Annotated in this window: 101 protein-coding genes and 2 pseudogenes (2 of these 103 cut by a window edge); 54 read left to right on the top strand and 49 right to left on the bottom strand. The window is 71.7% G+C overall.

All coding sequences use genetic code 11. The annotated features are described in order from the left end of the window. From A3CE_RS0137035 to A3CE_RS55565, 3 genes are all read left to right on the top strand, one after another. Positions 1-270, top strand: the end of a protein-coding gene (locus A3CE_RS0137035) for a helix-turn-helix domain-containing protein (RefSeq protein WP_020645153.1). The gene continues 552 nt to the left of window position 1, outside the view; only the last 270 of its 822 coding nucleotides appear in the window; its start codon lies beyond the left edge, outside the window; its stop codon occupies positions 268-270. 120 nt (positions 271-390) lie between these two features. Beyond that, positions 391-540, top strand: a complete 150-nt coding sequence (locus A3CE_RS56875; RefSeq protein WP_020645152.1) for a hypothetical protein — start codon at positions 391-393, stop codon at positions 538-540. Then, positions 540-869, top strand: a complete 330-nt coding sequence (locus A3CE_RS55565) for a hypothetical protein (RefSeq protein ID WP_020645151.1) — start codon at positions 540-542, stop codon at positions 867-869. Before A3CE_RS56875 ends, A3CE_RS55565 begins: the two co-directional genes overlap by 1 nt. Positions 870-873: 4 nt before the next feature. Here the strand turns inward: A3CE_RS55565 and zapE are convergent, their stop codons facing one another. Continuing rightward, positions 874-1887 (bottom strand): cell division protein ZapE, encoded by a 1014-nt coding sequence (gene zapE / locus A3CE_RS0137020; protein WP_020645150.1) that lies wholly within the window; start codon positions 1885-1887, stop codon positions 874-876. An 89-nt stretch (positions 1888-1976) separates the two neighbouring features. Between zapE and A3CE_RS0137015 the strand changes: the two genes are divergently transcribed. From A3CE_RS0137015 to A3CE_RS0137000, 4 genes are all read left to right on the top strand, one after another. Then, positions 1977-2714: a pyrimidine reductase family protein gene (locus A3CE_RS0137015; RefSeq protein WP_026469219.1), complete on the top strand. Its 738-nt coding sequence runs from the start codon at positions 1977-1979 to the stop codon at positions 2712-2714. Next, positions 2711-3265 (top strand): RNA polymerase sigma factor, encoded by a 555-nt coding sequence (locus A3CE_RS0137010; protein WP_020645148.1) that lies wholly within the window; start codon positions 2711-2713, stop codon positions 3263-3265. Before A3CE_RS0137015 ends, A3CE_RS0137010 begins: the two co-directional genes overlap by 4 nt. A 62-nt stretch (positions 3266-3327) precedes the next feature. Then, positions 3328-4407 (top strand): ATP-dependent DNA ligase, encoded by a 1080-nt coding sequence (locus A3CE_RS0137005; RefSeq protein ID WP_020645147.1) that lies wholly within the window; start codon positions 3328-3330, stop codon positions 4405-4407. A gap of 69 nt (positions 4408-4476) precedes the next feature. Beyond that, the gene (locus A3CE_RS0137000) at positions 4477-6024 is read left to right on the top strand and encodes an alpha/beta hydrolase (RefSeq protein ID WP_020645146.1); all 1548 of its coding nucleotides are present in this window, start codon (positions 4477-4479) and stop codon (positions 6022-6024) included. 143 nt (positions 6025-6167) lie between these two features. Here the strand turns inward: A3CE_RS0137000 and A3CE_RS0136995 are convergent, their stop codons facing one another. The 3 genes from A3CE_RS0136995 to A3CE_RS0136985 form a co-directional block, all read right to left on the bottom strand. After that, positions 6168-7310, bottom strand: a complete 1143-nt coding sequence (locus A3CE_RS0136995) for an RNA polymerase sigma factor (RefSeq protein WP_020645145.1) — start codon at positions 7308-7310, stop codon at positions 6168-6170. A 32-nt stretch (positions 7311-7342) separates the two neighbouring features. Continuing rightward, positions 7343-7753 carry a YciI family protein gene (locus A3CE_RS0136990; RefSeq protein ID WP_020645144.1) on the bottom strand — a complete coding sequence of 137 codons (411 nt, stop codon included), beginning with the start codon at positions 7751-7753 and terminating at the stop codon, positions 7343-7345. 144 nt (positions 7754-7897) lie between these two features. Continuing rightward, positions 7898-8140: a DUF2630 family protein gene (locus A3CE_RS0136985; RefSeq protein WP_020645143.1), complete on the bottom strand. Its 243-nt coding sequence runs from the start codon at positions 8138-8140 to the stop codon at positions 7898-7900. Between the two features lie 84 nt (positions 8141-8224). Between A3CE_RS0136985 and trxA the strand changes: the two genes are divergently transcribed. Continuing rightward, the gene (gene trxA, locus A3CE_RS0136980; protein WP_020645142.1) at positions 8225-8596 is read left to right on the top strand and encodes a thioredoxin; all 372 of its coding nucleotides are present in this window, start codon (positions 8225-8227) and stop codon (positions 8594-8596) included. A gap of 64 nt (positions 8597-8660) precedes the next feature. Here trxA and A3CE_RS0136975 read toward each other — a convergent pair whose 3' ends face one another. Together A3CE_RS0136975 and pruA are read right to left on the bottom strand one after the other, a co-directional pair. After that, the gene (locus tag A3CE_RS0136975) at positions 8661-9590 is read right to left on the bottom strand and encodes a proline dehydrogenase family protein (RefSeq protein WP_020645141.1); all 930 of its coding nucleotides are present in this window, start codon (positions 9588-9590) and stop codon (positions 8661-8663) included. Positions 9591-9601: 11 nt separating this feature from the next. Next, positions 9602-11230 carry an L-glutamate gamma-semialdehyde dehydrogenase gene (gene pruA, locus A3CE_RS0136970; RefSeq protein WP_020645140.1) on the bottom strand — a complete coding sequence of 543 codons (1629 nt, stop codon included), beginning with the start codon at positions 11228-11230 and terminating at the stop codon, positions 9602-9604. Positions 11231-11356: 126 nt separating this feature from the next. Between pruA and A3CE_RS0136965 the strand changes: the two genes are divergently transcribed. Further along, positions 11357-12979 carry a PucR family transcriptional regulator gene (locus tag A3CE_RS0136965; RefSeq protein WP_020645139.1) on the top strand — a complete coding sequence of 541 codons (1623 nt, stop codon included), beginning with the start codon at positions 11357-11359 and terminating at the stop codon, positions 12977-12979. A gap of 19 nt (positions 12980-12998) precedes the next feature. Further along, a complete protein-coding gene (locus tag A3CE_RS0136960; RefSeq protein ID WP_020645138.1) occupies positions 12999-13655 on the top strand; it encodes a maleylpyruvate isomerase N-terminal domain-containing protein in 657 nt (218 codons plus the stop codon). 35 nt (positions 13656-13690) lie between these two features. On the opposite strand, the gene A3CE_RS0136955 is transcribed toward A3CE_RS0136960, so the two are convergent. The 6 genes from A3CE_RS0136955 to A3CE_RS0136930 form a co-directional block, all read right to left on the bottom strand. Further along, positions 13691-13924: a S1 RNA-binding domain-containing protein gene (locus A3CE_RS0136955; protein WP_020645137.1), complete on the bottom strand. Its 234-nt coding sequence runs from the start codon at positions 13922-13924 to the stop codon at positions 13691-13693. A gap of 175 nt (positions 13925-14099) precedes the next feature. After that, positions 14100-15095 carry an LLM class flavin-dependent oxidoreductase gene (locus A3CE_RS0136950; protein WP_020645136.1) on the bottom strand — a complete coding sequence of 332 codons (996 nt, stop codon included), beginning with the start codon at positions 15093-15095 and terminating at the stop codon, positions 14100-14102. Between the two features lie 36 nt (positions 15096-15131). After that, positions 15132-15524 carry a DUF6221 family protein gene (locus A3CE_RS0136945; protein ID WP_020645135.1) on the bottom strand — a complete coding sequence of 131 codons (393 nt, stop codon included), beginning with the start codon at positions 15522-15524 and terminating at the stop codon, positions 15132-15134. A 284-nt stretch (positions 15525-15808) separates the two neighbouring features. Next, the gene (locus A3CE_RS0136940; RefSeq protein ID WP_020645134.1) at positions 15809-16825 is read right to left on the bottom strand and encodes a DNA polymerase domain-containing protein; all 1017 of its coding nucleotides are present in this window, start codon (positions 16823-16825) and stop codon (positions 15809-15811) included. 135 nt (positions 16826-16960) lie between these two features. Continuing rightward, a complete protein-coding gene (locus A3CE_RS0136935; protein WP_020638208.1) occupies positions 16961-17854 on the bottom strand; it encodes an IS3 family transposase in 894 nt (297 codons plus the stop codon). Continuing rightward, positions 17851-18165: a transposase gene (locus A3CE_RS0136930; protein ID WP_169523903.1), complete on the bottom strand. Its 315-nt coding sequence runs from the start codon at positions 18163-18165 to the stop codon at positions 17851-17853. Before A3CE_RS0136930 ends, A3CE_RS0136935 begins: the two co-directional genes overlap by 4 nt. Positions 18166-18491: 326 nt before the next feature. Between A3CE_RS0136930 and A3CE_RS0136925 the strand changes: the two genes are divergently transcribed. From A3CE_RS0136925 to A3CE_RS0136885, 9 genes are all read left to right on the top strand, one after another. Then, a complete protein-coding gene (locus tag A3CE_RS0136925; RefSeq protein WP_043792889.1) occupies positions 18492-19757 on the top strand; it encodes an IS110 family RNA-guided transposase in 1266 nt (421 codons plus the stop codon). A gap of 180 nt (positions 19758-19937) precedes the next feature. Next, positions 19938-20600 (top strand): TVP38/TMEM64 family protein, encoded by a 663-nt coding sequence (locus tag A3CE_RS0136920; protein ID WP_020645132.1) that lies wholly within the window; start codon positions 19938-19940, stop codon positions 20598-20600. Between the two features lie 118 nt (positions 20601-20718). Beyond that, a complete protein-coding gene (locus tag A3CE_RS0136915) occupies positions 20719-22419 on the top strand; it encodes a serine/threonine-protein kinase (protein WP_084641904.1) in 1701 nt (566 codons plus the stop codon). Positions 22420-22472: 53 nt separating this feature from the next. Then, positions 22473-22778 carry a hypothetical protein gene (locus A3CE_RS0136910; RefSeq protein WP_026469218.1) on the top strand — a complete coding sequence of 102 codons (306 nt, stop codon included), beginning with the start codon at positions 22473-22475 and terminating at the stop codon, positions 22776-22778. A 19-nt stretch (positions 22779-22797) separates the two neighbouring features. Next, the gene (gene msrB / locus A3CE_RS0136905; protein WP_020645129.1) at positions 22798-23220 is read left to right on the top strand and encodes a peptide-methionine (R)-S-oxide reductase MsrB; all 423 of its coding nucleotides are present in this window, start codon (positions 22798-22800) and stop codon (positions 23218-23220) included. Between the two features lie 89 nt (positions 23221-23309). After that, entirely contained in the window at positions 23310-24209 is a 900-nt protein-coding gene (locus A3CE_RS0136900; RefSeq protein WP_020645128.1) for a TIGR04222 domain-containing membrane protein, read from the top strand. Between the two features lie 66 nt (positions 24210-24275). Further along, positions 24276-25178 carry a TIGR04222 domain-containing membrane protein gene (locus A3CE_RS0136895; RefSeq protein ID WP_020645127.1) on the top strand — a complete coding sequence of 301 codons (903 nt, stop codon included), beginning with the start codon at positions 24276-24278 and terminating at the stop codon, positions 25176-25178. Then, positions 25171-25971, top strand: a complete 801-nt coding sequence (locus tag A3CE_RS0136890) for an MbnB/TglH/ChrH family RiPP precursor modification enzyme (RefSeq protein WP_020645126.1) — start codon at positions 25171-25173, stop codon at positions 25969-25971. The genes A3CE_RS0136895 and A3CE_RS0136890 overlap by 8 nt, the downstream gene beginning before the upstream one ends. After that, positions 25968-26306, top strand: a complete 339-nt coding sequence (locus tag A3CE_RS0136885) for an SCO6045 C-terminal-like domain-containing protein (RefSeq protein ID WP_020645125.1) — start codon at positions 25968-25970, stop codon at positions 26304-26306. The genes A3CE_RS0136890 and A3CE_RS0136885 overlap by 4 nt, the downstream gene beginning before the upstream one ends. 17 nt (positions 26307-26323) lie before the next feature. Here the strand turns inward: A3CE_RS0136885 and A3CE_RS0136880 are convergent, their stop codons facing one another. The 4 genes from A3CE_RS0136880 to hemE form a co-directional block, all read right to left on the bottom strand. Further along, positions 26324-27664, bottom strand: a complete 1341-nt coding sequence (locus A3CE_RS0136880) for a CoA transferase (protein ID WP_020645124.1) — start codon at positions 27662-27664, stop codon at positions 26324-26326. A gap of 14 nt (positions 27665-27678) precedes the next feature. Beyond that, on the bottom strand, positions 27679-28371 hold the full coding sequence (hemQ, locus tag A3CE_RS0136875; RefSeq protein ID WP_020645123.1) for a hydrogen peroxide-dependent heme synthase: 693 nt from the start codon (positions 28369-28371) through the stop codon (positions 27679-27681). A 120-nt stretch (positions 28372-28491) separates the two neighbouring features. After that, positions 28492-29895, bottom strand: a complete 1404-nt coding sequence (gene hemG, locus A3CE_RS0136870) for a protoporphyrinogen oxidase (protein WP_020645122.1) — start codon at positions 29893-29895, stop codon at positions 28492-28494. Then, positions 29892-30971: a uroporphyrinogen decarboxylase gene (gene hemE / locus A3CE_RS0136865; protein ID WP_026469217.1), complete on the bottom strand. Its 1080-nt coding sequence runs from the start codon at positions 30969-30971 to the stop codon at positions 29892-29894. Before hemE ends, hemG begins: the two co-directional genes overlap by 4 nt. Before the next feature lie 87 nt (positions 30972-31058). On the opposite strand from hemE, the gene A3CE_RS0136860 reads away from it, so the two are divergent. From A3CE_RS0136860 to A3CE_RS0136850, 3 genes and pseudogenes are all read left to right on the top strand, one after another. Next, positions 31059-31622 carry a DUF3000 domain-containing protein gene (locus A3CE_RS0136860; RefSeq protein ID WP_026469216.1) on the top strand — a complete coding sequence of 188 codons (564 nt, stop codon included), beginning with the start codon at positions 31059-31061 and terminating at the stop codon, positions 31620-31622. A gap of 739 nt (positions 31623-32361) precedes the next feature. Further along, a pseudogene (locus tag A3CE_RS0136855) lies at positions 32362-33079 on the top strand (response regulator). 98 nt (positions 33080-33177) lie between these two features. Then, positions 33178-34398 carry a ribonuclease D gene (locus A3CE_RS0136850; RefSeq protein WP_020645119.1) on the top strand — a complete coding sequence of 407 codons (1221 nt, stop codon included), beginning with the start codon at positions 33178-33180 and terminating at the stop codon, positions 34396-34398. 234 nt (positions 34399-34632) lie between these two features. Here the strand turns inward: A3CE_RS0136850 and A3CE_RS0136845 are convergent, their stop codons facing one another. Beyond that, the gene (locus tag A3CE_RS0136845) at positions 34633-35298 is read right to left on the bottom strand and encodes a TetR/AcrR family transcriptional regulator (protein ID WP_026469215.1); all 666 of its coding nucleotides are present in this window, start codon (positions 35296-35298) and stop codon (positions 34633-34635) included. Between the two features lie 180 nt (positions 35299-35478). On the opposite strand from A3CE_RS0136845, the gene A3CE_RS0136840 reads away from it, so the two are divergent. The 9 genes from A3CE_RS0136840 (at position 35479) to A3CE_RS0136800 (ending at position 47915) form a co-directional block, all read left to right on the top strand. Next, positions 35479-36963 (top strand): amino acid permease, encoded by a 1485-nt coding sequence (locus tag A3CE_RS0136840; RefSeq protein ID WP_020645117.1) that lies wholly within the window; start codon positions 35479-35481, stop codon positions 36961-36963. After that, on the top strand, positions 36960-37793 hold the full coding sequence (locus A3CE_RS0136835; RefSeq protein ID WP_020645116.1) for an urea amidolyase associated protein UAAP1: 834 nt from the start codon (positions 36960-36962) through the stop codon (positions 37791-37793). The genes A3CE_RS0136840 and A3CE_RS0136835 overlap by 4 nt, the downstream gene beginning before the upstream one ends. Next, on the top strand, positions 37790-38425 hold the full coding sequence (locus A3CE_RS0136830; protein ID WP_020645115.1) for an urea amidolyase associated protein UAAP2: 636 nt from the start codon (positions 37790-37792) through the stop codon (positions 38423-38425). Before A3CE_RS0136835 ends, A3CE_RS0136830 begins: the two co-directional genes overlap by 4 nt. Next, a complete protein-coding gene (gene uca / locus A3CE_RS0136825) occupies positions 38422-41967 on the top strand; it encodes an urea carboxylase (RefSeq protein ID WP_020645114.1) in 3546 nt (1181 codons plus the stop codon). Before A3CE_RS0136830 ends, uca begins: the two co-directional genes overlap by 4 nt. Further along, positions 41964-43568: an allophanate hydrolase gene (locus A3CE_RS0136820; protein WP_020645113.1), complete on the top strand. Its 1605-nt coding sequence runs from the start codon at positions 41964-41966 to the stop codon at positions 43566-43568. The genes uca and A3CE_RS0136820 overlap by 4 nt, the downstream gene beginning before the upstream one ends. Positions 43569-43619: 51 nt before the next feature. Then, positions 43620-43796 carry a hypothetical protein gene (locus tag A3CE_RS55560; protein ID WP_020645112.1) on the top strand — a complete coding sequence of 59 codons (177 nt, stop codon included), beginning with the start codon at positions 43620-43622 and terminating at the stop codon, positions 43794-43796. Positions 43797-43856: 60 nt separating this feature from the next. After that, on the top strand, positions 43857-44486 hold the full coding sequence (locus tag A3CE_RS0136810; RefSeq protein WP_020645111.1) for a DUF998 domain-containing protein: 630 nt from the start codon (positions 43857-43859) through the stop codon (positions 44484-44486). 127 nt (positions 44487-44613) lie between these two features. Then, positions 44614-45804: a thiolase family protein gene (locus A3CE_RS0136805; protein ID WP_020645110.1), complete on the top strand. Its 1191-nt coding sequence runs from the start codon at positions 44614-44616 to the stop codon at positions 45802-45804. Beyond that, positions 45804-47915, top strand: coding sequence for a 3-hydroxyacyl-CoA dehydrogenase NAD-binding domain-containing protein (locus A3CE_RS0136800; RefSeq protein ID WP_020645109.1), 2112 nt, complete (start codon positions 45804-45806; stop codon positions 47913-47915). Before A3CE_RS0136805 ends, A3CE_RS0136800 begins: the two co-directional genes overlap by 1 nt. A gap of 60 nt (positions 47916-47975) precedes the next feature. On the opposite strand, the gene A3CE_RS0136795 is transcribed toward A3CE_RS0136800, so the two are convergent. Beyond that, positions 47976-48404: a hypothetical protein gene (locus A3CE_RS0136795; RefSeq protein WP_245589643.1), complete on the bottom strand. Its 429-nt coding sequence runs from the start codon at positions 48402-48404 to the stop codon at positions 47976-47978. Positions 48405-48473: 69 nt separating this feature from the next. Between A3CE_RS0136795 and A3CE_RS0136790 the strand changes: the two genes are divergently transcribed. Continuing rightward, positions 48474-50021, top strand: a complete 1548-nt coding sequence (locus A3CE_RS0136790; protein WP_020645107.1) for a twin-arginine translocation signal domain-containing protein — start codon at positions 48474-48476, stop codon at positions 50019-50021. 41 nt (positions 50022-50062) lie between these two features. Next, positions 50063-51124, top strand: coding sequence for an alpha/beta hydrolase (locus A3CE_RS0136785; RefSeq protein ID WP_020645106.1), 1062 nt, complete (start codon positions 50063-50065; stop codon positions 51122-51124). A gap of 163 nt (positions 51125-51287) precedes the next feature. On the opposite strand, the gene A3CE_RS0136780 is transcribed toward A3CE_RS0136785, so the two are convergent. The 3 genes from A3CE_RS0136780 to A3CE_RS0136770 form a co-directional block, all read right to left on the bottom strand. Beyond that, entirely contained in the window at positions 51288-52412 is a 1125-nt protein-coding gene (locus A3CE_RS0136780; RefSeq protein WP_020645105.1) for a sensor histidine kinase, read from the bottom strand. After that, a complete protein-coding gene (locus tag A3CE_RS0136775; protein WP_026469214.1) occupies positions 52409-53086 on the bottom strand; it encodes a response regulator transcription factor in 678 nt (225 codons plus the stop codon). Before A3CE_RS0136775 ends, A3CE_RS0136780 begins: the two co-directional genes overlap by 4 nt. A gap of 131 nt (positions 53087-53217) precedes the next feature. Then, positions 53218-54726 carry a PucR family transcriptional regulator gene (locus A3CE_RS0136770; protein WP_020645103.1) on the bottom strand — a complete coding sequence of 503 codons (1509 nt, stop codon included), beginning with the start codon at positions 54724-54726 and terminating at the stop codon, positions 53218-53220. Between the two features lie 105 nt (positions 54727-54831). Here A3CE_RS0136770 and A3CE_RS0136765 point away from each other — a divergent pair, with 105 nt between their 5' ends. From A3CE_RS0136765 to A3CE_RS52190, 4 genes and pseudogenes are all read left to right on the top strand, one after another. Further along, on the top strand, positions 54832-56277 hold the full coding sequence (locus tag A3CE_RS0136765; protein ID WP_020645102.1) for a sodium:solute symporter family protein: 1446 nt from the start codon (positions 54832-54834) through the stop codon (positions 56275-56277). Continuing rightward, positions 56270-57214, top strand: coding sequence for an agmatinase (speB, locus tag A3CE_RS0136760; RefSeq protein ID WP_020645101.1), 945 nt, complete (start codon positions 56270-56272; stop codon positions 57212-57214). The genes A3CE_RS0136765 and speB overlap by 8 nt, the downstream gene beginning before the upstream one ends. Beyond that, complete coding sequence (locus A3CE_RS0136755; RefSeq protein WP_020645100.1) at positions 57211-58854, top strand: thiamine pyrophosphate-binding protein; 1644 nt, start codon at positions 57211-57213, stop codon at positions 58852-58854. Before speB ends, A3CE_RS0136755 begins: the two co-directional genes overlap by 4 nt. A 118-nt stretch (positions 58855-58972) precedes the next feature. Beyond that, positions 58973-59833: pseudogene (locus A3CE_RS52190) on the top strand (aldehyde dehydrogenase family protein); the annotation flags it as partial. Between the two features lie 158 nt (positions 59834-59991). Here A3CE_RS52190 and dxs read toward each other — a convergent pair. After that, entirely contained in the window at positions 59992-61917 is a 1926-nt protein-coding gene (gene dxs, locus A3CE_RS0136745) for a 1-deoxy-D-xylulose-5-phosphate synthase (protein WP_020645098.1), read from the bottom strand. A 243-nt stretch (positions 61918-62160) separates the two neighbouring features. On the opposite strand from dxs, the gene A3CE_RS0136740 reads away from it, so the two are divergent. The 4 genes from A3CE_RS0136740 (at position 62161) to A3CE_RS0136725 (ending at position 65191) form a co-directional block, all read left to right on the top strand. Further along, a complete protein-coding gene (locus tag A3CE_RS0136740; protein ID WP_026469213.1) occupies positions 62161-63630 on the top strand; it encodes an aldehyde dehydrogenase family protein in 1470 nt (489 codons plus the stop codon). 107 nt (positions 63631-63737) lie between these two features. Beyond that, complete coding sequence (locus A3CE_RS0136735) at positions 63738-64175, top strand: hypothetical protein (RefSeq protein WP_051183809.1); 438 nt, start codon at positions 63738-63740, stop codon at positions 64173-64175. A gap of 78 nt (positions 64176-64253) precedes the next feature. Beyond that, positions 64254-64745, top strand: coding sequence for a MarR family winged helix-turn-helix transcriptional regulator (locus A3CE_RS53710; protein ID WP_020645095.1), 492 nt, complete (start codon positions 64254-64256; stop codon positions 64743-64745). Beyond that, positions 64742-65191 carry a hypothetical protein gene (locus A3CE_RS0136725; protein ID WP_020645094.1) on the top strand — a complete coding sequence of 150 codons (450 nt, stop codon included), beginning with the start codon at positions 64742-64744 and terminating at the stop codon, positions 65189-65191. The genes A3CE_RS53710 and A3CE_RS0136725 overlap by 4 nt, the downstream gene beginning before the upstream one ends. Here the strand turns inward: A3CE_RS0136725 and A3CE_RS0136720 are convergent. The 3 genes from A3CE_RS0136720 to A3CE_RS0136710 form a co-directional block, all read right to left on the bottom strand. Continuing rightward, on the bottom strand, positions 65175-65744 hold the full coding sequence (locus A3CE_RS0136720) for a TIGR03086 family metal-binding protein (protein ID WP_020645093.1): 570 nt from the start codon (positions 65742-65744) through the stop codon (positions 65175-65177). The genes A3CE_RS0136725 and A3CE_RS0136720 overlap by 17 nt on opposite strands. A 66-nt stretch (positions 65745-65810) precedes the next feature. After that, a complete protein-coding gene (locus tag A3CE_RS0136715; RefSeq protein ID WP_020645092.1) occupies positions 65811-66998 on the bottom strand; it encodes a class I SAM-dependent RNA methyltransferase in 1188 nt (395 codons plus the stop codon). Further along, the gene (locus tag A3CE_RS0136710; protein ID WP_026469212.1) at positions 66995-69034 is read right to left on the bottom strand and encodes an APC family permease; all 2040 of its coding nucleotides are present in this window, start codon (positions 69032-69034) and stop codon (positions 66995-66997) included. The genes A3CE_RS0136715 and A3CE_RS0136710 overlap by 4 nt, the downstream gene beginning before the upstream one ends. Positions 69035-69126: 92 nt before the next feature. On the opposite strand from A3CE_RS0136710, the gene A3CE_RS0136705 reads away from it, so the two are divergent. Next, positions 69127-69792: a potassium channel family protein gene (locus tag A3CE_RS0136705; protein ID WP_020645090.1), complete on the top strand. Its 666-nt coding sequence runs from the start codon at positions 69127-69129 to the stop codon at positions 69790-69792. After that, on the top strand, positions 69789-70445 hold the full coding sequence (locus tag A3CE_RS0136700; protein ID WP_020645089.1) for a potassium channel family protein: 657 nt from the start codon (positions 69789-69791) through the stop codon (positions 70443-70445). Before A3CE_RS0136705 ends, A3CE_RS0136700 begins: the two co-directional genes overlap by 4 nt. Before the next feature lie 134 nt (positions 70446-70579). Here the strand turns inward: A3CE_RS0136700 and A3CE_RS0136695 are convergent, their stop codons facing one another. Both A3CE_RS0136695 and A3CE_RS0136690 read right to left on the bottom strand, forming a co-directional pair. Next, positions 70580-71299, bottom strand: coding sequence for a DUF3159 domain-containing protein (locus A3CE_RS0136695; RefSeq protein WP_020645088.1), 720 nt, complete (start codon positions 71297-71299; stop codon positions 70580-70582). 9 nt (positions 71300-71308) lie between these two features. Continuing rightward, positions 71309-71689, bottom strand: a complete 381-nt coding sequence (locus A3CE_RS0136690; RefSeq protein WP_013224481.1) for an OB-fold nucleic acid binding domain-containing protein — start codon at positions 71687-71689, stop codon at positions 71309-71311. A 137-nt stretch (positions 71690-71826) separates the two neighbouring features. On the opposite strand from A3CE_RS0136690, the gene A3CE_RS0136685 reads away from it, so the two are divergent. Then, positions 71827-72510 (top strand): alpha/beta fold hydrolase, encoded by a 684-nt coding sequence (locus A3CE_RS0136685; protein WP_020645087.1) that lies wholly within the window; start codon positions 71827-71829, stop codon positions 72508-72510. Positions 72511-72560: 50 nt separating this feature from the next. Here A3CE_RS0136685 and A3CE_RS0136680 read toward each other — a convergent pair whose 3' ends face one another. Both A3CE_RS0136680 and dut read right to left on the bottom strand, forming a co-directional pair. Further along, entirely contained in the window at positions 72561-73229 is a 669-nt protein-coding gene (locus A3CE_RS0136680) for a DUF3710 domain-containing protein (protein WP_020645086.1), read from the bottom strand. Then, positions 73229-73732 (bottom strand): dUTP diphosphatase, encoded by a 504-nt coding sequence (dut, locus tag A3CE_RS0136675; protein WP_020645085.1) that lies wholly within the window; start codon positions 73730-73732, stop codon positions 73229-73231. Before dut ends, A3CE_RS0136680 begins: the two co-directional genes overlap by 1 nt. A 24-nt stretch (positions 73733-73756) precedes the next feature. Here dut and A3CE_RS0136670 point away from each other — a divergent pair, with 24 nt between their 5' ends. Then, complete coding sequence (locus tag A3CE_RS0136670; RefSeq protein WP_020645084.1) at positions 73757-74239, top strand: DUF3093 domain-containing protein; 483 nt, start codon at positions 73757-73759, stop codon at positions 74237-74239. Positions 74240-74373: 134 nt separating this feature from the next. On the opposite strand, the gene A3CE_RS0136665 is transcribed toward A3CE_RS0136670, so the two are convergent. Beyond that, positions 74374-74682 (bottom strand): DUF4193 domain-containing protein, encoded by a 309-nt coding sequence (locus A3CE_RS0136665; protein WP_013224476.1) that lies wholly within the window; start codon positions 74680-74682, stop codon positions 74374-74376. A gap of 527 nt (positions 74683-75209) precedes the next feature. Between A3CE_RS0136665 and cei the strand changes: the two genes are divergently transcribed. After that, positions 75210-75893 (top strand): envelope integrity protein Cei, encoded by a 684-nt coding sequence (gene cei, locus A3CE_RS0136660; protein WP_020645083.1) that lies wholly within the window; start codon positions 75210-75212, stop codon positions 75891-75893. A gap of 228 nt (positions 75894-76121) precedes the next feature. Here the strand turns inward: cei and A3CE_RS0136655 are convergent, their stop codons facing one another. Further along, positions 76122-76940, bottom strand: a complete 819-nt coding sequence (locus A3CE_RS0136655) for an inositol monophosphatase family protein (protein WP_020645082.1) — start codon at positions 76938-76940, stop codon at positions 76122-76124. Positions 76941-77004: 64 nt separating this feature from the next. On the opposite strand from A3CE_RS0136655, the gene ppgK reads away from it, so the two are divergent. The 3 genes from ppgK to A3CE_RS0136640 all read left to right on the top strand — a co-directional run bounded on the left by ppgK (position 77005) and on the right by A3CE_RS0136640 (position 80306). Further along, a complete protein-coding gene (gene ppgK / locus A3CE_RS0136650; RefSeq protein ID WP_020645081.1) occupies positions 77005-77772 on the top strand; it encodes a polyphosphate--glucose phosphotransferase in 768 nt (255 codons plus the stop codon). 173 nt (positions 77773-77945) lie between these two features. After that, positions 77946-79346, top strand: a complete 1401-nt coding sequence (locus A3CE_RS0136645; RefSeq protein ID WP_020645080.1) for an RNA polymerase sigma factor — start codon at positions 77946-77948, stop codon at positions 79344-79346. 99 nt (positions 79347-79445) lie between these two features. Further along, entirely contained in the window at positions 79446-80306 is an 861-nt protein-coding gene (locus tag A3CE_RS0136640) for an LLM class flavin-dependent oxidoreductase (protein WP_020645079.1), read from the top strand. A 45-nt stretch (positions 80307-80351) separates the two neighbouring features. On the opposite strand, the gene A3CE_RS0136635 is transcribed toward A3CE_RS0136640, so the two are convergent. The 10 genes from A3CE_RS0136635 to malQ all read right to left on the bottom strand — a co-directional run bounded on the left by A3CE_RS0136635 (position 80352) and on the right by malQ (position 99190). Next, positions 80352-80744: a hypothetical protein gene (locus A3CE_RS0136635; protein ID WP_020645078.1), complete on the bottom strand. Its 393-nt coding sequence runs from the start codon at positions 80742-80744 to the stop codon at positions 80352-80354. Between the two features lie 178 nt (positions 80745-80922). Next, positions 80923-83130, bottom strand: coding sequence for a 1,4-alpha-glucan branching protein GlgB (glgB, locus tag A3CE_RS0136630; protein WP_020645077.1), 2208 nt, complete (start codon positions 83128-83130; stop codon positions 80923-80925). 4 nt (positions 83131-83134) lie between these two features. Further along, positions 83135-84508: a maltokinase N-terminal cap-like domain-containing protein gene (locus A3CE_RS0136625; protein ID WP_020645076.1), complete on the bottom strand. Its 1374-nt coding sequence runs from the start codon at positions 84506-84508 to the stop codon at positions 83135-83137. 5 nt (positions 84509-84513) lie between these two features. Beyond that, positions 84514-86322: a maltose alpha-D-glucosyltransferase gene (gene treS, locus A3CE_RS0136620; RefSeq protein ID WP_026469210.1), complete on the bottom strand. Its 1809-nt coding sequence runs from the start codon at positions 86320-86322 to the stop codon at positions 84514-84516. 41 nt (positions 86323-86363) lie between these two features. After that, positions 86364-88346 carry a maltotransferase domain-containing protein gene (locus A3CE_RS0136615; protein ID WP_020645074.1) on the bottom strand — a complete coding sequence of 661 codons (1983 nt, stop codon included), beginning with the start codon at positions 88344-88346 and terminating at the stop codon, positions 86364-86366. A gap of 386 nt (positions 88347-88732) precedes the next feature. Further along, positions 88733-90880, bottom strand: coding sequence for a glycogen debranching protein GlgX (gene glgX, locus A3CE_RS0136610; protein WP_020645073.1), 2148 nt, complete (start codon positions 90878-90880; stop codon positions 88733-88735). Positions 90881-91018: 138 nt separating this feature from the next. Beyond that, the gene (gene treZ / locus A3CE_RS0136605) at positions 91019-92731 is read right to left on the bottom strand and encodes a malto-oligosyltrehalose trehalohydrolase (RefSeq protein ID WP_020645072.1); all 1713 of its coding nucleotides are present in this window, start codon (positions 92729-92731) and stop codon (positions 91019-91021) included. Further along, positions 92728-95013 carry a malto-oligosyltrehalose synthase gene (treY, locus tag A3CE_RS0136600; protein ID WP_020645071.1) on the bottom strand — a complete coding sequence of 762 codons (2286 nt, stop codon included), beginning with the start codon at positions 95011-95013 and terminating at the stop codon, positions 92728-92730. Before treY ends, treZ begins: the two co-directional genes overlap by 4 nt. Next, positions 95010-97136 (bottom strand): glycogen debranching protein GlgX, encoded by a 2127-nt coding sequence (glgX, locus tag A3CE_RS0136595; RefSeq protein ID WP_020645070.1) that lies wholly within the window; start codon positions 97134-97136, stop codon positions 95010-95012. The genes treY and glgX (A3CE_RS0136595) overlap by 4 nt, the downstream gene beginning before the upstream one ends. Positions 97137-97216: 80 nt before the next feature. Continuing rightward, positions 97217-99190: a 4-alpha-glucanotransferase gene (gene malQ, locus A3CE_RS0136590; protein ID WP_020645069.1), complete on the bottom strand. Its 1974-nt coding sequence runs from the start codon at positions 99188-99190 to the stop codon at positions 97217-97219. Positions 99191-99235: 45 nt separating this feature from the next. On the opposite strand from malQ, the gene A3CE_RS59410 reads away from it, so the two are divergent. Together A3CE_RS59410 and A3CE_RS0136580 are read left to right on the top strand one after the other, a co-directional pair. Continuing rightward, positions 99236-99361, top strand: coding sequence for a helix-turn-helix domain-containing protein (locus tag A3CE_RS59410; RefSeq protein ID WP_020645068.1), 126 nt, complete (start codon positions 99236-99238; stop codon positions 99359-99361). 41 nt (positions 99362-99402) lie between these two features. Then, positions 99403-100851 carry an amino acid permease gene (locus A3CE_RS0136580; protein ID WP_020645067.1) on the top strand — a complete coding sequence of 483 codons (1449 nt, stop codon included), beginning with the start codon at positions 99403-99405 and terminating at the stop codon, positions 100849-100851. On the opposite strand, the gene A3CE_RS0136575 is transcribed toward A3CE_RS0136580, so the two are convergent. The 3 genes from A3CE_RS0136575 to A3CE_RS52180 form a co-directional block, all read right to left on the bottom strand. Further along, entirely contained in the window at positions 100829-101611 is a 783-nt protein-coding gene (locus A3CE_RS0136575) for a DUF6885 family protein (RefSeq protein ID WP_020645066.1), read from the bottom strand. The genes A3CE_RS0136580 and A3CE_RS0136575 overlap by 23 nt on opposite strands. Positions 101612-101710: 99 nt before the next feature. Continuing rightward, positions 101711-103066, bottom strand: coding sequence for a type I glutamate--ammonia ligase (locus A3CE_RS0136570; RefSeq protein WP_020645065.1), 1356 nt, complete (start codon positions 103064-103066; stop codon positions 101711-101713). Positions 103067-103519: 453 nt separating this feature from the next. Continuing rightward, the gene (locus tag A3CE_RS52180; RefSeq protein ID WP_020645064.1) at positions 103520-104323 is read right to left on the bottom strand and encodes an EamA family transporter; all 804 of its coding nucleotides are present in this window, start codon (positions 104321-104323) and stop codon (positions 103520-103522) included. Between the two features lie 342 nt (positions 104324-104665). Between A3CE_RS52180 and A3CE_RS0136560 the strand changes: the two genes are divergently transcribed. After that, positions 104666-104845, top strand: a complete 180-nt coding sequence (locus tag A3CE_RS0136560; protein WP_020645063.1) for a DUF7455 domain-containing protein — start codon at positions 104666-104668, stop codon at positions 104843-104845. A 160-nt stretch (positions 104846-105005) separates the two neighbouring features. On the opposite strand, the gene A3CE_RS0136555 is transcribed toward A3CE_RS0136560, so the two are convergent. The 5 genes from A3CE_RS0136555 to A3CE_RS0136535 form a co-directional block, all read right to left on the bottom strand. Next, a complete protein-coding gene (locus A3CE_RS0136555) occupies positions 105006-106187 on the bottom strand; it encodes an ROK family transcriptional regulator (protein WP_020645062.1) in 1182 nt (393 codons plus the stop codon). A gap of 11 nt (positions 106188-106198) precedes the next feature. Beyond that, on the bottom strand, positions 106199-107665 hold the full coding sequence (locus A3CE_RS0136550) for a sugar ABC transporter permease (protein ID WP_026469207.1): 1467 nt from the start codon (positions 107663-107665) through the stop codon (positions 106199-106201). 20 nt (positions 107666-107685) lie between these two features. Continuing rightward, positions 107686-108459, bottom strand: a complete 774-nt coding sequence (locus A3CE_RS0136545; protein WP_020645060.1) for an ATP-binding cassette domain-containing protein — start codon at positions 108457-108459, stop codon at positions 107686-107688. Between the two features lie 90 nt (positions 108460-108549). Next, on the bottom strand, positions 108550-109686 hold the full coding sequence (locus tag A3CE_RS0136540) for a sugar ABC transporter substrate-binding protein (RefSeq protein ID WP_020645059.1): 1137 nt from the start codon (positions 109684-109686) through the stop codon (positions 108550-108552). A gap of 545 nt (positions 109687-110231) precedes the next feature. Then, the gene (locus tag A3CE_RS0136535; protein WP_020645058.1) at positions 110232-111968 is read right to left on the bottom strand and encodes a DEAD/DEAH box helicase; all 1737 of its coding nucleotides are present in this window, start codon (positions 111966-111968) and stop codon (positions 110232-110234) included. A gap of 237 nt (positions 111969-112205) precedes the next feature. Here A3CE_RS0136535 and A3CE_RS0136530 point away from each other — a divergent pair, with 237 nt between their 5' ends. Together A3CE_RS0136530 and A3CE_RS0136525 are read left to right on the top strand one after the other, a co-directional pair. Continuing rightward, positions 112206-113360 (top strand): YihY/virulence factor BrkB family protein, encoded by a 1155-nt coding sequence (locus tag A3CE_RS0136530; RefSeq protein WP_020645057.1) that lies wholly within the window; start codon positions 112206-112208, stop codon positions 113358-113360. Between the two features lie 87 nt (positions 113361-113447). Next, positions 113448-115343: the 5' portion of an efflux RND transporter permease subunit gene (locus A3CE_RS0136525; RefSeq protein WP_020645056.1), read on the top strand. Its footprint extends 1242 nt past the window's final position; the window shows 1896 of its 3138 coding nt (coding positions 1-1896); its start codon is at positions 113448-113450; its stop codon lies beyond the right edge, outside the window.

Here is a 115343-nt window from a genome sequence, read left to right as displayed (position 1 = left end):
CTGACCACGCTTCTCCACCGGGACAACGTCCGTCTCGGCGTCATCCCGTGGACGACCGAGACCGGCATGCCCGGCGCGCACGCCTTTCACCTCTACGATTCCCGAGCCGCGATCGTCGGCACCATCAACGCCACCGCGATCATGACCGACAGCCGGGATGTCGCCGAGTACGTGTCTTGGTTCGAACGCCTTGAGGCGACAGCTTCCTTCGGCGATCAAGCTGCGGCCGTCATCGAGCGGATTGCCGCGGACTACCGCAGTCTCACCTGATCGAAGTAAGCATCGAACCGGCCGTCAGCGCCGTCTTGATTATTTCAGTCTCACACTGAAATAATTGCCGAGGACGGGGCCGAAGCAGAAAACCGACCCATGGCAATGGAGGCCTCTGCGATGCTCACCCTACAACCAGCGTCCACCATCGACCACCGCGGCACCATCCCGATTTCCGGCTGGAACGACATCACGCTCGTCTGCGGAGAATGCGGCGGAAACGGCTGCGGGAAATGCAACAACTCCGGCACGGTCACGATCGTCGAGTGATGGCCGGGCTTTCCCCTCTCCCACCAGGCATCCACGCGGAGACGTTCACCTACACCAACGGACAGCAGGTCACGATCTACCGTGCGCCCTACCGAAGCGACGGCCCACTGCTGACCGACGAAAGCGGAGTACACGTCCTTTATTACATGTTCGCCGAATACGTGTTCCGCTGGCCCGAAAGAACAACGCGGGTCGACATCGGACACGGGTCCATCGGCAGACACATGGGCTTGCGCACCGGAGTCACCATCACCGGCCGCTGGTCACCCGGCAGGCTCAGCGAATTCGCCCAGCGCTGGGCGACCGATCATCTGGAGAAATACCGGTGAACGCTCATGCGGCCGCGTCGCGAGCCAGTGCCGTCAAGCGGCTGACCGCGCGCAGGTACTTCTTGCGGTAGCCGCCCTCGACCATCTCCTCGGTGAACAGCGACGGCAGCGGCTCGCCCGAGACCACCACCGGGATGGCCCGGTCGTAGAGCCGGTCGGCGAAGGCGACCAGCCGCAGGGCCACGTTCTGGTCCGGGGCCGGGTGGATGCCACGCAGGTGCACCCGGGTGACGCCGTCCAGGAGCCGGCCGTAGCGCGACGGGTGCAACTGGCCGAGGTGCGCGCACAACGCGTCGAAGTCGTCCACTGTGGACCCGTCGTGCGCGGAGGCGGACGACTCCAGCTCCGCGGGGGAAACCGGCGGCGGCGCGTCCGGCAGGCCGCGGTGGCGGTAGTCCGGCCCGTCGACGCGGACGACGCCGAACCGGGCCGACAGCGACTGGATCTCGCGCAGGAAGTCCTCGGCGGCGAACCGGCCCTCGCCCAGCTTCTCCGGCAGGGTGTTCGACGTCGCCGCGATGTACACCCCGGCGTCCATCAGCTCCTGCAGCAGCCGCGTGACCAGCGTGGTGTCGCCCGGGTCGTCCAGCTCGAACTCGTCGATGGCCAGGATCCGGTGGTCCGACAGCCGCCGCACGGCTTCGGCGAAGCCCAGCGCGCCGACCAGGTGGGTCAGCTCGACGAACGTGCCGTACGCCTTGGGCGACGGCGCCGCGTGCCACGCCGAGGCGAGCAGGTGGGTCTTGCCGACGCCGAACCCGCCGTCGAGGTAGAGCCCCATCGGCCCGGACGGCTCGGGCGAACCGCCGAAGAGCTTGAAGCGCTTCTTCTCCCGGCGCGCACCGACCTTCGCCGCGAACGCCGAGCCGGCCCCGACCGCGGCGGCCTGGCTCGGCTCGTCCGGGTTCGGGAGGTACGTCTCGAACCGCACGGCGTCGAAGCGCGGCGGCGGCACCAGCGCACCGATCAGCTCGTCGGCGGACAGCTCGGGACGGCGGTCGGTCAGGTGCGCGGGCATGGTCGCAGAGCCTATCCGCGCCCCAGGTGCCGCTGAGCGGGCATATCCCCCGGTAGAGACGTGATTCACGCTCGTGCTGGGATGATCACGTGCGGAGTGTGTGGCCCCTGGCGACGGGCGAACTGACGGGTGCGGACCTCGAGGAGATCTACGCCTATCCGGCGCACCTGGACCGGCCCTGGGTGCAGGTGAACTTCGTCGCGTCCGCCGACGGCGCCGTCGAGGTCGCCGCGACGTCGGCGGCGCTGTCGCACGCCGCCGACCGGGCGGTCTTCCTCCTCGGCCGCGACCTCGCCGACGTCGTCTTGGTCGGCGCCGGGACCGCCCGCGCCGAGAACTACCGCGGGGTCGTCGCGGGCGCGAAGCGGCTGGAGCGCCGACGCCGTCTCGGGTTCGCAGGAGTCCCGCCGATCGCCGTCGTGACGCGCACCGCGGATCTGGACCCCGGCTCCCGGCTGTTCACCGAAACCGCCGTGCCCCCGATCGTGGTGACCACGGACATCGCGGACACGCGCACCCTCGAAGCCGCCGGGGCGGAGATCCTGCGGGCGGGCCACGACGACGTCGACCTGCCCCGCACGCTGGACCTGCTCGCCGCCCGCGGCCTGCGCCGCATCGACTGCGAAGGCGGCCCCGGGCTCTTCGCGCAGCTCATCGCCGCCGACCTCGTCGACCAGCTGTGCCTCACCGTCGCGCCGCTGCTGGTGGCCGGGCAGGCAGGCCGGATCGCCGCCGGGTTCGGCGCTGTGCCGCGCCGGCTCGCCCTGGCGTCGATCCTCGTCGAGGACGGCTTCACGCTCCTGCGCTACCGCCGGGGCGCCGGGTGAGCGACGACGCCGACCTGCTCGAACGGGCCGCGGGCGGCGACGACACGGCGTTCGGCGCGCTGGTCCGGCGGCACACGCCCCGGATGTACCGGGTCGCGCTGCGGATCACCGGCTGCGCGGCCGAGGCCGAGGACGTCGTGCAGGACTCGTGGCTCGCGGCGTGGCGTGCCCTCGCCGGCTTCCGGCAGGAGGCCGCCGTGTCGACCTGGCTCCACCGCGTCGTCACCAACAGCGCGCTGGCCCTGCTGCGCCGGCGGCGGCCGACGATCTCGCTGGACTCACCGGATCCCGAGTCCGTTTCGGACAGGCTGTCGCTCGCCGTGCCGGGGCCCGAGGGCCGCGTGGTGCGGGCCGAAGAGGTCGACGCGGTGCTGCGGGCGATCGGCAAACTCGAGGTGTCCCAGCGCGTGCCGCTCGTGCTGCGCGAGCTGGAAGGCCTGAGCTACGAAGAGGTCGCCGTCCTGCTCGACGTGAACGTCGGCGCCTTGCGGTCCCGGCTGCACCGGGCCAGGGTGGCGCTGGTCGCCGAGCTGGCCAGGTCGCGTACGTGACGGCTCGCCGCGAACCCGGCGATACACGTGCGCCGGGCGGCGATGTTCCGCAGAATGCGGGCATGCCCCTACCGCTGCAGCCACCGCTGAAGCCGATGCTCGCCAAGCCCGCGAAGGCCATCCCGGACTCCGGCGGCCTGCTGTTCGAACCGAAGTGGGACGGCTTCCGCTGCATCGTCTTCCGCGACGGCGACGAGCTGTACCTGCAGTCGCGCGCCGAAAAACCGCTCAACCGGTACTTCCCCGAAGCCGTCGCCCGGCTGCTGGAGGTCCTGCCGCCGCGAGTCGTGCTGGACGGCGAACTCGTCGTCGCCCGCGGCGGGCGGCTGGACTTCGACGCGCTCACCGAGCGGATCCACCCCGCCGAAAGCCGGATCACGCTGCTCTCCACCGAACAGCCCGCCGAGTTCGTCGCCTTCGACGTCCTCGCCCTCGGCGACGAGTCCCTGCTCGACGAACCGACGTCCGTGCGCCGCGAACGGCTCGTCGAACTGGCCGGCGACCGGTTCCCGCTCACCCCGGCCACCACCGACCCGGACACCGCGCGGCACTGGTTCGAGCTGTTCGAAGGGGCCGGTCTCGACGGCGTCATCGGCAAGCCGCTGGACGAGCCCTACACGCCCGGCAAACGCGTGATGGTCAAGTACAAGCACCTCCGCACCGCCGACTGCGTGCTCGCCGGGCTGCGCTGGCACGTCGACGGCGGCCCGGGCGACCTCGTCGGGTCCTTCCTGCTCGGCCTGCACGACGAGAACGGCGTGCTGCACCACGTCGGCACCGTCGGGTCGTTCCCCAAGGAGCGCCGCCGCGAGCTGGCCGAAGAGCTCGCGCCGCTGATCACCGACGGCGAGGACCACCCGTGGGGCGGCCGGGCCACCGGCGAGGCCCAGCGGATCCCGGGTGGCATCACCCGCTGGCGCGCCACCGAGCACGAGTGGGTGCCGCTGCGCCCCGAGCGCGTCGTCGAGGTCGCCTACGAGAACACCGAAGGCGGCATGCCGTCGCGGTTCCGGCACAACGCGCGGTTCGTGCGGTGGCGGCCGGACCGCGAGCCCGCGTCGTGCGACTACAGCCAGCTGGACGAGCCCGCCCGCTACGACCTCGACGCCGTTTTCCGCGGCCAGGTGGTCCGGACCCGCTAACCCTCGTCCCACACCGGCCGTGCGAAGCTCGGCCGTACCCTGCCCTTGACCGACGTGAGGACCCCGCCCGTGCGCCGCCGCCGTACCCGTCTCCTGGCCGCGCTGCTCGCCCTGGCCTCCGCCGCGGGCTGCGCCGCGGGGCCGTCGGTCCGCCCGGCGCTGGTCGAGAACGACGGGAAGACGACCGGCAGCACGCCTTCCGCGGCGCCAGGGGTGCCCTTGCCGCCGCTGGCCGAACCGCAGTCGCCGACGCTGAAGTGGGCCGACTGCGACGACGACACCCGCCAGCGGATCGGCACCCCCGGCGTCCCGGACAGCCTGCACTTCACGTGCGCCCGCGTCACCACGCCGCTCGATGCCCCCGGCGAGCCGCGGCGCTCGGTGATGCGGCTGCTGGCGCTGAAGGTCGGCAGCGGCCCGGTGCCGCTGGTCGTGGTGAACGACGTCGACGGCGACCCGGGCACGGTGTACGCCGCGCGGCTGGCCGCCACGCTGCCGCCGGCGTTCCTGGAGAAGTTCTCGCTGATCGGCCTGGACCGGCGCGGCACCGGGCTCTCCGGCGCCGCCCAGTGCGTCCCCGCCGACACCCGGCCCCGCCTCATCGACGCCGACCCGGCGGAAGGCGGCCTGCAGGACGTCCTGGACGCCGCCCGCAAGGCCGGCCAGCAATGCGCCATCGAACTCGACGACGCCCAGACCGCGCTGGACAGCTGGCGCGGCGCCGGCGACCTCGACGAGCTGCGCAAGCAGCTGGGCATGGACCGGCTCGACGCGATCGGCCACGGCGACGGCTCCAAGGTCCTGTCGGAGTACGCGGTGCGCTTCCCCGCCCAGGTCGGGCGCATGGTGTTCGACGGCGTCCCCGACCCGGGCGCGGACACGGCCGCGGTCCTCGACGCCGTCGCCGCCGGCGCCCAGTCCACCTGGGACGCTTTCGCCGCGGACTGCGCGGCCCGCCACTGCACGCTCGGCGACCCGAAAGCCGCACTGGCCGCCCTCCCCGCCCAGCTCCGGCACACGCTGACCACGACAGGAGACGGCGTCCGCTTCGGCCCGGGGATCGCGATGTTCGCCGTCTACTCGGGACTCTCGCAGCGGTCGCGGTGGCCGGAGCTGGCCGACGCGATCGCCGCGGCCGGCACGGGCAACGTCAGCCCGCTCGCCGCGTTCGCCGCGCCGGTGCTGCACGACACGCGCGCCCAGCCGTCGCGGCTCGACGCGGCCATCGCGACCCGCTGCAACGACAGCCAGACGCGGCTCTCGGCCGACCAGCTCGACCAGGTCGCGGCCGGGATGCGCGCCAAGTACCCGCAGTTCGGCACGGTCATCGCCCAGCAGCTGGCCTGGTGCGGCCCGTGGCCGGTGCGCACCGAACCGCTGCCGCCGTCGGGCGCGCCGGGCACCCCGCCGATCCTGGTCACGGCGACCGCGGCCGACCCGGTCACGCCCCAGGTGGGCAGCACCCGCGCCGCCGACCAGATGCCCTCGGCGGTCACGATCACCTGGCAGGGCGCGGGCCACGGCGCGCTCGGCATCTCCCCCTGCGTCACCGAAGCGGCCCGCGCCTTCCTGCTGGACGGCAAGATCCCAGCCGACGGCACCCTCTGCCCCGCCTGACCCCGTGATCGAAGGGTCAGCACGCGTGATTGAAGGGTCATCTCTCGTGATTGGAGGGTCGACACGGAGTCAGTGCCGTGTCGACCCTCCAATCACGCGTGTCGACTCCTGAATCACGCGTGTCGGCCCTTCAATCACGGCCGTCAGGGGCGGCGGGTGTTGAGGCGGGCGGCTTGGCGGGTCAGGTGGTCGACCTCGGCGAGGCTGGACGCCTTCTTCGCCGCTTCGGCGTACAGCTTCGCCGCTGTCGCCAGGTCGCCGTCGCGCTCGTGGAGGTACGCCGCCACCGCCGCGTAGCGGGGCAGGGTGTCGTCCAGTTCGGCGAGTGCCGCCAGGCCGGCCCGCGGGCCGTCGGCCTCGCCGACCGCCACCGCGCGGTTGAGCCGCACCACCGGGCTGCCGGTGAGCCGCGCGAGCTCGTCGTACCACTCGACGATCTGCACCCAGTCGGTCTCCGCGGCGTCGGGCGCGTCGGCGTGCAGGGCCGCGATGGCTGCCTGGGCCTGGAACTCGCCCAGCCGGTCGCGGGCCAGCGCCGCCTGCAAGATCTCGACGCCCTCGGCGATCAGCGTGGTGTCCCACCGGGAGCGGTCCTGGCCGGCCAGCGGGACGAGCCGGCCGCCGGGCTCGGTCCGTGTGGCGCGCCGCGCGTGGTGCAGCAGCATCAGGGCCAGCAGCCCGGCCACCTCGGGGTGGTCGATCGCCGCCGCGAGCTGCCGGGTGAGCCGGATCGCCTCGGCCGCGAGGTCGACGTCCCCGGAGTACCCCTCGTTGAAGACCAGGTAGAGGACGCGCAGCACGGTCGCGACGTCGCCGGGCTGGTCGAACCGCACCCCCGACACGGTCCGCTTGGCCCGGCTGATCCGCTGCGCCATGGTGGCCTCGGGCACCAGGTACGCCTGGGCGATCTGGCGGGTGGTCAGCCCGCCGACGGCGCGCAGCGTGAGCGCGACCGCCGACGACGGCGTCAGCGACGGGTGAGCGCACAGGAAGTAGAGCTGGAGCGTGTCGTCCACCGTGGCCGCGGGCCCGGACGGCACTTCGGCCTCGACGACGTCTTCACGCCGACGGCGCGCGGTCTCCGCCCGGGCCGCGTCCAGGAACTTGCGCCAGGCCACCGTGACCAGCCAGCCCTTGGGGTCGCGCGGCGGGTCGGCTTGCCACGCGCGCAACGCCTCGACCAGCGCGTCCTGGACGGCGTCCTCGGCCGCCGCGAAGTCGGCTCCGCGGCGGACGAGGATCGCCAGGACACCCGGAGTGAGGCTCCGGAGCAGGGTTTCGTCCACGGCTCAGCCGATCCCTCCGGCGGGCAACGCCGTCATTCCGTGACGGTCGACGGCATGGCCAGGAACGGACGCAGCTCGAGCCACTCGTGGATCGGCTCCCCGCCCGGCCCCGGCGCCGCCGACAGCTCGCCGGCCAGTTCGACCGCCCGCTCGTAGGTGTCGACGTCGATCACCATCCAGCCGGCGATGAGGTCCTTGGTCTCGGCGAACGGGCCGTCGGTGACCGGCGGGCGGCCCTCGCCGTCGTAGCGGACGAACGTCCCCTCGGGCGCCAGGGCCTGGGCGTCGACGAACTCGCCGGTCGTCTCCAGCTTGGCCGCGAAGTCCTGCATGTACTGGACGTGGGCGGAGATCTCCTCCGGCGTCCACTGGTCCATGGGCGCGTCACAGTTCGCCGGGGCCGGCGCGCCGCGGTAGTGCTTGAGCAGCAGGTACTTGGCCATGGTGGTTCTCCCTCGGTGTCTGGCGACCATTCTGGCCGCTCGCATACCGGGGACGGAGCCGGTTCCGGGTTCTCGACATCGTTCTCGACATCGCCGCGGAGATTTTTCGCGGCCGCCCGCCGGCGGGCGGCCGCGAAGCCGGGCTCACTGGCGGTAGGACTCCACCTCGGAGACCGGGCGGGCCGCGGCCTCGTCCGGGTTCTCGTGGAACTCCGTTTTCGCGCGCCGCTGCCGGAGCAGGTCCCAGCACTGGTCGAGCTGCTGCTCGACCGCGGTGAGCCGGTCGCGGTCGCCGCCGCTCAGCCCCACGCCGACCGAGCGCGACCGGAGCTCGTGCTCCTCCGCGATCAGCTCGTCGATCCGGCCCAGGATCTCGCCGTCGGCCATCTGTTCCTCCTCTGCACGGGTGGTCGCCGCAGACGCTACCCCCGCCCCGGGAATTCCCGCCGCGCCCACGTCGTTGACCAGGCCATGAGCACCGTTGAGCTGACTGCCGAGAACTTCGACCAGACGGTAAACGACAACGAGTTCGTCCTGATCGACTTCTGGGCGAGCTGGTGCGGACCGTGCCGCCAGTTCGCGCCGGTCTACGAAAAGGCGTCCGAGAAGCACGAAGACCTGGTCTTCGCGAGCGTCGACACCGAAGCGCAGCAGCAGCTGGCCGCCGCCTTCGACGTCCGCTCCATCCCGACGCTGGCCATCATCCGGGACAAGACGCTGATCTACGCCCAGCCCGGCGCGCTGCCCGAGCCCGCCCTCGAAGAGCTGATCAAGCAGGCTCGCGAGGTCGACATGGCCGAGGTCAAGCGCAAGGCGGCCGAGGCCGAGGCCGAACAGGCCTGACGACTGCTGCCGTGAATGGCACATTGAGGGACGTAGAGTCCCTCAATGTGCCATTCACGGCTTTTCAGGAGCGTGTCGCCAGCCCGCGCAGGAAGAACGCCAGGTTCGCCGGGCGCTCGGCCAGCCGGCGCATGAAGTAGCCGTACCACTCGTCGCCGTAGGGCACGTAGACGCGCATGCGGGCGCCCGACGCCGCGATCCGCCGCTGCTCCTCCGGCCGGATGCCGTAGAGCATCTGGAACTCGTGGTCGTCGTCCGTGCGCCCGTTCTCCTCGGCGAGCGCGGCGGCGATCCCGATCATCCGCGGGTCGTGCGACGCGACCATCGGGTAGCCCTGGCCGGCCATCAGGACGCGCAGGCAGCGAACGTAGGACTTGTCCACTTCGGACTTCTCCGCGAACGCCACCGACTCCGGCTCGGCGTAGGCACCCTTGCATAGCCGCACCCGCGAGCCCGGACCCGACAGCGAAACGCAGTCCTGCTCGGTACGCCGCAGGTAGGCCTGCAGCACCGCACCCACCCAGGGGTACTCGCCGCGCAGCTCACGCAGGATGCCGAGCGTCAAGTCCGTGGTGGTGTGGTCCTCCATGTCGAGCGTCACGGTGGCGCCGACCGCCTCGGCCGCCGCGCAGATCTTCCGCGCGTTCTCCAAGGCGACGTCCTCGCCGTTCGACGGCAGGAACTGCCCGACCGCCGACAGCTTCACCGACACGTCGGCCCCGGTGGCCAGCCCTTCCGCGGCCAGCGCGGTCAGCACCGCCTCGTAAGCCCGGACGGTCGCCGCCGCCTGGCCGGCGTCGGTGGTGTCCTCGCCGAGGTGGTCGAGCGTGATCCGCCGCCCGTCCGCGGCCAGTTCCCTGGCAACGCGGACGGCGTCGGCGCTCTCGGACCCGGCGACGAACCGGCGCACCACGGATCGCGTGGCGGGCACGGCTTCGACGAGCCCGCGGATCCGCCGAGAGCGGGCGGCGGCGAGCAACGGGGCACGCAGCATGACGGTCCTCCTCAGCCCTGGTGCGGATAACGCACAGTCGTCGGCGGCACGAAGGTCTCCTTGACCGAGCGCGGGCTGGTCCAGCGCTGCAGGTTGAAGATCGACCCCGCCTTGTCGTTGGTGCCCGAGGCCCGCGCGCCGCCGAACGGCTGCTGGCCGACGACGGCACCGGTCGGCTTGTCGTTGACGTAGAAGTTGCCCGCGGCGAACCGCAGCGCCTCGGACGCCTTCGCCACGGCCGTGCGGTCGTTGGCGATGATCGCGCCGGTCAGCGCGTACGCGGCCGTCTCGTCGACGAGCTTCAGGACGGCGTCGAAGTCGCCGTCTTCGTAGACGTGCACCGACAGGATCGGGCCGAAGTACTCGGTCGAGAAGATTTCGTGCTTCGGGTTGTCCGACACGAGGATCGTCGGCTTCACGAAGTAGCCGACGCTGTCGTCGGCCGTGCCCCCGGTGAGGACCTCGACCGAAGCGTCGTCGCGCACGCTGTCGAACAGGTCGGAGTGCTTGGTGAAGGCGCGCCGGTCGATCACCGCGCCGCCGAAGTGCGACAGGTCGGTGACGTCGCCGTAGGACAGCGCCTCGGTCTCGGACACGAGACCGTCCTTCAGCTTCGCCCACAGGCTGCGCGGGACGTAGGCGCGCGAAGCGGCGGAGCACTTCTGGCCCTGGTACTCGAAGGCGCCGCGGACCAGGGCGGTGCGCAGGACATCGACGTCGGCGGACGGGTGGGCGAGCACGAAGTCCTTGCCGCCGGTCTCGCCGACCAGGCGCGGGTAGCCGCGGTAGCCCGCGATGTTCGCGCCGACCGTGCCCCACAGGTGCTGGAACGTCGCGGTCGAGCCGGTGAAGTGGATGCCGGCCAGGTCGCGGTGGGTCAGGGCGACCTCCGAGACGGCCTTGCCGTCGCCCGGCAGCAGGTTGATCACGCCCGGCGGCAGGCCCGCTTCTTCGAGCAGCCGCATGGTCAGGTGCGCGGCGAACGACTGCGTCGGCGACGGCTTCCACAGCACGGTGTTGCCCATCAGCGCGGGCGCGGTCGGCAGGTTGCCGGCGATCGCGGTGAAGTTGAACGGCGTGATCGCGTAGACGAAGCCTTCCAGCGGCCGGTGCTCCATCCGGTTCCACACGCCGGGCGAGCTGATCGGCTGCTCGGCGAGAATGCGGCGGCCGAACTCGACGTTGAAGCGCCAGAAGTCGGCGAGCTCGCAAGCGGAGTCGATCTCGGCCTGGGTCGCGGTCTTGGACTGGCCGAGCATGGTGGCGGCGTTCAGCGTGGCGCGCCACTTGCCGGTGAGCAGGTCGGCGGCGCGCAGCAGGATCGCGGCACGGTCGTCGTAGGACAGCGCGCGCCACTCCGGCGCGGCCTTCGCGGCGGCCGCGATCGCGTCGGTGGCGTCCTGCCGGGTGGCGCTGTGGATGGTGCCCAGGACGTGCGCGTGGTTGTGCGGCTGGACGACGTCGATCTGCTCGCCGCCACCGGGGCGCTGCTCGCCACCGATGGTGACGGTCAGGTCGACCGGTTCCGCCTGGCCCAGCCGCTTGAGCGCACCCTCGAGTTCGGCGCGCTCCGCGCTGCCCGGCGCGTAGGTGAGCACCGGCTCGTTCGTCGGGGCGGGGGTCTGGGTCACGGCGTCCACGGCGGCTCCTCTGCTACGCGCTCACTACCTCTTGATGCCCCGAACGGTAACTCCGGACACACTCCGGCGGCTTGTCCGAACGGCTAAAATCGCCCGTATGATCTTGGCTGATCGGACAACCCTACGATGACGTCGCTGCGGCACGTGCTGGCAACGCTCGGCGAGCCGCTCGTCGAGGTCGTCGTGGCGCCGTACGGCCTCGGCGTCGAAGTCACCGACGTCGTGATCCTCGATCCCGAGGACCCCTTGGAGGCGTCCCCCGGCGACTTGGTGCTGGTGATCGGCGCGCGTGGCCGGGCGGCGGCACCCGCCATCCGCGCGGCCGGGCGCGGCGGCGCGGCCGCGGTGGCGGTCAAGGGCGCGACGGGCTCCGACGTCGCCGCCGACGCGGGCGTCGCCCTGCTCACGGTCGGCGCCGAAGCACGCTGGGAGCAGGTGGAATCCCTGGCGCGCGGTGTCGTCGAGGCGGCCCGCGCGGGCGGCGAGGCGGCCGGCGGCGAGGTGCTCGGCGACCTGTTCGCCCTGGCCCAGACGATCGCGACACTCACCGGCGGCCTGGTCAGCATCGAGGACACGGCCAACCGCGTGCTCGCGTATTCGCGGGCGGGCGACGAGGTCGACGAGCTGCGGCGGCTGTCGATCCTCGGCCGCGAAGGCCCGGAACGCTACCTCGCGATGCTCCGTGAATGGGGCGTCTACCAGCGGCTTCGCGCCGGCGAGGGGATCGTCCGGATCGACGAGCGGCCCGAACTGGGCATCCGCCGCCGCATCGCGGCGGGCATCCACGCGGGCAAGCAGCCGCTCGGCACGATCTGGGTCCAGGAGGGCGCCCAGCCGCTCACCGAACGGGCCGAGACGGCGCTGCTCGGCGCGAGCCGCGCCCTGGCACCGCAGCTGATCCGCGCCCGGACGCTGCCGAGTCCCGAGCTGCGGCTGCGGGAGGACCTCCTGGCGAGCCTGCTGGAAGGACGGCTCGACGCGGAGTCCGTCGCGGACGACATCGGCGCGGACCCGGCGCGCCCGGCGCAGGTGCTGGCGTTTTCGCTGAGCCATCTGGGGCCGAGCCCCAGACCCCAGCCGGGGGACAAGCCCCCCTGGACCCCCCAAAAGCCGGTGGTGCGCTCGGACAACCGGCAGCTGCGGCGCGCCGAGCTGGTCCACCTGATCGCCGTCCACACCGCGGCCTACCGGCGCAGCGCACTGGTGAGCGTGATCGGTGGCCGCGTCTACGCGCTGCTGCCGGACCTGCCCGAGCACTCCGACGCGGCGGTGCTGGCGCTGGCTCGCGAAATCGCCGGCACGGCCCGCCGTCACCTGGACGTCCCGGTGCGGGCGGCCCTCGGCGGCGTCGTGCCCCGGCTGTCGGAGGTGGCCGCGTCCCGCGGCGACGCCGACCGCGTCCTGGCGGCGATGGCGCGCGGGCACTGGCCCGCCGACGTCGCCTCGCTGGCCGACGTGCGCGCCGAGGTGCTGCTGTCGGAGGTGCTGGCGTTCCTGGGCGGGCAGCCGCGCATCCGCGACCCGCGGCTCACGTCGCTCGTGGAGCACGACGCCGAGCACGGCGGGATCCTGGTGCCGGCGGTCCTGGCCTGGCTGGACGCCTTCGGCGACGTCCGGGCGGCGGCGCGGGCGCTGAACATCCACCCGAACACGGTGCGCTACCGCGTCCGGCGCGCCGCCGAAGTGTCCGATGTGGACTTCGCCGACCCCGCGCAGCGCCTGTTAACTCAGCTGCAGCTGAGGCTCTGATCCTGCTAGCGTCGCGCCCGTGGATCTCTTCTCGCGCACGTGGGCGGCGTTGCGCGCCGCGGTCGCCTCGCTTCCCGACCAGGACTTCGCGAAGCCGTCGGGCTGCCGGGGCTGGCTGGTCCGCGACCTGGCCTGCCACCTCGTCATCGACGCCCAGGACGTCCTGATCACGCTGGTCACGCCGTCCTCGGCCGCGCTCACGCACGATGCGATCACGTACTGGGCGGTCAGCGGCGAACTGCCGTCGGGCGACGACCCGCTGGACGCGCTGATCGTCCGCCTGGCCTCGGCGTACGAGGACCCGGCCCTGCTGAAGTTCCACCTCGACGACGTCGGTGCCGCGGCCGGCCGGGCGGCCGACCTGGCCGACCCGGGAATGCGGGTGAGCACGCAGGACATGGTTCTCACGGCGGGTGACTACCTTTCGGCGTACGTGCTGGAGTGGACGCTGCACCACCTGGACCTGGTGGCGCACCTGCCGTCTGCCGCTCCGCCGCCCGCCGAGGGACTGACACGCACCCGGCAGATGCTGGAGAAGATCGCGGGAGCCGCGTTCCCGTCGTCGTTCTCCGACGAAGACGTCCTGCTGGTCGGGACCGGGCGGCGCTCCCCCACCGAGGCCGAAGCCGCCGGACTCGGCGCCCTCGCCGCCCGGCTGCCCTTCGTGCTCGGCTGAGGGTCGAGGCAGGGCGCCCTGCCTCGACCCCCGGCTCACGCCTTCACCAGGCTGAACCGGCGACGCTCGACATCGATCCGCTCGATGCGGACCGGCAGCCGCGTCCCGGCTTCCGGCACCTCGGCGGCGCCGGTCACCAGCAGGCCGTGGATCCCCGGGGCCACTTCGACGAAAGCGCCGAACGGCAGTACCCGGGCCACGACGCCGTCGAGCACCCCGCCCTCGGCGTGGGCCGCGACGAACTGCGGCCAGGAACTGTTCTCGGACATGCGATTCACCTCCTTCCCGCGCACGTTCCGATCACTTCGGACACGTGCGAGGAGGCGGCGGCCCACGCGGCCGCCCGGAGGTCACGGCTCAGCCGGGTACCCCGTCTGCTCACGGCTCGAGGCCGACCCGGCAGTCACCGGAAAAGCGTACCGCCGACGTTCGGAAACGCGCTACTCACGCCGGAGCGCGAAGACCGGCCAGTTCGGCGAGGGCCGCGAAGGAATCGAAACGCGCGGATTGGTCGTAGGCCGCCGTCGTCGCGAGGACTTCGTCGGCACCCGCGGCTTCGACGAGCGCGCCCACCCGGTCCGCCACTTCGGCCGGGGTGCCCGAGATCTGGCCGTCCAGGGTTTCCTCGAGCCGCGCGCGCTCGCGACCGGTCATCGGCAGGGCCAGGATCTCGGCGGGCGGCGCCAGCGGCGGGAAGACGCCGTGGGAGCGCGAATACACCGTCGCCCAGGCCTCCGACACGAGCAGCTTCCGCGCGTCGGCCGCCGAGTCCGCCACGGCGATCGCCGTCGACACCACGACGTACGGCTCCCGCGCCCACCCGGACGGCCGGAACCCTTCGCGGTAGCGCGTCACGGCCTCGGCCAAGGCCCGTTCACCCCGTACCGGCGCGATCACCAGCGGCAGGCCGAGTTCCGCGGCGAGGTCCGCGCCGGACCCGGTGGCCAGCAGGAACGGCGGCACGCGCAGCCCCTCGGCTGGGTAGGCGTGGACGCCGGGGAAAGCGTGTTCTCCGGTGAAGAACCCGAGCAGTTCCCGGATCTGCGCGCCGAAGTCGCCGGCGGCGTCCTTGCCGTGCCCCAGCGCCTCCCGGACCCCGGCGGTGAAGCCGACCGACCGGCCCAGCCCCATGTCGATCCGGCCGGGGTGAAGCGCTTCCAGGACGCCGAACTGCTCGGCGACGACGAGGGGCCGGTGGTTCGGCAGCATCACCCCGCCGGTGCCGACGCGGATGCGGCCGGTCGCCCCGGCGACCGCGGCGGCCAGCACGGTCGGCGCGGACCCGGCGACACCGGGCACGCCGTGGTGCTCGGACACCCAGAACCGGTGGTAGCCCAGCCGTTCGATGTCACGGGCGAAGGCGACCGTGTCGCGCAGGGCCCGCGCGGGCCCGCCGTCCCGCCGCACGGGCGAACGGTCGAGCACGGAAAACAGCGTCACGAAGAGTGAAACGCGCGGCCGGCGGCGGGATTCCCGTTACGGGCGCCAGCGCTCGCTGTAGTCCGGATGGTCGGTGTAGGGCAGGGCCAGCAGGCGCAGCGTGAGGCACCAGTTGGAGCCGGCCTCGTCGGCGGGCACGTGGCAGGTCTCACACCAGTATTCGCTGCCGTAGAGCGGAAAACCCGGGACCTTCTCCGACACCGTCGTGCGGTGGGCGAGCAGGATCCGCCGGGTGGCCTCGATCTCGTTGATCATCTGGTTGACCGCTTCGAGGTCGAGGTCGGTCAGCCCGCGGATCTTCTGCTCCACGGCGACTTTCGTCTCGCCGCGGTTCATCGTGTCGCCGGCCTTCGCCTTGTTGACGGCCTGCATGATCAACGCCTGCCGCGCACCCACACGCGCGGCGAGGAATGCGATCAGGTCGTCCACGCAGGACCTCCCTCCTCGAACCCGCCCCCGGGCATGCCCCGGAGAGTCGCCGATTCGGAACGGCACGTTACGCCGTCGCCGACCATGATCGTGACAACGAACGCGGCCGTGCAACATTTGTGACCCGAAAGGCGACAGCGGGCGCTTGCGCGATCACTCCGCGTTCGGATTGGTTCCTTTGGCCCAAGCCATTTCCCGGTCTTCGGCGGGATTCGGTGACGACCGCCACCGGTGTGGCCGTGGCGACAGCTCGACCACGGCCGGCTGCCGCCGGCCGGGACGGGTCACTCCGGGCGGGCCTTGCTGGGCTGAACCCGCTTCGGCTCCCCCGGCATCTTCGGGTAGTCCGGCGGGTACGGCAGGTCGCCCAGACCGTGGTCCCGCGCGTCGCGCTCGTACCACTCCAACGCCGTCTCCAGGCCGAACGGCTCTTCGTCCATCCGGGCGTGAAGATCGCCGTGCTCGGCGAGGAAGGCCGGGATCGTCAGGACGTCGAAGTCGTCCGCGTCCACCTCGTCCAGCAGGGCCCACGTCAGGGGCGTCGACACCGTCGCGCGCGGGGTGCCGCGGACCGACCAGGCCGAGGCCACCGTCCGGTCGCGGGCCGCCTGGTTGTAGTCGAGGAACACCCGGCCGGCGCGTTCCTCCTTCCACCACGAGATCGTCGCCTTGGCCGGGATGCGGCGCTCGACCTCGCGGCCGAGCGCGATCACCGCGTGCCGGACCGCGACGAAGTCCCACTCCGGCCGGATCCGCACCAGCACGTGCACCCCGCGCCCACCCGACGTCTTCGGGTAGCCGGTCAGCCCGGCGTCGGCCAGGACCTCGCGGACCACCCGCGCGACCTCGACCGCGTCGGCGAACCCGGCGCGGTCCGGCGGGTCGACGTCGACGCGCAGCTCGTCCGGGTGGTCGGCGTCCGCGCGGCGCACCGGCCACGGGTGGAAGTCGAACGTGCCCAGGTTGGCCGCCCAGGCGAACACGGCGGGCTCGGTCGGGCACACCTCGTCGGCCTTGCGGCCCGACGGGAAGGTGATCTCGGCCGTCTCGACCCACGAAGGTGCGCCCTTCGGCACGCGCTTGGCGTAGAACCACTCCCCCTCGACGCCGTCGACGTATCGCTTCAGCGTGGTCGGCCGCTCGCCGATCGCGCGCAGCAGCGGGCCGCCGACGGCGATGTAGTGCTCCACGACCTGCCGCTTCGTGATGCCGCGCTGGGGGAAGTACACCTTGTCCGGGCTCGAGACGCGGACCGTGCGGCCGCCCACCTCGTACTCGACCGGGTCACCGTGCTTGGGCATGCGGCCACGCTAGCGGTGATCGCGCCCCTCGGCGCTCACGAAAGTGCCCGCTCACCGGAGGTCCTGAATGACTCATTCAGGTCACCGGAGGTCCTGGGCTTGCCCCGTTTGGGCAGACAGGGTCGATGAGTGAGATCAGGCTACCTGAGGTTCGGTAGCCGGGTGAGTGGTTGTTTCGTAGGCGCTGGGGCTGAGGTAGCCGAGGCTGGAGTGCCGGCGGCGGGTGTTGTACCAGCCTTCGATGTAGCTGAAGATCGCCTGGTGAGCGCGGGTTCTGGTCGGCCAAGGTTGCCGGTCGAGCAGTTCGGTTTTGATGGTCGCGAAGAACGACTCGGCCACCGCGTTGTCCCAGCACTGGCCTGTGCGACCGACCGAGAGCCGGACGCCGGCGTCGGTGGCGGTGCGGGCGAACTGGGCGGAGGTGTACTGGCAGCCGCGGTCGGAGTGGAAGATCACCCCGGGAGCGGGGCGGCGCTGGGTGAGCGCATCACGCAGGGCCTGGTCGATGAGGTCGGTGCGCAGGTGGTCGGCGGTGGCCCAGCCGATGACCTTGCGGGAGGCGAGGTCGATCACGGTGGCCAGGTAGAGCCAGCCTTCCCAGGTGGGGATGTAGGTGATGTCGCCGCACCACCGCGTGTTGATGTTCTCGGGGTGGCAGGTGAAGTCGCGGGTGATCAGGTCCGGGCGGGCCGGGGCGGCGGGGTCGGCGATGGTGGTGGTGCGCCATCGTTTCGGTGTCCGTCCGGCCAGGCCTGCTTGGCGCATCAGCCGGGCGACGCGTTTGCGGGCATGGCGGTGGCCTTGGGCCTGCAGTTCGGCGTGCACCCGCGGTGAACCGTAGGTGCCGCGGGACTCCTCGTGCACTTGCGCGATGTGGTCGGTCAGGGCGGTGTCGGTCAGTTCGCGGGCGGACGGGCCTGCGCGGTGGGTGTAATAGGCGGCACGGGAGACCTTGAGCAGCGCGCAGGCACGCTTGACAGTGCCCTTGCCGCTGGCGTTCTCCGCCTCGATGAACGGGTAAACGTTCACCGGGTCTCCTTCGCGAAGAAAGCTGTCGCTCGTTTGAGGATTTCCACGTCTTCCCGCAGCCGTGTGTTCTCTTTCCGGAGGGCGGCGAGTTCGGTCTTGTCGTCGCTGGTCAGCCCGTCGGTGCGGGTCCCGGCGTCGCGTTCGGCCTGGACGATCCACTTGCGGACCACTGAGTCGGTCAGCTCGAAGTCCCGGACCACCTCCGGGACGGTTCGCTCGCCGCGCTGCACCAGCTCAACGATCTGCGCTTTGAACTCAGGTGTGAACACCCGCCGGGGTCGTTGACGGGCGCGGGGTTTCTTCTTGGCCACGGGTTCCATGATGAGGGACATCCGTTCTCAGGGGCTTGCGTCCCTGATGAGAGGTGTCCGCCAAACCGGGTCAAGCCCAGTCCTGAATGAGTCATTCAGTCGTCGGTGTCCCTGGCGGGACGTCCGTGCTGGGGTGAAAATCGTGTCTGGTCGCCTGTGTGACGTCGTGTGTCCTTGGCGCTGGGTCGAGGCCGTCATTCAGTCTGACGCTGGGAGTTGTTGAGGGTCCTGCATTGTTGCTTCGAGCACGCGAGCCCGGCTTGGCTTGCATCCCCTGACTCCCCAGGCGACCACCTGTCGGTGGTGTGAACCGAAGCGAGGTGATCATGGAAGAGGTGGATGAACTCGACCAGATCGTCGACCGGGTGGCCGGCCTGGATCTGGGCAAGACCGGCCTGGTCGCGTGTGTGCGGGTGCCCTCAGACCGGCCGGGCCGGCGTCAGCAAGAGGTCCGCTCCTACGACACGTTCTCCCGGTCGTTGCTGGAGCTGGCGGACTGGTTGCGGGCCGAGCGAGTGACCCGGGTGGCGATGGAAGCCACCAGTTCCTACTGGAAACCGGTGTTCTACCTGCTGGAAGCCGAAGGGTTCGAGTGCTGGCTGCTCAACCCCAGACACGTCAAGCACCTGCCCGGCCGCCCGAAGACCGACACCCTCGACGCGGTCTGGCTGGCCAAAGTCACCGAACGCGGGATGTGCCGGCCCAGCCTGGTCCACCCGGCCCCGATCCGGGCGCTACGGGACCTGACCCGGTATCGGCGCACCTTGATCCGTGACCGCACCCGGGAACGGCAGAGGCTGGAGAAACTGCTGGAAGACGCCCAGATCAAACTCTCCAGCGTGATCAGCGACATCCTCGGTGTCTCCGGCCGGGAGATGCTGGAGGCCATGATCGCGGGCAACCGGAACCCGCGGGTGCTGGCGCAGCTGGCCCGGACCCGGATGCGCACCAAGATCGGTGTCCTGGAGGAGGCGTTGACCGGGCACTTCACCGATCATCATGCGTTCCTGACCCGCACGATGATCGACCGCATCGACCAGGTCGGTGCCGATGTCGAGAAGGTCAACGCTGCGATCGAGGAGGCGATGGCCCCCTTTCGCGCTGAAGCGCGGCGGCTGGATGAGATCACCGGGATCGGGATCCGCTCCGCCCAGGAGCTGATCGCCGAGATCGGGGTGGACATGACCCGGTTCCCCACCCCCGGGCATCTGGTGTCGTGGGCCAAGTTCGCCCCGATCGTGCACCAGTCCGCCGCTGTCACCCGCAACGGTTCCACCGGCAAAGGCAATCCCTGGCTGGCCGGGACCCTCGGCGAGGTCGTGGCTGGGGTGTCGCGCACCCACACCTTCCTCGGTGAACGCTACCGGCGCCTGGCGCGCCGCCGGGGCAAGAAACGCGCCATCGTCGCGGTCGGCAACTCGGTCCTCAAGATCGTCTGGCATGTGCTGGCGGACCCCGACGCCCGTTACCAGGACCTCGGCGAGGACCACTACCTGTCCCGGCATACCACCGTGCGGCGCCGCCGCACCCTCATCCGCGACCTCGAACTCCTCACCGGCCAACACGTCACCCTGCAACCCCACGCCGCCTAACGTGTGTCACCCCGGGCCCCGGCTCCGCTGCGCTACGCCGGGGGCGCTGCCGCGCGCCCACGGTCACCTCGATTTACGAGCCAGGACACCGGAGGTCCTGAATGAGTCATTCAGGACACCCGGCCACGGGCTGCCGGAGGTGCCGGGGGCCGCTCACCCGCGGCCGGTAGGCTCGAGTGGGTGTCCGGCCGCACCAAGCTGATCGTCGCGCTCGCCGTGCTCGCCGCCTTCGCGGCGGCCGCGGTGCTGCTGCCGATCCCCGGTCCGGCCGACCTGCGGGCCTGGGCCGCCGCCACCGGCCCCGCGACCCCGCTCGTGCTGTTCGTCGCCTATTCGCTGCTCACCGTCGCGCCGATCCCGCGGACGGTGTTCAACCTCGCCGCCGGCCTGCTCGTGGGCACCGCGGCCGGGATCGCGATCGGCCTGGTCGCCACCACCATCGCGGCGGGCCTGTCCTTCGGCCTGGCCCGGCTGCTCGGCCGCGACCTGGTGACCCGGCACCTGCACCGGTCCGCGGTGAAAACGGTCAACGACCGCCTTTCGGACGGCGGCGTCCTCGCCATCACCTCGCTCCGGGTCATCCCGGTGGTGCCGTTCGCACCGTTCAGCTACCTCTGCGGGGTATCCTCCGTGCGGCTCACCCCGTACCTGGCCGGTACGCTGCTCGGGAGCGTGCCCGGCACGGTCGCCGTGGTCGTCCTCGGCGACGCCCTGACCGGCGACACGCCGCCGGCGCTGCTCGCCTGCTACGGCGTGTTCGCGCTGGCCGGGGCGATCGGGCTGGTCAAGGTGTTCAAGAAGCGGGCGCCGGCCGAACCGGAGCCCGCCCGACCGGCTGGCTGACGCGAACAGCACACGGCCGACCGCTACACTCGATCGGGTGCGCGAAGCGGAAACGCGCTGAGCAGGGCCACCATCACCGGGAATTTCGTCAGGAGCAGTCGCCATCGACACCGGTCAGCTGATCGCCGGGCACTACCGCCTCGTCGAGCACATTGGTAGCGGTGCCATGGGAGTGGTGTGGCGCGCGACCGACGTGCGCCTCGAGCGCACCGTCGCGATCAAGCAGATCCTCCCCCAGCCGGGCGTCTCCGAGCCCGAACGCGACAACATGCGCCAGCGCGCCATGCGCGAGGCGAAGAACGCGGCCCGGTTCCAGCACCCGAACGCGATCGTGGTGTTCGACATCGCCGAGCACAACGGCGATCCGTGCCTGGTGATGGAGTACCTGAACGGGCCCAGCCTCTCCACGATCCTGGCCGAGGAGGGCACCCTCCCGCTCGGCCGGATCGCCCGGATCGGCGAGCAGGTCGCGTCCGCGCTGGTGGCCGCGCACCGCGCCGGGATCGTGCACCGCGACGTCAAGCCGGGCAACATCCTCATCGACGAGACCGGCACCGCGAAGATCACCGACTTCGGCATCTCCCGCGCGGCCGGCGACATGACGCTGACGGCCACCGGCCTGATCGGCGGCACGCCCGCCTACCTGGCGCCCGAGCTGGCCCGCGGCGCCGACCCGGTGCCCAGTTCCGACGTCTTCGCCCTCGGCGCGACCCTCTACCAGGCGATCGAGGGCACCACGCCGTACGGCAACACGACCAACCAGCTCGCGCTGCTCTACGCGGCGGCGAACGGCCAGATCAACCCGCCGGTGCAGGCCGGGGCGGCCACGGCGCTGCTGATGAGCCTGCTGCGCAGCGAGCCGGCGGAGCGGCCGAGCATGGCCGAAGCCCGCGAGCGGCTGGCCGCGCTGGCCCGGACCGAGCCCGGCGGCATGGCGACGTCGCCGCCGCTGCTGTCCGGCGGCGCGGGCCGCAAGCCCGCCGCGCCCGCGGACGGCGGCGAGCGGCCGCCGTGGCAGCGCAGCGACAACCAGGCGCCGTCGTCTCCGCCGGTCGGCACCCCCGTGCCCGCGAACAAGGCCCCCGACCAGGCCCCCAACCAGGCCCCGAACAAGGCGCCGTCGAACCCGCCGCGCCCGACCGCGGCGTTCATGCCGATGCGGTCGCCCGCCGCTCCGCCGAACACGCCGCCCAGACCGATGCCCGCGGCCTCGCCGACGGCCAGGGCTCCCCAGTATTCGCCGAACACCCCGAAACCGGACAACAAGCGCAAGTACGCGCTGTTCGCCGGGGGCGGCGCCGCGGTCGTCGTGGTCGCCGTCATCGTGTTCCTGGTGCTGAACTCGGGCGGCGGCGGGGGTGCGGCCAACAACCAGGCCGGCCAGTCGACGTCCAGCGCGCCCAGTGCCACCGGGGCGACCTCGAAGACCAAGTCCTCCAGCTCCGTCCCCGCCGGCCCGGTCGGGGACACCGGGACGGACGGCAAGGTCACCAACGTCGGCGCGGCCGGTCAGCTCGTGGTCAACTTCTTCTCCGACCCGGCGTCGAACTGGAGCAAGCTCACCCCGGCCGCCCAGTCCGTCTACGGCAGCGAGCAGCAGTTCCAGGCCTATTGGGCCACGAACAAGTCCAACATCCAGGGCTTCAAGAAGGCCAACGCCGACTCGGGCCGCAACGAGGACGACGGCTCGCTCGTCATCAACATGGATCTCAACGACCAGCAGCGCCGCCCGTTCCGGATCGTGATGGTCGGCGGCCAGATGCTCATCGACAGCAGCACCAAGCTCGACGGGTCCACCGGCGCCACCTCCGGCCAGTGAGACGTGACGCGCCGCTAGTGGGCTGACGAGCGCCGATGGCCTACCGTGGTGGCATGGCCGACGACGGAGCTTCGCTGCCGGGCCAGAATCCTCGCTTCCACGAGGACCTGGTCGGCCTGGACCCGTACGACCCGGAGGCACTCGCGTTCGCCGAGCACCTCGACCGCATCGAACGCTGCGGCCCGAACTACACCATCGAGGCCGCGCTGGACGGCGTCGCCGACTTCGCCGACTCGAGCAACCGCCTAGGCGGGCTGCGCTACTGGGTGTCGGCCCTGATCGTGGTGCTCATCGTGCTCGGCGTGATCGTGGCCGCATGGGACATCGTGGTGCACGCCCTCGCCTGGCTCGCGGCGTAACGTGGATCGGGTGAAAGGTATGAAACCCGTTGTCGGCGCGACCCCACGCGTCGTGAAGTCCGAACAGGAATGGCGGGCGCAGCTCAGCCCGGACGAGTACGCCGTGCTCCGCCAGGCGGGGACCGAACGGCCGTTCACCGGTGAGTACACCGACACCAAGACCACCGGCGTCTACGAGTGCCGCGCGTGCGGTGCCGAGCTGTTCCGCAGCGACACCAAGTTCGAAAGCCACTGCGGCTGGCCGTCGTTCTTCGACCCGGCGGACTCCGATGCCGTGCTGCTGCGCGAAGACCGCGCCATGGGCATGAAGCGGATCGAGGTGCTCTGCGGCTCCTGCCACAGCCACCTCGGGCACGTCTTCGAGGGCGAGGGCTACCCGACCCCGACCGACCAGCGGTACTGCATCAACTCCATCTCACTGAAACTGGTCTCCGAGTCGTAAAAACCGCCGTCCTAAATCCTCCTTAAGCGAGCAACCCGCCGCCCTTCCTCGAACGTGGTCTCCGCACACGGACGAGGGAGGGCGGACTCATGACCGACACCTGGGGCATTCCCGGACCGGTGTTCACGGGCCTCTACCTGGGCCTCCTGCTGGCGGTGGCGCTGTACGGCGTGATGCGCGCCCGGCGGCTGTCGCAGGGGGACGGCGTAGCCGCGCCGGAGCGACCCGAGGAATTCGCGCTGCTGGCCGGCGGGCGTCACCGGCTCGGCGAATTCGTCGTCGCGACGCTGCTGGAGCGGCAGCTCGTCCGCCTCGACAGCACCGGCAAGCTGCACCGCGTCGGCGACACGGCGCCGGACGACCTCGGCCGCGCCGCGCTCGTGCGCATCGGCAAGACCGGGAATTCGGTCACCCGGGTGGCCGACGACGTGGGGCAGCACTCCTCGGTGGCCGGGCTGGAAGCCGGGCTGGTCGCCCGCGGCCTGCTGACCGACGTCCGGGCGGTCCGGCTGGTCTGGGTGACCACGGCGGTCGCCTACTTCGCGCTGGGCGTGCTCGGCGTGTCCCGGCTGATCGCCGGCTCGGCGACCGGGCACCCGGTCGGTTACCTGATCCTGCTGCTGGTGCTGAACACCGTCGCGGCCATCGTCACCACCGCCGGTGCCGCGAACCGGCCGCAGATCAAGATCACCGCCGCCGGGCGCGCCGCCGCGGAAAAAGCCCGTCGCGCCAGGACGCTCACGGCCGGGGTGGCCGGCACCGTCGCGTCCCGGGGCCTCGACGGGCACCCCGACAAGGACATCCGGCTGGCCGTCGGCCGGGCCGTCCGGCAGGCGGCCGCGCAGGTGTACCGCCGTCCCCGCAGCACCCACTGGGCGAGCGCCGGTGGCGCCGCCGGCTACTACGGCGGCGGAGGCAGCTCCTGCGGTGGTGGGGGCGGCGGCTGCGGGGGTGGCGGGGGTGGTGGCGGCGGGGGCTGCGGCGGTTGAAACGCCGCCGCGAGCGCTTGCGTCTCACAGCTACGGTAACCGCGACACACTGAGGGGAGACGGGCGATGACCGACCCGTGGGGCATTTCCGGACCGGATTTCGTGGTCCTCTACATCGCGTTGCTCGGCGCGGTGCTGCTGGTCCGGCTCGTCGTGTCCGGGATCGCCGGCGCCCGGGCACTGCGGGCCGGCCAGGCCCGGCCCTGGCCGCCGCCGACCGTCTACCAGCTCGCCTTCCTGGCCGGCGGCCCCGACCGGGCGACCGACGCGGCGGTCGCGGCGCTGGTGGACCGCGGCCGGCTGCGGGTCAACAGCTACAAGCAGGTCAGCCAGGCCGGGGCACGGCCGTCCGAGCCGCTGGAGCAGGCCGTCTTCGACGCGGCGCAGCTGAAGACGACCTCGACCATCCGGGGGTACGTCCGCGGTTCCGCGGCGATGCGTGCCCTGGAGGACAGCCTGGACCGGCAGGGCCTGCTGGCGTCCACCGCCGGGAAGCGACAGGCCAGGACGTTCGGGCTGGTCCTGCAGCTGGCCGTGCTGGTGCTGGGGGTGGTGCGGCTGGTCAACGGCCTCTCGCTCGGCCGTCCGGTCGGGATCCTGGTCTTCCTCGTGCTGGTCGCGGCCGTGCTGACGGTGGTCGCCGCGGTGAGACGGACGAAGACCGGTGCCCGGCAGCCGTCGGCCGGGGGTCACCGCGTGCTCGGCCAGGCGCGCGCGGCGGCGTCCGGGCCGGTCCCGGCCGGGATGCTGGCCGGCGGCGTGCTGCTCGGCGGCGCGGCGGCCGCGGTCGCACTGGGCGGCTGGGCGATGTACCCGGACGAGGAGATCAGCGCGGCGCTGATGCCGCCGGCGGCGTCGTTCGGCGGCGGCGGTGGCTCTTCGGGGTCGTCCTGCAGCAGCGGGTCGTCGTGCAGCAGCGGCTCGTCCTGCGGTGGTGGCGGCTGCGGCGGAGGTGGTTGCGGTGGGTGAGCTGGGCATCGGGATCGGCTGGCGGCACGAGCTCGACCTGTCCATCGCGCGCCTGCCGGGCGTGGACTGGGTCGAGGTCGTCGCGGAGAACCTGCACGCCGACCACCTCCCGGAGACGCTGGTGGCGCTGCGGCGGCGTGGCCTGCCGGTGCTGCCGCACGCCGTCTCGCTGTCCCTCGGCGGGGCCGAGCCGCTCGACACGGGCCGCGTCCAGCACCTCGCGGAGATCGCGCGGGCCCTGGACGCGCCGCTGGTCAGCGACCATGTGTGCTTCGTGCGCGCCGGCGGGCTCGACTCGGGGCACCTGATGCCGGTGCCGCGGACGAAGGAGGCCCTCGACGTGCTGGTGGCGAACGTCCGGCTGGCCCAGTCCATCGTGGACGTCCCGTTCGCGCTGGAGAACATCGCCGCGGTGCTCGACTGGCCGGACGCCGAGCTGACCGAGGAGCAGTTCCTCACCGAGCTGACCGAACGGACCGGCTGCCGGCTCATCATCGACGTCGCGAACCTGTACGCCAACGCCCGCAACATCGGCACCGACCCGGCGGCGTTCCTTGACGGAATCCCCTGGGAGCGGCTGGCGTACGTCCACATGGCGGGCGGCATCGAGCGCGACGGCGTCTACCACGACACCCACGCGCACCCGGTGCTGCCGGAGGTGCTGTCGCTGCTGACGGAACTCCGCCGCCGCACGGACCCGCCGGGAGTGCTGCTGGAGCGCGACGACGACTACCCGTCGGACGACGAACTGGCGGCGGAGCTGGCCGCGTTGCGAGCGGCGGTGACGCCGTGAGCCGCGAGGAGCTGGCCCGCCGGCAGGCGGAGCTGCTGCACGCGCTCCTGGGGGACGGCCCGCCCCCGCCCGGCTTCGACGCTTCGCGGCTTCGCGTCGAAGCGAACGTGCTGCGGCGCAAGCACGGGCGGGTGCTGGCGAATCAGCGCCCGGAGCTGGCGGAGACGCTCGGGGATCGATTCGGGCCGCTGTTCACGGAGTTCAACGCGGGACGGCCGAAGAAGGCGGCGGAGCGGTCGGGAGCGTACGCGGACGAGTTCGTGACGTGGCTGATCGAGCGCGGCCACCTGCCGAAGCCGAAGCGCGGCTTGCGAGACCGCCTTCGCCGTCGCTGAGCCCAAGCAAACTCGCGTCAGGGAGTCCAGGTCGGTTTGTCGACACCGGGCAGCCGCGTCCCGAAGTCCCAGTGCGGTTCCGCGCCCGGCAGCCCGCCCGCCATCCGGACCCGGGTCAGCCGGCCGTACCCGCTGTCCGCTTCCTCCATCAAGTCGCCGTAGCCGACGTCCACAGCGGCAGGGTCCTTGCGCCCCAAGGAATCCAGCCACCGGCCCGTGCCGGCCAGCGACAGGCGCGCCCGCCACGTGCCGCCGTCGGTGACCTGGCGGCGCAGCGCCGTCATCACCGCCGCCGCCGCCAGCCAGCCCGTTGCGTGGTCCAGCGCCTGGACCGGCAGCGGCGACGGCCCTTCCGCGGACCACGCCATGCCGTTCGCCATCTGGACCAGGCTGTCGAACCCGCGACGCCGCGCCCACGGGCCTTCCCACCCGTACGCGCTCAGGTCCGCGATCACCAGTCCCGGCCGCAGGGCAGCCAGCTCCGACGGCCCGAAGCCGATGCGGGCCAGCGCGCCCGGCCGGAACGACTGCACCAGCACGTCCGCGCGGCTGATCAGCTTCTTCAGCCGCGCGCGGCCGCCCTCGGTGTCCAGTGCCACGAACGCCGAGCGCTTGCCCTGGTTCGTGTCCCGCACCAGCGCCTCGACCCGTGGCAGGTGCGCCGCGCCGACGTGCAGCACGTCGGCGCCGTGCGCGGCCAGCACCCGGCCGGCCACCGGCCCGGCGAGCACGTGCGTCAGCTCCAGCACCCGGATCCCGCCCAGCGGCCGGTCCGAATAGAACAGAGTCCGCTTGGGAGCGTCGTCGATCAGGCCCAGGTCCACCAGCGGCAGTGAAGCGACTGCCGCGCCCTGCGGGTGCCCGGCCCAGTCCGACGGCGACCGCAGTTCGGCGGCCGCTCCCCCGGCGGAGACGACGGCGTGCTCGACCTCCCGCGCGCCGCGCCCGGCAACCGCCTTCGCGACCGCGCCGCGGCTCCCGGGCACGCCGAGCCCCCAGCACACCGCCGCTTCGTGGCGCGGGTAGTTGGCGTGCAGGCGCACCCAGCCGTCGGCCGCGCGGTAGTCGCCCGACAGCGGCGCCCAGACCGGCTCGGCGCCGACGCCGTCCACCCGCAGCAGCTGCTCGCTGTGGAACGCCGCCGCCGCGTGCCGCGTGTCCGCCGTGACGACGCCCGGCTCGATCTCGCGCAGCTTCAGCATTTCGCCGGCCGCCAGGGTCGCGGCGGCCACCGAGGCGGAAGCCGCCGCGGCCACCCGGTACGGCCCGGGCAGCACGTCCTCGGTCCCGGTCAGCTCGAAGGGTCCCGGCTGGGACCCGGTGAGGGCGTGCCAGACGCCCTCCACGACCTGGCGCACTGTCGTCGTGGGCACTACGGGAGAGCCGCGACGAGCTCGGCGGGCGGCACGCGCGTGCCGGTGTAGAACGGGATCTCCTCGCGCACGTGCAGCCGCGCCTCGGTGCCGCGCAGGTGCCGCATCAGGTCGACGATCCGGTGCAGCTCGTCGGCCTCGAAGGCGAGGATCCACTCGTAGTCGCCGAGGGCGAACGACGCGACGGTGTTGGCGCGCACGTCCGGGTAGTCGCGGGCTTCCTTGCCGTGGTCGGCGAGCATCTTGCGGCGGTCGGCGTCCGGCAGCAGGTACCACTCGTAGGACCGCACGAACGGATAGACGCAGATGAACTTGCGGGCCTCTTCGCCGGCCAGGAACGCGGGGATGTGGCTCTTGTTGAACTCGGCGGGCCGGTGCAGCGCGGTCTGGCTCCAGACCGGCGTCGACGCGCGGCCGAGCGGCGTCCGGCGGAAGCCGGCGTAGGCGGCCTGGATCTGTTCGATCTCTTCGGCGTGCCACCAGATCATGAAGTCGGCGTCGGCGCGCAGCGCGGCCAGGTCGTACACACCGCGGACGATGACGCCCTTGGCCTCGAGCCCGTCGAGGTACTCCGTGGTCTCGCGGCCGGCCGTCCCGCGGTCCTCACCCAGCTTGCCCGGCTCGATCCGGAAGACCGACCAGGTGGTGTACCGGATGGTGTCGTTGAGCTCGTTGTAGTTGACCCGCGCCATGACTCCATCCTGTCACCGCGGCCACCCGGCCGCCCCCACGGGTCAGGTGAGGACACTCACGGAAAGGCCGTGAATGGCACATTGAGGGACTTGAAGTCCCTCAATGTGCCATTCACGGCCTTACGCACTCGTCAGGTGGGCCGCGATCCGCTGCGCGGCGGCGTCCGCGGTCGCGACGCAGGCGGGCAGCCCGACGCCGTGGAGGGCGGCGCCCGCGACCGCCAGCCCCGGCACCTCCGCGACCGCTTTCTCGATCCGCTCGACGCGCTCGAGGTGCCCGGGGCCGTACTGCGGCAGCCCGCCGCCCCAGCGCGTCACCAGCGTCTCGATCGGCGCCGCCCGCACGCCGGTCAGCCGGGCGAGGTCGTCGCGGACCACGCGGACCAGCTCGACGTCGTCGGCCTGCAGCACGCCCAGGTCGCCGAAGCGCCCGACCGAGCCGCGGACGAACACCGGCCCGGTGGACAGGTGCGCCCACTTCCGCGAAGAGAACGTGAACGCCTTCGCCGCGTACGGCACGCCGGAAGCGTCTCGTTCGCCCTGGCCGATGAGGATCCCCGAAGCCTCGGGCAGCCGCGTGCCGGGCGGGAGCGCGAGCGCGACGACGGCCATCGACGCCAGCTCCACCTCGCCGAACGCCGCCGAGGCCGCCGGGACCGGGTCGGCCAGGAGCCGGCGGGCCGACGGCGCCGGCACCGCGAGCACCACCGCGTCGACGTCCTCGGTGTTGTCCGCCGGGGCGTGCGCGGTCGGCGCGGCGCCGATGCGCAGCCGCCAGCCGGTGCCGTGCCGCTCGATCTCGCAGACCGGCAGCCCGGTCCGCAGCTCGGCGCCGGAAAGGTCGGTGAGCCGGTCGATCACCGTGCCCAGGCCGCCGGGCGCGGTGCCGAACACGGGCGCGGCCGACGGGTTGGCCGGGAGCTGTGCGGCGGCCGCCGCGGTCAGCGACCCCGCGCCCGCGGCCACCGCCGACGCCAGGCCCGGCATGGTCGCACGCAGGCCGAGGCCGTCCGCGCCGCCCGCGTAGACGCCGCCGAGCAGCGGGTCGACGAGCCGGTCGACGAGCTCGTCCCCGAACCGCGAACGCAGCAGCGGCCCCAGCGGCACGTCCCCGCCCGGCAGCCGCAGCTCCGGCAGCGACGGCTCGGCCTCGACGGCCTTGCGGCCCGCTTCCGACAGGACCCCGGCGACCGACTCCGCCGACGCCGGCACGCCCATCACCGTGCCCGGCGGCAGGCCGGTCACCGTGCCGCCGGCGTGGATCTTCGCGCGGGCCTTCGTCGGGTTGACGACTTCGATCCCCAGCTCGCCGGCCAGCGCGAGCATCTCGGGACGGCGGACGAGGAACGCCTCGGCGCCGACGTCGTAGGGCACCCCGGCGAGCTCGACTGTGCGCAGCTTGCCGCCCGGCGTCCGGGTCTTCTCGAACACGACGATTTCGCAGGCGTCGCCGAGCAGCCGCCGCAGCCGGTACGCCGCGGTCAGCCCGGAAACGCCGCCCCCGACGACCGCGACGCGCTTCACAGCTCGTGCACCAGCCCGGCCACGCGGGTCAGGACGTCCGGGTCGACACCCGGCAGGACGCCGTGGCCGAGGTTGAAGATGTGGCCACCGGCCGCCTTGCCTTCTTCGACGATCCGCCGGACCTCGGCCTCCAGCACCGGCCAGGACGCGTGCAGCAGCGCCGGGTCGAGGTTGCCCTGGACGATCGCCTTCCCGCCGAGGCGCCGCACCGCCTCGTCCAGGGGGATCCGCCAGTCGACGCCGACGACGTCGGCGCCCGCGTCGCGCATCGCGGCGAGGAGCTCGCCCGTGCCGACGCCGAAGTGGATCCGCGGCACGCCGTAGGACGCGACGCCTTCGAGGACCTTCGCCGAATGCGGCAGCACGAACTCGCGGTAGTCCCGCTCGGACAGCGCGCCGGCCCAGGAGTCGAACAGCTGGATCGCGTCGACGCCGGCGTCGAGCTGCGCCCGCAGGAACGTCAGCGCGACGTCGGCCAGCCGCCCGGCCAGCTCGTGCCACAGCGCCGGTTCGGAGTGCATGAGCGCCTTGGTGTGCTCGTGGTTGCGGCTCGGGCCGCCCTCGATGAGGTAGCTGGCCAGCGTGAACGGCGCGCCGGCGAAGCCGATCAGCGGGGTCCCGCCGAGCCGCTCGACGAGCAGCCGGACGCCGTCGGCGACCTTCGAGACCTGGTCGATCTCCAGCTCCGGCAGCGCTTTCACGGCGGCGAGGTCGCGCACCGGCGCGGCGGCCACCGGGCCGGTGCCGGGCACGATGTCGATGTCGACCCCGGCGGCCTTGAGCGGCACCACGATGTCGCTGAACAGGATCGCGGCGTCGACGCCGTGGCGGCGGACCGGCTGCAGCGTGATCTCGGCGAGCATCTCGGGGTCGAAGCAGGCGTCGAGCATCGGCACGCCCTCGCGGAGGGCGCGGTACTCGGGCAGCGAACGACCGGCCTGGCGCATGAACCAGACGGGCGTGCGCGCCGGGCGTTCGCCGCGCGCTGCGGCCAGGAACGGGGCTTCGGGCAGCTCGCGGCGGCCGGACGTGGCAGTTGGCTGCGGCAAGGGCGGCAAGGGCGTGGTCGGAGACATCGCCGCAATCGTGCCACGTGCCCGGACGGGCCGTTCTCTCGGCGCGCCTGCGCCCGCAACAGGGCGTGCCCGCCTTAAAGTCGATGCGTGACCGCGATGACGCCAGTGCCCGAGCTCTTCCGCGAAGCAGTCGCGGCGCTGCAGTCCGTCCGGCCCCGCCGGGAGGTGCTGCTGGAGCCGATGCGCCCGCCGCAGCGGCTCGCGCCGTGGTCGTACGCGGTCAGCTGCGAAGTGGCCGGCCCCGCCGACGTGCTGGCCTCGGGCCGGCTGGTCCTGCTGCACGACCCGGACGGCCAGGACGGCTGGGACGGCGTGCTGCGTCTCGTCATGTACGTGCGCGCGGAGCTCGACCGCGAACTGGCCACCGATCCCTTCCTGCCCGGGGTGGGCTGGTCGTGGCTCACCGACGCGCTCGAGGTGTCGGGCGCGAGCTGGAAGGCCCTCGGCGGCACGGTGACCGAGACGTCGTCGGCCCGCTTCGGCGACATCTCCGGCCCGGCGCGCACCGACGACCTGGAGCTGCGGGCGTCGTGGACGCCGGCGGACGCCGCGCTGCTGCCGCACGGGCAGGCCTTCTGCCAGGTGATGGCCAGCGTCGTGGGCCTGCCGCCGGTCGGCGTGACCCTCTTCGGGCAGCGGCAGAGCTCCTGATCCCCCGGCCGTCCGGGCGGTCTTCGGCAACGAAACGGCAACGGACGGCCGCCGCCGGCCGCTCCGGAACCGCCCTTTGTACGAATGTGAGCAAATTCAGCTTCCGCTGAACGCCGTCCAACCGCACCCGTTCGGACGCCTGTGGACGCCGCTGCGCACGCGGGGCGGTCCACCCGATGGGGGAACCCCGGGCTTCACCTCGACGTTCCTGAGGCTGATTCACGTCCCCGGCGGGCATCCCCGTTCGTGACACGAGGTGGTCACGCACCGCAACAAGATCAACTTGCCGCGCCGGCCGCGGACACGCGCCCCGAACGACACGGACAGTCACCATCCGCGGCCGGAAAACAGGCCGCCGGGCCGCCGCCGGGAAGTTGATCATGCCCCGGCCGGGGCCACATTCCGGGTGCCTTGGGCACCCATCCGGCCCCCCGCCACTAGGCGCACCGGAAGCTGCACGCCTCATCTGCACGGCCATTTGGACGCCGGTAACTTCATAGCATCGTGTTCGCTGGGCTATCCGTTAGCAACCCGCCGTGTACTAGCCCGATCGTGTTACTTCGAACCCACTGAGTGACTGTTCGTTTGAGATAGATACCCATTCGATCCCCCCGCAACGGCCTCGGGGCGGCTACAGTGCCTTCGACGACACCACTTTCGGTCTAAAGCTGGCGCGGCTGAACGGCCGAAGGTCCCGGTGCCGGTCGGGGGGCACGACCGACTCCAGGGAGGTAGTGACGTGGCTACCGTCGGCATTTCTCAGGCCGTCCGATCCACGCCAGCCGGCGCGTTGCCGGCGAGCATGGTTCCGCATCCGCGGGAAGAGCTCTTTTCCGTGTTGGTGGTCGACGACCACCCGCTGTTGAGGGAGGCAATCGCAGCAAGACTCGCACAAGATGGGTGCGGGCACCGTCCACGAAGCCGCCACGGTGGCCGAGGCGAGGGCGCGAGCACAGGCCACTGGGCCTTGTGACCTGGCGATCCTCGATCTCGGACTGCCGGACGGCAGCGGCATCGAGCTGGTTACGGAACTCCGTAGCCACGGCTGGCCGCGCGTGGTGGTCCTCGCATCCTCGGACGACCCGTACGCGGTCCGCTCGGCCTTCCAGGCCGGGGCCCAGGCGTACCTGCTGAAGTCCGCGTCGCCGGTCGTCGTGACCGATGGCGTGCGGCGTGTGCTCGAGGGCGGCGTTTACGCCGACCCGAGCGTGGCTCCGGTGCTGGCCACCGGGACCCGCGTCGCGGGCACCGACAACACCCCGCGCGAGCTGTCCGCTCGTGAGGTGGAGGTGCTCCAGCTGGTCGCCGACGGGCAGTCCAACAAGGAGATCGGCGAGGAGCTTTCGCTCTCCGCCCTCACCGTCAAGTCCCACCTCTCCCGGATCGGGCGCAAGCTCGGCACGGGCGACCGGGCACAGATGGTGGCACTGGCCATGCGAGCCGGCGTCATCCGCTGACGAAAGCACACCTCCCTGCGGGGCGGGCGGACCAGGCGCGGTAAGCCCGTCCCGTAGGGTCGTCAACCATGGGAAGCACAGAGGCCGAGGACACCGGGATGGAGATCGAGTCCACGGGCGGCCCTGTGCTGCTACGCGAACCCGCCGAGGGCACGCCCCCGGTGGTCACGGATCCGATCGCGCTGGCCGAGGCCTGCGCGAAGCTCGCCGCGGGCACCGGCGCGGTCGCCGTCGACACCGAACGCGCGTCCGGCTACCGGTACTTCCCCAAAGCCTATCTCGTGCAGCTGCGCCGCGAAGGGTCCGGCACGGTGCTGATCGACCCGGTCGCCGTGGACGACCTCGCCCCGCTGCGCGAAGTCCTCAACTCCCTGGAGTGGGTGCTGCACGCCGCCTCCCAGGACCTCCCCTGCCTCGCCGAGCTGGGCCTGCGCCCGGCCGCGCTGTTCGACACCGAGCTGGCCGGACGGCTGGCGGGCTACGAACGCGTCGCGCTGGGGACGCTCGTCGAGCTGCTGCTCGGCTACACCCTCGAGAAGGGGCACAGCGCGGCCGACTGGTCGAAGCGGCCGCTGCCGGTCGACTGGCTGAACTACGCCGCCCTTGACGTCGAGCTGCTCATCCAGCTGCGCGAGAAGCTGGAAGCGGAGCTGGGCGCCCAGGGCAAGCTGGAGTGGGCGCGGCAGGAGTTCGAGTTCGTGCGGACGGCCCCGCCGCCGCCCCCGCGGGCCGAGCCGTGGCGCCGGACGTCCGGCGTGCACAAGATCCGCAGCCCCCGCGCCCTCGCGGCGGTCCGCGAGCTGTGGCAGGCCCGCGACGAGCTGGCCCGCAAACGCGACCGCGCACCGAGCCGCATCCTGCCGGACAGCGCGATCATCAACGCGGTGACGGCGGACCCGAAGACGGTCGAGGAACTGCAGGCGCTGCCGGTGTTCAGCGGCCGGGTCCAGCGCAAGTACACGGCGAGCTGGCTGCGCCACCTGCAGGCGGCCCGCGCCCTCCCCGCTTCCGAACTGCCGTCGCCGGCCCAGCCGACGGACGGCCCGCCTCCGGTGAACCGCTGGGCGGACAAGGACCCGGACGCCGCGGCCCGCCTGTCGGCGGCCCGCGCGGCCCTGACGGCGATCGCGGAGGACCGCCGGCTGCCGGTGGAGAACCTCCTGCTGCCGGACCTGGTCCGCCGCACGTGCTGGCGCCCGCCCGCGGAGACGGACGAGGACGCGGTGGCGGAAGTCCTGCAGGCGGGCGGGGCCCGGCCGTGGCAGGTGGGGCTGACGGTCACGGCGCTGAGCAAGGCGCTGCAGACCGTGGCTTCCTGAGGCGCCTCAAGAAGCTTCCCCCCGTCCTCTCCTGCAGAGACCCGGCAAAGTCGCGCGGTTCGGCGGCTCGCCGGAGGTCTTGAATGACTCATTCAGGACCTCCGAAGACCTGAATGAGTCATTCACGACATCGCAGCAGCAGCCGACTTTGCCGGAACCCTGGCCTCTCCCGCACCCAATGTGGCATTGGGTGCGTCCAACGCACCCAATGCCACATTTGGGGTTCGGGGCCGGTCAGTCGGTGAGCGTCGCCAGCAAGGCGTGCGCCTCGGCGCGCAGTTCCGCCGACGGCTCACCCAGCCCGACCAGCCGGACCACCCCGTCGGCCCCCTCCCGCACGTGGGCCTCGACGTCCAAAGCCGGGTCGTCGCGGCGGATCACCGCGATGCTTTCCACCAGCCCGAACACCAGGTCCGTCCGGATCGCCACCGCGTCCGGCGCCACGCCCGAAGCCGCCACCAGGCGGCCGTAGGCCGCCTTCAGCTCCGCGCGTTCCGTGCGGAAGCGGGCCAGGTTGGGTGAGCCGACCTCGGGCAGCAGGTACAGCGCGCCCAGGTTGTGGCGGGCTCCGCCGAGCAGGCCGATGTCCGCGTACGCCAGCGCCCACAGCCGGACCGCCGCCGGGGCCTCGCCGGCCACCAGCCGGGCCGCCAGGGCCAGTGACGGGCGGACCGTCTCGGCCAGCAGCGCCGCGAGGATGTCTTCCTTCGCCGGGAAGTGGTAATAGAGCGACGCCTGGCGCAGTCCCGCGCGTTCGGCGATCGCTCTGGTCGTCGTGGCCGCGTACCCGGCTCCGGTGAACAGCTCACCCGCCGCGTCGAGCACCGCCTGGCGCGCGTCCGGGCGGTTCGCCGCCGCTCCGCTCGCCCTCGGCCTGCCTACTCCCGACCCTTTGCCCACGGATGTGATCTTGCCAGGTCCGCGGCCACGACACGCGCACGGAGGTGCGGTTACGCCCGGATGTCGTCATTGACACCGTGTCGATGCCGCCGTTAACGGACCCCTAACACGGCGGAGATCATCGCGTCGCGGTGAAGACCTAATTTCTGTCAAGCGATCGAAACCAGGTCAGGAGCGCGCATGACCCCACCCGACGAACTCGCCGCCTTCGGTTACCGCCAGGAGCTTCGCCGGTCGCTGGGCGGGTTCTCCGCCTTCGCCGCCGGCTTCTCCTTCGTCTCCATCCTCACCACCGTCTTCCAGCTCTTCGGCTTCGGCTACACCTTCGGCGGGCCGCTCTTCTTCTGGACGTGGCCCGTCGTCCTGGCCGGCCAGCTGCTCGTCGCGCTGATGTTCGCCGAGCTCGCCGCGCGCTACCCGCTCGCCGGATCCGTGTACCAGTGGGCGAAACAGCTGTCGAAGGGGTTCCTCGGCTGGCTGGCCGGCTGGATGATGCTCCTCGGCTGCATCGTCGCCCTCGCGGCCGCCGCGATCGCGCTGCAGGTCGTACTGCCATCGGTGTGGGACGGCTTCCAGCTCGTCGGCGGCGACCCGTCGGTGACGTCGCCCTCGGGCGCGGCCAACGCCGTGCTGCTCGGCACGCTGCTGCTCGTCTTCACCACCGCGGTGAACGCCGGCGGGGTCCGGCTGATGGCGCGGATCAACGACGTCGGCGTGGCGGCCGAACTCGTCGGCGTCGTGGTGCTCGTGACCGGGCTCGGGCTGTTCGCCGTGCGGGGCCCGCAGGTGGTGCTGCACGACGCCCCGGGCACGAGCGCCGGCATCGGGGGCGTGCTCGCTTCGGCACTTATGGCCGCGTACGTCCTCTACGGCTTCGACACCGCCGCATCGGTCGCGGAGGAGACGAAGGACGCGCGCCGGGCGGCTCCGCGGGCGGTGCTGCGGGCCGTGCTCGTCTCCGGGATCGGCGGCCTCGCGGTGGTCGTCACCGCGCTGATGGCCGCGCCGAGCCTCACCGACGGGCAGCTCGCCGGCCACGGCCTGCCGTACGTGATCACCGCCGTCTTCGGCGACACGCTCGGCCGGGTCTTCCTCGCCGACGTCGCGGTCGCCGTCGTGGTCTGCACCCTGACCATCCAGACCGGCACCGTCCGGCTGATCTACGCGATGGCCCGCGACGGCGCCCTTCCCGGGTCCACCCGACTTTCGTCGGTGAGCCCGCGCACGGGGACGCCGGTCGCACCCGCGCTGCTGTCCGGTGCCCTGGCCATCGGGCTGCTGCTGCTCAACGTCGGCAACCCGACGCTGTTCAGCACGATCACCGGGACGTCGGTGGTGGTCGTCTACCTGGCGTACCTGCTGGTCACCGGCCCGCTGCTGGTGAACCGGCTGCGCGGGCGGTTCCCCGCGGAGGCCGGCCGGTTCTCCCTCGGTCGCTGGGGCGTCGCGGTGAACGTGGCGGTCGTTCTCTACGGAATCGGCATGATCGTGAACATCGCCTGGCCCCGTGCGGAGATCTACGATCTCTCCGGTTCGGGCTCCCCCTGGATGCTCTTGTTCCCGATAGAGTTCGTCGGCGGCGCGCTGGTGATCGGCCGGCTCTGCTGGCTGCGGCTGCGTCCCGCTCCCGCCCTCGAACCCGCGCTCTCAGAGAGGACGCCATGAGCACCACCGCGACGACCTACGGCGCTCGCGACCACGCCCGCGCCCAGGCAGGCACCGTCGTCGACACGATGCCGTCGATCCCGGCGAGCACTTGGCCGTCAACCCCGCCCGGGGTCGCGCCCGAGGCGCTGACCTGGGCCGAGACCGTGGCCGGCGGCGGGTACACGCACAAGGTGCTGGCCCGGGGCACGCGGCTGCGGCTGACCGACGTCGACGGCGACGCCTGCGCGCACCTGCTGCTGTTCAACGCCGACCAGCCGTGGGAACGGCTGAACGTCGCCGACACGGTCAAGGTGCAGTGGAACGCCTACCTCGGCGAGTCGGTGGCGCTGCTGTCGGACCAGGCGCGGGTGCTGGCCACGATCGTCGCGGATTCCAGCGGGCGGCACGACGCCCTGTGCGGAACGTCCACTGTGGACGAAAATACGGCGCGCCACGGCAGCGGGTCCCCCGAAGGCCCCTCCCCCGCCGGGCTCGCGCTGTTCACCTTGGCGGCGGCGAAGAACGGCCTGGAGCCGCGCGACCTGCCACCGAGCCTGTCGCTCTTCCAGGGCGTGCGGGTCCAGCCCGAAGGCGGGCTGGAGTTCACCGGCTCCGCGGGCGCGGGCAAGGCCGTCGACCTGCGGATCGAGATCCCGGCGATCGTGCTGGTGGCCAACGTGGCGCACCCGGTCGACCCGCGGCCCGATTACACGGTGACCAAACTGGAGGTCCTCGCCTGGCGAGACCGTCCATCCACACCGGACAGTCCGGAATGGACGCACAGTCCGGAGGCGCGGCGCGCCTTCGAGAACACCGCCGACTACCTCACGGCCCGGGGGATCGCATGAGCACGGCGTACGAGTCCCGGCTGGAAATCAGCTACGACGTCCCCGCGCGGGCGCCGTTCTCCACGGTCCTGAAGCGGGGCCAGGAGCTGACGATCGTCGACCTGGGCGGCAACCAGGCCGTCGACTTCCTCTGCTACGACGCGAACGACACCGCCAAGCGCTACAGCGCGGCCGCGACGATCGCCGCGCAGGGCAACATCTTCCTGACCACGGGCAGCGTGCTGCGCACCCAGGAAGGCGCCCCGCTGCTGACCGTCGTCGCCGACACCTGCGGGCGCCACGACACGCTCGGCGGCGCGTGCAGCAAGGAGTCCAACAGCCTCCGCTACGGCCAGCACACCCGTCACCAGCACGCCTGCGTCGAGAACTTCCTCATCGAGGGCGCCAAGTGGGGCCTGGGCAAGCGCGACCTGGTCAGCAACGTCAACTGGTACATGAACGTGCCGGTCGAGGCGGACGGCACCCTCGGCATCGTCGACGGCATCTCCGCGCCGGGCCTGGAGGTCCGGCTGCGCGCGGAGACCGACGTGCTCGTGCTCGTCTCGAACTGCCCGCAGATCAACAACCCCTGCAACGGCTTCGACCCGACGCCGGTGCGGCTGGTCGTCACCTCCTCCGGAGGCGGCGAGTGAGGCTGCTCGTCGCCAACCGCGGCGAGATCGCGGTCCGGATCCTGCGCAGCGCCAAGGAACTGGGTCTCGAGACCGTCGCGGTGTACTCCGACGCCGACCGCCTCGCCCCGCACGTGCGGCTCGCCGACCGGGCCGTCCGGCTCGGCCCGGCGCCCGCCGCGGAAAGCTACCTGCGAGGCGAAGCGATCATCCAGGCCGCGCTCGACACGAGCTGCGACGCGATCCACCCCGGCTACGGCTTCCTCTCGGAGGACGCGGCGTTCGCGCGGGCCTGCGAGGACGCCAAGATCGCGTTCGCCGGGCCGTCCCCGGAACACCTGGAGGTGTTCGGCAGCAAGCACACCGCGCGTGAAGCGGCGATCGCGGCCGGCGTGCCGCTGCTGGCCGGCACCGGCCTGCTGTCCGATGTGGACGAAGCGCTGGCCCGCGCCGAAGGCATCGGCTACCCGGTGATGCTCAAGGCGACCGGCGGCGGAGGCGGGATCGGGATGCGCGCGTGCGCGTCCCCGGACGAGCTGCGCGCCGCATGGGAGACCGTGCGCAGCGTCGCGGCCAAGAGCTTCGCCAGTTCCGGCGTCTTCCTCGAACGGCTGGTGACCCGCGCGCGGCACGTCGAGGTCCAGGTGTTCGGCGACGGCCTGGGCGAGGTCCTGGCCCTGGGCACGCGCGACTGCTCGCTGCAGCGGCGCAACCAGAAGGTCGTCGAGGAGTGCCCGGCACCGGACCTGCCCGACGCCGTCCGGAAGCACCTGGTTGAGTCCTCCGTCGCGCTGTGCTCGTCAGTGCGGTATCGCTCGGCCGGCACCGTCGAATATGTCTACGACGCCGAGCGCGGCGAGGCGGCGTTCCTTGAAGTCAACACCCGGTTGCAGGTCGAGCACCCGGTCACCGAGGCGGTCTACGGCGTCGACCTCGTCGCCTGGATGCTGCGGCTCACCCAGGGCGACCGCGCGATGTTCCGCGCGGTGCCGGTCGCCCGCGGGCACGCCGTCGAGGCACGCGTGTACGCCGAGGACCCGAGCGCCGGGCACCGGCCGAGCGCGGGGCTCGTCACCCGGGTCACGCTGCCCGGAGACACCCGCGTCGACACCTGGGTCGAGCCGGGGACCACCGTCACCACGCACTACGACCCGTTGCTGGCCAAGGTGATCTGCACCGGCACCGACCGCGAAGACGCCCTGGCGAACCTGCGGGAAGCGCTCGCTTCGACCCGGGTCGACGGTGTGCGGACGAACCTCGGGCAGCTGCGGGCCGCGGCCGCCGACGCCGCCTTCGGCTCGGCGACGCACGACACGTCCACTTTGGACGAAGTCGAGGACGCGGAACCGCGGATCGACGTCGTCCGCGGCGGGACGATGACGACCGTGCAGGACTGGCCGGGCCGCACCGGCTACTGGCCCGTCGGGGTGCCGCCGAGCGGCCCGATGGACGACCTTTCGCTGCGACTGGGCAACCTCGCGCTGGGCAACCCGGAAGGCGCGCCCGGCCTGGAGTGCACTGTGGACGGCGTCACGCTGCGGTTCTCGCACGCCACCGAGGTGTGCGTCACCGGCGCGCCGACGACGGTTCTCGTCGACGGCACCGAGGTTCCGTCATGGACACCCGTCGAAGTCCCCGCGGGCGCGACGCTCGACGTCCGGGCCTGCACGGCCGGATTGCGCAACTACGTCCTGGTGCGCGGCGGCATCGACGTGCCGGAGTTCCTCGGCAGCGCGGCGACCTTCACGCTGGGGAAGTTCGGCGGCCACGGCGGCCGCGCGCTCGCCGCGGGCGACGTCCTGCAGCCCGGACCGGCCCCCGCGGACCCGGTCGTGGGGCCGGTCGCGGAAGCCGACCGGCCGGCCTTCGATCCTCATTGGACGGTCGGCGCCCTCGAAGGACCGCACGCGGCACCGGAGTTCTTCACCCCCGAAGACGTCGACACGTTCTACGCCACCGACTGGCAGGTGCACTTCAACTCGGCGCGCACCGGCGTCCGGCTCGTCGGGCCGCGGCCCAAGTGGGCGCGGGCGGACGGCGGCGAGGCGGGCCTGCACCCGTCGAACATCCACGACACGCCGTACGCGATCGGCGCCGTCGACTACACCGGCGACCTGCCGATCCTGCTCGGCCCGGACGGGCCGAGCCTGGGCGGGTTCGTCTGCCCGGCGACGGTCGCCACCGGCGAGCGGTGGAAGCTCGGGCAGCTGCGGCCGGGCGACACCGTGCGGTTCGTGCCGATCGGCACCGACCACGCGGCCGCACTGCGGACGCGGCCCGCGTCGGCGATCGAGCCGAGCCGGACCGCGCGCCACGACGGCGGTGTCCTGGCGCGGCTGCCCGAGGCCGACCCCGAGTCCGACAGTGAGCCGTCGGTCACCTACCGCCGCAGCGGGGACGACAACCTGCTGGTCGAGTACGGCGAGATGAAGCTCGACCTGGCGCTGCGGATGCGGGTGCACGCGCTCGCGGAACGGCTCGCCGCCGAGGGCGTGCCGGGGATCGTCGACCTGACACCGGGCATCCGGTCGCTGCAGGTGCACGTCGACCCGGACTCGCTGCCGGTCGGCAAGGCGCTCGGGCTGGTCCGCGAGCTCGAGCGGGACCTGCCGCCGACACACGCCCTCGTGGTGCCGAGCCGCAGCGTCCGGCTCCCGCTGTCGTGGGACGACCCCGCGACGCGCGAGGCGATCGAGCGGTACATGACCGGCGTGCGCGACGACGCGCCGTGGTGCCCGTGGAACATCGAGTTCATCCGGCGCGTGAACGGGCTGTCCAGTGTGGACGACGTCTACCGGACGGTGTTCGACGCCGAATACCTCGTGCTGGGCCTCGGCGACGTCTACCTCGGCGCGCCGGTCGCGACGCCGCTGGACCCGCGCCACCGGCTGGTCACGACGAAGTACAACCCGGCGCGGACGTGGACCGCGGAGAACTCCGTCGGCATCGGCGGCGCCTACCTCTGCATCTACGGCATGGAAGGGCCGGGCGGCTACCAGTTCGTCGGCCGGACCGTCCAGGTGTGGAACAGCTGGCGCGGCGGCGACCAGCCGTGGGCACTGCGGTTCTTCGACCGGATCTCCTGGTACCCGGTGTCGGCCGAAGAACTCCTGGACCTGCGGGCCCAAAGCGCGTCCGGGAAGCTGGAACTTGACACCACCGAGGGGTCTTTCGCGCTGGCGGACTACCAGAAGTTCCTCGCGGACAACGCCGGGAGCATCGCCGGATTCCGGGCGACGCAGGCGGCGGCGTTCGAGGCGGAACGGCAGGCGTGGGCCGCGGCGGGCGAGTTCGACCCGAAGCCGGAGCCGGTCACCCGGCCGCCGGCGCGGGTCGAGGCGCCCCCGGGCGGGCACGTCGTGGAGGCGCCGTTCGCGGCGACGGTGTGGCGGGTGGACGTCACGGCGGGCGAGCGCGTCGAAAATGCGCAGTCGCTGGTGACCTTGGAGGCGATGAAGACGGAGGCGCGGATCCCCGCGCCGGCCGGCGGTGAGGTGGTCGAAGTGCTCGTGTCCCCCGGCGACCAGGTCGCGCCCGGCACCCCGCTGGTGGTGCTGGGATGACCGCGATCGAGGAGCGGGTGCGGGCCGCCTACCGGCGCATCGAGCAGGTGGACCGGCCGGAGATCTGGATCGACCTCCGGCCGGAAGCCGACGTCCTGGCCGAGGCCGCCGCGCTGGAGGAACGCGGCTTGCCGCTCTACGGCAAGCTTGTGGCGGTCAAGGGCAACATCGACGTCGCGGGCCTGCCGACGACGGCGGCCTGCCCGGCGTACGCGTACAAGCCGGAGACCGACGCGCCGGTCGTCGCCCGGCTGCGGGCGGCCGGGGCGCTGGTGCTCGGCACGACGAACCTGGACCAGTTCGCGACCGGCCTGGTCGGGACGCGCAGCCCGTACGGCGCGGTCCGCAACGCCGTGGACCCGGCTTACGTCTCCGGCGGATCCAGCTCGGGATCGGCGGTGGCGGTCGCGCTGGGCATCGTCGATCTGGCGCTGGGGACGGACACCGCGGGCTCGGGCCGGGTGCCGGCGGCGTTCAACGGGATCGTCGGGCTCAAGCCGACACCGGGCCTCCTGCCGACCGAGGGCGTCGTCCCCGCGTGCGCGAGCATCGACTGCGTGTCGCTGTTCGCGCGGACGGTCGAGGAGGCGTCGTTCGCGCTGACCTGCCTCGCCGAACCCGCCCAGGTCCACACGGGACGCTTCCGGCTCGGCGTGCCGTCCCCGGACCAGCTGGGCCCGCTGGCGCCCGGCTGGGCCGAGGCGTTCGAAGCCGCGGTGTCGGACTACGCCACGACAGGCGCCGAAGTGACCACTGTGGACATTTCGGCGTTCCTGGAGGCGGCCCGGCTGTTGTACGGCGGCGCGTTCGTCGCCGAGCGGTACACCGCGGTCGGCGAGTTCATCGACGCCCGCCCGGACGCCGTCGACCCGATCGTGCGGTCGATCATCAGCCCCGCCCGGGACATCCGGGCGCACCGGCTGTTCGCCGACCAGGAGACGCTGAGGGACCTGCGGGCGGAAGCACTCGCCGCACTCGCCGGCGTCGACGCGCTCCTGGTCCCGACGACGACCGAGCACCCGACTCTGGCGGAGGTCGCGGCGGACCCGGTCGCGGTCAACGCACGCCTGGGCCGGTTCACCAACTCGACCAACCTGTTCGGGCTGTCGGCGTTGGCGGTTCCCGCGGGCACGGTGGCCGGGCGCCCGTTCGGCGTGATGTTCCTCGGTGCCCCGCACGACGACCTGAAGCTGGCCGCCTTGGCGGGACTGCGGAGTGAAAGGGTCCCGATCGTGGTGGTCGGCGCACATCTGCGGGGTCAGCCGCTGAACCACGAGCTGACCTCCCGCGGCGGCCGGTTCGTGTCCGAGGTTTCGACGGCGCCTGCGTACCGGTTGTACGCGCTGGACACCGTGCCGCCGAAGCCGGGACTGGTGCGGGTCGCGTCCGGCGGTGTGTCGGTGGCCGCGGAGGTCTGGGAGCTGCCGCCGCGGGGTTTCGGCGAGTTCGTGGCCGGGATCCCGGCCCCGCTGGCGATCGGGAAGCTGGAACTGGCGGACGGCCGGTCGGTATCCGGCTTCCTGTGCGAACCGGCAGCTACGGAAGGCTCGGAGGACATCTCGGCGAAGGGCGGCTGGCTGGCCCACCTCGGCGCGCGGTAAATGGTTTTCGCCGCCGGTCGACACTGAGGGCGCGATCTCACTGCCGGGCGGATGTGGGCCCACGGCGGTCTGCTGTACGTCGCCGCCGAGGCGGGCTTCGAGGTCTGGGACCCCGCCGAAGGTGCCCGCATCGGCTTCGCCCCGGGATTCCGCCCCACCGCCCACCGCGACGGCGCCTTCGCCGAGCTGCGTAACGATCAGCTGAGGATCTGGACAACTCCGCGGTAACAAGCCTCACCCGTGGGCATCTCCAGGCCGATTCACCTCAGTGAACCCCCGGAGGCGGCCATGACCACGGCGACCACATCCCCGCAGACCACCCTCGTCCACTCGTACCTGTTCCTGCGGCGCGCCATCGGGCTCATCGGGCTCGCCCTGCCGTTCGCCCTCATCCTCGGCAAGCAGCTGGTCCAGGGCGGCGACCTCATCGGCTCGCTCAGCGGCTACTACTACACCGACCTGCGGGACGTCCTGGTCGGCGCGATGTGCGCGGCCGGGGTGTTCCTGCTCGCCTACTACGGCCACGACCGCGTCGACAACGTCGCGAGCAGCGTCGCCGGTCTCGGGGCGATCGGCCTCGCGCTGTTCCCCACCACGCCGGACCACGACGTGACGGCCTGGGACCGGACCTCCGGCGTCCTGCACCTCGTCTTCGCCGCCGTGTTCTTCCTCTCCCTCGCCTATTTCTGCCTCCGCCTCTTCCCCCACGACGGCGAGCAGCCGGAGAAGTTCGGCGCGCTCTACCGCACCTGCGGTGGCGCGATCCTCGCCTGCCTCGTGCTGATCGCCCTGGCCAAGTTCCTCGGCCTCATCCCGGAGCTGCACCCGGCCCTGTGGCTGGAGGCCATCGCGGTGGAGGCGTTCGGCGTCGCCTGGCTCGTCAAAGGCGGGACCCTCAAGCCCCAGAGTGTGCCGTAGCCCACTCGACCGGGCCACACCACTGGTTACCGGTGGGTAACAAGGGCTATCGTGCGGCTAACAACGTCTACTTCATGGAGCATTCGTGGCCGCACCAGCAACGCCGCTCGCGCCGACCGCGCGAGGCGTGCGCAATGTCGCCTTCGTCGAGGGGGTCCGCACCCCCTTCGGCAAGGCCGGCGACAAGGGCATGTACGCCGGGACCCGCGCCGACGACCTCGTCGTCAACGCCATTCGCGAGCTGCTGCGGCGGCACCCCGAACTGCCGCCCGAGCGCGTCGACGAGGTGGCCATCGCCGCCACCACCCAGACGGGCGACCAGGGCCTGACCATCGGCCGCACGGCCGCGCTGCTGGCCGGGCTGCCCAAGTCGGTGCCCGGCTTCGCCATCGACCGCATGTGCGCCGGCGCCATGACGGCCGTCACGACCGCCGCGTCCGGCATCGGCTTCGGCGCCTACGACATCGCCATCGCCGGTGGCGTCGAGCACATGGGCCGCCACCCGATGGGCGAGGGCGTCGACCCGAACCCGCGGATCATCGCCGACAAGCTCGTCGACCCGACCGCGCTCGTCATGGGCCAGACCGCCGAGAACCTGCACGACCGGTTCCCCGCGATCACCAAGCAGCGCACCGACGCCTACGCCGCGCGCAGCCAGGAGCGCTACGCCGAGGCCGTCAAGACCGGCAAGATCGGCCCCGAGCTGGTCCCGGTCGCCACCCGTTCGAAGGAACTCGGCTGGGGCCTGGCCACCGAGGACGAGCCGCCGCGCCCCGGCACCACGCTCGAGACCCTCGCCGGCCTGAAGACGCCGTTCCGCCCGTTCGGCCGGATCACCGCGGGCAACGCCGCGGGCCTCAACGATGGCGCGACCGCGTCGATCCTCGCCGACGAGGAGACCGCCCGCGAGCTGGGCCTGCCCGTCGCCATGCGGCTGGTCGGCTACTCCTTCGCCGGCGTCGAGCCGGAGGTCATGGGCATCGGCCCGGTGCCGGCCACCGAGAAGCTCTTCAAGCGCACCGGTCTCTCCATCGACGACATCGGCCTGTTCGAGATCAACGAGGCCTTCGCCGTGCAGGTGCTGGCCTTCCTCGACCACTTCGGCATCGACGACGAAGACCCGCGCGTGAACCAGTGGGGCGGCGCGATCGCCTGCGGCCACCCGCTGGCGTCGTCCGGCGTCCGGCTCATGACGCAGCTGGCGCGCCAGTTCGCCGAGCGGCCCGACGTGCGGTACGGCATGACGACGATGTGCATCGGCATCGGCATGGGCGGCACCGTGATCTGGGAGAACCCGGCGTTCGAGGGGGCGAAGTAATGACTTTCACCGCTGAAGCCGCGAAGGCCGCGTTCCCGGACGAGGTCGTCACCGAAGCGAAGACCCGCCTGGTCAAGGTGCCCGGGCTCGAGAAGCCCGTCGCGCTGATCACGCTCGACAACGGCCACGACCACACCCGGCCGAACACCTTCGGCCCGCAGGGCCTGGTGTCGCTGAACGCCGCGCTGGACGTCGCGTTCGAGGCCGGGCCGGCCGCGATCGCCGTCACCGGCAAGCCGTTCATCTTCGCCGTCGGCGCCGACCTCTCGGGCGTCGAGTCCGTGAGCGACCCGGAGCTGGCGCGCGAGATCGCCCAGACCGGGCACGACGTGTTCCGCCGCCTCACCGAGTCTTCGATTCCGACGTTCGGTTTCGTCAACGGCGCGGTCATGGGCGGCGGCCTGGAACTGGCGCTGTCCTGCCACTACCGGACGCTGTCGGAGAACACCGCCGCCATCGCGTTCCCCGAGGTCTTCCTAGGCCTGTTCCCGGGCTGGGGCGGCACGCAGCTGCTGCCGAACCTGATCGGCGCGGACGCGGCCGTCACGGTGATCATCGAGAACGCCTTGGCGCAGAACAAGATGCTCACCGTCAAGCAGACGGCCGAGCTCGGCATCGTCGACGCGGTCTTCGGCTCGGCCGACTACCTCGAGCAGTCGCTGCTGTGGCTGGCGAAGGTCGTCAACGGCGAGATCACCCCGGCTCGCCCGGAGATCGACCGCGGTTCCGCGTGGGACGCGGCCATCGCGCGCGCCAAGTCCCTTGTGGACGGGCGCACGCACGGCGCGTCGCCGGGCGCGACCAAGGCCGTCGAGCTGCTGGAACTGGCTCGCGAGAACGATCTGGACCGCGGCTACGCGGCCGAGACCGACGGCCTCGCCGAGCTGCTCATGTCCGACGTCCTGCGCGCCGGGCTGTACTCGTTCACCCTGGTCAACAAGCGCGCCAAGCGCCCGGCCGGCGCGCCGGACAAGAACCTGGCGCGCAAGGTGAACAAGGTCGGCATCGTCGGCGCCGGCCTGATGGCCAGCCAGCTCGCGCTGCTGTTCGTGCGCCGCCTGAAGGTGCCGGTCGTGCTGACCGACGTCGACCAGGAGCGCGTCGACAAGGGCGTCGGCTACGTCCACGCCGAGATCGACAAGCTGCTGGGCAAGAAGCGCCTCTCCCAGGACGGCGCCAACCGGCTCAAGGCGCTCGTCACGGGCTCGCTCGACAAGGCCGCGTTCTCCGACGCCGACTTCGTCATCGAAGCCGTCTTCGAGGAGCTGGGCGTCAAGCAGCAGGTGTTCGCCGAGCTGGAGCAGCACGTCAAGCCCGAGGCGATCCTGGCGACGAACACCTCGTCGCTGTCGATCACCGCGATGGCGTCGAAGCTGCAGCACCCCGAGCGCGTGGTCGGCTTCCACTTCTTCAACCCGGTGGCCGTGCTGCCGCTGCTGGAGATCGTCCGCGGCGAGCAGACCGACGACGCGTCGCTGGCGACGGCGTTCTCGGTGGGCAAGCAGCTGAAGAAGTCCAGCGTGCTGGTGAAGGACGCTTCGGCGTTCGTCGTCAACCGGCTCCTGCTGCGCTTCCTGGGCGAGGTGCTGGTCACCGTCGACGAGGGCACGCCGTTCGAGGTCGCCGACAAGGCCCTCGAGCCGCTCGGCCTGCCGATGACGCCGCTGACGCTGATGCAGCTCGTCGGCCCGGCCATCGCACTGCACGTCGGCGAGACGCTGCACGAGTCCTTCCCGGACCGGTTCACGGTGTCCGACAACCTCGCCAAGTTCGTCAAGGCGGGCAAGAAGGGCGTCTGGCTGTGGGACGCCCAGGGCAACGCGTCGGTGGACCCGGAGGTCGCTGAGCTCTGGACGCAGGGTGACAAGCCGTCCACTTCGGAGCAGGTGCGTGACCGGGCGCTGTCCGCCATCGCCGAGGAGATCCGGATCATGCTCGACGAGGGCGTGGTCGCCGAGGCGCAGGACATCGACCTGTGCCTGATCCTGGGCGCGGGCTGGCCGTTCTGGAACGGCGGCATCACGCCGTACCTGGACCGCTCCGGCGTCTCCGAGCGGGTCAACGGCAAGCCGTTCCTGGCCCCGGGCGTGGCCTCGGTCCCGGCTTCCTGACCAAGTCCGTGAATGGCACATTGAGGGACTCTAAGTCCCTCAATGTGCCATTCACGGCTTTCAGTACTCGCCCTCGCGGGGGCACTTCGGCGGCGGCGCGGTGAGTTTCAGTTGCGCTGCCGTCGCGTCCGAGTCGAGGACTGTGACCCGCTCGGCCGTGCGGAGACGGACGTGCAGCTCCTGCGCCCACGCCTTCAGGTCGGTGCCCGGGACGGCGAGCAGCGAGATCGACGGCGGGTCCACGAACACCCGCCGGGCCTTCGGGTCGTCGTGGAAGGACCCGGCCGCCGCCCGCATGTCCTGATCGGACGCAAAGGTCACGACGACCGCCGCGCACAGCGTGTGGCCGGCGAGCGGCGCGGGGTTCGTGTCCACCGGCAGTTCGGGCGGCCGGACGAGCGCGGCGATGAAGAACGCGAGCCCGGCGCCTGCGGCCAGTGCCAGCACGATCACCGGTACCAGCACCCGGGCCAGTGATTTCTCCGCCACACCCAAGATCACAGCACACGTTGGCCGCCGGGACACCGCCCGTTCACTCCGGCGGCTTAGCGTCCCGCCGTGACCACGGACAGACGCCGGTTCCTCAAGGGCGCCGGGCTCGCGGCCGCCGCCGCGAGCGTGCCCCTCCCCGCCCCCGCTTCCGCCGCTCTCGACGGCGACCTCGACCCGGGCCGGGTGTGTGGCCGCTACCAGTGGCTGGTCGGCGACCACCACACGCACAGCCAGTACTCGTACGACGCGATGTACCGGATCGACCAGATCGCCGCCGGCGGGCGCGCACACGGCGCGGACTGGATCGTCTTCACCGACCACGGCCACGCCGAGCACGAGAAGGCGTCGGTCGAGCCCACGGAAGCCGACTTCCTCGCCGCCCGGCGCAAGTACCCCGACCTGCTGCTGTGGCACGGCATGGAGTGGAACGTCCCGGGCGCCGAGCACGCGACCGTGTTCTTCCAGGCCGGGGACCAGCAGGCCGCGAAGCTGCGCGAGTTCGAGCGGGCCTTCGACTGGCGGCTGACGAACTCGGAGGCGTCGAGCCCGGCGAACGAGGCCCTCGCGCTCCGGGCGTTGCGGTGGCTCGCCGACGAAGAACGCGCGCGGCGGATCCACGCCCCGGTCGTGCTGATCAACCACCCGCTGCGCAACGGCCGCGTCGCCCCGCACGAGCTGCGGGCCTACCGCGACGCCGCCCCGGACATCGTGATCGGCATGGAAGGCGCGCCCGGCGCGCAGGCCGACGGCTTCCCGAAGCCGCTCGGCAACGGCGGCGCGCGCGGCGGCTACGCCAACAGCCCCGGCTCGAACTCGTGGCCGGGCTATCCGCCCGAGGCGTACCGGACGCACGGCGGCTGGGACTGGGCGACGGCGAAGGTCGGCGGGCTCTGGGACTCGCTGCTCGCCGAGGGCAAGCCGTGGTGGATCACCACGAACTCCGACTCCCACTACAACCGCGGCGACACGCTGGTCCGCCCGGACGTGGCGGGCGACTGGTACGACACGCACGGCAAGTTCCCCGACCCGCTCGACACCGGCGTCCCGCAGCTGCTCGCGCCGTACGCCGACTTCTACCCCGGCGAGTTCAGCCGCACGCACGTCGGCGTGACGCGGCGAAGCCTCGAAGGCGTCTTGGAGGGCCTCCGGGCCGGCCGGATCTGGGGCGGGCACGGCGGGCTCGCGCAGGAGCTGCAGGTCGGCGCGTACAGCGGCGCTTCCTCGGCGACCCTGGGCGGACGGCTGCGGGTCCGGCGCGGGTCGGACGTGACGCTGGTGATCCGCGCGCGGCTGGCGTCTCGGCCGAACGGCGGCGGCGCGGTGCCGCGGCTGGCCCGCCTGGACGTCGTCGCGGGCCCGGTCACCGGCCCGGTGACCGACCGCGACGCGATGACCGCGCCGGGCACCCGGGCGGTGGAATCGTTCGAGCCACGCTGGGCGCCCGGGCGCCAGGTCGTCTTCCGGCACACCTTCCGGAACGTGCGCGAGCCGTTCTACATGCGGGTCCGCGGCACGAACGGCGATTCGGAGCCCACGCCGGACGTCGTCGGCCAAGCGAACCCGTTCGAGGACTTGTGGCTGTACGCGAATCCGATTTTCGCGGACATTTGTTGAAACTCCTCGCACCGGTGTCCACTGTATACGGTGTGAGACGAATGCTCGTGTGGTCGATCATGACCGGGCTGCGCTTCCTGCTGCGGCTGCCGGAGCCGGTGCTGCGCGTGCTCGCCGGGCGCCCGGTGGTGGTGGACGGCCGGCAGCCGGTGCCCACCGCGCGGATGCTGATGCGGGTAGCGCGGTTCGCGCCGTTCGACGCGCCGCACCAGAATGGCGACCTCGCGCGGGCCCGGCGGGAGCTGAATCTGGCGGGCGCGCTCGCCGGCGCCGGGATCTGCCCGGGCGTCCGGATCCGCGACTCTTCGTGGCCCGGGCCCGGCGGGCCGCTGCCGCTGCGGCTGTACGAACCGGACGGCGTCCCGGCGGGCGGCCCGGCGCTGGTGTACTTCCACGGCGGCGGGTTCGTGCTCGGCAGCCTCGACACGCACGAAGGCGCGTGCCGGCTGCTGGCCGAGGAAGCCGGGGTGCGGGTGGTGTCGATCGGCTACCGGCTCGCCCCGGAGCACCCGTTCCCGGCGGCGGCCACGGACGCGGTGGCGGCGTTCTCCTTCGTGCACGACCACGCGGCGGAGTTCGGCATCGACCCGGCCCGGCTGGCAGTGGGCGGCGACAGCAGCGGCGCCAACCTCGCGGCCGTGGTCGCCCACGCGGCGGCCCGCGGCGAACTGCCCCGGCCGGTGTTCAGCCTCCTGCTCACCCCGGCGACCGACGCGCTCGGCGAGTCGGAGTCACACCGGCAGTTCGGCTCGGGCTTCCGCCTCGACCGCGACGAGTGGAGCTGGTACCGCGACCAGTACGTGCGCGACCCGGCTTCTTACACCGATCCGCGAGCATCGGTCCTCTACGACGACAGCCTCGACGGCCTCCCGCCGACGTACGTGGCCACGTGCGGCTTCGACCTGCTCCGCGACGAAGGCGAGGCATACGCGGCCCGCCTGGCCGCAGCAGGAGTCCCGCTGATCCACCGCCGGCACGAAGGCCAGCTACACGGCTTCGCGAACCGCGTCGGCGTGGACCCGGACGCCCGCGCGGCCATGCTCCACGCGGCCGGCGTCCTCCGAGCCGGCCTCGCCCTCAGCCCTAAGGGGCATCACGCGTGATTAGAGGGGCATCACTCGTGATTGAAGGGACGACACGGCGAACGCGGCTCGATCCGGTGTGTCGTCTCCCGAATCACGAGTGATGCCCCTCCAATCACATGTGATGGCCCTTCAATCACGGGTGATGCCCGTGGGGTCGCGGGCGAGGCCTGTTGGCGCTCGGTCAGCGGACCGGGAGGTGGACTGTTACGCCGAGGCCGCCGCCCACGATCGGTTCGGCCGTGACCGTTCCGCCGTGCGCCGCCACGGCGGCGCGGACGATCGAGAGGCCCAGGCCCGCGCCCGAGCGGGCCGTGCGGGCCACGCCGGCCCGGCGGAACGGCTCGAACAGCTCCGGCACCGCCGCCGGGTCCACGAGACCGCCGGACGAGCGGACCCGCAGGGTCGACCACCGCGGCCCGGGCTGCGTGACGACGTCCAGCCAGCCGCCGTCGACGTTGTGGCGGACGGCGTTCTCCAGCAGGTTGCCCGCGATCCGCTCCAGCAGCGCGGGATCGCCGAACGCGGGCGCCGGCGGCGTCGCGAACGACGCCCGGATGCCGCGCTGCTCCGCTTCCCGGTGGACCGCGCGCCAGGCCCGGTCGACGACGGCCGCCAGGTCGACCGGCTCGCGCACCCCGAGGCCGGCCCCGTCGGTGCGGGCCAGCAGCAGCAGCGAGTTGACCAGCTGCCCGGCCCGCTCGGTGGCGTCGCGGACCACTCCGCCCATCCGGCGCAGCTCGGCCACGTCGGCGTCGTCGTCGGCGAGGGTGACGTCCAGTTCCGTGCGGATCACCGACAACGGCGTCCGCAGCTCGTGGCTCGCGTTCGCGACGAAGTGGCGTTGCGCGTCGAACGCGGCCTGCAGCCGGTCGAGCATGTCGTCGAACGTGTTCGCCAGCTCGGCCAGCTCGTCGCGGGACCGGACCTCGCCGATCCGCTCCCCCAGCGACTCGACCGACAGCCGCCGCGCGGTCCCGGTGATCTCGCGCAGCGGCAGCAGCACCCGCGAGGTGAACGTCCAGGCGAGGATCGCCGCGGCCGCCACCACCAGCAGGAACGCCAGCGAACCGAACAGCAGCATCCGGTCGCGGGCGTGCACGCGCAGGTGCTCGGCGAGCGTCGACGCGTCGACCTCGACGCCGTCGACGACCACCGTGCTGCCCGGCGGCATCTGCGGGACGGCGTCCAGCGAGTCCCGGACCAGCGTCCAGGCCAGCCAGAGCAGCAGCAGGCTGACGGCGGCGACCAGCACGGTCGCCAGCAGCGTGATCCGGGCGCGGAGCGAGCGGGTGCCCGGCAGGTTCACGCCCGTGACGCGCCGGGCTCCGGCACCCGGTACCCGGAGCCGACGACGGTCTCGATGATCCCCGGCTCGCCCAGCTTCTTGCGCAACGTCATCACCGTGACCCGGACGGTCGTGGTGAACGGGTCGGCGTTCTCGTCCCACACCCGTTCCAGCAGCTCTTCGCTGCTGACGACCGAGCCGGCGGCCTGCAGGAGAACCTCGAGGACGCCGAACTCCTTGCGGGTCAGCTCGATGGGCCCGCTCGCGCGGCGGACCGTGCGCTTGGCCGGGTCCAGCTCGACGTCACCGGCGGTGAGCAGCGGCGGCGCGGCCGGCGTGGCCCGGCGGCCCAGCGCCCGCACCCGCGCGACCAGCTCGGGGAAGGCGAACGGCTTGGCGAGGTAGTCGTCGGCGCCGAGCGACAGCCCTTCCACGCGGTCGGACACCGAACTGCTCGCGGTGAGCATCAGCACCCGGGTCAGCTCCCCGGACGCGACGATCTCCCGGCACAGCTCGTCCCCGGACATCCCGGGCAGGTCCCGGTCCAGCAGCACGACGTCGTACCGCGTGACGGCGGCCTTCTCGTGCCCGTCGTCGCCGGTGAGCGCGACGTCCACCGCCATCCCCTCGCGGCGCAAGCCGCGGGCGATCGCGTCGGCCAGGGGTTCTTCGTCCTCGACTACCAAGACTCGCACGAGCCCACAATCCCATATTTTCCTGAGAGTGCCCTTTAAGGATGAAGCTTGTTCTGGTCAGGCCGCCGCGCCCCCGCCCACACGCTGCTGATCAGCGCAAAGTCATGCGGCGGCCGACGGCTGAACAAGCTTCACTCGTGTGCGTCCGATGAGGCCCAGCGCAGCGCGAACCACAGCCGCATCCGGGTCTCCGGGTCCGCCAGGTCGACGCCCAGGGCGCGCTCCACCTGGGCGATCCGGTGCCGGACGCTGTTGCGGTGGACGCCCAGCTCCGCCGCCGTCGGCTCCCAGCCGCCGTGGTGGGCCAGCCACGTCCGCAACGTCGGCACCAGCTGCCGGTCCTGGGACCGGTCCAGCGCCACCAGCGGCTCCAGGGCCTTCTCGGCGAACCCGCGGGAGACGCCGGGGTCCAGCAGCGCGTCGAAATCGAGCGGCCCGCTTCCCGCGACGACCGGACGGCCGAGCGCGGAAGCCCGCGAAAGCAGCAGCTCCACTTCCGCCGACGAGCCGGCCAGCTGCCCGGCGGGAACCGGCGAGCCCACGGCGGTGATCCAGCCGGAAGCGCGCAGGTCCTCCAGGACCGGAAGCGGCACCGTCCCGGCGACGGCCACGAAGGACGGCCCGGGCAGCACCGAGACCAGCGGGGTGTCCAGCCGCGCCCGCAGCCAGTCCGGGCGCCGCGCCACCTCGTCCGGACCGCGCCGGTAGGCCGCCCCGGCGACCAGCCGGACGACCTCCGACCCCAGCAACGACCGAGCCGCGTCCCCGGCGGAGGCCCGGCCGAGCAGCAGGCCGGTGGCCGCCGCGCCCACCTCGGCCGCATCCGAGCCCGCGCGGCCGACCAGGCCGAGCAGGGCCGCGCCGACGGCGAGGATCGCCCGGTCGGCGCCGTCGAGCCGCCGGGACCGGCCGACGACCACCAGGTGCGACGCCGTGGCCTGCGGGTACACCGGCTGGACGACGACGAACCCGCCGTCGGCCTCGGTGGTCGCGCTCCGGATCCCGCTGCCCGCCCGCACGGTCGCCATCAGCTCCCGCACCTGGAGCGGCAGCGGCGAAGGCGCGTCGTGCGCCGAGGCCAGCACGTCCCCGGCGCCGACCAGGGCGACCCAGGACCGCAGCACCGCCGCCAGCGACGACGTCAGCTCGCCGAGCCCGCCACCCGCGGCGCGCGTCAGCGTCTCGCGCGCCGCCGTGATCCGCCGCTGTTCACGCTGCGAGGCCTCGGTCAGCGCGACCGAGACCGCCCGGTTGATCGCCAGGAACGGCGTGCGCGCCGGCACCACCAGCAGCGGCAGCCCGCGCCGCGCGCACGCCCGGCGCAGGGGCTCCGGCAGGGTCTCGTGCACCGTCGGGGTGAGGCCGAACCCCAGCGCCGTCACGCCGGCGTCGCGCAGGCCGCGCACGTACCGGTCGATCCGCTCCGGCAGGTTGACCCCCGCGGTGAGGATCAGCTCGCCGCCCAGCAGGTAGGGGGCGGGGTCCTGCAGCTCACTCACGTGGGCCCAGCGCACCGGGGCGTCCAGCGCGCCCGGCCGCAGCGTCTCGGGGACGACGTCGAGCGCGAGCTCCCGGTTGCCGAGCACGTCCCGTAACGGGACATTCACATCGGTGGACAGCGAATCCGTGCTCGAGGTCATTTCATCCGCCCGATGTCGACATGGGGATGAATCATCCCATGCCGAAGAGGCGGCGGGCGAACCTACGGTGGCCCGAACACCACTCGCCGACGCAAGGAGGACACCGTGACCGGCGACTACGCGGTGATCGCGCTGTACATCGCGGGCATGCTCGGGGTCGGCTGGTACGGCCTCCGGCTCGCGAAGACGAAGTCCGACTACCTGGTCGCCGGACGGCGGCTGGGCTGGTTCATGTACTCCGGCACGATGTCGGCCGTCGTCCTCGGCGGCGCGTCGACGGTCGGTGGCGTGAAGCTCGGGTACAAGTTCGGCATCTCCGGCATGTGGCTGGTCGTCAGCATCGGGGTCGGCATCCTCGTGCTGCACTCGCTGTTCGCGCGCCGGCTGGTGAAGCTGAAGGTCTACACCGTCGGCGAAATGCTCGACCTGCGCTACGGCGGGCGGACCAGCGCCGTGTCCGGCGTCGTGATGTGGGGCTACACGCTGATGCTCACGGTCACCTCGACGCTGGCGTTCGCGACCATCTTCAAGGTGCTGTTCGACCTGCCGAACTGGGCCGGGATCGCCGTCGGCGGCTCGATCGTGGTGCTCTACTCGGTGCTCGGCGGCATGTGGTCGATCACGCTCACCGACATCGCCCAGTTCGTCATCAAGACCATCGGCATCCTGGCGATCCTGCTGCCGGTCGCGATCTCTTCCGCCGGCGGCTTCAGCGGCATGAGCGAGAAGCTCGACGCGAGCTTCTTCAGCTTCACCTCGATCGGCACCGACACGATCATCACCTACTTCGTGATCTACACCTTCGGCCTGCTGATCGGCCAGGACATCTGGCAGCGGGTGTTCACCGCCCGCACACCGGCGATCGCGACGTCCGGTGGCATCACCTCCGGCGTCTACTGCCTGGTCTACGGCCTGGCCGGCGCCCTGATCGGCACCGCGGCGCACGCGCTCTACCCGGACATCGCCAGCGCGCAGGACGCCTTCGCGACGATCGTCGAGCGGCTGCTGCCCACCGGCGTCCGCGGCCTGGTGCTGGCCGCCGCGCTCTCGGCGATGATGTCGACGGCGAGCGGCGCGCTGATCGCCTGCTCGACCACCACGACGTCCGACCTGCTGACGAAGCTGGGCCTGAAGAAGGGCGGCGAAGTCAGCCGCAACCGGATCGCCACGCTCGTGCTCGGGCTGATCGCCATCGGCATCGCCATGATTGTCGACGATGTCGTCAACGCCCTGACCATCGCCTACGACATCCTGGTCGGCGGCCTGCTGGTGGCGATCATCGGCGCGCTGTTCTGGAAGCGCGGCACCCGGCAGGGCGCGTACGCGTCGATGGTCGCCGGCACGGTGTCCGTGGTCGCGTTCATGATCATCGACGGCGTCGACGCCAACACCCCGATCTACTGGGGCCTGGGCGCGAGCCTGGTGGTCTACCTGGCCGTCAGCTTCGCCACGCCCCGCACGTCCGACGCGATCCTCACCGTCTGGACCCGCCGGCTGAACGGCGAAGAAACTCCCACCTCGATCCGGGAACAGGAGCCCACCAGTGCCTAACATCGGACCCCTCGACTCGTCGCGCGTCCCCCGGTTCGCCGGCTTCGCGACCTTCGCGCGGCTGCCGCGGATCGACCAGGTCGACCACGCCGACGTCGCCGTGGTCGGGGTGCCCTTCGACTCCGGGGTGTCCTACCGGCCCGGCGCGCGGTTCGGCCCGGCGGCCGTGCGCGAGGCGAGCCGGCTGCTGCGGCCGTACCACCCGGAGCTGGACGTCTCGCCGTTCGCCGAACGGCAGGTCGTGGACGCGGGCGACATCGCCGTCAACCCGTTCAACATCGGCGAAGCGATCGAGACACTGCAGCAGGAAGCCGAAGCGCTGCAGGCGAACGGGACACGGCTGGTGACCGTCGGCGGCGACCACACCATCGCGCTGCCCCTGCTGCGGGCCGCGGCGAAGCAGCACGGACCCGTCGCCCTGCTGCACTTCGACGCCCACCTCGACACCTGGGACACCTACTTCGGCGAGCCGTACACGCACGGCACGCCGTTCCGGCGGGCGTCCGAGGAGGGCATTCTCGACACGAGCGCGCTGTCGCACGTCGGCACCCGCGGGCCGCTGTACGGCAAGCGTGACCTCGAAGAGGACCGGCGGCTGGGCTTCGGCATCGTCACCTCCGGCGACGTCATGCGCCGCGGGGTGGCCGAAACCGTCGACGCGCTGCGGCAGCGCATCGGCGACCGCCCGCTGTACGTCTCGGTCGACATCGACGTGCTCGACCCGGCCCACGCGCCCGGCACCGGCACGCCCGAGGCGGGCGGCATGACCAGCCGCGAACTGCTGGAGATCCTGCGCGGCCTGCGGGACCTCAACCTGGTCGGCGCGGACGTCGTCGAGCTGGCCCCGGCCTACGACCACGCCGAGATCACCGCCATCGCGGCCTCCCACGTCGCCTACGACCTGGTGAGCCTGCTGGCCCTGGGGAAGGGCGCATGACGCGCATCGGTGGCGACGTCGTGGTCGAGACGCTGCGGGCGCTGGGCGCCGACACGGTGTTCGGCCTGCCGGGCCAGCACGCGCTGGGCCTGTTCGAGGCGCTGCGGCGCGCCGACGACCTGCGCGTGATCAGCGGGCGCGTCGAGAACAACCTCGCCTTCGCCGCCGACGGGCACGCCCGCGCCCGGCTCGCCACGAACCCCGACGGCCCGGTGCCGGTGACGCCCCTGATCGTCTCCACCGGCCCGGGCGCGCTGCTGACCTTGGCGTCCCTGCAGGAGTCGCGCGCCGCTTCGGTGCCGGTGCTCGGGATCTCCAGCCAGGTCCCGGTCGCCGGGCTGGGCGGCGGGCGGCACGGGTACCTCCACGAGCTGCCCGACCAGCAAGCGAGCTTCCGAGACGTCGTGAAGTCGGTGCACGTCGTGCGGCGCGCGAGCCAGATTCCCTCGGCCCTGCGGGAGGCGTGGACGTCGGCGGCGACCGCGCCCTACGGGCCGGTGTGGGTCGAAATCCCCCAGGACGTGCTGCTCGGCCCGGCCGGGCTCCCGCCGATCACGTCGGTCGCGGCTGCTCCCCCGGTCCTGGCTCCCCTGCCGGAGCTGGTCACGGCGGCGGCCGACCTGCTGGCGGCGGCGTCGGACCCGGTGATCCTCGCCGGGGGCGGCGCCCTGCGCTCCGGCGCGCACGCGGAGCTGCTGGCGCTGGCCGAAGCCCTGCGGGCGCCGGTGATTTCGACGTTCGGCGGCAAGGGCGTCTTCCCGTGGGACCACGAGCTGTCCGGGCGGTCCTGGCTGGAGGACTGGAACACCACGGAGTTCCTCGCCGCCGCCGACGTCCTGCTGGTGCTCGGCTCCGGCCTCGGCGAGCTGTCCAGCAACTACCGCGAGTTCGCCCCGCGCGGCCGGGTGATCCAGGTCGAGGCCGACCTGGGGAAGCTGGAGTCCAACTACCCGGGCCTGGGCATCCACGCCGACGTCCGGCTCACTCTGCAGGCACTGCTGGAGTGGGTGCCGATGCGGCCGTCCGACGGCCGGGCCGAAGAAGCCGTTTCCGGGCTGCTCTCGCGTGTCGAGTCGCGTTTGGACGGTCAGGACCTGGCCGTCGAGCGCAAGCTGATCGACGACATCCGGGCGGCACTCCCCGAAGGCACGCAGACGTTCTGGGACATGACGATCGCCGCGTACTGGGCCTGGTCGGCGTGGAACCCCGAAGGCGCGCCGATCCACACCGCGCAGGGCGCGGGCGGCCTGGGCTACGGCCTGCCGGGCGCGCTCGGCGGCGCCGTCGCCGGGCGCCCGGCGCTGGCGGTATCCGGCGACGGCGGCGCGATGTACGGCGTCGCCGAGCTGGCCACCGCGGTGCAGCACGGCCTCGACGTCACGTGGCTGATCATCGACGACGGCGGCTACGGCGTGCTCCGCGAGTACCTCACCGACGCGTTCGGCCACACGACGGCCACCGAGCTGGCCCGGCCCGACTTCGTGGCGTTGGCTTCCTCCTTCGGCGTGCCGGCGTGTGCGTCCACTCTGGACACAGTGGGCACCGACCTGGCGAAGGCACTGCGCACACCGGGCCCGTCCGTCGTCGTGCTGCCCGCCTTGCTGAAGCTGTTCGCGCCGACCCACCTGGAGAAGGCATGACCCGCACGCTCGACCTGACCGACCCGGCGACCGGAGAGGTGTTCGGCACCAGCCCGATCGCCTCGCAGTCCGATGTGGACGCCGTGCTCGAATCGGCCGCGCAAGCGTTTGCGGTCTGGCCGTGCTGCTGGCTCGCGTCGCCGCGGAGTTCCTGCCCTCGGGGGCGTTCACCGTGCTGACCGGCGACCGCGACACCGGCCGCGCGCTGGTCCGCCACCCGATCACCGACCTGGTCTCGATCACCGGGTCGACGCGCGCGGGCATCGACGTCGCCACGCTGGCGGCCGCCGACCTCAAGCGCACCCACCTGGAGCTGGGCGGCAACGCGCCGCTGCTGGTGTTCCCCGACGCCGGCCTCGCTTCGACGGCCGAAGGCATCGTCGGTGCCGCGTTCTACAACGCGGGCCAGGATTGCACGGCGGGCAGCCGGGTGCTGGTCCACGCGTCGATCCACGACGACTTCGTCGCTTCGCTGGCAAAGACCGCTGCGGCGCAGACGCCGGGAGCCGACTACGGGCCGTTGAACAGCGCGGCGCAGTTCTCGCGCGTCGAGGGTCTCATCTCTCGGTTGCCCTCGCACGCCCGCATCGAGACCGGCGGGACGCGGTTCGGCTCACGCGGGTTCTTCTTCTCGCCCACGGTGATCTCAGGAGTGCGTCAGGACGACGAGATCGTCCAGGAGGAGATCTTCGGCCCAGTGCTCACGGTCCAGTCCTTTTCGGACGAAGCCGCGGGAGTGGCGCTGGCCAACGGTGTCCCCTATGGACTGGCGTCCTCGGTCTGGACCCGCGATCTGGCCGTGGCGGCGCGGGTTTCGGCCGAGCTGGACTTCGGCTGCGTGTGGGTGAACACGCACGGCCCCCTGGTGGCCGAGATGCCCCACGGCGGCTTCGGCCACTCCGGCCACGGCAAGGACCTCTCGGCCTACGCCTTCGCCGAGTACACCCGCGTCAAGCACGTGATGACACGGTTCGCCTGAGCCCCCGCCCGATCGCGGCTCGACCGGCCGCGCGGGGGCGCCCCCCGTTTTCCACTTTACCGGTGACCACCGACAGTTTCGGACCCCGAACGCCCCATGTGGCGTTGGGTGCGTTGGACGCACCCAATGCCACATTGGGGCGTTTGAGAGGGGCCCGCTCAGCGGCGGTTCGCGTCCGAAGCCTTGGCGCCGGACGCCGGCTGGGCCGGCGAGCCGAGGCGGCCGGATGCCCACTCGGTCACGCGGCGGGCCACGTCCTGCGCCGTCAGGCCGATGCGGGCCAGGACCTCGTCGCGGCTGCCGTGGTCGTGGAACGACTGCGGCACCGCCAGGTCCCGCAGCGGGACGTCGCACTCCGCGTCGCGGAACAGTGCCGCCAGCGCCGAGCCGAAGCCGCCGTGGCGGCCGCTGTCCTCCACCGTCACCACCAGCTTGTGCTGCGACGCCAGCGCCACCAGTTCGGCCGGTACCGGGAGCACCCAGCGCGGGTCGACGACCGTGACGCCGATGCCCTGGTCGGCCAGCCGGGCGGCGGCCGCCAGCCCCAGGGTCGCGAACGCGCCGACCGTCACCAGCAGCACGTCGGCGCCTTCGGCCGGACGGCGCAGCACGTCGACCGTGCCGATCCGCTCCACCGCCGTCACGTCCGTGCCGACCTTGCCCTTCGAGAACCGCAGCGCGGTCGGCCCGTCGGACACCGCGACCGCCTCGCGCAGCTCCTCGCGCAGCGTGGCCGGGTCGCGCGGCGCGGCCACCCGCATCCCCGGCACCATGCCGAGCAGCGAGAGGTCCCACATGCCGTGGTGGCTCGGCCCGTCCGGCCCGGTGATCCCGGCCCGGTCGAGCACCAGCGTCACCGGCAGGCGGTGCAGCGCGACGTCCATCAGCACCTGGTCGAACGCCCGGTTCAAGAACGTCGAGTAGATCGCCACGACCGGGTGCAGCCCGCCCATCGCGAGCCCCGCGGCCGAGGTGACCGCGTGCTGCTCGGCGATGCCGACGTCGTACCAGCGGTCCGGGAACGCGTCGGCGAACTTGTCCAGCCCGGTCGAGCGCAGCATCGCCGCCGTGATCGCGACGACGTCCTCCCGCTCGGCCCCGATCTTCGCCAGCTCCGCGCCGAACACGCCGGTCCAGCTCGGGCCCTTCACCGGCGGCAGGCCGGTCTCCGGGTCGATCGGGTCGGTCTGGTGCATCTGGTCGTGCTCGTTGTTCACCGCGGGCGCGTAGCCGTGGCCCTTCTCGGTCACCACGTGCACGATGACCGCGCCGCCGAACGTCTTCGCGCTGTGCAGGGCCTTCTCCAGCGCCACCTGGTCGTGGCCGTCGACCGGGCCGAGGTACTTCAGGCCGAGGTCGGAGAACATCGCCTGCGGGCTGAGGGCGTCCTTCAGCCCGGCCTTCGCGGCGTGCAGCGCGGCGTAGATCGGCCTGCCGACGACCGGGGTGTGCTTGAGGATCTCGCGGCCGCCGTCGAGGAGCCGCTCGTAGCCGGGCTGCAGGCGCAGCGCCGCGAGGTGGTCGGCCAGCCCGCCGATGGTCGGCGAGTACGAGCGGCCGTTGTCGTTGATCACGATGACGACCGGGCGGTCCTTGTGCGCGGCGATGTTGTTGAGCGCCTCCCAGCACATACCGCCGGTGAGCGCGCCGTCACCGACGACCGCGATCGCGTGCCGCTCGCCGCCGTCCAGCTCGAACGCCTTCGCCAGGCCGTCCACATAGGACAGACCGGACGACGCGTGGCTGCTCTCCACCCAGTCGTGCTCACTCTCCGCGCGCGAGGGGTAACCGGTGAGCCCGCCGGTCTGGCGCAGCAGGTCGAATCCGGCGGCGCGGCCGGTGACGAGCTTGTGGACGTACGCCTGGTGGCCGACGTCCCAGACGATCGCGTCGCGCGGCGAGTCGAACACGCGGTGCAGCGCCAGCGTGAGCTCGACGACGCCGAGGTTCGGCCCCAGGTGCCCGCCGGCACGGCGGACCTTGTCGACGAGGAAGTCCCGGATCTCGGCGGCCAGTTCGCCGAGGTCCTCGACACTCATGCGCTTCAGGTCCGCCGGTCCGTTCACGGACTCCAGCAACGTCACTCGTCTCCACCTCGCCTGGTCGCTTCCGGCCTTGGGGGTCCAGGGGGGCTTGCCCCCGGCCGGGTCCGGGGCTGGGCCCCGGAAGACACTGTTCGGGCCAGTCTACGGAGACCTGCCAGGGAGGTTCCGCCCGCCGCGTCCGGCGTCACAACCGGAGCGCGATCACACGTCAGCACCCGGGGTGAACCTCGTCTCGGTGCGTCGCTGTGGCGGTCACGCCGCGTGGCCACGAGAATGGACCGCATGGCGGACTTCTTCATCGGCGGCGAATGGGTGGACGCGGTGGGCCGCGGACGGCGGGAGATCCGCTGCCCGGCCGACGGTTCCCTGGTCGCGACGGTCGCCGAGGGCACCGCCAAGGACACCGAGGCCGCCATCGCGGCGGCGCGCCGGGCGTTCGACACCGGCCCGTGGCCCGGCACGCCCGCGCAGCTGCGTGGTGACCTCCTGCTGCGCACCGCGGACCTGCTGGACCGCGACGCGGAGGCGTTCGCCCGCGCCGAGTCGCTCGACACCGGGAAACGCCTGGTCGAGAGCCGGTACGACATGGCGGACATCGCCGCCTGCCTGCGCTACTTCGGCAAGCTCGCGGGCCAGGACGCCGGGCGCGTCGTGGACACCGGCAACCCGGACGCGTTCAGCCGGATCGTGCACGAGCCGGTCGGCGTCTGCGGGCTCATCACGCCGTGGAACTACCCGCTGCTGCAGACCGTGTGGAAGATCGCGCCGGCGCTGGCCGCGGGCAACACGTTCGTGCTCAAGCCGAGCGAGCTGACCCCGCACACGGCGATCCTGTTCCTGAAGCTGCTCACCGAGGCCGGGCTGCCCGCGGGCGTGGGGAACCTGGTGCTCGGGGCGGGCGCCGAGGCCGGCGCGCCGCTCGCCGAACACCCGGACGTCGACCTCGTGTCGTTCACCGGCGGGCTGGCCACGGGCAAGGTGATCGCCGCGGCGGCCGCGGGCACGGTCAAGAAGGTGGCGCTGGAGCTGGGCGGGAAGAACCCGAACGTGGTCTTCGCCGACGCCGATTTCGAGACCGCCGTCGACTACGCGCTGACCGCGGTGTTCCTGCACTCCGGCCAGGTGTGCTCGGCGGGCGCGCGGCTGATCGTGCAGCGGGAGTGGCACGACGAGTTCGTGGCCGAGCTGGTGCGCCGGGCCGAGCGGATCCGGCTGGGCGGGCCGTTCGACGAGCGCGCCGAGACCGGGCCGCTGATCTCGGCGGCGCACCGGGCGAAGATCGAGCGGTACGTGGCCGCCGCGCTGGCGGAGGGCGCGGTGCTGCGGACCGGCGGCCGCCGCCCGGACGACCCGGTGCTGCAGGACGGCTTCTACTACTTGCCGACCATCCTGGACCAGGTGAAACAGGGTTCGTCGGCGGTCGTCGACGAGTCGTTCGGGCCGGTCCTGACGGTCGAGACGTTCACCGACGAGGACGACGCCGTCCGCATCGCCAACGACACGCACTACGGCCTCACCGGCGCGGTGTTCACGAACGACGCTTCGCGGGCGCAGCGCGTGGCCGGGCGGCTGCGCCACGGCACGGTGTGGATCAACGACTTCCACCCGTACCTGCCGCAGGCCGAGTGGGGCGGCTACAAGCAGTCCGGGTTCGGCCGCGAGCTCGGCCCAGCCGGGCTCGCCGAGTACACCGAGGTCAAGCACATCTACCAGAACCTGCGCCCGGCGCCGCAGCACTGGTTCGCCGGCTGAGCGCTCCCCCGATCGGGATCCACCGAACGGCCCAGCCCGGAAAAACGTGATCGGAAAGCCGTTTCCGGCGCTCTATGCTGCCTCCACCGCGACGCAGGGAGGCCGGAGTGGAGGAGCAGCGACCGTGGAAACGGCTCCGGGGCCCACGCGCGGTGATCGTGGCAGCGGCCGGGCTGGGCATCATCGCCGGGCTGACCCTGCGGACCGCCGACCACTCCGGGCTCCTGCCACCCGGCACGCCGGACCCCGAACTGGACCTGGGCCTCCGGCTGGTGTGCGCGGCGGCGGTCCTCGTCGCCGGCACGCTCGCGTACCTGACGTTCGCCCGCGAGCGCGACGAGCCCCTGGCCATGGCGTGCCTGCCCGGCCTGGTCGTCACCGGCGTGATCCTGCGCCACCTGGTGGTGACGCTCCCCCAGGTGGCGCGCTTCGAGCCGGCCGCCCGGATCGCGCCCGGCGCCGGGTCGTGGGTGCTGCTGACGTCGGGCCTGGTGATGACGGCGACCGGGTTGGCGGCGGCGTTCGCGGTCCGCCGGGCCGCCTGACGTCCGGCCTGCCGCAGAACGAACCGGGCGCGCCCGCCTTTCCTTCTCGAGCGGCCGAGACAGGAGTAGACTCGTTTCATGCCGCAACGAAATGACCGGGCCGAGCTGGCGATGGCCGTCATGGAGCTGATCGACCAGGGGCATCGGCGGATCGCCCGGCGGATCGACCTGACCCGGATCCGCATCCTCGGCCTCGTCGCCACGAGCGGTCCCCTGCGCCCCCGGGACATCGCCGGTGAGCTGGGGCTCACCGCGTCCGCCACCAGCCGGCACCTCGCCGCCCTGGAGCGCGAGGGACAAGTCACCGCCGAGGCCGATCCCGGCGACTCACGGACCTTTCTCGTGCGGCAGACCGACCGGGGCCGGGCCGAGATCGACGCCACCGTCGAGGCCGGAGCCACGGTGTTCGCCGACGTCATCGCCGACTGGACCGACGAAGACGTCGCCACCGCACGCACCCTCGTCACCCGGCTCAACCAGGCCTGGAGCCGGCGCGAGCAGCCCACGCCGAAAACCGGGCCGCGGTGGCAGCGGTCCCGAGACAAGACCGAAGGGGCGGAGCGGGCATGACCACCCGGACGTCGGAGGTGCCGAAAACCGTCCAGGCCGCGCGGGTGCTGCTCGTCCTGATCGCGCTCGCCCACCTCGTGATCCCGGCCGTCATGGGGGCACGCCAGGACTCCCTGCGCGATCAGATCGCCGCCTCGCACCCGGAGTTCGGCGCGGCCGAGGTCGCCCGCTCCGCCCATCTCGCCGTCGTCTCCGGAGCCGTCTTCCATGGCCTCCTGCTGGTCCTCTGTGTCCTCCTCGCGGTCAAGCTGGCCACCGGGCGGCCGTGGACGCGCCGGCTGGCCATCGTCTCGCAGCTGCTGTCGGTCGTCTTCGGCGTGGTTTCGTGGTCGTCTTCGCCGATGTTCCACGCCGTCGTCCCGGCCGTCGCCGCCGCTCAGCTCGCCGTCGTCGTCCTCCTGTGGGCACCGGCAACGGCGAGGCACTTCTTCACCACCGCTCGCTGACCGCCTTCCGGCCCAGGAACGCCGCCAGCCGGTCCGCCGCCGTCGCCTCTTCCGGCGCCTCCACCTCCGGGCCGAACGGGCCGCCCGGCTGCCGCGGCGCCGCCCCGAACCGGGACCGCCACTGCTCCAGCGCCTGCGACGCCAGGTCGGGCAGCAGATCCGTCGAAGCACCCGTCGCGTCCGCGATGTCCCAGCCGTGGACCACGTACTCGTTCACGCGCATGTGCACCAGGAACACCCCGGGCACCTCGCCCAGCGGGGTCGTCACCGTGCGCGTGAACAGGCCCGGCTCGGCCAGCACGGCCCGCGCCCGGGCCACCGACGCCGCGAACTCCGTCACGGGGTCGGCACCCAGGTGGTCGCCGTCCGGGGCCGGTGGACCGGTGCCCGCCCAGAAGGCCACCTTCGCGTTGCCGTGCGCAAGGTGGTTGACCACCGCGCGGACGTCCCAGTCCACGCAGGCCGTCGGCAGGGTCCACTGGTCCGGGCGGATGCCCGAGACCAGGCCGGTCACCGTCGCGGAAGCTCGGTCGAAATCGTCGAGTGGAGTCATGCGCACAGTGTGCCGACCACCACCGACAGTTTCGGGAAGCGTTGGGAAGGCTCGGGGAAGACGGAGTCAGGAAAGCAGCGCCACGCACTCCACGTGATGGGTCATCGGGAAGGCGTCGAACGCCCGCAGGTCGGTCAGCCCGTACCCGTGCGAGGCGAAGATCGCCACGTCGCGGGCCAGCGCCGCCGGGTCGCAGGCCACGTACACGATCCGGTCCGGCGAGCCCGCCACGATCGACTCCACGACCGCCTTGCCCGCGCCCTTGCGCGGCGGATCCAGCACCACGACGTCCACGGGCTTCCCGGCCGACGCCAGCTCGTGCTCCACCCGCCCGGCCCGCCACGAAACCTGCGGCAGGTCGGCGAGGTTCCGTTCGCCGTCGGCGACCGCGCGCCGGCCGGACTCCACCGCCAGCACCCGGCCCGCGGAACCCACCTGCGCGGCCAGCACCGACGCGAACAGCCCGACCCCGGCGTAGAGATCCCAGGCCGACCCGCCCGCCGGCGCCTCCGCCCACTCCCCCACGACCGCGGCCAGCGTCGACGCCGCCGCCGGGTGGACCTGCCAGAAGCCGTGCGCGTCGAGACGCCAGTCGCGGCCCGCCGCGTGCTGGACCGCGACCCCGCCGGTCAGCTGCCGCGCCCGCACCTTGCCGCGCACCGTCGACAGCTCCCGGACGTGCACACCGCCGTCGCCGTCCTGGGTGACCTCCAGCTCGCTGCCCGGCCGCCAGCGCCGAGCCAGGACGTCGTCGAGTTCGCCGGGGACCGCGATCGGGCAGTCCTCCAGGGCCACCACCCGGTGGCTGTGGTGGGCACGCAGCCCCGCGCGCCCGTCGTGGCCGGCGACCAACCGGACCCGGCTGCGCCAGTCCAGTGGGCCGCCGTCGAGGGCCTCCACGACGACGTCCCGCTCGATCCCGGCCAGCCGGTGCAACTGCTCGGCCACGACCGAAGCCTTCAGCTCGCGCTGGTAGTCCGGCGAAGCGTGCTGCCAGTCGCAGCCGCCGCAGCCACCCGGCACGGCGAGCGGGCAGGGCGGCGGGACCCGGTGCGAAGACGGCGTCAGCACCTCGACGGCGTCGCCGCGGCAGAACGAGCCGCCGTTGTCCTCGGTGACCTCGACGCGGACCTGCTCGCCCGGCAGCGCGTGCCGGACGAACACGACCCGCCCCTCGGCGCGGGCCACGCAGTGGCCGCCGTGCGCCACCGGCCCGACCTCGACCTCGAGGACCCGGCCCAGCCAGCTCGTCATTCCACAGGCTCCTTGGGCTTCGGTGCGCCGGGGCCGGCCTGCTTCGCGTCGGGCGAGAACCCGCGGCGGACGTCACCGGCCGCCGGCCACTCGTTCCGGACGCGCGCGGCTGCCTTCGCCGACGACTCCAGCTGCCACGGCACGCTCGCCACGATCACACCGGACTGGAACAGCAGGCGGCCCTTGAGCCGCAGCGCACTCTGGTTGTGCAGGACTTGTTCCCACCAGTGCCCGACCACGTACTCCGGGATGAACACGGTGACCACGTTGCGCGGATTGTCACCGCGCACGCGCTTCACGTAGTCGAGCACCGGCTTCGTGATCTCGCGGTACGGCGACTCGACGACCTTCAGCGGCACCTTGAAGTTGTGGGCGTCCCACTCGGCGGTCAACCGGCGGGTGTCGGCATCGTCCACATTGACCGTCACGGCCTCGAGGACGTCCGGGCGCATCGCCTTGGCGTAGGCCAGGGCCCGCAACGTCGGACGGTGCAGTTTGGACACCAGCACGATGGCGTGGTTGCGCGACGGCAGCACGGTCGGGGTGTCGCCGAGGTCCTTCAGCTCGTCGGCGACGCGGTCGTAGTGCCGCCGGATCGCCGTCATGAGCACGAAGATGGCCACCATCGCGGCGATCGCGATCCACGCGCCGAGCAGGAACTTGGTGATGAGCACGATCACCAGTACGACACCGGTGCAGGTGAGGCCGACCGCGTTGACGGTCTGGGAACGCCGCATCCGGCGCCGCTTGGCGGGGTCGGTTTCCTTTGCCAGCAACCGGTTCCAGTGCCGGATCATGCCCGCCTGGCTCACCGTGAAGGACACGAACACGCCGACGATGTAGAGCTGGATGAGCCGGGTGACCTCGGCGTCGAAGGCGATGATCAGCACCAGCGCGAAGGCCGCCAGGAACAGGATCCCGTTGGAGAACGCCAGCCGGTCGCCGCGCGTGTGCAGCTGGCGCGGCAGGTAGCGGTCCTGCGCGAGGATCGAGCCCAGCACCGGGAAGCCGTTGAACGCGGTGTTCGCGGCCAGCAGCAGGATGATGCCGGTGGAGAAGGAGATGTAGTAGAACGCCGGCGAGAAGTCGGCGAACACCGCGTGCGCGATCTGCGCGACGATCGTCTTCTGCTCGTAGCCGGCCGGCGCGCCCACGAGCTGCCGCGCCGGGTCCTCGGCGAACTTGACGTCGGTGATCGTGGCCAGGGTGATGATGCCGACCAGCATGGTGACCGCGAGCAGGCCCATCATCAGCAGCGTGGTGGCCGCGTTCTTCGACTTCGGCTTCTGGAACGCCGGGACGCCGTTGCTGATCGCCTCCACCCCGGTCAGCGCCGCCGCGCCGGAGGAGAACGCCCGCAGGATCAGGAACGCGTACGCCACGCCGGCGAAGGTGCCTTCGGCGGTCAGCGTGAACCCGGCGCTCTCGGCCTTCATCTCGGTGCCGGTGGCGGCCTGCACCAGGCCCCAGGCGACCATGACGAGGATGCCCAGGATGAACCCGTATGTCGGGATCGCGAAGGCCTTCCCCGACTCGCGGATGCCCCGCAGGTTCAGCGACGTCAGCACGACCACGATGACGATCGACGCGAGCACCTTGTGCTGCGCGACCCACGGGACGGCCGAGCCGATGTTGGCCACACCGGACGAAGTGGACACCGCGACCGTCAGCACGTAGTCGACCAGCAGGGCGCTGGCCACGGTGAGGCCGAACTTGCCGCCCAGGTTCGTGTTGGCGACCTCGTAGTCGCCACCGCCGCTCGGATAGGCGTGCACGTTCTGCCGGTAGGAGGCGACGACGACGAGCATGACCACGGCCACGGCCACGCCGATCCACGGCGCCAGCGCGTACGCCGAGAGGCCGGCCACGCTCAGGGTCAGGAAGATTTCCTCCGGCGCGTAGGCCACGCTGGAGAGCGCGTCGGAGGCGAAGATCGGCAGCGCGATGCGCTTGGGCAGGAGCGTGTGAGCCAGGCGATCACTGCGGAACGGACGTCCGAGGACCAGGCGTTTCAGCACGGTCGGGAACTTCGACACCACGAAAGCCTAACGGCACGGGGGCACGGTAGGTTCGGCGCTGGTAGGTAGGGGGAACAACGGACGGGTAACCGCCGAAGAGGAGGCAGGGCGTGCACGTGGTGATCATGGGGTGCGGCCGGGTAGGCGCGTCCCTGGCCGCTGCGCTGGAGCGGCTCGGCCACGAGGTGGCCGTCATCGACAAGAACCAGCAGGCTTTCCGGCGGCTCGGCAGCGACTTCCACGGCCAGCAGGTCGTCGGCGTCGGCTTCGACCGCCGGGTGCTGGTCGAGGCCGGCATCGAGCGGGCCGGCGCGTTCGCGGCGGTGTCCAGCGGGGACAATTCGAACATCATCTCGGCCAGGGTGGCCCGCGAGAACTTCGGCATCGAGCACGTCGTCGCGCGGATCTACGACCACAAGCGCGCGGCCGTGTACGAGCGGCTGGGCATCCCGACGGTCGCGACCGTGCCGTGGACCACCGACCGGTTCCTGCGCAGCCTCCTGCCGGACGGCGTCGCGTCGGCGTGGCGTGACCCGTCGGGCAACGTCGCGCTGCTGCAGCTGCCGCTGCACGAGGGCTGGGTCGGGCACTCCGTGAAGTCGCTGCAGCAGGCGACCGGCGCGCGGGTGGCGTTCATCATGCGGTTCGGCACCGCGGTGCTGCCCGACACCAAGACGGTGCTGCAGGCCGACGACGTCGTGTGGGTGGCCGCGCGGTCCGGCACCGTCACCGACGTGACCAGTGTGGCCAACCGCGAACCGGAGGACGAGGCATGAGGGTCGCGATTGCCGGCGCCGGAGCGGTCGGCCGCTCCATCGCCGCCGAGCTGATCGACGGCAGGCACCAGGTGATGCTCATCGAGCGCGAGGCCGACCAGTTCGAGCCGCACGCGGTCGAGCAGGCCGACTGGGTGCTCGGCGACGCGTGCGAGGTGTCGATCCTGGAGGAGTCCGGGATCGAGCAGTGCGACGTCGTCATCGCCGCGACGGGCGACGACAAGGCGAACCTCGTGGTGTCGCTGCTGGCCAAGACGGAGTTCGCGGTCCGCCGCGTGGTGGCCCGGGTGAACAACCCGGCCAACGAGTGGCTGTTCACGGACGCGTGGGGCGTGGACGTCGCGGTGTCGACCCCGAGGATGCTCGCGGCGATGGTGGAGGAGGCGGTCAGCGTCGGCGACCTGGTCCGGCTGATGACGTTCCGGCAGAGCAACGCGAACCTGGTCGAGCTGACGCTGCCGGCGGAGACGCCGCTGGCCGGGAAGCCGGTCAGCGACCTGATGCTGCCGCGGGACGCGGCTCTGGTGACGATCCTGCGCGGTGACCGGGTGATCGTGCCGCAGCCGGAGGACCCGCTGGAGCCCGGGGACGAGCTGCTGTTCGTGGCGACCGCCGACGTCGAGCCGGAGATCCGGACGGCACTCGGCTACTGAGACGGCGAAAAGCCGTGAAGGCCACCTTCAGGAACTCTATGTTCCTCAAGGTGGCCTTCACGGCTTTCGGCCGACCGAAACTGTCGGTGCCTGCCGGTAGAGTCGAGAACGGGGGGCGCCCCCGCGCGGGTGGGTCAGGCTTCGGGGGTCGCGTACTTCTCGCGCAGCCGGGCTTCGGCTTCCGCGTCGGTCTCCGGCTTCGGCTCGGACTCCTCCATCGCCTTCAGGCGCTTGTCCGACCGCCGGACCGCCCACACGACCACCAGCAGGCCCAGCGCGTACAGCGGGTAGCCCATGGCGATCTTCGCGAAGGCCAGCCAGCCGGTGTAGTCCTCCTGGTAGAGCCACCGCTGGACGACGAACCGGGCGGCGAAGATCGCCGCCATGGCCAGGGTGGCGACGTCGTAGCCGTAGCGGGACGGCTTGTCCTTGCGCCACGCCTGGCCGGTGCCGTTGAGCAGGTTCCAGACGACGCCCGCGATCGGCCAGCGCACCACCACCGACAGCACGAAGACGCCGCAGTAGATCAGGCTGGCGTAGATCCCGAAGAGGAAGAACCCCTTCGCGGACCCGGTCCGGTAGGCGATGAACGCCGCGATCGCGACGCCGAAGAACCCGGAGATCGCCGGCTGCAGCGGCTCCTTGCGGACGACCCGCAGCACGGTGATGGCCACCGCGCTGCCCACCGACGTCCAGATGGCCGCGGTCAGGCCGAAGAACGAGTTCGCCAGGACGAACACGATGACCGGCAGCGAGGAGTAGATCAGGCCGGACACGCCGCCCATCTGCTCGAGCAGGGTCGGCTGCGGCTCTTCCGCGTCGGTCTTCTTCTCGCTCGGGGCGGGTTCAGTCACGATGGGTGATCAACTCACTGGGCTCTGGAGCTCGTAATAGGGGTTGTACAGCACCTTCTGGCCGTCACGCTCGGCCATCCGGCCGCGCACCTTGATCGTCCGGCCAGGCTCGATGCCCGGGATCCGGCGGCGGCCGAGCCAGATTAGCGTCACGCCCTGTGTCCCGTCGAACAGCTCGGCCTCCAGCGTGGCGGCCTCGTTCGTCGGGCAGAGCTCCACGCTGCGGAGGCGCCCCATCACGGTGACCTCTTCGCCGGAGCGGCAGTCACAGGCCCGCTGCGCGCCCTCGGCGCCCGACCTCATCGACATCTCGTCGGCGTCGAGTTCCTCGACGTCGCTGGTCAGCTTGCGAACCAACCGGCTGAAGTAGCCGCCGTCTTTGGCGGACATAGGTGCTCCTGTGCTCCGGGGCCCCCGACGTGGTGTTTGCGGCCCGTGCGATTTCCAGCGTAGCTGCGGTCCCCGCCAGGGAAACGCCTTTGCGCAAAGATCGCAACGTGACGTCCGCAATCAGAGTTCCCGCCGCGGTGCTCCTGCCCGGCACCGGCTCGGACGAGGTGTTCGTCCGAGCCGTCTTCGAAGGGCCGCTGCGCGCCCTCGGTGTCCCGCTCATCGCGCCGCCACCGCCGCCGGGCGCCGAGCTCGCCGTGGGCTACCTGAAGACGCTCGACGCCCTGGCGGACGAATACGGCGAACTGCTCGTCGGCGGCATTTCGTTCGGCGCCCACCTCGCCGCGGAGTGGGCGGTCCGCCACCCGGGCCGTTGCGGGGGCCTGCTGGCCGCGCTCCCGGCCTGGAACGGCGTCCCCGGCTCAGCACCCGCATCGCTGGCCGCGACGCTGTCGGCGGATCTGGTGGCCCGTTCCGGCGTCGGCGCGGCGCTGGCGCAGACCGCGGGCAGCCCGGACTGGCTGCGGGCGGAGCTGGACCGGGCGTGGCGCCGTCACGGCGACGGGCTGGCGGCGGCACTGGGCGTGGCGGCGAGCCGTCCGTCGCCCACCCTCGCGGAACTCGCGGGCCTGTCCGTCCCGGCCGGCGTCGGCACGTGCCTGGACGACCCGATCCACCCGACGAAAGTCGCATCGGAGTGGGCCGGCGCACTCCCCCGCGCCGCTCTCGGCGAGACGACGCTCACGGCGTTGGGCGCGGACCGGGAGTCACTCGGCCGGGCGACCGTCCTCGCCTTCCTGAAAGCCCGGCAAACGCCATGAGGGGCACCCTCATGGCCATAAGAGCCATGAGGGTGCCCCTCATGAACGAGTCAGCCTTGCTGCTGCTGGGCCGCGATGTGCTCGGCGACCGCGTCCGGCAGCGTGATGGTCAGCGGGGTCCGGACCGGCATGGGCGCGTCACCGCGGTCGACGATGGTCCGCCGCACGATCTCCCGCAGCACGTCGACGGCTCCGGCGGCCTCCGACTGGGGCCCGGCGATGACGCCGCGCAGCATCCAGCGGGGGCGGTCGACGCCGACGAAGCGCAGGGCGACGTCGCCGACGATGGCCGAGATCTCCAGGCCCCACTTGCCGCGGCCGATGTTCACCTTGGCGCCGTCGGCTCGCAGCTGCTCGGCCAGTTCGGAGCTGACCTCCCGCCACAGCCCGCCCGAGCGCGGCGCGGCGTACGCGCTGACCGTGATCTGGCCCTGCTCGGTGACGACGTGCACGGCGCGCACGCCCTGGGTCTCCGGGTCCATTTCGACCTGGACCTGGGAACCGTCGGGCACCGGCACCTTCACCGAGCCGAGGTCGATCCGCGGGACGCCGTCGTCGTCGAAGTCCGCGACGTCGTACGGGCCGTCGGAGACGTCCGACAGTTCCGGTCCGTCTTCGTCGTCGTACGCGTCGTCCTCGATCGTGTCGTCGGCCTCGGGCGCGGCGTGCCGTCCGGCGGACCCGTCCTCGGTCCGCCGCTTGCGTCCGAAAATCCCCACTAGCTCTCCGTTCCTTCCCCCGCGCCGGCGCCCGTGGCGAGCGCCGGTGCTCCCAGTGTGGCGTGTCCACCTGTCGAGCCGTAGCCTCCGTCGCCCCGCTCGGTGGCGTCGAGCTCGGCGACCTCGACGAACTCCGCGTGCTCGACCCGCTGCACGACCAGCTGGGCGATGCGGTCGCCGCGCGTGAGCTTCACCGGGTGCACCGGGTCGTGGTTGATCAGGCAGACCTTGATCTCCCCGCGGTACCCCGCGTCGATCGTGCCCGGGGTGTTCACCACCGAGAGGCCGGCCCGGGCGGCCAGGCCCGACCGTGGGTGAACGAATCCCGCGTACCCGGGCGGGAGCGCGATCGCGACGCCGGTGCCGACGACGCCGCGTTCCCCGGGTCCGAGCACGATATCCGAGGTGGTGACGAGATCGGCGCCCGCGTCGCCCGGCCGGGCGTAGGCGGGCAGCGGGACATCCGGGTCGAGCCGGGAGAGGAGTACCTGAACGCTGGACACGGGCCGCGAGATTACTCTGTTCCCGTGGGTGAATCAGCGAAGACGGCCGCGAACGCCGCGGTCCGGCATTCCGAGCGGCTGTACGTCCCGTGGTGGGGCTGGCCGCTGCCGGTGCTGGGGGCGGTCCTGCTGGCCGCCGAGATCGACCTCGGGTACCCGGGGATCCGGGCGTGGCTGCCCTACGTGATCGCGCTGCCGGTCGTCGTGGCACTGCTGCTGTCGCTGGGCCGGTCGAAGGTCCTCGTCACCGGCGGTGACGAGCCGGAGCTGTGGGTCGGCGACGCGCACCTGCCCCTGCGCTACGCAGGCGAAGTCGAAATCTTCGACAAGGAGGCCAAGCGCAAGGCCCTCGGGCGGGACGGCGACCCCGCCGCCTACGTGCTGCACCGCGGCTGGGTCGGCCCGGTCGTGCGGGTCCGGCTGACCGACGCGGCCGACCCGACGCCGTACTGGCTGTTCAGCACCCGGCACCCGGAAAAGGTCGCCGAGCTGCTGAAGAACGCCTGACCCCTGACATGGGAAGGGGGCCGGCCTGCCGGCCGGCCCCCTTGTCCCCAAGCGCGCTTCGAGCCTTCCCCTGCTCCCTCGAGGCTCTCCGTCGCGTCTGTTCGTCCCCTGTTCCGAGAACCCCTCCTGCGCGCTCAGGCGCAATCGCGGCAGATCAGGCGTCCGCCGTTGTCCTCGGCCAGCCGGCTGCGGTGGTGCACCAGGAAGCACACGGAGCAGGTGAACTCGTCCGCCTGCTTCGGCACCACCTTCACGGTCATGTCCTCACCGGAAAGCCCGGAGAGGTCGGCACCCGGCAGCTCGAAGTTCTCGGCGGTCGCGTCCTCGTCGACGTCGACGACGCCGGACTGGTTCTCGTTGCGCCGGGCCTTGAGCTCCTCCAACGAGTCTTCGGCCAGCTCGTCGGCTTCGCTGCGGCGCGGAGCGTCGTAGTCGGTAGCCATGTGTCCCTCACCCCTGCGATCAGCTTGTGTAGTCGTTTTCCCGGACCCCCGGATGCGCCCGTGAGTCCGCCGTGCCGCTGGTCAACGTTCCAGGGCCCTCGTTTGTGCCCGACGGCCGAAGTGACCGAGGTCTCTTCTTTTTGCGCCTCTTCCTGCGGCCGGAGCCCGGGAAGGGTAGCTCACCGCTCTGCGGGTTCTGCAACGAGTCAGACATTGCCGGGGAATCGTCACCCGACAGGGGGAACCCGCAGGTAAGACGCGTTGTGGTCCGTTCGGGTTGCCCGTGGGTGGAGAACTTCACGCGCGGCCCGTGTCCGCTTGCCCCGGCCGGGGCGGGCGTGGTGCGATCGCTGCACGGGGATCGGTCCCGGGCGGAGCCCGGGACCACGGGCAGGGCACGGGAACGACCGGGTGTTCCGGCGGGGCGACCCGGAACGGCGCGCGCCGTCCGGTGCGCCTAGGCTGATCGGCCTCGAACCGGTTCCGTGCGCACGGTCGGATTCGGTGTTTGGGGAAGGGACGGGCAGGTGGCGTCGGGGAACGGCATCGGGGACCGTGGGGCGCGGCCGTATCGCAAGCACAAGCCGCTGCCGGCGCTGATCGTCATCGGCGTGCTCGCCGTCGCCGCGATCGTCGTCTGGGTGAACGCGGTCGTCGGCAAGGGTGACATCGACGCGGCCGTCCGCTGCGACCCGCCCGCCAGCCCGCCACCGGGAGTCACGTTCAGCACCCTCCCCCACGACGCCCTCGACGGCCGCGCGCCCGTCCCGCCCGACAAGATCGCCTACCGGGTCCTCAACGCCTCCGAGACCCGCGGCAAGGGCGGCATGACCACGACCGCGCTCAAGGAGCTCGGGTTCACCGGGGCCGCCGAACCGGCCAGCGACCCGGCGTACGAAAACCGCGAGGCCAAGTGCCGGGGCCAGATCCGCTTCGGCGAGAACGGCGCCGCCGCGGCCCGGACGCTCAGCCTGGTCGTCCCCTGCGCCGAGCTGGTCCAGGACAACCGCAAGGACGCGAGCGTCGACGTGGTCACGGGCACCCTCTTCGGCGACATCCGGCCGCGCGCCGAGGCCCGCCAGGTCATCACCCAGCTCGCCGACTGGTCGAAGGCCCACCAGGGCGGCGGCGGCAACGAGCAGTCCGCGGGTGCGAAGGCCCCGGTCATCGACCAGACACTGCTGGCATCCGCCCGCAACGTGGAGTGCTGACCGGCGCCTGACCAGGCAGTGCCGACCGCGGCTCGCGGGGGCGCCCCCGTTTTCCACGCTACCGGAGAGCACCGACAGTTCCGGTCCCCGTGCGCCGCGAATGACTCATTTGCGGCGCCGGAGGTCCCGGATGAGTCATTCGCGGCGCCCCGAAGTCCCGAATGAGTCATTCAGGGCGCCGCAGGTCTTGAATGACTCATTCAAGACCTGCCCGGGCCCGGCGACCGCTCAGACGTCCGTCGCGCCGCAGTCGGCCAGGGCCTTCCGCAGCGGGTCGGCGATGGCCGGGGCCGCCGCGTACGTCGCGTCCGCGCCGAGGTCCGGCGCGGTGCCCGGGACGAACACCTCCGCGCCCGCCTCCGCCGCGATCAGCGCGCCCGCCGCCCAGTCCCAGCGGTTGAGGCCGTGCTCCACGTACGCGTCCAGCCAGCCCGCCGCCACCGCGCACAGGTCGAGCGACGCCGCGCCGTTGCGGCGGATGTCCCGCACGCGGCCCAGCAGCTCCGCCGCGAACCGCGACTGCCGCGTCCGCCGCTCGGGCGAGTACGCGAAACCGGTTCCGACGAGCGTCAGCTCCAGCCGCGACGGCGCCGACACGGCCAGCCGCCTGCCGTCCAGGAACGCGCCCTGCCCGCGGGCCGCCGACCAGACGCGGCCGCTGGCCGGCTCCACCACCGCCCCGGCCACCGACACCCCGCCGACCTGCGCCGCCACGGACACCGCGAACCACGGCAGCCCGTAGAGGAAGTTGACCGTCCCGTCGATCGGGTCGACCACCCACGTGACGCCGTCGCCCGCCGCGCCACCGCCTTCCTCGCCCAGCACCGGCTCTCCCGGCCGCAGCGAAGCCAGCCGCGCCCGCACGAGCTGCTCCGACTCGTGGTCCACCGCGGTCACCACGTCGGTGTCCCCGGACTTCGTGCCCACGGCGACCGCACGGCCTCCCGCCATCCCCTCCCAGGCCTCGCGGACCAGCTCGGCGGCGTCCGTCGCGACCTGCACCGCGACGCTTTTCAGCAACGACTCGTCAACTCCCACGTCCGACATGTCACCACATCCGGTTAAAGTCTCCGAGGCAGGCTTCTGAATCGTGCGAGAAGGGACCACGTCCGTGGTGGAGGCGACCCGCCGAGGTTTCGGCATCGACATCGGCGGCAGCGGGATCAAGGGCGCCTTGGTCGACCTGGACAAGGGACAGCTCATCGGCGACCGGATCCGGTTCGAGACGCCGAAGCCGTCCACCCCGTCCGCGGTGGCGGACATCGTGCACGACATCGTGACGCAGGCGGCCTGGGACGGCCCGGTCGGCGTGACGCTCCCCGCGGTCGTCAAGAAGGGTGTCGCGCACACCGCGGCCAACATCGACAAGCAGTGGATCGGCACGGACGCCGACGCCCTGTTCGCCAAGCGGCTCGGCCGCGGCGTCGACCAGATCGCGATGCTGAACGACGCCGACGCGGCGGGCATGGCGGAGATCCGCTTCGGCGAGCCGGTCGCGCGCAAGGGCGTGACCGCGCTGCTCACCTTCGGCACCGGCATCGGCAGCGCGGTGTTCCAGGACGGCAAGCTCGTGCCCAACACCGAGTTCGGCCACCTGGAGATCGACGGCCACGACGCCGAGAAGCGCGCGGCCGCCTCGGTGAAGGACAACGAGGGCCTCACCTACCCCGAATGGGCCAAGCGCGTGCACCGTTATCTGACCGTGCTGGAGAACCTCATCTGGCCCGACCTGTTCATCGTCGGCGGCGGTGTCAGCAAGAAGGCCGAGAAATGGGTGCCGCTGCTGGACATCCGGACTCCGGTGCTGGTCGCGAGCCTGCAGAACAACGCCGGGATCGTCGGCGCCGCGGCCGCCGCGGCGGAGGGCATCCAGCACTGATCGGCCCTCGAGGGTGATCGCTTCGCACCGCATGCGCGTACCGTCGTTACAATGGAACACGGCACACGGCTGCGGAGGCCAAAACCGCAGGCCGAGGCGTGTTCCCCGAATGTGAGGCAGCAGTGGCACCCGTGCCGTTGCTCGTCATGATCGACCGCTGCGAAAGGGCGTAAGTGGCAGCCGCAAGAACCGCAACCCGAGGCGGGACGAAGACAGCGACCGCAGCCGGCGAGCCGGCCGAAGAGGCAGCCACCGGGACGGCGAAGCCAGCGGCGCGCAAGACCACCACTGCCAAGAAGGCTCCGGCCAAGAAGGCACCGGCGAAGAAGCCCGCGACCAAGGGCGCGAAGACCGAAGACGGCGAGCCGGACGGTCCCGTCGACATCGACGAGGCCGAACTCGACACGCCCGACCTGGCGGACCTGGAAGAGGTCGAGGTCGACGTCGTCGACGAAACGGTCACCGACGAGCCGGAAGCCGACTCGGCCGACGACGATGACGACGACGACGACGAGGAGACCCCGGCGCAGCGTCGTCGCGGGGCGGCGGCGGACAAGGCGGCCGCCGCCAAGAGCTCCGACAACCCGGACTTCGTCTGGGACGAGGAGGAGTCCGAGGCGCTGCGGCAGGCGCGCAAGGACGCCGAGCTCACCGCGTCCGCCGACTCCGTGCGTGCCTACCTCAAGCAGATCGGCAAGGTCGCGCTGCTGAACGCCGAGGAGGAGGTGGAGCTGGCCAAGCGGATCGAGGCCGGGCTCTACGCCGCCGAGCGCGTGCGCACCGCCGAGGAGGAGGGCGAGAAGCTCGTCACCCAGATGCGCCGCGATCTCAAGTGGATCGTGCGTGACGGCGAGCGCGCCAAGAACCACCTGCTCGAGGCGAACCTCCGGCTCGTGGTGTCGCTGGCCAAGCGCTACACCGGCCGCGGCATGGCGTTCCTGGACCTGATCCAGGAGGGCAACCTCGGTCTGATCCGCGCGGTGGAGAAGTTCGACTACACCAAGGGCTACAAGTTCTCGACGTATGCCACGTGGTGGATCCGCCAGGCGATCACCCGCGCGATGGCCGACCAGGCCCGCACCATCCGTATCCCGGTGCACATGGTCGAGGTCATCAACAAGCTCGGCCGCATACAGCGTGAACTGCTCCAGGACCTCGGCCGCGAGCCGACCCCGGAAGAGCTCGCGAAGGAAATGGACATCTCCCCGGAGAAGGTCCTCGAGATCCAGCAGTACGCGCGTGAGCCGATCTCGCTCGACCAGACGATCGGCGACGAGGGCGACTCCCAGCTCGGCGACTTCATCGAGGACTCCGAGGCGGTTGTCGCGGTCGACGCGGTGTCGTTCACGCTGCTGCAGGACCAGCTCCAGTCGGTGCTGCAGACGCTGTCCGAGCGCGAGGCGGGCGTGGTCCGGCTGCGCTTCGGCCTCACCGACGGCCAGCCGCGCACGCTCGACGAGATCGGCCAGGTGTACGGGGTGACCCGTGAGCGCATCCGGCAGATCGAGTCGAAGACGATGTCGAAGCTGCGTCACCCGTCGCGGTCCCAGGTCCTGCGGGACTATCTGGACTGATTTTCTGGCACGAAAGGGAAGACCCCGTCACGCTGGTGGCGGGGTTTTTCCTTTCGGGGGATCTTGGAAGAAGATCATCCCTTTCTTTCAGGAGCCTTCATGAAGATCGGCATCGGACTGCCGAACCAGGTCCGCGACATGCGTCCGGACGTCATCCCCGCCTGGGCCGCCCGAGCCGAGGAAGCCGGGTTCTCCACCCTCGGCACCGTCGGCCGGATCGCCTACCCCGGTGTGATGGACACCGTCGCGCTCGCCGCCGCGGCCGGCGCCACCCAGACCATCGGGCTGGTCAGCAACGTCCTCATCGGTACTGTGTGGCCGCCGGTGCTGCTGGCGAAGGAGATCGCCGGCATCGACGGCGTCTCCGGCGGCCGGCTCACCCTCGGCATCGGGATCGGCGGCCGGCCGGACGACTTCGTCGCCGACGGCCTCGGCCCGAAGGGGCTCGGCAAGCGGATCGACGCCGACCTCGAGGTCTACCGCGACGTCTGGAACGGCAAGCCCGTCGGCGGTGGCGACAACCCCGCCGTACCGCCGGGCACCCGCGAGGTTCCGTTGCTGTTCGGCGGGTTCGCGCCGAACGCCCTGGCTCGGATGGCGAAGTGGGGCGAAGGCTACGTCGCCGGTTCGGTGCCGCCCGCGATGGTCGCCGGCTCGTTCGACCAGGCTCGCGCGGCCTGGAAGGACGGCGGCCGCGAGGGCGAGCCGCGGCTCGTCGCCATCGTCTACTTCGCGCTCGGCGAGCCGGAGACCGGGCTCCGGAAGGTCGGCGACTACTACAGCAACATGGGCGACGCCGCCGAGATCGTCGTGGCGAACGTCCGCACGACCCCGGACGCGGTGCGCGCCGCGGTCGAGGAGTTCGGCGCCCTCGGGGCGGACGAGCTGATCTTCAACCCCGCCACCGACGAGCTCGACGACATCGCCCGCCTCGCGGACATCGTCACGCCCGGCCGGTGACTGTTCACCGGCGTCTGCCCGGGGCGCCGGTGAACACGAATTGGCTCAGGGCACGGCCAGCCCGCGCTCCCGCAGCGACTGCTCGACGCGCAGGCGTTCGATCTCTCGGTCCATCCCCTCGGGCAGCTCCCCGAGCCGATGCGGGACGCCGACCTGGCGGCAGGCCACGGTGAGGAGCTCGTCGTACGCCTGCCGGGTGCCGAACCGCCGCGCGGCCGGGGTGCCGGAGGGATAGCCGGCGAGCAGCCGGTGCACCCGCCGCAGGTCCGCGGCGACCCGTTCGATCGGCGGCCCTTCGGGCTGCGGTTTCGCGCGTCTCTCCCGGATCCGGCCGACGAGCTTCGGGACGCGCAGCGCGCACCAGAACAGCACCGTGGGAGCGACACAGACCACGGCGAAGAGAATCAGGTTCGCGACGACACCACCGGAGCCGTCCATGCACCGATGGTAAGCCCGCCACGCCCACCCGGCGGAGCGCTTTTGGCGTGATTGAGGGGTCAGCACACGTGATTGGAGAGCCGACTCGCGTGATTGGGGAGCCGACACGACGCCGGTCGCCGTGTCGTCCCTTCAATCACGCGTGTCGACCTCCTGATCACGCGTGTCGACCCTGCAGTCACGTGAGGTCGGGATCCGGTGGGGTTTCTTCGGCCAGCCAGAGGACTCCCGCGGGCGGGAGCTGGAGGACGGCGGAGGCCGGTTGGCCGTGCCAGGGGTCCTCCGTTGCCTCCACCGCGCCCAGGTTGCCGACGCCGGAGCCGCCGTACGCCTCGGCGTCGGTGTTGACCACCTCGCGCCAGCGGCCCGCCGTGGGCAGGCCGACGCGGTAGTCGTGGTGCGGGACGCCGGCGAAGTTGGCCACGCACGCCAGCCGTGAGCCGTCGGCGCCGATGCGCAGGAAGCTCAGGACATTGCCGCTCGAGTCGTTCGCGTCGATCCAGGCGAAGCCCTCCGGGGAGGTGTCCTGGCTGTAGAGCGCCGGAGTGGACCGGTACACCGAGTTCAGCGACCGCAGCAGGTCCTGCACCCCGCGGTGCAGGGGCTCTTCCAGCAGGTGCCAGTCCAGCGACCGCTGCTCCGACCACTCCCCTTCCTGGCCGAACTCGCCACCCATGAACAGCAGCTGCTTGCCCGGGTGGGCCCACATGAACGCCAGCAGCGAGCGCACGCCCGCCGCCTTGTTCCAGGCGTCGCCCGGCATGCGGCCCCACAGCGATCCCTTGCCGTGCACCACTTCGTCGTGCGACAGCGGGAGCACGAAGTTCTCGCTCCACGCGTACACGAGCGAGAACGTCATCTCGTTGTGGTGGTACGCGCGGTGGATCGGCTCGTGCGACAGATACCGGAGCGTGTCGTGCATCCAGCCCATGTTCCACTTGAAGCCGAACCCGAGCCCGCCGAGGTGCGTCGGGCGTGTGACGCCCGGCCAGGCCGTGGACTCCTCGGCGATCATCACGACACCCGGGTGTCGCTTGTAGACGGTCGCGTTCAGCTCCTGCAGGAACCGCACCGCGTCCAGGTTTTCGCGGCCGCCGTACTGGTTGGGCAGCCACTCCCCTTCCTTGCGGGAGTAGTCGAGGTACAGCATCGACGCCACCGCGTCGACCCGCAGCCCGTCGAGGTGGAACTCCTCGATCCAGAACAGCGCGTTGGCGACCAGGAAGTTGCGGATTTCGTTGCGGCCGAAGTCGAAGACGAGCGTGCCCCAGTCGGGCTGCTCGCCGCGCCGCGGGTCCGCGTGCTCGTACAGCGCGGTGCCGTCGAACTTCGCCAGCGCCCAGGCATCACGCGGGAAGTGCGCGGGCACCCAGTCGACGAGCACGCCGATCCCCCGCTGGTGCAGGCGGTCGACGAAGTACCGGAAGTCGTCCGGTGAGCCGAAACGGGACGTCGGCGCGTAGTACGACGTCACCTGGTAGCCCCACGAGCCGCCGAAGGGGTGCTCCGAGACCGGCAGCAGCTCCACGTGCGTGAAACCGGTCTCGACGACGTAGTCGCCCAGCTCGTCGGCCAGCTCGCGGTAGTCCAGGCCCGGCCGCCACGACCCGAGGTGGACTTCGTAGACGCTCATCGGCGCCGCCGCCCACTGGGTCGCTTCCCGCCGCGCGACCCACTCGTCGTCTTCCCACGAGTACGCGGAAGAGGTGACGACCGACGCCGTCGCCGGGGGCTGCTCCGTGGCGAACGCCATCGGGTCGGCCTTCTCGTGCCAGTTCCCGTCGGCGCCGAGGATGCGGAACTTGTAGCAGGTGCCCACGCCGACACCCGGCACGAACAGCTCCCAGATCCCGGACGAGCCGAGCGAGCGCATCGGGTGGCCGCGCCCGTCCCAGCCGTTGAAGTCGCCGATCACGCGGATGCCGCGGGCGTTCGGCGCCCACACCGCGAACGACGTCCCCTCGACGACTCCGTTCGGCGTGTCGTACGAGCGGACGCGCGCGCCGAGCACCTCCCAGAGCCGCTCGTGCCTGCCCTCGCCGATCAGGTGCAGGTCCAGCTCCCCGACCGTGGGCAGCCAGCGGTACGGGTCGTCGGCGGTGGCGGTGTGCCCGTCGTACTCGACTTCCAGCCGGTAGTCGCCGGGGTGCTCCGGCACCGCGACGGCGAAGAGGGCGTCGATCACCGGCTCCATCGGGTACCGGTGCTCGCCCACGCGCAGCGCGACGGCCTTGGCGCCGGGCAGCAGCGCCCGGGCCGCGAAGCCCTGGCCGGCGGCGTGCACGCCCAGCACCGAGTGCGGGTCGTGGTGGGACCCGGCCAGCAGCCGGTCGATGTCCGCGGCCGACGGGGCCGCGGCCGGGAGGCCTTCCGGAACGGCGTTCACGGTGTCATCCCTCTCCGCTCGTGATCCGGGCGATCGAAGCGAGCGGCACGCCCAGCCAGTCCGGCCGGTTCGCGTGCTCGTAGCCCACCTCGTAGACCGCCTTGTCCAGTTCGAAGGCACGCAGCAGCGGGCCCTGGTCGCGGGGGTCCGCCGCGATCGCGGCGTACCCCTCGCAGAATGCCGTCCGGTTGCGGTCCGACCACTCCATGGCGCGCTCGGCCAGTGCCGGGTCGTCCGGCTGGCCGACCAGCATCTGCTGGGCCGCGTAGTCGAACGACCTCAGCATGCCCGCGACGTCGCGCAACGGCGAGCGGAGCGCGTGCCGTTCCTCCACCGGGGCCGCGGGCTCCCCTTCGAAGTCGATCAGCAGCCAGCCGCCGACCGTCCGCAGGACCTGGCCGAGGTGCAGGTCGCCGTGGATGTACTGCATCGTCACCGAGCCGGCGGGCAGGGTGTGCAGCTCCTCGAACGCCGCCCGCAGCGCCGGGGCGTGCGCCGCCAGCTCCGGGACCCGTCCGGCGATCGTGTCGAGCCTGCCGAGCATCGCCTTCGCCGAGCGTTCCAGCTCGGCGGCGTCGACGGCTTCCGTGCCGAGGGCTTCGGCCAGGTCGGCGTGCACCTCGGCGACCGCACGCCCGAGCCGCTCGGCCTCGCCGGCGAAGTCGCCGCCGACCTCCCCGGCGTGCAGGTCCGGCGCGGCCATCAGGTCGCGGACGCTGGTGGTGGCCATCGCCCAGCCGTCGACCGCGTCCGGGACGAACTGCTGGAGCATGCCGACCGTGGTCGGCTCGCCGTCCAGGTCACCGGTGATCGAGCCGAGCGGTGCCGCGATGTGCTTGCTGCCGACGCCCTGCAGCGCGCGATGCAGCAGCAGGTCCTTGTTCTTCCCCGGGGTCAGCTTGCGGAACAGCTTGAGGATGTACTGCCCGCTGTACACCAGCGACGTGTTGCTCTGCTCGGACGTGATCGGCCGGGCCCGCAGGCCGGTCTCCAGCTCCACGCCGGGCTCGTGCTCGAAGATGAGCGAGCCGACCTGGCCCTCCCTGGCCATCAGGTCCAGCAGGACGCCGGTGACGTCCAGGTCGCCGGACGCCTCGTAGGCGTTGAGATCGCCGACGGCGCCGATCCAGCTGGTGGACGCGATCTCCGGCGGGTGCGTCCGGCGGCCGAGGAGCAGCTGGTAGGGCTCGCGCCGGTCGGCCTGGGCGACCTCGAGGACCACGTGCAGCAGCTGGGGGTCACCGGCGACCAGCTCGGTCACGCCGAGCGTCCGGACGCCGGTCACCGGCCGGTCCTTGCCGGCGAACCAGCGCTGCTCCGGCAGCCAGCGCTTCAGGTCCTCGGTCAGGTCGTCGACCAGCTCACGCGGGTCGGACAAGGGACTCACCTCGCTTCGCCTTCGTCTCCCGGGCTCGTCAGCTGGAACCAGTAGAAGCCGTGCCCCGGCAGCGTCAGCAGGTACGACAGCTCCCCGATGCTGGGGAACCGCACGCCGCCGGTGAGTTCCACCGGCGTGCACCCGCGGTGCGCGGAGAGATCCAGTTCCACCGGCTGCGGGAACCGGGAGAGGTTGTTCACGCAGAGCACGATGTCCTCGCCGCCGTCGGGGCGCCGCCAGTGGCGCTTGTAGGCCAGCACGCTCGGGTTGGACCCGCCGAGGTCGACGAACTCGCCCTCGGCGAACGCGTGGTGCTGCTTGCGCACCTCGATCATCCGCCGGGTCCAGTTGAGCAGGGAGGCGTCGTTGTTCGACTGCGCCTCGACGTTCAGGCCCTGGTAGCCGTACACCGGGTCCATGATCACCGGCAGGTAGATCCGGCCGGGGTCGCAGGAGGAGAACCCGGCGTTGCGGTCCGGGGTCCACTGCATGGGGGTCCGCACCGCGTCGCGGTCTCCGAGCCAGATGTTGTCTCCCATGCCGATCTCGTCACCGTAGTACAGAACGGGCGAACCGGGGAGGGAGAGCAGCATCGCGGTGAACAGCTCCTGCTGGTTCCGGTCGTTGTCCAGCAGGGGCGCCAGCCGGCGGCGGATGCCGATGTTGGCCTTCATCCGCGGGTCCTTGGCGTACTCCGCGTACATGTAGTCGCGCTCGTCGTCGGTGACCATCTCGAGGGTCAGCTCGTCGTGGTTGCGCAGGAAGATGCCCCACTGGCTGCCGCTGGGGATCTCCGGGGTCTGGCTGAGGATCTCCGAGATCGGGAACCGGGACTCGCGCCGCACCGCCATGAAGATCCGCGGCATCAGCGGGAAGTGGAACGCCATGTGGCACTCGTCGCCGCCGACGGCCGGGTCACCGAAGTACTCGACGACGTCCGAAGGCCACTGGTTGGCCTCGGCCAGCAGGATCCGGCCCGGGTACTCGTCGTCGACGACCTTGCGGCAGCGCTTGAGGAACTCGTGCGTGCGCGGCAGGTTCTCGCAGTTGGTGCCCTCCTGCTCGAACAGGTACGGCACGGCGTCGAGGCGGAACCCGTCGATGCCCAGGTCCAGCCAGAACCGCAGGGTGTCGATCATCGCGTTCTGGACGTCGGGGTTCTCGAAGTTGAGGTCGGGCTGGTGGGAGAAGAACCGGTGCCAGTAGAACTGGCCGCGCACCGGGTCGTAGGTCCAGTTCGACGTCTCGGTGTCGACGAAGATGATCCGCGCGTCGGCGTAGCGGGAGTCGTCGTCACTCCACACGTAGTAGTCGCCGTACGGGCCGTCCGGGTCGTGGCGGGACTGCTGGAACCACGGGTGTGCGTCCGAGGTGTGGTTGAGCACCAGGTCGGTGATCACCCGGATACCGCGCCGGTGCGCCTCGTTGAGCAGGAAGACGAAGTCCTCGACGCTGCCGAACTCCGGCAGCACCGCGCGGAAGTCGCTGATGTCGTACCCGCCGTCGCGCAACGGCGAGGCGTAGAACGGCGGCAGCCACAGGCAGTCGATGCCGAGCCACGCCAGATAGTCGAGCCGCCCGGCCAGGCCGCGCAGGTCGCCGGTGCCGTCGCCGTTGGAGTCGGCGAACGCGCGCACCAGCACTTCGTAGAACACCGCGCCCTTGAACCACTCCGGGTTGCTCGGCGCCTGCTGCGCCGACCGGAAGTCCCCGGCCTGGGGTTCCACCAGCATGCCGTCGGCGGTCATCGCCTCACCGGTGTGCGGCACACCGTCCAGCCCCAACGCGGCGTCGGGCCGGGCTTCTTCCGCCATGTACTCCACCTCGTCCTTCGAGTCCCTGTCCTTGGCGCGTCTCAGCCGGCCAGCCGGCGTCTCACCGACACGACGTGCGCCACGGCGCGCCAGGGTTCGAGCCGGACGTAGTTCGCCTGACCCCAGTCCCAGGTGTCGCCGGTGACCTCGTCGTGGGCGATCAGCCGTTCGTGCGCCTCGAACCCGAGTGCCGCGGTGTCGAGCCACAGCGTGCCCTCTTGGGGCCCGTACGGATCGAGCGTGACGACGGTGACCACGGTGTCGCCGGTGGCCGGGTCCTGTTTGGAGTAGGCCAGCAGCGCGTCGTTGTCGACGTGGTGGAAGTGCAGGGTGCGCATCTGCTGCAGCGCGGGGTGCGCGCGGCGGACGGCGTTGAGCTTCGCCAGCCACGGCTCCAGCGAACGCCCTTCGGCGAGCGCGCGGTCGAAGTCGCGCGGGCGCAGCTGGTACTTCTCGGAGTCGAGGTACTCCTCGCTGCCCTCGCGGACCGGGACGTGCTCGAACAGCTCGTAACCCGAGTAGACGCCCCACGTCGGCGAGATCGTCGCCGCGAGCGCCGCCCGCAGCGCGAACATGCCGGGGCCGCCGCGCTGCAGCGACTCGTGGAGGATGTCCGGGGTGTTGACGAACAGGTTCGGCCGGCCCTCGTTCCAGTGCTCCCGCAGGTCGACGGCGAAGTCGATCAGCTCCTGCTTGCCGGTCCGCCAGGTGAAGTAGGTGTAGCTCTGGGTGAAGCCGAGCCGGGCCAGACCCCACAGCCGCGCCGGGCGGGTGAACGCCTCGGCCAGGAAGATCACGTCCGGGTGGGCGTCCTTGACCGACTGGATCAGCCAGGCCCAGAAGTCCGGCGGCTTGGTGTGCGGGTTGTCGACCCGGAAGATCTTCACCCCGTGGTCGATCCAGACCGTGATCACCCGCAGCATCTCTTCGTAGACGGCCTTGGGGTCGTTGTCGAAGTTGATCGGGTAGATGTCCTGGTACTTCTTCGGCGGGTTCTCCGCGTACGCGATCGAGCCGTCCGGGCGGGTGGTGAAGAACTCCGGGTTCTTGAGCACCCACGGGTGGTCGGGCGCGGCCTGCAGCGCGAAGTCGAGCGCCACCTCCATGCCGAGCTCTTCCGTGCGGGCCACGAAGGCGTCGAAGTCGTCGAAGGTGCCCAGGTCGGGGTGGATGGCGTCGTGCCCGCCCTCGTCGGCGCCGATGGCCCACGGCGAGCCGACGTCGTCCGGGGTCGCGTCGAGGGTGTTGTTGGGGCCCTTGCGGTTCACTCGCCCGATCGGGTGGACGGGCGGGAGGTAGACGATGTCGAAGCCCATCTTCGCGACGCGGTCGAGCGCGCCCGCGGCGGTGGCGAAGGTGCCGTGCACCGGCTTGCCCTCGGCGTCGAGCCCGCCGGTCGAGCGGGGAAACAGCTCGTACCACGAGCCGAACGCGGCGCGACGGCGGTCGACCCACAGCTTGTGCGGCTTGCCCTTGGTGATCAGCTCCCGCACCGGGAACTCGTGCATGAGCTGGCGGATCTCGGGCGAGAGCGCGGGCCCGACGCGCTCGGCGAGACTGCGCTCTTCGTCGCGCAACGCCTTCACCGCGCCGGTCAGGAGCTGCTTCTCCGCCCGGCGGTCGGGACGGCGGGCGACGCGCTCCAGCAGGCGGGCGCCGTTCTCGATGTCGTTGGCGAGGTCCTCGGGCCCCTGCCCGGCGGCGACCTTCACCTCGACGTTGTGCTCCCACGTCGCCCACGGGTCGCCCCACGCGTCGATCCGGTAGGTCCACATTCCGGTGGTGTCCGGGGCGATCACCGCGGCGAACTCGTCCGGGTGGTCGGGGCCGCGCGGCACCATCCGCGCCTGGCGCGTCAGCCGGTCGCCGGGGCCGCGCCACGCGACGGTGGCGGCGACCGCGTCGTGACCTTCGCGCCAGACGGTCGCGGTGACCGGAATGTGTTCTCCCACAACGGCTTTGGCCGGATACCGGCCGCAGCTCACGCTGGGGGAGACGTCGTCGATGCCGAGCCGGCCGGTCATGGGCAACGCCCCTCGGTGTGTCAGTTGGACGCAGGCAGGCGACAGTCTGCCTGACTCGATCAAGCGCCCACGAGGCAGGGTTCTCTACCCGGGTACCCAGGATCCGACGTCCGAAACACTGTTGCCGCAAGGAATTTCCGGCGGATGTCCGGGAGGTTAAGCCGATGCGCCACCTATCGCCGCCGCCGCACGGACGACACGCGGACCCGGCCGGACGACACTCGTACCCGAACGGACGACTCGCACGTGATCAGAGAGCCGACACGCGTGATTGGGGAGCCGACACGCGTGATTGAAGGGTCGACACGAGCATGGCTGCCGTGTCGACCCTGTAATCACGCGTGTCGGCCTCCTGATCACGCGAGTCGACTCTTCAATCACGTGGGTCAGTAGGGCTCGGGCTGGGGTTCGGCGGCGAGGCGGGGGGCGCGGAGCAGGAGGAGGGAACGGGACTGCAGTGTCACGCGGCTCTTGGCTTCCAGCGTGCCCGGGTTCGCCGGGCTGCCGTCGGCGGTGCTCGTGTCGAGCGTCGGCTTGAACGTCTCGCCGTACTCGCGGCCCGGCAGCACGACCTCGGCCGGCCCGTCGCCGGCGTGCAGCCACAGCAGCCACGAGTGGTCGGGCACCAGCTCGCCGTCGCGGTTGCGGGCCTGGCTGTTCGAGCCGTCGATCCACATGCCGAGCGTGTGGCGGTCCTCGAACCAGTCGGTCTCGCCGAACTCCTCGCCGTCCGGGCGGAACCAGACGAGGTCCGGCTTGCCGGTCGGGGTCGTCCGGCCTTCGAAGAACTCCGGCTGCCGCAGCGCCGGGCTGTTGGCGCGCAGCCGCACGACCCGGCGGGCGAAGCTCAGCATCGACTCCGCCTCGGGGTCGTCCGGCGTCCAGTCCAGCCAGGACGTCTCGTCGTCGATGCAGTACGCGTTGTTGTTGCCGCCCTGGGTCCGCCAGAACTCGTCACCGGCCGTCAGCATCGGGGTGCCGGTGGACAGCAGCAGCGTGGCGAACAGGTTGCGGGCCTGCCGGGCGCGCAGCTCGCGGATCTCCGGATCGGCCGTGTCCCCCTCCGCGCCGTGGTTCCACGAGCGGTTGTCGTTGCCGCCGTCGCGGTTGTCCTCGCCGTTGGCCTCGTTGTGCTTTTCGTTGTAGGACACCAGGTCCCGCAGCGTGAAGCCGTCGTGGGCGGTGACGAAGTTGATCGACTGCCACGGCCGGCGCAGGTTGTGGTCGTACAGGTCCGACGAACCGGACAGCCGGTAGGCGAGGTCGCGGACGCCCGTCGCGCCACGCCAGAAGTCCCGCACGGTGTCGCGGTAGCGGCCGTTCCACTCCGCCCACTGCGCGCCGAAGCCGCCGACGCGGTAGCCCTCGCCGGTCGCGTCCCACGGCTCGGCGATCAGCTTGCAGCGCGAGAGCACCGGGTCGGTGGTGATCGTGGTGAGCAGCGTCGACGCGTCGTCGAACGCCCCGCCGCGGGGCCGGCCGAGCGTGCTGGCGAGGTCGAACCGGAAGCCGTCGACGCCCAGCTCCTGCGTCCAGTACCGCAGCGAGTCGGTGACCAGCCGGACGACGGTCGGCGAGCCGGCCTCCAGGGTGTTGCCGCAGCCGGTGATGTCGGCCATGTGGCCGCGGTCGGTGTGCAGGTAGTACACCGGCGCGTTCAGCCCGCGGAAGCTCAGCGTCGGCCCGTCCGGGCCGCCCTCGCAGGTGTGGTTGAACACGACGTCGAGGATCACCTCGATGCCCGCCGCGTGCAGGGCGGCCACCATCAGCCGGAACTCCTCGACCTCGTGGCCGGGTTCGCTGGCGTAGGCGGCGTGCGGCGCGAAGAAGCCGAGCGGCGAGTAACCCCAGTAGTTGTGCCGCCCGGCCCGGATCAGCGCCGGCTCGTCGAGGAACGAGTGCACCGGCAGCAGCTCGACCGAGGTGACGCCGAGGCGGGTCAGGTACTCGATCGCCACCGGGTGGGCCAGGCCGAGGTAGGTGCCGCGCAGCGCCTCCGGGATGAACGGGTGCTGCCGGGTGAACCCCTTGACGTGCAGTTCGTAGACGACCGCCTCCTCGAACGGCACCTCCGGCTTGATCCCGGTGTCCGGTCCGCCCGGCGAGGACACCACCGACAGCGGCACGCTGCCCAGGGAGTCCACTGTGGACATCGGCCCGCGTTCCGGGTCGCCGGTGAAGCCCTGGGCCGCGCGCAGGTCGGTGAGCCCGCCGGTGATCTGCCGGGCGTACGGGTCGAGGAGCAGCTTGTGCGGGTTGCACCGCAGGCCGCGGGCCGGGTCGTACGGGCCGTGGATCCGGTAGCCGTACCGCTGCCCCGGCGTCACCCCGGGCACCAGGCCGTGCCAGACGCCGAAGGTGCGTTCGGTGAGCGCGATCCGGCGTTCCGATCCGTCGGCGTCGATCAGGCACAGCTCGACGGCGTCCGCGACGGCGGACGTGATCGCGAACCGCACCCCGCCGGCCTCCGGGTGGGCACCGAGCGGAAAGGGACGGCCGGCGAGGACGTGGTCGGCGGAGGGTCGTGTGGCCATTCCTGAATCGTCCCAGACAAGCAGTCGTCCGTGCGCGCCATTACCGAGGAGTTACCCGGAGGCAACCGCCGTCAGGGCCAAGTCCGTGAATGGCACATTGAGGGACTCTACGTCCCTCAATGTGCCATTCACGGACTTTCACTGGGTCGTTTCGACCAGGGCGAAGGTGTCCGGGGGCAGCTGGGCGGCGCCACCGTCCACGGTGGCCTCGCCCCAGGTCAGCAGGGCCGCCGTCGCCCCGAGCGGCAGCGTCACCGGGCCGGCGCCGAAGTTGACGGCCAGCCGCAGCCCGCCGCGGTGCAGCACGAGCCACGATCCGTCCGGGGCGGTGTCGAGACGCAGGTCCGACACCTGGGGGTCGGCCAGCTCGGGCCGTTCGCGGCGCAGCCGGATCAACGCGCGGTAGAGGTCCAGCACCTCACGGTGACCGGGGCGCCCGGCCTCGGCCCAATCGAGCCGCGAGCGCTCCACCGTGGCCGGGTCCATCGGGTCGGGCACGTCGGCCTCGCCCCAGCCGTGCCGGGCGAACTCGCGACGGCGTCCCGTGCGGACGGCTTCGGCCAGCTCCGGGTCCGGGAAGGACGCGAAGAACTGCCACGGCGTGCTCGCCGCCCACTCCTCCCCCATGAACACCATCGGCGTGTACGGCGAGCAGAACAGCAGGGCCGCGCCGCAGGCCAGCCGGCCGGGGGCGACCGTCGCGGACAGCCGGTCGCCGGTCGCGCGGTTGCCGATCTGGTCGTGGTTCTGCAGGTAGCCGAGGAAGCGGTGGCCGGGCACGGTCCGGGTGTCGACCGGACGGCCGTGCGTCCGCTCCCGGAACGACGACCAGGTCCCGGCGTGGAAGAACACCTCGCGCAGGACCCGTTCGAGCGCGTCCGGCGCGGCGAAGTCGGTGTAGTAGCCGGACGTCTCGCCGGTGAGCTTGACGTGCAGGGCGTGGTGCAGGTCGTCCGACCACTGTGCGTGCAGGCCATAGCCGCCGCGCTCGCGGGGCGTGACCAGCTTCGGGTCGTTGAGGTCGGACTCGGCGATCAGCGTCAGCGGCCGGTTCAGCGCCGCCGACAGCGCGCCGGCCTCGGTGGCGAGCTGTTCGAGCAGGTGGACGGCCCGCCGGTCGAGCAGCGCGTGCACGGCGTCGAGCCGCAGCGCGTCGACGTGGAAGTCGCGGAACCAGCTCAGCGCGTTGTCGATGACGTACCGGCGGACCTCGTCGGAGCCGGGGCCGTCGAGGTTGAGGCCGGGCCCCCAGTCGTTCCGGCCGGCGAAGTACGGCCCGAACTTGCCGAGGTAGGCCCCCGACGGCCCGAGGTGGTTGTAGACGACGTCGAGCACGACGGCCAGGCCGCGCGCGTGGGCGGCGTCGACGAACCGCTTGAAGCCGTCGGGCCCGCCGTAGGGCTCGTGGACCGCGCCCCAGAGGACGCCGTCGTAGCCCCAGCCCGCGGTGCCGTCGAACGAGTTGACCGGCAGCAGCTCGACGTGCGTGATCCCGAGGTCGACGAGGTGATCGAGCCGCTCGATGGCCGCGTCGAAGGTGCCGCCCTCGGTGAATGTGCCGACGTGCAGCTCGTAGAGGACGCCGCCGGGCAGCTGCCGTCCGGTCCAGGCGTCGTCGGTCCAGGCGAACTCCGCGTGGTCGTAGACACGGGACTCCGCGTGCACGCCGTGCGGCTGCCACCGCGAGCGCGGATCCGGCAGGGGCTTCTCGTCATCGAGCAGGAAGGCGTAGTTGATGCCTTCGGCGTCGGCGTGCCACCAGCCGCCGTCGCCCGCGGTCATTTCGTGCACGCCTTCGTCGACGCTCACCCGGACCCGGCGGGCCGAAGGGGCCCACACGCTGAACTTCATGCGTCTCCTCGCACCAGCAACGCGACGGGGTAGCGGTCGAACAGGGTGGCCGCGTCCGGGCTCGCGTCGCGGCCGGTCAGGACGTCGGTCCAGACGCCGGCCGGCAGCGGCAGCACGGTGTCGCGCCAGCCGCCGCCGGCTTCGAGGCCGACCGGGAGCCGGGTCACCGCGACGGCGAGGTCGGCGCTGCGCGTGTAAGCCAGGACGTGCTGGGCGGCCGGACCCTCGGCTCGCAGCGGCCGGTAGCCGCGGAACAGCGCCGGGTGCGCACGACGCAGCCGCAGCGTCTTGTGGACGACCAGCAGCTTCGCCGCGCCCGACGCGTCGATCTCCGGCAGCTCGCCGTCGGCGATCCGGGTCAGGATTTCGCGGCGGACGACGTAGTCGACCGGGCGCCGGTTGTCCGGGTCGACCAGCGAGAAGTCCCACAGCTCGGTGCCCTGGTAGACGTCCGGGACGCCCGGGGCGGTCAGCTGCACCAGCTTCTGGCCGAGGGAGTTCGTGTAGCCGGGTCCCTCGATGCGCTTGACGAACGTCTCGATGTCGGACGCCAGCTCGGCGTCGTTCATGACGTCTTCGGGCCAGGCTGCGACATCGGCCTCGAAGGCTTCGTCGTGGTCGGTCCAGCTGGTCCGGAGCTTGGCCTCCTTGGCCGCCTTGTCCAGGTAGTCCCGCAGCCGGGCCGGCTCGATCGGCCAGGTCGACACCAGCGTCTGCCACGCCAGCAGGTTCAGCGACGGCTCGTCGATGCCCCGCCGGGCGGTCCACCGCCGGACGGCCTGGGCGAACTCGCCCGGCACTTCGGCCAGCACCGCCATCCGGGCCCGGGTGTCCTCGGAGCGCTTGGTGTCGTGGGTGGTCAGCGTCGTCATCGCGGCGGGGTAGCCGGCCTCGCGTCCGGCGGCCAGCCGGTGGAACTCCTCGACGCCTAGGCCGAAGCGGTCCGGGTTGCCGCCGACCTCGTTGAGCGCGGCGAAGCGGGTGTAGCGGTAGAACGTCGTGTCCTCGGTGCCCTTCGCCACGACCATGCCGGACGTCTGCTGGAGCCGGGTGGCCAGCTCGCTGTCCGGGTTCTTGCGCATGACGGCGTCGAGCATCGTCAGCGGGTCGGCGAGGTCGGGCCGGGCACGGCGGGCCCCGTCGATCGCCGCGGCCCAGTGCGCCGCGCCTTCGGGGAGATAGGAGCGGTAGACGGGGAAGGCGATCATGGTCTCGGCCACTGCCTGCCGCGCCACTTCGGCCTCGAAGTGGGGCAGCAGCGCGGCGATCCGCCGGACCTCGGCCACGAGAATGCGGTCGGTGACCAGGCGCCGGGCCTCGGCCTCGACGCGGTGGTAGCCGGTCTTCACGCCCAGCTCGTTCGCCAGCACGGTGAAGTCGGGCTCGCCCGCCGGGTCGATGAAGACGCCGGCGATCTCGCGCAGGGCATCGTAGCCGGTGGTGCCGTCGACCGGCCAGCTCTGCGGCAGCGGCTCGCCCGGGTGCAGGATCTTCTCCGCGACGATCCACGCGTCCGGGGCGTTCTCGCGCAGCCGCCGGAAGTAGCCGCCCGGGTCGGCGAGCCCGTCCGGGTGGTCGACGCGCAGGCCGGTGACGTCGCCGTCGGCGACCCAGCGCAGCACCTCGCCGTGCGTCTCGGCGAACACCTTCGGATCTTCGACGCGGACCGCGGCCAGGTTCGTGATGTCGAAGAACCGGCGGTAGTTCAGCTCGGCGTTGCCGCGGCGCCAGCCGATCAGGCGGTAGTGCTGGCGCTCGTGGACCTCTTGCGGCGTCCCGTTTTCCGTGCCGGGGGCGATCGGGAACCGGTGATCGTAGTAGGCGAGCTCGCCGCCGTCGACGGTCAGCTCGGCGACGGCTCCATCGTCACTGTCGTCGCCGAGGACCGGCAGCAGGATCGGGCCGCGGTCCCAGTCGACGTCGAAGAAGGAGGCGTACTCGGAGCCGCGGCCGTGCTTCAGCACGTCCCACCACCACCGGTTGGCCTTCGGCACCTCGACCGACATGTGGTTCGGCACGATGTCGACGACCAGGCCGAGGCCGAGTTCCTTCAGCAGCGCGGCGAGTTCCCGCCGGGCGGACTCGCCGCCGAGCTCGGGCCGCGCGCGTGTCGGGTCGACCACGTCGTAGCCGTGCGTCGAGCCCGGCGTCGCGTCCAGCACCGGCGACGCGTACAACGCGCCGATGCCGAGGTCGCGCAGGTAGCCGGCGATGCCGGCCGCGTCGCTGAAGGTGAACTCCGGGCGCAGCTGCACCCGGTAGGTCGACTCCGGCACCGTCATTCGGGCTCCGTCTCCGTCCGTTGCAACACGATCAGGGACCGGGCGGGGAGGGTGAACTGGCCGCCGCCTTCGATCGGCTTCGCGCCGAGGGGCTCGACTTCGCCGGTCGCGGTGTCGACGACGACAGTCCAGGCGTGGCCGTACCCGTTGCCCGGCAGCTTGGCGTCGATGTCTTCGTAGTGCGCGTTGAAGGCGAGCAGGAACGAGTCGTCCTCGACCTTCATTCCGCGCTGGTCGAGGTCCGGGATCGCCTTGCCGTTGAGGAAGACCACGACCGCCTTGCCGAAGCCGTCGTCCCAGTTCTGCTCGGTCATCTCCTCGCCGGCCGGGGTGAACCAGGCGATGTCGCCGAGCTTGTCGCCCTTGCCGACCGGGCCGCCCTGGAAGAACCGGCGGCGGCGGAACACCGGGTGCCGGTGCCGGAACGCGCCCAGCCCGCCGGTGAACTTCACCAGGTCCGCGTGGTCCTTCGCCAGTTCCCAGTCCATCCAGGACAGTTCCGAGTCCTGGCAGTAGACGTTGTTGTTGCCCTGCTGGGTGCGGCCGAACTCGTCGCCGTGCAGGATCATCGGGATGCCCTGCGACAGCATCAGGGTGGCCAGCATGTTGCGCTGCTGCTTCGCCCGCAGCGTCAGCACCTCGGCGTCGTCGGTCTCGCCTTCGACCCCGCAGTTCCACGACCGGTTGTCGTCGGCGCCGTCCCGGCCGTCCTCGCCGTTGGCCTCGTTGTGCTTTTCGTTGTAGGACACCAGGTCCCGCAGCGTGAAGCCGTCGTGCGCGGTGACGAAGTTGATCGACGCGAACGGGCGGCGGCCGTCGTCCTGGTAGAGGTCCGACGAGCCGGTGATGCGGGACGCGAACTCGCCCAGCGTCGAGGGTTCGCCCCGCCAGAAGTCCCGGACGGTGTCGCGGAACTGCCCGTTCCACTCCGTCCACAGCGGCGGGAAGTTGCCGACCTGGTAGCCACCGGGGCCGACGTCCCACGGCTCGGCGATGAGCTTCACCTGGCTGACGATCGGGTCCTGCTGCACGAGGTCGAAGAACGTCGACAGCCGGTCGACGTCGTAGAACTCGCGCGCCAGCGCCGACGCGAGGTCGAACCGGAAGCCGTCGACGTGCATCTCGGTCACCCAGTACCGCAGCGAGTCCATGATCAGCTGCAGGGTGTGCGGGTTGCGCACGTTCAGCGAGTTCCCGGTGCCGGTGTAGTCCATGTAGTACTCGGGCTCCCCCTCGACCAGCCGGTAGTAGGCCTCGTTGTCGATGCCGCGCATCGACAGGGTCGGCCCGAGGTGGTTGCCCTCGGCGGTGTGGTTGTAAACCACGTCCAGGATCACTTCGATGCCGGCCTCGTGGAAGGCCTTGACCATGCCCTTGAACTCCTGGACCTGGCCGCCCTCGCCGGGCATCGCCGCGTAGGCGTCGTGGGGCGCGAAGTACCCGATCGTGTTGTAGCCCCAGTAGTTCGTCAGGTTCTTCCCATCGAGGCCGTGGTCGGTGACGAACTGGTGCACCGGCAGCAGCTCCACCGCCGTCACGCCGAGCTTCTGCAGGTGTTCCATGACGGCGGGGTGCGCGAGACCGGCGTAGGTGCCGCGCAGCGGTTCGGGCACGAACGGGTGATTCACGGTCATGCCCTTGACGTGGGCCTCGTAGATGACCGTCTCGTTGTACGGCCGCTTCGGCTGGCGGTCGTTGCCCCAGTCGAAGAACGGGTTCGCCACCAGCGAATACGGCACCCGGCCGGCGGAGTCGTCGTCGTTGCGCTCGTCCGGGTTGCCGAACTTGTAGCCGAACAGCGACTCGTCCCACTTCACGCCGTGTGAGACGGCCTTCGCGTACGGGTCGATGAGCAGCTTGTTCGGGTTGCAGCGCAAGCCGCGCTTCGGGTCGTACGGGCCGTGCACGCGGAACCCGTACCGCTGACCGGGCCCGACGTTGAGCAGGTAGCCGTGGTGGACGAAGCCGTCCACCTCTTCGAGCGCGTACCGCTCCTCCTTGCCCTCGCCGTCGAACAGGCACAGTTCGACCCGTTCGGCCACCTCGGAGAACAGGGCGAAGTTCGTCCCGACTCCGTCGTAGGTGGCGCCGAGCGGGTAGGGCGTTCCTGGCCAGGGCCGCACTGGGATCTCCTCGAGCTTGGGTCGTGCCGGTGGCGTCCGCGGACGCGCATCACTGGGGGTCGTACGCCACGGGGTGGTCGTTACCGGGGCAGCGGGCGAGCCGCCGCCAGCGGTGCGACCGCGGCGCGGACCCCCTTCGCGGTGAAGAAGCCGTCGACGCTGACGGGAAGGCGAATCCGCCAGTTAGGGTACTGGTCGATCGTTCCGGGCAGATTCGGCTGCCGTACCTGGCCCGCCACGTCGGCCGGCGACGTCAGCACCAGCCGCGACGCGGCCGACGCCAGCAGCGTGTGCAGCGCGACGACCGGGTCGTCGTCCGGAATCCCTTCCCGCGCAACGAGTTCGAACAGCGCCTTCCGCTCGGCGGCAGCCGCCTCTTCCTCCGCTTCGACACCGCGGTCCAGCAGGCCCAGCTCCGCGCGGACCCGGACGTGTTCGCCGGCCAGCCAGCCGGCGACCGTGGGCAGGTCGTGCGTGGAGATGCTGGCCATGGCGTCCGGGTCCCACTCCGCCGGGCGCGTGAACGGCTTGCCCGGCGCGTCCCAGTCGCGTTCGAACCACAGCACGGCCGAGCTGAGCATCCCCCGCTCGTGCATGGTTTCGGTGACGGTCTCTTCGACGGTGCCCAGGTCCTCCCCCACGACGACGGCGCCGGCGCGGTGTGCTTCGAGGGCGAGCACGCCGACCATCGCTTCGGCGTCGTAGTGGACGTACGTCCCGCGGTGCGCGGGCTCGCCCGGCGGGATCCACCACAGCCGCCAGAGCCCGGCGATGTGGTCGACGCGGATGCCGTCGGCGTACCGCAGCACGCCGCGGATGACGTCCCGGAACGGCCCGTACCCGGCCTCGGCGAGCTTGTCCGGCCGCCAGGGCGGCAGGTTCCAGTCCTGCCCCTGCTGGTTGAACGCGTCCGGCGGCGCGCCGACCCGCACGTCGGCGGCGAAGACGTCCCGCACCGCCCACGTGTCGGCCCCGCCGGGGTGCACCCCGACCGGCAGGTCGTGCACGATCCCGACCGTCATCCCGGCCTCGCGCGCCGCCTGCCGGGCGGTTTCCAGCTGCACCCGGCAGAGGTGCTGGAGCCACGCGTGGAAGCCGACGCGCTCCTTCAGCTCCTCCCGCGCTTCTTCCACCTCCGGCCCGGCCGGATCGCGCAGCGGCTCCGGCCAGTCCCGCCAGTCCGCCCCGTGCCGCTCGGCGAGGGCGCAGAACAGCGCGAAGTCGAGGAGGTCGCCGTCCTCGGGCACCTCTTCGACCCGGTGCGGCCACAGCAGTTCCAGCGCGGCCCGCTTGGCCGTCCAGACCGCGTCGTAGTCGACGAGCTCGCCGCCGCGGTCCGGCTCCAGCGACCGCACCGCGTCCTGGGTCGCCCGATCGGCCGCATCGAACGTCTCGGTGGCCGTGACGCGCAGGTAGACCGGGTTGGCGAACCGCCGGCTGGCGGGCGAGTACGGCGAGCGCTCGATCGGCTGGGCCGGGCTGATCGCCTGGACCGGGTTGACCAGCAGGACGCCGGCATCGAGCTCCGCGGCGGACCGGGCGGCGAAGGCCGCGAGGTCCGCGTAGTCGCCGATGCCCCAGGAGCCGGCCGAGTGCAGGGCGTAGAGCTGCAGCATCCACCCCCACGCGGGCCGGACCTCCGGCAGTTTCGCCGGCACGACCGCGAGCACCGCCTCCTGGTCGCCCGCGACCACCCGGTGCCAGCCGAGCGGCAGATCCGCGGGCAGCTCCCCATCGGCGCGCCGACGGGTCCCGTCCTCGAGCACGACCTCGGCGTCGACGCCGAGCGGCCGTCCGGTGCCTTCCCGCACGACGATCGTCGGCGGCAGGACGGCGGCGGACCGGGCTTCGTACGCAGCGGTCAGCGCTTCGGCAATGGCCTCCTCACTGGTCGCGTCGAGACCGAACTGGCCGAGGACGGCGACGACGACATCGTCGTCCACGTCGACCCAGACCTGGTCGGCGTTCTCGTACCGGGTGGCGACTCCGTAGCGGTCGGCGAGCTCGTGCAGGGCACTGCGGGCGGGGATCTCTTCGGGCACGGGGACCAGCATTCCGGTGCCCGGCCGTTCCCGCCATCTGCACGGGACGACGTCACCTTGCCCCGGCCGTCCGCACCCGGCGGGCACGACCTCACCGAACGTGAACGCGAGGTGCTCGGCCGCCTCGGCGCGGGCCTGACCCGGGAAAACCCGGGTGCCGCCGATCTGCGGGAACGCCCGTGACCTTTTAACTTCTCCTCATGGGTGAGCGGAGAACACTGAACGTGGACGAGGTCCTGGACCGCCAGGACTCCGGGGAGCTCAAACGGCGGCTGCGGGGACGCGACCTGGTCGGGTTCGGCGTCGGGATCATCATCGGCACCGGCATCTTCACCTTGGCGGGTGTCGAGGCGAAGACGCACGCCGGGCCGGCCGTGACGTTGTCGTTCGTGCTCGGCGCGGTCGTCGCCGGGCTCGCGGCGCTGTGTTACGCGAAGCTCGCCTCCAGCGTCCCGACGGCGGGAAGCGCTTATACCTACGCTTTCGCCACCCTCGGCGAAGTGTTCGCCTGGATCATCGGCTGGGACCTGCTGCTGGAGTTCGCGCTCGGCGCCGCCGTGGTCTCGCGTGGCTGGTCGGGGTACCTGGCGAACCTGCTCGGGCTGTCGCCGGAGTGGTTCGGTGAAGACGCGAAGGTCAACGTCGGCGCGGTGCTCATCATCGCCGTGCTGACCGTGGTCGCCGTGCTGGGCATCAAGGAGTCGGCCCGGCTGACCAACGTGCTGGTGTGCGTGAAGGTCGCGGTCTGCGTCCTGGTGCTCGCGGTCGGCGTGTTCTTCGTCCGGAGTGCCAACCTGACGCCGTTCATCCCGTCGGCGAAGGCGCCCGAAGCCGGCACGACGGTGCTCGAGCAACCGATCTTCCAGGCGGCACTCGGTCTGGAGCAGTCGGTCTACGGCATCGCCGGGATGATCACCGCGGCCGCGGTGGTCTTCTTCGCTTACACCGGCTTCGAAGCGCTCGCGAACCTCGGCGAAGAGACACTGAACCCGCGCAAGGACCTCCGGGTCGGCATCCTCGGCGCGCTGGGGGTGTGCGCGCTGCTCTACATCGGCGTGTCGATCGTGCTGACCGGCATGGTCCCGTTCACCGACATCGACACCGGCGCGCCGCTGGCCGACGCGTTCGACCGGGTCGGCCGGCACTGGGTGGGCGCGCTGATCTCGCTCGGCGCGGTGACCGGCCTGACGTCGGTGATGATGGTCGAGCTGGTCACGATCGGGCGGATCGGGTTCGCGATGGGCCGGGACGGCCTGCTGCCGAAGGCGCTCGGCAGCGCGCACCCGCGCTGGGGCACCCCGCACCGGATGACCATCGGCGGCGCGGTGTTGATCGCCGTGCTGGCCGCGTTCATCCCGATCTCCGAACTGGCCGACATGGTCAGCATCGGCGCGCTGTCGGCGATGATCATCGTGGCCGTGGCGGTCCCGGTGCTGCGCCGCCGCCGTCCCGACCTGGAGCGGCCGTTCTCCGTGCCGTTCTCGCCGGTGGTGCCGATCCTGGCCGCGCTGGCGTGCCTGTACCTGATGCTCAACCTGAACGTGCTCACGTGGATCCGCTTCGCGGTGTGGCTGGTGATCGGCCTGGTGATCTACTTCGCCTACGGCCGCCGTCACTCCCGTTTCGCGCCCGGAAACGCGGAGACGGCAATCAGTCCCAAAAGGACGGAGTGAGCCCCGCGACGCGGGCCGCCTCGCGGACGACGCCGTCCTGGCCCGCGTCGACGACCACCAGCACGCCGAGCCCGGCCAGCGCCGCCGTCACCCATTCCACGGGCTGGTCGTGGATCCCGTTGTCCCCCAACGACGAGTAAGTGTCCACAACGGACAGAAGAGTACCCTCGGCGCCGATACGGATGGCCGCCAGGAGCACGAAGTGACCTCCGGGCGGGCGCCAGCGGGACGTCCACAGTGGCGGGACCCCGGTGTCGAGGTAGTCGAGCAGCGCGCGTTCCGGGGTGTCGTGGGCGCCGAGCTCGGCACCGTCGATCCGGGCTATCACCGCGACGCGCGGGACGTCCCACAGCCCGACGAGCAGGTCGAACAGCGACCCGGTGGTCCACTCCCCCGTCACCGGCACCGCCGTGAGGGTGCCCCGCGACAGCGAGCCGACGGCCGGCGCGAGCCCGGAAACCCGGGTGCCGGCCGCGGCCGGGTCGTCGACGACCGGCAGCGGCAGCCGGAAGTCGCGGCGGCCCGCCTCGCCCCGCGGGCGCACGGCCGGCCCGCGGACCGTGCCCGCGGCCGCCGCGACGGCGTCCTGGTCGAGCCCGTCGAGCCCGGCCGCCCGCAGCGCCGCGAGCCCGCAGAACGCCGCGGCCAGGCCGTCCTTCTGGGGCAGCTCCGCCTGGGCCACCGCGGCCAGCCGGGCCCCGCCCGGCAGCCACCGCACCCCGGACAGGTCGAGCTGCCCGCCGTCGATCCCCGAAGACATCGGTCCCCTCAGAACCTTGTTCAGCCGTCGGCCGGCGCGAGTGTCACCACAAGCGGGCGGCCGGCGGTCCGTAGCGCCGTCCTGACCAGAATAAGGTTCTCAGTAGCGCCAAAGGTGGGCGGCGACGATCTCGTCTGCCGTGTGGTCGGCCGCCCACGCCGCGTCCGACGCCCGGACGGCGCGGAAGGCGCCCAGCAGTTCGTCGCCGAGCACGCCGGCGACCCGCGGCGACGCCAGCAGCGCGGCGTCCTGTTCGGCGGTGTCCGCCGGCAGCCGGCGCACGCCGCGCGTCTCCCGTTCCCCGTCCGTCCAGCCGCCCGGATCCTCGCCGATCGGCTCGGGCAACGCGGGCGCGTCCTCGATGCCGGCCATCCCGGCGGCCAGCACCACGGCCAGCGCGAGGTACGGGTTGGCCGAGGCGTCGGACGCCTTGAGCTCGACGTTCGCGTGGTCGGTGCCCAGCAGCGGCGTGCCGGGGACGTACCGCAACGGCGCCTCCCGGTTCTCCACGCCCCAGAACGCGTACGCGCCCGCGAAGTAGCCCGGCCGGAGGCGAAGGGTCGAGGGCACGCTCGGCGCGGTGATCGCGGTCAGCGCCGGCAGGTCGCGCAGCAACCCGGCGAGGTAGCCGGCGCCGTCGCCTTCGGGCGTGCTCGCGGCGCCGTCGAGCAGGTTGCGGCCCTTGCGGCGGACCGAGGTGTGCAGGTGCCAGCCGTTGCCGGCCGCACCCAACCCGACGAGTGGCGCGAAGCTGACGGCGAGGCCGTGCGCGTACGCGGCGGCGTGGATGGTCTGGCGGGCGAGCAGCTGGTCGTCGGCGGCCGAGACGGGATCGGTGGCGGCGAGCGACAGCTCGACCTGGGCCACGCCGTACTCGGCGTGCAGCTGGCCGATCCGCAGGCCGTTGGCGGCGAAGTCGTGCAGGAGGGCCGCGACGAAGCCGTCGAGGCCGACCAGGGCGTGCGGGCTGTAGGCCGGGCCTGGGTGCCCGGGCGTCGTCACGACGTCGGCGCTGCCCGCGGGTGCGACGGCGAACTCGAGCTCGTAGCCGGCCCGGAACTCCAGCCCGCGCCGCGCGCCCTCCGCGACCTGCCTTTCGAGGACCGCACGCTGGCAGTAGGGCCACGGCTCGCCGTCCTTGGTGAGCTGCCGGACCGGCGCCCAGGCGAGCGCGGGCTGCCCGGCCAGCCGGCGCAGCCGGTCGACCACGGGCACGAGCCGGATGTCCCCGGACGGCGTCGCAAGGCCGGCGTGCCCGTAGGTGATGGCGTCGTGGCTGTCGAAAACAGCGAAGAGCGAGGTGGCGCCGACCCCGCGGGTGGCGGCGTCGGCCAGCCCGGCGATGGGGACGACGCGGGAGCGCGGGATGCCGTTGTTGTCCGCCCAGGCGAGGTGGACACCGCCCACTCCGGCGGCGGCGAAGTCCTTCGCCGCGGCCGACGCCGCTTTCGTCATGGCCACCTGCCTCCTCCCGCCCGGGCTCAGTATCCCGGGCGGGCGCGGTGCGGGCCATCACAATCCGACCGGCGGAAACACCCCCGCCCTCCCTGGCAGGGTTCCGGCAAAGTCGCGCCCCGGTTCGCGGATCGGCGGCTCACCGAAGGTCTTGAATGACTCATTCAGGACCTCCGAAGACCTGAATGAGTCATTCAAGACACCGCGGCAGCGGCAGCTGCCACGCACGCCGGTGAGCGGACAGGTGCTCCCAGGCTGGGCGCCGACATGCGTACTCGCGCAGCCTCTCACCACAAAGATCAGGCCCCTGACCTGCAGAAACGACTTTGCCCGACCCCCGCCCTCCCTGGGGGGCGTGCCCTTGTCCAGCGTATCGGCCGGGTCCGACGGAAAGCCCGGAAAAGGCGCTGCCGCGGCTCGCCTGTCCACATCACGGCCCGCCTGTGGACAACTTCAGCCCGGCGGCTCCGGCCCCGGCCGGGCCGGGGTATCGCGGCTCCGCACCGCCACTCCCGCCACCACCGCCAGCGTGCCGAGGGCCTCCGGCAGGCTCGGCACCTGGCCGAGCAGCAGGAAGCCCAGCACGCCCGCCGTCACCGGGAGCAACGCCAGCAGCACCGCGAAGCGCGCCTTGCCCACCCGCCGCAGGACCACCTGGTCCAGCGCGTACGGCACCACCGTCGACAGCACCCCGACGCCGATACCCAGCAGCAACAGGCGTGGGGAAGACCACACTTCGCCGGTGCCCGAGGCGAGCGGTGACAGGACGAGCGTGCCCGCCGCGAAGCCGATCGCCAGGCTGTCGATGCCGTCGCCGTCCGCCGCCACCCGCTTGCCCAGCAGGATGTAGCCCGCCCAGGCCGCCGCCGCGCCCAGGGCGAACGCCACTCCCCAGAAGCTGCCCGCCAGCCGGACGTCCGCGATGGCCACCACCCCGGCGGCCACCAGCAGGACCGCCAGCACGTCCCGCAGCGTCCGGGACCCCAGCGCCGCCACGACCACCGGGCCCGCGAACTCCACCGCCACCGCCGTACCCAGCGGCAGGCGGGCGATCGCCTCGTAGAAGAGGACGTTCATGCCCGCCGTCACGACGCCGAAGACGATCGCCAGCAGCAGGCGCCTGCCCCGCCAGGCCGCCCGGGGTGGCCGGCGCCACGCCAGCAGCACCACCGCCGCGCCGAGGCAGCGCAGCCACGCCACCCCGGCGGGCGTCGCGTGCCCGAAAAGACCGACCGCGATCGCCGCGCCGGCGTACATCGAAATTCCGCTGAGAACGAACAAGACCGGCGCGGGTACCACGGAAAGTCGCCCGGGGGAAGTCACTGATGTCACGATCCTATGGTGCCTGACCACGGAAAACGTAACTCTCCGAGTATTCGTCTCCTGGATTGCGGGACGCGGCTACGACATCCGGGGTAAATCGGCGTGACTCAGGTCCCACCGGCGCGGGAACACTTGCGGGCAGCGAAACGTCTGGAACAGTAGAGGCACGAACACCGCGGAGCCGGAGGCGATCGCCGCCACCGGCATCAGTCCCGAAGTGGGCGTAGCTGGATCGATGGCACCGGGCAACCGGTGCCGGGACGGAGGGAGACCCCCATGACATCGCCGACGCTCACCCGCCCCGAACTGACCGCCACCGACCGCTGTGACCGGTGCGGAGCAGCAGCTCAGGTACGAGCCATCCTCAGCACGGGTGGCGAACTGCTCTTCTGCGGGCACCACGCCCGTGAGCACGAGGCCAAGCTCAAGGAACTGTCCGCCGACATCCAGCGGTAACACAGACGAGCGAAAGGCGGCCGGTGCGCACAGGCGCCGGTCGCCTTTCTGCATCTTGCAGATTGAGAATTATTGCGGTCAGGCCGCCGCTCTCCACGTGTCAGATATCACGGTACGGCCGCGAAAGGCCGAGATTCCGGACACGAAAGCAGACAGAAAATCAGACAGAATCCAGCACCACTTCGAACGCCACTTCCGCGGCGCCGAGCAGCTTCCCGTCGGCTCCCAGCGCCGAGCTGACGATCCGGGTCCCGCCGAACGCCCGGCTGACCAGGCTGCGCCGGCGCACCTCGGCGCTGACGTGCCGCAGCACCGCCTCCGGCAGCACCGTCAGCAGGTCGCCGAGGATCACCAGCTGCGCCCCCAGCAGGTTGACGATGTTGATCAGCCCCAGCGTCAGCCACTCGGCGAACTCCGCGAGCCGCGACAGCGCCGCCTCCGGGTCCCGGCCCAGTTCGCGCAGCTCGAACAGGATCGCGCCGCGCGGAGTGTCCTCGGCCAGCCCGAGCGCCCGGCAGAGCGCTGCTTCGCCGACCTCGGTCTCCCAGCAGCCGCTGTTGCCGCAGTAGCAGGGCCGCCCGTCCGGGCGGATCACCATGTGCCCGATCTCGCCGACGTAGCCGGCGCCGCCGCGCAGCGCCGACCCTTCGGCGATGACGCCGCCGCCGACCCCGACGTCGGCCGAGACGTACACCACGTCGGCCGCCCCGCGGGCCGCCCCGCGCAGGTGCTCGGCGACCGCGCCGAACTCGGCGTCGTTGCCGACCAGGATCGGGATCTGCAGCACCCCGCGGAGCCGCTCGCCGAGCGCGACGTCGGTCCAGCGCAGGTTCGGGGCCTCGTGCACGTGCCCGTCCAGCCGCCGGACGACACCGGGGACCGACACCCCGGCCGCCACCGGGGTCACGCCGAGGTCGTTCGCCAGGATGTTCGTCGACTCGATGATGTGGGTGATGACCTCGTCGGGCTGCCCCATCCGGCCGCGCAGGTTCCAGCTGTTGCGGCCCAGGATCTGGCCGCCCAGCCCGACCAGGGCGATCGCGACGTGCTCGACCTGCAGGTCGACCGCGAGCACGACCGCCGCGTGCGGCTGGGGCAGGACCAGGAGCGAGGGGCGGCCCGCCCCTCGTCCCGGCCTCGGCACCTTCTCCTCGACGACACCGGCTTCGGCGAGCCCGTCGACGAGGGTCTTGATCGTGCTCCGGTTGAGCCCCAGCTGCGTGGCCAGGGTCGCCCGGGTGCTCGGCCCGCCGACGTGCAGCAGGCGGAGCAGGGTCGTGCGGTTGTGCCGGCGCACCTCGTCCGGTCGCGCGACGGGTGAGCTGGACACGGGCTTGATCATCCCATGCTGGTTCAGCGCGCCGACGCAGCCGCGCGGCGCCGGGACAGCGCGTCGACCGTGGCGGCGAGCAGCAGGACCAGACCGGTGATGATGTTGACCACCGCGGCCGGCTGCTTGAGCAGGCCCAGACCGTTGATGACCACGGCGATGACCAGGCCACCGACGACGGCGTCGGAGACCCGGCCCTTGCCGCCGAACAGCGAGGTGCCGCCGATGACGGCCGAACCCACCGCGAACAGCAGGGTGTTCAGGCCACCGGACTGCGGGCTGACCGAACCGACCTTCGACGCGGCGACGATGCCGCCGATGGCCGCGACCGCGGAGCCGATGACGAACACGCTCGCCCGGATCTTCGGCACGTCGATACCGGCGCGGCGGGCGGCTTCCTTGTTGCCGCCGACCGCGTAGATGTACCGGCCGTACCTGGTCCGGTTGAGCACGTAAGTGCCGGCCACGAGCAGCACCAGCATGATCGGGATGACGTACGGGACACCCTCGATCGTGACGACCGCCTTGTTCGGCGAGCGGTTGATCGTCAGCAGCCAGGTGCCCAGCGCCGACAGCACGACGAGCGCGCCGACCTTGACCAGCACCAACGCCGTCGGCTGGACGACCAGGCCGCGCTGCAGCCGCTTGAAGTGGCTCAGCAGTGTGATCACCGCGAACCCGCCGGCGGCGACGACGAAGAAGATCCAGCTACCCAGGATGTCCAGGTTGCCGTTGGCGATCTTGTACAGGATGTCCGAGTTGGTGATGCCGATCGTGCCGCCCTCACCGATGAACTGCAGCAGGACGCCCTGCCACACGATGAACAGCGCCAGCGTCACGACGAAGGACGGCATGCCGATCTTCGACACCAGAAAGCCGGTGATGCAGCCGATCGCGGTGCCGACGCAGATGGACAGCAGGATCTCGAGCCAGGCGTTGGCGGGGACGCCGATCGCGACGATCAGCACGCCGATCAGCGAAAGCCCGGCACCGGCCCAGATCCGCTGGTAGGCCGAAAGCAGCATGGCCACGGCGAGGACGGCGATGAACGTGACGAACACGCCCGGCCCCAAGTTGCCCAGCAGGTTTCCATTGTGGACGTAGTGCAGCGCCATCACCGACGCGGCGGTACCGGACGCCACGCCGGCGGCGAGGTCGATCTCGCCGAGCAGCAGCACGAAGACGATGCCCATCGCGATGATGATCACGCCCGCGCCCTGCGGGAAGACGTTCGCGATGTTGGCCAGGGTGAAGAAGTTGTCCGACAGCGCGCTGAACAGGATGACGAGCACGAGCAGGCCGAACAGCGACGGCAGCGCGCCGAGTTCACCGGCCCGCAGGCGGGCGAAGTAGTCGCGGATCGCTTCGCCGGTTGACATCGATGTCGTGTCGATCCCGAAGTCGGTGATCGCCGCGGTGGGGTTCTGGGTCTGCGCGAGCGCTTCCGCGGCCGGCGTGTCGACCTCGTGCTTGGCAGGGGTTTCAGTCATTTCCGGTTCTTTCTTCCCGCTCACAGGACCACGGCTTCGGGCCGGGCCAGGCCGAGGTCACCGGAGCGACCCGCGGTGATCAGCTCCACGACCTGGCCGTGGGTGACGTCCTTCGTGTGCACCTCGGTGACGAGCCTGCCGAGGTAGAGCACGGCAATGCGGTCGGCGACCTCGAACACGTCGGCCATGTTGTGGCTGATCAGCACGACGCCGAGGCCCTGTTCGGCCAGTCGGCGGACCAAGTCGAGCACCTGCCGGGTCTGCGCGACACCGAGAGCGGCGGTCGGCTCGTCCAGCACGACGACCTTGCTGTTCCACAGCACGGACTTCGCGATGGCGACGGTCTGGCGCTGCCCACCGGACAGCGAGGAAACGGGCGTGCGGACGGACTTCACGGTCCGGACCGACAGGGAGGCCAGCGTCTCGCGGGCAGCCTTCTCCATGCTGGCTTCGTCCAGCTTCCACGAGTTGCCGCGCTCGCGGCCGAGGAACATGTTCTGGACGATGTCGAGGTTGTCGGCGAGCGCGAGGTCCTGGTAGACGACCTCGATGCCGAGGTCGGCGGCGTCGCGCGGGCCGCGGATGTGGGCGTCCTGCCCGTTGAACCGCACGGTCCCCGAGTCGTACGGGTGGATGCCGGCGATGCACTTGACGAGCGTCGACTTGCCGGCACCGTTGTCGCCGACCAGTGCGGTCACTTCGCCCGCACGTACGTCGAAGTCCACGTCGTGGAGGACGTGGACCGGCCCGAAGCTCTTGTTCAGGCCCTTGATCTCGAGAATGGGCTCACTCATGGATGGGCTTTCTCCTGGGTGGGGACCGGGCCGGGACGCGCCGTCGGGGTGCGCGTCCCGGCCCGGCTGTTCATGGGGTGTTGCGGGGGCTCAGGAGATGCCGAGCGAGGTGCACTTGGCGGCGAGGTCGCCACCACAGATCTCGGTCGTCTTCACGTAGCCCTGGGTCACGACGGTCTTGATGTCCTTCGCCAGGATCGTCGTCGGCGTGAGCAGCACGGACTTGATGTCGCGGTTGTTCTTCGGGTCGTGCAGCTTGCCGGTCGCGATGGCGTCGGCCCCGGCCTTGTCGCCCTTGACCAGTGCGGCGGCCAGCTTCGCGGTCGCTTCGGCCTCTTCCTTGATCGGCTTGAAGACTGTCATGTACTGCTCGCCGCGCATGACCGCCTTCAGGCCGTCGGCGGTGGCGTCCTGGCCGGTGACCGGGATCTTGCCGTTGAGGCCGTTCCGCTTGAGGACGGTGATGACCGCGCCGGCCAGGCCGTCGTTCGCCGCGACGACGCCGTCGACCTTGCCACCGTTGTTGGTGAAGATCTGCTCGAACGTCGTGCCGCCGAGCTGGTTGTCCCAGTCGTTGATCGGCTGCTTCTGGATCCGCTTCAGCTTGCCGGAGGTGAACAGCGGCTCGAGAACGGAATCCTGGCCCCTGGTGAACAGCGTGGCGTTGTTGTCGGTCGGGGCGCCCTCGATCTGGACGACACCCGCGCCCGCCTTGTCCTTCAGCGCGTCCGCCATGGCCTGGCCCTGCAGCTGGCCGACCTTTTCGTTGTCGAACGAGACGTAGTATTCGGCGCTGCCACCGAGGCTCGGCCGGTCGTAGTCGATGACCGGGATGCCCGCGGCCTTCGCCTTGGCCTCGACCGAGGCACCGACAGCCGGGTCGGCCGGGGCGATGATCAGGGCCTTGACACCGGAGCTGATGAAGCCGTCGGCCAGGGTGGCGAACTTCTGGGCGTCGCCCTGGGCGTTCTGGACGTCGGCGTCGAAGCCCTGCGCCGCGAGGGCGGCCTGCAGCATCGGCTTGTCGAAGGCTTCCCAACGGGCCGAGCTGGCGGTCTCCGGCAGGATGACGCCGACCTTGCCGTTGGCGCCGGCGGCGGCCGGGGCGGACGCGGAAGCGGAGTTGCTTCCCGTGCCCCCGCTGTTCGAACTGTTTGTACCGCAGGCGGTCAGCACCAGGCCGACGCTCACCGTGGCGGCGAGGAGGGTAAGGGTTCTGCTGCGCATCCTCGTTCCTTCCGGATCCAAGCATTGTGACGAGCGGCCGTCGGCATGTGCTTCGGGCCAGCGAGGCGGTGATCCGGAGAGGCCCGGCGCACCGTCGCGCATATGTTGTGGGCGACAACATATGCCGCTGAGCGGCTGCGGGGAAGATAGCTGGATCGATTAAATGACACCAATTGGACACGGTTCGGCAACACAGGCTGAAGCTCGCCCGGAAAGAGTAGGTCCACTGACGATGTGATCGCCAGCACTCACGGTAAGTTACATCGAGGTTTCATCAAGGCGTGACGTTAGGCCGGTCGTGTGCACCGAGCGCAACCCGTGGCGAATCCACGGCTCCGCGCCGGGATTGGTCGCCGACTTGCGAACTTCCGGCGACGAGGTGCCCCCGAGGCCATCCGGCGGAGGACGAAGAGGCAGCCCGCCGGTGACAGAGCGATACGCAGCGTCACAAGCCTGGCGGTGCGGTGACCCCGCCGTCCCAGGAACGGACGGTGATCACCGGAACTTCAGCCTCCCGGGCGACAGAGCGCTGGGACCGGCCGGCCTCACCAGGACCGCAGCGTCACGATCCGCTCTTCCAGCTGCTCGACGGTCGCCATCGCGGTCACCGGTCCCCCACAGACCCGCCGCAGCTCGTTGTGGATCGCGCCGTGCGGCTTCTTCGTGCGGTGGTGGTACATGCCGACCAGCGCGTTCAGCTCCTTGCGCAACGCCCCGAGCCGCTCGCTCACCGACTGGGAGCGGACCGGCTGCTGCGCCGGCTCCTCCTTCGCGGGCTTGCGGCGCTTCTCGTCCGCGACCTGCTCCGCCTGCCGCTTGCGCAGCAGGGCCCGGACCTGGTCCGGCTCCAGGAGCCCCGGCAGGCCCAGGTACTCCTGCTCCTCGTCGGAGCCTGAGAACACCGCCGTGCCGAACGAGTTGCCGTCGTAGATGACCTGGTCGAGCTCGGCCGAGGCGCCCAGCGACGTGAACGCCTTCTCCTCTTCGCCCGGCTCGTCCTCGGTGCGGTTGGCCTGGGCGAGGAGCTCGTCCTCCCAGCCTTCCTTCTCCCGGTGCGGCTTGCCGAGCACGTGGTCGCGCTGCGCCTCCAGCTCGCTGGCCAGCTCCAGCAGCACCGGCACCGACGGCAGGAACACGCTCGCCGTCTCGCCCTTCTTGCGCGCCCGCACGTACCGGCCGATCGCCTGGGCGAAGAACAGCGGGGTCGACGCGCTGGTCGCGTACACGCCCACCGCCAGGCGCGGGACGTCGACGCCTTCGGAGACCATCCGGACCGCCACGATCCAGCGCTCGTTCGTCTCGGAGAACTCCTTGATCCGCCCCGAGGCCTTCGGGTCGTCCGAGAGCACCAGTGTCGGCATCTCGCCCGAGAGGCGTTCCAGGATCTTCGCGTACGCCCGCGCCGACTCCTGGTCCGTCGCGATCACCAGGCCACCCGCGTCCGGCACGCTCTGGCGGACCTGCGACAACCGCGTGTCGGCGGCCTGCAGCACCGCCGGGATCCACTCGCCCGACGGGTCGAGCGCCGTGCGCCACGCCCGGGCGTTCTGCTCCGCGGTCAGCGGCTCGCCGAGCCGCGCGGTGAACTCCTCCCCCGCGCTCGTACGCCAGGAGGCCTCGCCCGAGTACGCCAGGAAGACGACCGGCCGGACCACGCCGTCGGCCAGCGCGTCCGCGTAGCCGTACGAGTGGTCGGCCTTGCTGCGCTGGAACCCGCCCGCGTCCGGCTCGTAGGTGACGAACGGGATGGCCGAGTCGTCGGACCGGAACGGTGTCCCGGTCAGCGACAGGCGCCGCACGGCCGGGGTGAAGGCCTCGCGGATCGCGTCGCCCCACGACTTCGCGTCGCCGCCGTGGTGGATCTCGTCGAGGATCACCAGCGTCTTGCGGTTCTCGGTACGGACCCGGTGCAACGTCGGGTGTGCCGCGACCTGCGCGTACGTCAGGGCGACACCGTTGTAGTCCGACGACGTGACGCCGGTGGTGTTGCGGAAGTTCGAGTCGATGGCGATGCCGGCCGCGGCCGCCGCAGCCGCCCACTGGTGCTTGAGGTGCTCGGTCGGGGTGACGATGGTGACCGCCTCGATCGTGCGGTCGCTGAGCAGCTCCGCGGCGATCCGCAGGCCGAACACCGTCTTGCCGGCCCCCGGCGTCGCCACCGCGAGGAAGTCCTTGGGCCGCTGCGTCAGGTACTTGGTGAGCGCCCGCCGCTGCCAGGCCCGCAGCGGGCGCGCGGTCGAGTCCTTCTCCGCGGGAGGTGCCCCGAGCTGCGTCTCCGTCATCGCCGGTCCTCCCCCTCGCTCAACTGCCTCAAGTGCTTTGACGTGCGGCTGTGACGTGCAAAAACCCTCACTGTGGTACCGACTTCGGTGTCGGTGACTGCGGTGAGGGCACTGGAGCGAGTCTACCGGCCGGGTCCGACAGTTCCCGGCACCGGCACGGGTGATGCCCGCCGACACGCCCGGCCGCAGGGGGTGTGACGAGCCAAATCAGCACCGATGGACCATGCTGGACACGTCATGGGTGAGGTGCAGCCGTCCGGAGCGACGAAGGTGGCCCGCAAGGGGCCGTGGCGTCTTCTCACGCGCACGTTCGCCAAGGCGTGGGAGGGCAACGTCTTCTCCGAAGCCGCGGAGGCGGCCTTCTGGCAGACGCTGTCCCTGCCGCCGCTGCTGCTCGGCCTGCTCGGCAGCCTGGGCTTCGTCGGCGAGTGGTTCGGCCAGGACGTGGTCACCGCGGTGCACGACCGGATCATCGGCTTCTGCCGGACGGTGTTCAGCGCCAACGCCGTCCAGGACATCATCGAGCCGACGGTGAACAGCATCCTCACCGTCGGCAAGGGCGAGATCGTCTCGGTCGGCTTCCTGATCTCGCTGTGGGCGGGTTCGTCGGCGATGTCGTCGTTCGTGGACGCGATCACCGTCGCGCACGACCAGTACGGCGTCCGCAACGACGTCTGGCAGCGGATCTTCGCGCTCCTGCTGTACCTGTGCGGCCTGGTGATCCTCGTGGTCGGGCTGCCGCTGCTGGCGATCGGCCCCGACCTGCTGCCGGAGTTCTTCCCGACGGCCTGGCGCCCGACCGTGACGTCGTGGGTGAGCAGGCTGTACTTCCCCGCCCTCGGCGCGATGATCACCCTCGCGCTGACCACGCTGTACAAGCTCGCCCTGCCGCGGAAGCTGCCGTGGCACCGCGGGCTGCCCGGCGCGGTGCTCGCCATGGTCGTGTTCCTGCTGTCCTCGGTCGGCCTGCGCGTCTACCTGAACTGGATCACCAAGACCGGCTACACCTACGGCGCGCTCGCGGCGCCGATCGCGTTCCTGCTGCTGATGTTCTTCATCGGGCTGGCCGTGGTCGGCGGCGCCTACTTCAACAGCGCGATCCAGGAGCTGTGGCCGGCCAAGGCGACCCGGCGGCAGCGGCGCAAGTGGCGGCGGCTGGAGATGGAACGCGCCGCCGAGCGGCTGCGCTCGGAAGAGGGCCGCAAGCTGTGGGAACGCTCGACCACGCCACTGCGGCGCCCGCGCACCGAAGACGTCTCCCCCCACGGTGCCGAGACCGCCCCGCCGTCCGAAGAGGACGAATCGTCACCCAGCGCGCCGGAACCGGCACCGAGCGCTGCCCAGGGTCGCGGGTCCACCGAAGGGACGACCCGGAATCCACCCTCAGACTGAGTCGCTCCTCAGCAACGTCGTGAAAAGCTCTCTCCGTCACTGACGCAGGCACCAGTCGCCGCGTCGTTTCCGAGGGGGTTCCACGTCATGTCCGTGCTGGCCAGATTGAGCCTGCGCAACCGAAGCCTGATCGGGCTGCTCGCGCTCGTGATCGTCGGCTTCGGCGCGTTCGCGCTGCCGCAGCTCAAACAGCAGCTGTTCCCGTCGCTGCAGTTCCCGCAGGCGCAGATCGTCACCGCGTACCCCGGCGCGTCGCCGGACGCGGTCGACCGGCAGGTCAGCGAGCCCCTCGAGGGCGGCCTGCAGGGCTTGAAGGGCCTGGAGCAGGTCACGTCGACGTCGTCGGACGGCGTTTCGCGGGTCGTCGCGAAGTTCGCGTTCGGCACGGACATCGACGCCGCCGTCTCGCAGATCCAGCAGGTGGTGAACCAGGTCCGGCCCCGGCTGCCGCAGAACTCCGAGCCCGCCGTGTCCGCGGGCAGCACCGACGACCTGCCGGTGGCGCTGGTCGCCGCGGGCACCACGGGAGATCCGCAGGCGCTCGCGCCCGCGCTGACCGACCAGGTCGCGCCGGAGCTGCGGAAGATCGAGGGCGTCCGCACCGTGACCGTCACCGGGGTGCAGCAGCCGCGCGTCACGATCACGCTCGACTACGCGAAGCTGGCCGCCGGGGGCGTCGACCCGGCGTCGATCGCCACGACGCTGCAGACCGCCGGCGCCGCCGTGCCGGCCGGCACGCTGACCGAAGGCGGCAAGACGCTGTCCGTCCAGGTCGGCGGCGGGCAGACCACTGTGGACACTCTCCGCAACCTCTACCTGACACCGAGTGCGGCCGCGCGGGCGGGCGGGCCGGCGCGCGGGCCGGTGAAGCTGGGTGACGTGGCCGACGTCCAGGCCGGGTTCGCGCCCCCGGCGTCGATCACGCGCACCAACGGCAAGGCGAGCCTCGGCCTGTCGATCACCATGGTGGACAACGGGAACGCGGTCGCGATCTCCGACGCGGTCCGGGACAAGCTGCCGGAGCTGGCGAAGAAGACCGGCGCCGAGATGAGCGTCGTGTTCGACCAGGGCACTCCGGTGAAGGACGCGATCAGCGGCCTGACCACCGAAGGCCTGCTCGGGCTGGCGTTCGCCGTCGTCGTCATCCTGCTGTTCCTGCTGTCGGTGCGCTCGACGCTGGTGACCGCGGTGTCGATCCCGTTGTCGGTGGTCGTCGCGCTGCTGGCGCTGTGGACCGGCGACCTGTCGCTCAACCTGCTCACCCTCGGCGCGCTGACCATCGCGATCGGCCGGGTGGTCGACGACTCGATCGTGGTGCTGGAGAACATCAAACGGCATCTGGCCTACGGCGAAGAGAAACAACGGGCGGTGCTCGACGGCGTCCGCGAGGTGGCCGGCGCGGTCACTTCGTCGACGCTGACGACCGTCGCGGTGTTCCTGCCGATCGCGTTCGTCGGCGGGTTCGTGGGCGAGCTGTTCTCGCCGTTCGCGATCACCGTCACGGTGGCGCTGCTGGCGTCGCTGCTCGTGTCGCTGACCGTGGTTCCCGTGCTGGCGTACTGGTTCCTGAAGCCGCCGGCGGTGCCGTCGGACGCCGTCGAAGCCGAGCGGGCGCGCGAGGCGGCCGTCGAGAAGGAACGCCGCGGCCTCCTGCAGCGGGCCTACCTGCCGGTGATCCGGTTCGCGACGCGGCGGCGGCTGACCGTCGTGCTGCTGGCGCTGCTGATCTTCGCGGGCACGGTCGGGCTCGCGACGCGGCTCAACACGAACTTCCTCGACCAGTCCGGCGGGACGACGCTGAACATGACGCAGAAGCTGCCGGCCGGCACCAGCGTCGAGGCGAAGGAAAAGGCGGCCACGGCCGTCGAGCAGGCCCTCGCGGCCGAGCCCGCGGTGCGGACCTACCAGGTCAGCATCGGCGGCGGTGGCACGTTCGGCTTCGGCGGCGGGACCAACACGAGCATCTCCGTCACGGTCGCCAAG

The organism is Amycolatopsis balhimycina FH 1894, assembly GCF_000384295.1.
Lineage (GTDB): Bacteria > Actinomycetota > Actinomycetes > Mycobacteriales > Pseudonocardiaceae > Amycolatopsis > Amycolatopsis balhimycina.
This window is presented reverse-complemented; position numbering and strand designations above follow the sequence as displayed.

Excerpts from the sequence above, each read along its gene's own strand:
- trxA (WP_020645142.1), top strand. The coding sequence starts at position 8,225 with ATGAGCACCGTTGAGCTGACTGCCGAGAACTTCGACCAGACGGTAAAC.
- A3CE_RS0136570 (WP_020645065.1), bottom strand. The coding sequence starts at position 103,066 with ATGACGAAAGCGGCGTCGGCCGCGGCGAAGGACTTCGCCGCCGCCGGA.
- zapE (WP_020645150.1), bottom strand. The coding sequence starts at position 1,887 with ATGCCCGCGCACCTGACCGACCGCCGTCCCGAGCTGTCCGCCGACGAG.
- hemE (WP_026469217.1), bottom strand. The coding sequence starts at position 30,971 with ATGTCTCCGACCACGCCCTTGCCGCCCTTGCCGCAGCCAACTGCCACG.
- A3CE_RS0136850 (WP_020645119.1), top strand. The coding sequence starts at position 33,178 with ATGGAGATCGAGTCCACGGGCGGCCCTGTGCTGCTACGCGAACCCGCC.
- A3CE_RS0136550 (WP_026469207.1), bottom strand. The coding sequence starts at position 107,665 with ATGACTGAAACCCCTGCCAAGCACGAGGTCGACACGCCGGCCGCGGAA.
- glgX (WP_020645073.1), bottom strand. The coding sequence starts at position 90,880 with ATGGCCACACGACCCTCCGCCGACCACGTCCTCGCCGGCCGTCCCTTT.
- A3CE_RS55560 (WP_020645112.1), top strand. The coding sequence starts at position 43,620 with ATGTGGGCCCACGGCGGTCTGCTGTACGTCGCCGCCGAGGCGGGCTTC.
- A3CE_RS0136940 (WP_020645134.1), bottom strand. The coding sequence starts at position 16,825 with ATGCCCAAGCACGGTGACCCGGTCGAGTACGAGGTGGGCGGCCGCACG.
- A3CE_RS0136635 (WP_020645078.1), bottom strand. The coding sequence starts at position 80,744 with ATGGACGGCTCCGGTGGTGTCGTCGCGAACCTGATTCTCTTCGCCGTG.
- A3CE_RS0136800 (WP_020645109.1), top strand. The coding sequence starts at position 45,804 with ATGACTTTCACCGCTGAAGCCGCGAAGGCCGCGTTCCCGGACGAGGTC.
- A3CE_RS0136740 (WP_026469213.1), top strand. The coding sequence starts at position 62,161 with ATGGCGGACTTCTTCATCGGCGGCGAATGGGTGGACGCGGTGGGCCGC.
- A3CE_RS53710 (WP_020645095.1), top strand. The coding sequence starts at position 64,254 with ATGCCGCAACGAAATGACCGGGCCGAGCTGGCGATGGCCGTCATGGAG.
- A3CE_RS0136615 (WP_020645074.1), bottom strand. The coding sequence starts at position 88,346 with ATGACCGGCCGGCTCGGCATCGACGACGTCTCCCCCAGCGTGAGCTGC.
- A3CE_RS0136820 (WP_020645113.1), top strand. The coding sequence starts at position 41,964 with ATGACCGCGATCGAGGAGCGGGTGCGGGCCGCCTACCGGCGCATCGAG.
- A3CE_RS0136540 (WP_020645059.1), bottom strand. The coding sequence starts at position 109,686 with ATGCGCAGCAGAACCCTTACCCTCCTCGCCGCCACGGTGAGCGTCGGC.
- A3CE_RS0136715 (WP_020645092.1), bottom strand. The coding sequence starts at position 66,998 with ATGACGAGCTGGCTGGGCCGGGTCCTCGAGGTCGAGGTCGGGCCGGTG.
- A3CE_RS0136545 (WP_020645060.1), bottom strand. The coding sequence starts at position 108,459 with ATGAGTGAGCCCATTCTCGAGATCAAGGGCCTGAACAAGAGCTTCGGG.
- A3CE_RS0136785 (WP_020645106.1), top strand. The coding sequence starts at position 50,063 with ATGCTCGTGTGGTCGATCATGACCGGGCTGCGCTTCCTGCTGCGGCTG.
- msrB (WP_020645129.1), top strand. The coding sequence starts at position 22,798 with ATGAAACCCGTTGTCGGCGCGACCCCACGCGTCGTGAAGTCCGAACAG.
- A3CE_RS0136835 (WP_020645116.1), top strand. The coding sequence starts at position 36,960 with ATGAGCACCACCGCGACGACCTACGGCGCTCGCGACCACGCCCGCGCC.
- A3CE_RS0136985 (WP_020645143.1), bottom strand. The coding sequence starts at position 8,140 with ATGGCCGACGGCGAGATCCTGGGCCGGATCGACGAGCTGATCGCGGAG.
- A3CE_RS0136965 (WP_020645139.1), top strand. The coding sequence starts at position 11,357 with ATGACGTCGCTGCGGCACGTGCTGGCAACGCTCGGCGAGCCGCTCGTC.
- A3CE_RS56875 (WP_020645152.1), top strand. The coding sequence starts at position 391 with ATGCTCACCCTACAACCAGCGTCCACCATCGACCACCGCGGCACCATC.
- A3CE_RS0136535 (WP_020645058.1), bottom strand. The coding sequence starts at position 111,968 with ATGACGGAGACGCAGCTCGGGGCACCTCCCGCGGAGAAGGACTCGACC.
- A3CE_RS0136530 (WP_020645057.1), top strand. The coding sequence starts at position 112,206 with ATGGGTGAGGTGCAGCCGTCCGGAGCGACGAAGGTGGCCCGCAAGGGG.
- A3CE_RS0137005 (WP_020645147.1), top strand. The coding sequence starts at position 3,328 with ATGCCCCTACCGCTGCAGCCACCGCTGAAGCCGATGCTCGCCAAGCCC.
- treS (WP_026469210.1), bottom strand. The coding sequence starts at position 86,322 with ATGGCGGAAGAAGCCCGGCCCGACGCCGCGTTGGGGCTGGACGGTGTG.
- treY (WP_020645071.1), bottom strand. The coding sequence starts at position 95,013 with ATGACGGTGCCGGAGTCGACCTACCGGGTGCAGCTGCGCCCGGAGTTC.
- malQ (WP_020645069.1), bottom strand. The coding sequence starts at position 99,190 with ATGCTGGTCCCCGTGCCCGAAGAGATCCCCGCCCGCAGTGCCCTGCAC.
- A3CE_RS0136655 (WP_020645082.1), bottom strand. The coding sequence starts at position 76,940 with ATGTCGGACGTGGGAGTTGACGAGTCGTTGCTGAAAAGCGTCGCGGTG.
- A3CE_RS0136895 (WP_020645127.1), top strand. The coding sequence starts at position 24,276 with ATGACCGACCCGTGGGGCATTTCCGGACCGGATTTCGTGGTCCTCTAC.
- A3CE_RS0136830 (WP_020645115.1), top strand. The coding sequence starts at position 37,790 with ATGAGCACGGCGTACGAGTCCCGGCTGGAAATCAGCTACGACGTCCCC.
- A3CE_RS0136640 (WP_020645079.1), top strand. The coding sequence starts at position 79,446 with ATGAAGATCGGCATCGGACTGCCGAACCAGGTCCGCGACATGCGTCCG.
- A3CE_RS0136725 (WP_020645094.1), top strand. The coding sequence starts at position 64,742 with ATGACCACCCGGACGTCGGAGGTGCCGAAAACCGTCCAGGCCGCGCGG.
- A3CE_RS0136925 (WP_043792889.1), top strand. The coding sequence starts at position 18,492 with ATGGAAGAGGTGGATGAACTCGACCAGATCGTCGACCGGGTGGCCGGC.
- A3CE_RS52180 (WP_020645064.1), bottom strand. The coding sequence starts at position 104,323 with ATGTACGCCGGCGCGGCGATCGCGGTCGGTCTTTTCGGGCACGCGACG.
- A3CE_RS0136665 (WP_013224476.1), bottom strand. The coding sequence starts at position 74,682 with ATGGCTACCGACTACGACGCTCCGCGCCGCAGCGAAGCCGACGAGCTG.
- A3CE_RS0136840 (WP_020645117.1), top strand. The coding sequence starts at position 35,479 with ATGACCCCACCCGACGAACTCGCCGCCTTCGGTTACCGCCAGGAGCTT.
- A3CE_RS0136810 (WP_020645111.1), top strand. The coding sequence starts at position 43,857 with ATGACCACGGCGACCACATCCCCGCAGACCACCCTCGTCCACTCGTAC.
- A3CE_RS0136900 (WP_020645128.1), top strand. The coding sequence starts at position 23,310 with ATGACCGACACCTGGGGCATTCCCGGACCGGTGTTCACGGGCCTCTAC.
- A3CE_RS0136975 (WP_020645141.1), bottom strand. The coding sequence starts at position 9,590 with ATGCTGCGTGCCCCGTTGCTCGCCGCCGCCCGCTCTCGGCGGATCCGC.
- A3CE_RS0136690 (WP_013224481.1), bottom strand. The coding sequence starts at position 71,689 with ATGTCCGCCAAAGACGGCGGCTACTTCAGCCGGTTGGTTCGCAAGCTG.
- hemQ (WP_020645123.1), bottom strand. The coding sequence starts at position 28,371 with ATGGCGCGGGTCAACTACAACGAGCTCAACGACACCATCCGGTACACC.
- A3CE_RS0136955 (WP_020645137.1), bottom strand. The coding sequence starts at position 13,924 with ATGTCCGAGAACAGTTCCTGGCCGCAGTTCGTCGCGGCCCACGCCGAG.
- A3CE_RS0136560 (WP_020645063.1), top strand. The coding sequence starts at position 104,666 with ATGACATCGCCGACGCTCACCCGCCCCGAACTGACCGCCACCGACCGC.
- A3CE_RS55565 (WP_020645151.1), top strand. The coding sequence starts at position 540 with ATGGCCGGGCTTTCCCCTCTCCCACCAGGCATCCACGCGGAGACGTTC.
- A3CE_RS0136575 (WP_020645066.1), bottom strand. The coding sequence starts at position 101,611 with ATGTCTTCGGGGATCGACGGCGGGCAGCTCGACCTGTCCGGGGTGCGG.
- A3CE_RS0136910 (WP_026469218.1), top strand. The coding sequence starts at position 22,473 with ATGGCCGACGACGGAGCTTCGCTGCCGGGCCAGAATCCTCGCTTCCAC.
- A3CE_RS0136990 (WP_020645144.1), bottom strand. The coding sequence starts at position 7,753 with ATGGCCAAGTACCTGCTGCTCAAGCACTACCGCGGCGCGCCGGCCCCG.
- A3CE_RS0136555 (WP_020645062.1), bottom strand. The coding sequence starts at position 106,187 with ATGATCAAGCCCGTGTCCAGCTCACCCGTCGCGCGACCGGACGAGGTG.
- A3CE_RS0136755 (WP_020645100.1), top strand. The coding sequence starts at position 57,211 with ATGACGCGCATCGGTGGCGACGTCGTGGTCGAGACGCTGCGGGCGCTG.
- A3CE_RS0136720 (WP_020645093.1), bottom strand. The coding sequence starts at position 65,744 with ATGACTCCACTCGACGATTTCGACCGAGCTTCCGCGACGGTGACCGGC.
- treZ (WP_020645072.1), bottom strand. The coding sequence starts at position 92,731 with ATGAAGTTCAGCGTGTGGGCCCCTTCGGCCCGCCGGGTCCGGGTGAGC.
- A3CE_RS0136700 (WP_020645089.1), top strand. The coding sequence starts at position 69,789 with ATGAGGGTCGCGATTGCCGGCGCCGGAGCGGTCGGCCGCTCCATCGCC.
- A3CE_RS0136770 (WP_020645103.1), bottom strand. The coding sequence starts at position 54,726 with ATGACCTCGAGCACGGATTCGCTGTCCACCGATGTGAATGTCCCGTTA.